This is a genomic window from Microbacterium sp. GXF7504 (assembly GCF_054798235.1).
This window is the reverse complement of sequence record NZ_JBSJZI010000003.1, coordinates 55757-169499: the sequence shown is the minus strand read 5'-3', so window position 1 is coordinate 169499 and position 113743 is coordinate 55757. Positions and strand designations below refer to the sequence as shown.

Annotated in this window: 104 protein-coding genes and 1 tRNA gene (2 of these 105 cut by a window edge); 45 read left to right on the top strand and 60 right to left on the bottom strand. The window is 72.0% G+C overall.

The genetic code is table 11. The features are described from left to right. A protein-coding gene (locus ACWAUO_RS08325; protein ID WP_460774613.1) for a GNAT family N-acetyltransferase crosses the window boundary here: on the top strand, positions 1 to 302 show its 3' portion. 151 nt of this gene lie to the left of the window's left edge; the window shows 302 of its 453 coding nt (coding positions 152-453); its start codon lies beyond the left edge, outside the window; it ends in the stop codon at positions 300 to 302. A gap of 121 nt (positions 303 to 423) precedes the next feature. Here ACWAUO_RS08325 and ACWAUO_RS08320 read toward each other — a convergent pair whose 3' ends face one another. From ACWAUO_RS08320 to ACWAUO_RS08300, 5 genes are all read right to left on the bottom strand, one after another. Continuing rightward, on the bottom strand, positions 424 to 2232 hold the full coding sequence (locus ACWAUO_RS08320) for an ABC transporter ATP-binding protein (protein WP_460774611.1): 1809 nt from the start codon (positions 2230 to 2232) through the stop codon (positions 424 to 426). Beyond that, positions 2229 to 4025 carry an ABC transporter ATP-binding protein gene (locus ACWAUO_RS08315; protein ID WP_460774610.1) on the bottom strand — a complete coding sequence of 599 codons (1797 nt, stop codon included), beginning with the start codon at positions 4023 to 4025 and terminating at the stop codon, positions 2229 to 2231. The genes ACWAUO_RS08320 and ACWAUO_RS08315 overlap by 4 nt, the downstream gene beginning before the upstream one ends. Positions 4026 to 4114: 89 nt before the next feature. Next, complete coding sequence (locus tag ACWAUO_RS08310) at positions 4115 to 4612, bottom strand: methylated-DNA--[protein]-cysteine S-methyltransferase (protein ID WP_460774609.1); 498 nt, start codon at positions 4610 to 4612, stop codon at positions 4115 to 4117. Further along, positions 4609 to 6081: an AlkA N-terminal domain-containing protein gene (locus tag ACWAUO_RS08305; protein ID WP_460774607.1), complete on the bottom strand. Its 1473-nt coding sequence runs from the start codon at positions 6079 to 6081 to the stop codon at positions 4609 to 4611. The genes ACWAUO_RS08310 and ACWAUO_RS08305 overlap by 4 nt, the downstream gene beginning before the upstream one ends. 187 nt (positions 6082 to 6268) lie before the next feature. Next, complete coding sequence (locus ACWAUO_RS08300) at positions 6269 to 7078, bottom strand: hypothetical protein (RefSeq protein WP_460774606.1); 810 nt, start codon at positions 7076 to 7078, stop codon at positions 6269 to 6271. A 222-nt stretch (positions 7079 to 7300) separates the two neighbouring features. On the opposite strand from ACWAUO_RS08300, the gene ACWAUO_RS08295 reads away from it, so the two are divergent. Next, positions 7301 to 8725 (top strand): dihydrolipoyl dehydrogenase family protein, encoded by a 1425-nt coding sequence (locus ACWAUO_RS08295; protein WP_460774604.1) that lies wholly within the window; start codon positions 7301 to 7303, stop codon positions 8723 to 8725. A gap of 201 nt (positions 8726 to 8926) precedes the next feature. Here ACWAUO_RS08295 and purH read toward each other — a convergent pair whose 3' ends face one another. The 5 genes from purH to ACWAUO_RS08270 are packed head-to-tail and all read right to left on the bottom strand — an operon-like array spanning position 8927 to position 14601. Beyond that, complete coding sequence (gene purH / locus ACWAUO_RS08290) at positions 8927 to 10531, bottom strand: bifunctional phosphoribosylaminoimidazolecarboxamide formyltransferase/IMP cyclohydrolase (protein ID WP_460774603.1); 1605 nt, start codon at positions 10529 to 10531, stop codon at positions 8927 to 8929. Positions 10532 to 10558: 27 nt separating this feature from the next. Beyond that, positions 10559 to 11152 (bottom strand): phosphoribosylglycinamide formyltransferase, encoded by a 594-nt coding sequence (gene purN / locus ACWAUO_RS08285; protein ID WP_460774602.1) that lies wholly within the window; start codon positions 11150 to 11152, stop codon positions 10559 to 10561. A gap of 4 nt (positions 11153 to 11156) precedes the next feature. Further along, the gene (locus tag ACWAUO_RS08280; RefSeq protein WP_460774600.1) at positions 11157 to 12434 is read right to left on the bottom strand and encodes a cell division protein PerM; all 1278 of its coding nucleotides are present in this window, start codon (positions 12432 to 12434) and stop codon (positions 11157 to 11159) included. Between the two features lie 53 nt (positions 12435 to 12487). Next, positions 12488 to 14053: a polysaccharide deacetylase family protein gene (locus tag ACWAUO_RS08275; protein WP_460774598.1), complete on the bottom strand. Its 1566-nt coding sequence runs from the start codon at positions 14051 to 14053 to the stop codon at positions 12488 to 12490. Then, positions 14050 to 14601 carry a hypothetical protein gene (locus tag ACWAUO_RS08270; protein WP_460774597.1) on the bottom strand — a complete coding sequence of 184 codons (552 nt, stop codon included), beginning with the start codon at positions 14599 to 14601 and terminating at the stop codon, positions 14050 to 14052. Before ACWAUO_RS08270 ends, ACWAUO_RS08275 begins: the two co-directional genes overlap by 4 nt. A 149-nt stretch (positions 14602 to 14750) precedes the next feature. Here ACWAUO_RS08270 and ACWAUO_RS08265 point away from each other — a divergent pair, with 149 nt between their 5' ends. Next, positions 14751 to 16187, top strand: coding sequence for an NCS2 family permease (locus tag ACWAUO_RS08265; RefSeq protein WP_460774596.1), 1437 nt, complete (start codon positions 14751 to 14753; stop codon positions 16185 to 16187). A gap of 3 nt (positions 16188 to 16190) precedes the next feature. Here ACWAUO_RS08265 and ACWAUO_RS08260 read toward each other — a convergent pair whose 3' ends face one another. The 6 genes from ACWAUO_RS08260 to ACWAUO_RS08235 form a co-directional block, all read right to left on the bottom strand. Next, complete coding sequence (locus tag ACWAUO_RS08260) at positions 16191 to 16631, bottom strand: nitroreductase family deazaflavin-dependent oxidoreductase (RefSeq protein WP_460774594.1); 441 nt, start codon at positions 16629 to 16631, stop codon at positions 16191 to 16193. A gap of 88 nt (positions 16632 to 16719) precedes the next feature. Then, positions 16720 to 17622, bottom strand: a complete 903-nt coding sequence (gene sucD, locus ACWAUO_RS08255; RefSeq protein ID WP_460774593.1) for a succinate--CoA ligase subunit alpha — start codon at positions 17620 to 17622, stop codon at positions 16720 to 16722. Positions 17623 to 17648: 26 nt separating this feature from the next. Continuing rightward, positions 17649 to 18815 carry an ADP-forming succinate--CoA ligase subunit beta gene (gene sucC, locus ACWAUO_RS08250; protein ID WP_460774592.1) on the bottom strand — a complete coding sequence of 389 codons (1167 nt, stop codon included), beginning with the start codon at positions 18813 to 18815 and terminating at the stop codon, positions 17649 to 17651. Positions 18816 to 18893: 78 nt separating this feature from the next. Beyond that, the gene (locus ACWAUO_RS08245) at positions 18894 to 20669 is read right to left on the bottom strand and encodes a hypothetical protein (protein ID WP_460774590.1); all 1776 of its coding nucleotides are present in this window, start codon (positions 20667 to 20669) and stop codon (positions 18894 to 18896) included. Continuing rightward, complete coding sequence (locus tag ACWAUO_RS08240) at positions 20666 to 22462, bottom strand: outer membrane protein assembly factor BamB family protein (protein ID WP_460774589.1); 1797 nt, start codon at positions 22460 to 22462, stop codon at positions 20666 to 20668. The genes ACWAUO_RS08245 and ACWAUO_RS08240 overlap by 4 nt, the downstream gene beginning before the upstream one ends. Positions 22463 to 22500: 38 nt before the next feature. Beyond that, positions 22501 to 24021 carry an FAD-dependent oxidoreductase gene (locus ACWAUO_RS08235; RefSeq protein WP_460774587.1) on the bottom strand — a complete coding sequence of 507 codons (1521 nt, stop codon included), beginning with the start codon at positions 24019 to 24021 and terminating at the stop codon, positions 22501 to 22503. An 83-nt stretch (positions 24022 to 24104) separates the two neighbouring features. Between ACWAUO_RS08235 and ACWAUO_RS08230 the strand changes: the two genes are divergently transcribed. The 3 genes from ACWAUO_RS08230 (at position 24105) to ACWAUO_RS08220 (ending at position 27091) form a co-directional block, all read left to right on the top strand. Beyond that, entirely contained in the window at positions 24105 to 24773 is a 669-nt protein-coding gene (locus ACWAUO_RS08230) for a TetR/AcrR family transcriptional regulator (protein ID WP_460774586.1), read from the top strand. A gap of 83 nt (positions 24774 to 24856) precedes the next feature. Continuing rightward, a complete protein-coding gene (locus ACWAUO_RS08225; protein ID WP_460774585.1) occupies positions 24857 to 26008 on the top strand; it encodes an AI-2E family transporter in 1152 nt (383 codons plus the stop codon). Positions 26009 to 26059: 51 nt separating this feature from the next. Further along, positions 26060 to 27091: an ATP-dependent DNA ligase gene (locus ACWAUO_RS08220; protein ID WP_460774583.1), complete on the top strand. Its 1032-nt coding sequence runs from the start codon at positions 26060 to 26062 to the stop codon at positions 27089 to 27091. 319 nt (positions 27092 to 27410) lie between these two features. On the opposite strand, the gene ligD (ACWAUO_RS08215) is transcribed toward ACWAUO_RS08220, so the two are convergent. The 4 genes from ligD (ACWAUO_RS08215) to ACWAUO_RS08200 all read right to left on the bottom strand — a co-directional run bounded on the left by ligD (ACWAUO_RS08215) (position 27411) and on the right by ACWAUO_RS08200 (position 33170). After that, positions 27411 to 28451, bottom strand: a complete 1041-nt coding sequence (gene ligD / locus ACWAUO_RS08215; RefSeq protein WP_460774581.1) for a non-homologous end-joining DNA ligase — start codon at positions 28449 to 28451, stop codon at positions 27411 to 27413. A 184-nt stretch (positions 28452 to 28635) separates the two neighbouring features. Next, positions 28636 to 29667 (bottom strand): SseB family protein, encoded by a 1032-nt coding sequence (locus ACWAUO_RS08210; RefSeq protein ID WP_460774579.1) that lies wholly within the window; start codon positions 29665 to 29667, stop codon positions 28636 to 28638. Between the two features lie 60 nt (positions 29668 to 29727). Next, complete coding sequence (locus ACWAUO_RS08205) at positions 29728 to 32172, bottom strand: ATP-dependent helicase (RefSeq protein ID WP_460774578.1); 2445 nt, start codon at positions 32170 to 32172, stop codon at positions 29728 to 29730. A 74-nt stretch (positions 32173 to 32246) separates the two neighbouring features. Beyond that, complete coding sequence (locus ACWAUO_RS08200; RefSeq protein WP_460774576.1) at positions 32247 to 33170, bottom strand: hypothetical protein; 924 nt, start codon at positions 33168 to 33170, stop codon at positions 32247 to 32249. 105 nt (positions 33171 to 33275) lie between these two features. Between ACWAUO_RS08200 and ACWAUO_RS08195 the strand changes: the two genes are divergently transcribed. Beyond that, positions 33276 to 33347 (top strand) — tRNA-Met (locus ACWAUO_RS08195). 89 nt (positions 33348 to 33436) lie between these two features. Here ACWAUO_RS08195 and ACWAUO_RS08190 read toward each other — a convergent pair. Further along, positions 33437 to 34228, bottom strand: coding sequence for an ABC transporter permease (locus ACWAUO_RS08190; RefSeq protein WP_460775246.1), 792 nt, complete (start codon positions 34226 to 34228; stop codon positions 33437 to 33439). A gap of 2 nt (positions 34229 to 34230) precedes the next feature. Next, positions 34231 to 35274 carry an ATP-binding cassette domain-containing protein gene (locus ACWAUO_RS08185; protein WP_460774574.1) on the bottom strand — a complete coding sequence of 348 codons (1044 nt, stop codon included), beginning with the start codon at positions 35272 to 35274 and terminating at the stop codon, positions 34231 to 34233. A gap of 61 nt (positions 35275 to 35335) precedes the next feature. Between ACWAUO_RS08185 and ACWAUO_RS08180 the strand changes: the two genes are divergently transcribed. From ACWAUO_RS08180 to ACWAUO_RS08170, 3 genes are all read left to right on the top strand, one after another. Beyond that, entirely contained in the window at positions 35336 to 36325 is a 990-nt protein-coding gene (locus tag ACWAUO_RS08180; RefSeq protein WP_460774573.1) for a helix-turn-helix transcriptional regulator, read from the top strand. A gap of 211 nt (positions 36326 to 36536) precedes the next feature. Next, positions 36537 to 36944 (top strand): NAD(+)--rifampin ADP-ribosyltransferase, encoded by a 408-nt coding sequence (gene arr / locus ACWAUO_RS08175; protein ID WP_460774571.1) that lies wholly within the window; start codon positions 36537 to 36539, stop codon positions 36942 to 36944. Between the two features lie 63 nt (positions 36945 to 37007). Then, entirely contained in the window at positions 37008 to 37520 is a 513-nt protein-coding gene (locus tag ACWAUO_RS08170; RefSeq protein WP_460774570.1) for a hypothetical protein, read from the top strand. A 20-nt stretch (positions 37521 to 37540) separates the two neighbouring features. Here ACWAUO_RS08170 and ACWAUO_RS08165 read toward each other — a convergent pair whose 3' ends face one another. The 6 genes from ACWAUO_RS08165 to ACWAUO_RS08140 form a co-directional block, all read right to left on the bottom strand. Next, positions 37541 to 37939, bottom strand: a complete 399-nt coding sequence (locus ACWAUO_RS08165; RefSeq protein WP_460774569.1) for a nitroreductase/quinone reductase family protein — start codon at positions 37937 to 37939, stop codon at positions 37541 to 37543. Between the two features lie 3 nt (positions 37940 to 37942). Beyond that, entirely contained in the window at positions 37943 to 38566 is a 624-nt protein-coding gene (locus ACWAUO_RS08160; protein WP_460774567.1) for a flavodoxin family protein, read from the bottom strand. A gap of 78 nt (positions 38567 to 38644) precedes the next feature. Beyond that, a complete protein-coding gene (locus ACWAUO_RS08155; protein ID WP_460774566.1) occupies positions 38645 to 39739 on the bottom strand; it encodes an ABC transporter permease in 1095 nt (364 codons plus the stop codon). Then, positions 39736 to 40647 (bottom strand): ABC transporter ATP-binding protein, encoded by a 912-nt coding sequence (locus ACWAUO_RS08150; RefSeq protein ID WP_460774565.1) that lies wholly within the window; start codon positions 40645 to 40647, stop codon positions 39736 to 39738. Before ACWAUO_RS08150 ends, ACWAUO_RS08155 begins: the two co-directional genes overlap by 4 nt. 39 nt (positions 40648 to 40686) lie before the next feature. After that, a complete protein-coding gene (locus tag ACWAUO_RS08145) occupies positions 40687 to 42411 on the bottom strand; it encodes a cation:proton antiporter (RefSeq protein ID WP_460775245.1) in 1725 nt (574 codons plus the stop codon). 60 nt (positions 42412 to 42471) lie between these two features. Beyond that, positions 42472 to 43458, bottom strand: a complete 987-nt coding sequence (locus ACWAUO_RS08140) for a glycerophosphodiester phosphodiesterase family protein (protein WP_460774563.1) — start codon at positions 43456 to 43458, stop codon at positions 42472 to 42474. Between the two features lie 153 nt (positions 43459 to 43611). Between ACWAUO_RS08140 and ACWAUO_RS08135 the strand changes: the two genes are divergently transcribed. Next, positions 43612 to 44493 carry a Bax inhibitor-1/YccA family protein gene (locus tag ACWAUO_RS08135; protein WP_460774562.1) on the top strand — a complete coding sequence of 294 codons (882 nt, stop codon included), beginning with the start codon at positions 43612 to 43614 and terminating at the stop codon, positions 44491 to 44493. 100 nt (positions 44494 to 44593) lie between these two features. After that, positions 44594 to 45814, top strand: coding sequence for a non-homologous end-joining DNA ligase (gene ligD, locus ACWAUO_RS08130; protein ID WP_460774560.1), 1221 nt, complete (start codon positions 44594 to 44596; stop codon positions 45812 to 45814). Here the strand turns inward: ligD (ACWAUO_RS08130) and ACWAUO_RS08125 are convergent, their stop codons facing one another. From ACWAUO_RS08125 to guaB, 8 genes are all read right to left on the bottom strand, one after another. After that, positions 45815 to 47212, bottom strand: a complete 1398-nt coding sequence (locus tag ACWAUO_RS08125; protein ID WP_460774559.1) for a glycosyltransferase — start codon at positions 47210 to 47212, stop codon at positions 45815 to 45817. It lies immediately after the preceding gene. Positions 47213 to 47228: 16 nt separating this feature from the next. Next, positions 47229 to 48809, bottom strand: a complete 1581-nt coding sequence (guaA, locus tag ACWAUO_RS08120; RefSeq protein WP_460774557.1) for a glutamine-hydrolyzing GMP synthase — start codon at positions 48807 to 48809, stop codon at positions 47229 to 47231. A gap of 22 nt (positions 48810 to 48831) precedes the next feature. Further along, positions 48832 to 49293 (bottom strand): DUF3817 domain-containing protein, encoded by a 462-nt coding sequence (locus ACWAUO_RS08115; RefSeq protein WP_460774556.1) that lies wholly within the window; start codon positions 49291 to 49293, stop codon positions 48832 to 48834. A 53-nt stretch (positions 49294 to 49346) separates the two neighbouring features. Then, complete coding sequence (locus ACWAUO_RS08110; protein WP_460774554.1) at positions 49347 to 50117, bottom strand: SURF1 family protein; 771 nt, start codon at positions 50115 to 50117, stop codon at positions 49347 to 49349. 65 nt (positions 50118 to 50182) lie between these two features. Next, complete coding sequence (locus tag ACWAUO_RS08105; protein WP_460775243.1) at positions 50183 to 51298, bottom strand: GuaB3 family IMP dehydrogenase-related protein; 1116 nt, start codon at positions 51296 to 51298, stop codon at positions 50183 to 50185. A 15-nt stretch (positions 51299 to 51313) separates the two neighbouring features. After that, on the bottom strand, positions 51314 to 51967 hold the full coding sequence (locus ACWAUO_RS08100; RefSeq protein WP_460774552.1) for a TMEM175 family protein: 654 nt from the start codon (positions 51965 to 51967) through the stop codon (positions 51314 to 51316). Between the two features lie 133 nt (positions 51968 to 52100). Beyond that, positions 52101 to 52964: an endonuclease domain-containing protein gene (locus tag ACWAUO_RS08095; RefSeq protein WP_460774550.1), complete on the bottom strand. Its 864-nt coding sequence runs from the start codon at positions 52962 to 52964 to the stop codon at positions 52101 to 52103. 172 nt (positions 52965 to 53136) lie between these two features. After that, positions 53137 to 54639, bottom strand: coding sequence for an IMP dehydrogenase (gene guaB / locus ACWAUO_RS08090; RefSeq protein WP_460774549.1), 1503 nt, complete (start codon positions 54637 to 54639; stop codon positions 53137 to 53139). Between the two features lie 253 nt (positions 54640 to 54892). On the opposite strand from guaB, the gene ACWAUO_RS08085 reads away from it, so the two are divergent. The 11 genes from ACWAUO_RS08085 to ACWAUO_RS08035 all read left to right on the top strand — a co-directional run bounded on the left by ACWAUO_RS08085 (position 54893) and on the right by ACWAUO_RS08035 (position 66396). Beyond that, the gene (locus ACWAUO_RS08085; RefSeq protein ID WP_460774547.1) at positions 54893 to 56176 is read left to right on the top strand and encodes a branched-chain amino acid ABC transporter permease; all 1284 of its coding nucleotides are present in this window, start codon (positions 54893 to 54895) and stop codon (positions 56174 to 56176) included. A 4-nt stretch (positions 56177 to 56180) separates the two neighbouring features. After that, positions 56181 to 57161, top strand: a complete 981-nt coding sequence (locus tag ACWAUO_RS08080) for a branched-chain amino acid ABC transporter permease (protein ID WP_460774545.1) — start codon at positions 56181 to 56183, stop codon at positions 57159 to 57161. Beyond that, positions 57151 to 58137: an ABC transporter ATP-binding protein gene (locus ACWAUO_RS08075; protein ID WP_460774544.1), complete on the top strand. Its 987-nt coding sequence runs from the start codon at positions 57151 to 57153 to the stop codon at positions 58135 to 58137. Before ACWAUO_RS08080 ends, ACWAUO_RS08075 begins: the two co-directional genes overlap by 11 nt. Continuing rightward, positions 58134 to 58901: an ABC transporter ATP-binding protein gene (locus ACWAUO_RS08070; protein ID WP_460774542.1), complete on the top strand. Its 768-nt coding sequence runs from the start codon at positions 58134 to 58136 to the stop codon at positions 58899 to 58901. Before ACWAUO_RS08075 ends, ACWAUO_RS08070 begins: the two co-directional genes overlap by 4 nt. A gap of 339 nt (positions 58902 to 59240) precedes the next feature. After that, on the top strand, positions 59241 to 60416 hold the full coding sequence (locus ACWAUO_RS08065) for a cytochrome P450 (RefSeq protein WP_460774541.1): 1176 nt from the start codon (positions 59241 to 59243) through the stop codon (positions 60414 to 60416). A 25-nt stretch (positions 60417 to 60441) separates the two neighbouring features. Then, positions 60442 to 60639, top strand: coding sequence for a ferredoxin (locus tag ACWAUO_RS08060; protein ID WP_460774540.1), 198 nt, complete (start codon positions 60442 to 60444; stop codon positions 60637 to 60639). Beyond that, positions 60636 to 61784 carry an NAD(P)/FAD-dependent oxidoreductase gene (locus ACWAUO_RS08055; protein ID WP_460774538.1) on the top strand — a complete coding sequence of 383 codons (1149 nt, stop codon included), beginning with the start codon at positions 60636 to 60638 and terminating at the stop codon, positions 61782 to 61784. Before ACWAUO_RS08060 ends, ACWAUO_RS08055 begins: the two co-directional genes overlap by 4 nt. A gap of 117 nt (positions 61785 to 61901) precedes the next feature. Then, on the top strand, positions 61902 to 62930 hold the full coding sequence (locus tag ACWAUO_RS08050; protein ID WP_460774537.1) for an ABC transporter permease: 1029 nt from the start codon (positions 61902 to 61904) through the stop codon (positions 62928 to 62930). 50 nt (positions 62931 to 62980) lie between these two features. Next, on the top strand, positions 62981 to 64159 hold the full coding sequence (locus ACWAUO_RS08045; protein ID WP_460774535.1) for a sugar ABC transporter substrate-binding protein: 1179 nt from the start codon (positions 62981 to 62983) through the stop codon (positions 64157 to 64159). After that, positions 64156 to 65763, top strand: a complete 1608-nt coding sequence (locus ACWAUO_RS08040; protein ID WP_460774533.1) for a sugar ABC transporter ATP-binding protein — start codon at positions 64156 to 64158, stop codon at positions 65761 to 65763. Before ACWAUO_RS08045 ends, ACWAUO_RS08040 begins: the two co-directional genes overlap by 4 nt. Positions 65764 to 65772: 9 nt before the next feature. Further along, positions 65773 to 66396, top strand: a complete 624-nt coding sequence (locus ACWAUO_RS08035) for a TetR/AcrR family transcriptional regulator (protein WP_460774532.1) — start codon at positions 65773 to 65775, stop codon at positions 66394 to 66396. A gap of 61 nt (positions 66397 to 66457) precedes the next feature. On the opposite strand, the gene ACWAUO_RS08030 is transcribed toward ACWAUO_RS08035, so the two are convergent. The 6 genes from ACWAUO_RS08030 to ACWAUO_RS08005 are packed head-to-tail and all read right to left on the bottom strand — an operon-like array spanning position 66458 to position 73069. Continuing rightward, positions 66458 to 68170, bottom strand: a complete 1713-nt coding sequence (locus ACWAUO_RS08030; RefSeq protein WP_460774530.1) for a CocE/NonD family hydrolase — start codon at positions 68168 to 68170, stop codon at positions 66458 to 66460. Next, a complete protein-coding gene (locus tag ACWAUO_RS08025; protein WP_460774529.1) occupies positions 68167 to 69111 on the bottom strand; it encodes an MBL fold metallo-hydrolase in 945 nt (314 codons plus the stop codon). Before ACWAUO_RS08025 ends, ACWAUO_RS08030 begins: the two co-directional genes overlap by 4 nt. Next, positions 69108 to 69998, bottom strand: coding sequence for an alpha/beta hydrolase (locus ACWAUO_RS08020; protein ID WP_460774527.1), 891 nt, complete (start codon positions 69996 to 69998; stop codon positions 69108 to 69110). The genes ACWAUO_RS08025 and ACWAUO_RS08020 overlap by 4 nt, the downstream gene beginning before the upstream one ends. A gap of 9 nt (positions 69999 to 70007) precedes the next feature. Next, entirely contained in the window at positions 70008 to 70964 is a 957-nt protein-coding gene (locus tag ACWAUO_RS08015) for a phosphotriesterase family protein (RefSeq protein WP_460774526.1), read from the bottom strand. 1 nt (position 70965) lies between these two features. Further along, the gene (locus tag ACWAUO_RS08010; RefSeq protein ID WP_460774525.1) at positions 70966 to 71934 is read right to left on the bottom strand and encodes a phosphotriesterase family protein; all 969 of its coding nucleotides are present in this window, start codon (positions 71932 to 71934) and stop codon (positions 70966 to 70968) included. Positions 71935 to 71956: 22 nt separating this feature from the next. Then, the gene (locus tag ACWAUO_RS08005; protein ID WP_460774523.1) at positions 71957 to 73069 is read right to left on the bottom strand and encodes an FAD-dependent oxidoreductase; all 1113 of its coding nucleotides are present in this window, start codon (positions 73067 to 73069) and stop codon (positions 71957 to 71959) included. A gap of 334 nt (positions 73070 to 73403) precedes the next feature. Between ACWAUO_RS08005 and ACWAUO_RS08000 the strand changes: the two genes are divergently transcribed. Next, entirely contained in the window at positions 73404 to 74015 is a 612-nt protein-coding gene (locus ACWAUO_RS08000; protein ID WP_460774522.1) for a TetR/AcrR family transcriptional regulator, read from the top strand. Positions 74016 to 74088: 73 nt separating this feature from the next. Here ACWAUO_RS08000 and ACWAUO_RS07995 read toward each other — a convergent pair whose 3' ends face one another. The 3 genes from ACWAUO_RS07995 to groES all read right to left on the bottom strand — a co-directional run bounded on the left by ACWAUO_RS07995 (position 74089) and on the right by groES (position 76986). Further along, the gene (locus ACWAUO_RS07995; RefSeq protein WP_460774520.1) at positions 74089 to 75435 is read right to left on the bottom strand and encodes an ABC transporter substrate-binding protein; all 1347 of its coding nucleotides are present in this window, start codon (positions 75433 to 75435) and stop codon (positions 74089 to 74091) included. A 172-nt stretch (positions 75436 to 75607) separates the two neighbouring features. Continuing rightward, complete coding sequence (gene rarD, locus ACWAUO_RS07990) at positions 75608 to 76543, bottom strand: EamA family transporter RarD (protein WP_460774519.1); 936 nt, start codon at positions 76541 to 76543, stop codon at positions 75608 to 75610. A 146-nt stretch (positions 76544 to 76689) separates the two neighbouring features. Next, positions 76690 to 76986, bottom strand: coding sequence for a co-chaperone GroES (groES, locus tag ACWAUO_RS07985; protein WP_460774517.1), 297 nt, complete (start codon positions 76984 to 76986; stop codon positions 76690 to 76692). A 296-nt stretch (positions 76987 to 77282) separates the two neighbouring features. On the opposite strand from groES, the gene ACWAUO_RS07980 reads away from it, so the two are divergent. The 4 genes from ACWAUO_RS07980 (at position 77283) to ACWAUO_RS07965 (ending at position 83153) form a co-directional block, all read left to right on the top strand. Beyond that, the gene (locus tag ACWAUO_RS07980) at positions 77283 to 79055 is read left to right on the top strand and encodes an Hsp70 family protein (RefSeq protein ID WP_460774516.1); all 1773 of its coding nucleotides are present in this window, start codon (positions 77283 to 77285) and stop codon (positions 79053 to 79055) included. A 118-nt stretch (positions 79056 to 79173) separates the two neighbouring features. After that, positions 79174 to 81630: a helix-turn-helix transcriptional regulator gene (locus ACWAUO_RS07975; RefSeq protein ID WP_460774514.1), complete on the top strand. Its 2457-nt coding sequence runs from the start codon at positions 79174 to 79176 to the stop codon at positions 81628 to 81630. Positions 81631 to 81718: 88 nt separating this feature from the next. Beyond that, the gene (locus ACWAUO_RS07970) at positions 81719 to 82453 is read left to right on the top strand and encodes an IniB N-terminal domain-containing protein (RefSeq protein WP_460774512.1); all 735 of its coding nucleotides are present in this window, start codon (positions 81719 to 81721) and stop codon (positions 82451 to 82453) included. Beyond that, on the top strand, positions 82440 to 83153 hold the full coding sequence (locus ACWAUO_RS07965; RefSeq protein WP_460774511.1) for a hypothetical protein: 714 nt from the start codon (positions 82440 to 82442) through the stop codon (positions 83151 to 83153). Before ACWAUO_RS07970 ends, ACWAUO_RS07965 begins: the two co-directional genes overlap by 14 nt. Before the next feature lie 17 nt (positions 83154 to 83170). On the opposite strand, the gene ACWAUO_RS07960 is transcribed toward ACWAUO_RS07965, so the two are convergent. The 4 genes from ACWAUO_RS07960 to ACWAUO_RS07945 all read right to left on the bottom strand — a co-directional run bounded on the left by ACWAUO_RS07960 (position 83171) and on the right by ACWAUO_RS07945 (position 87642). Continuing rightward, on the bottom strand, positions 83171 to 84655 hold the full coding sequence (locus ACWAUO_RS07960; RefSeq protein WP_460774509.1) for a dynamin family protein: 1485 nt from the start codon (positions 84653 to 84655) through the stop codon (positions 83171 to 83173). Beyond that, positions 84652 to 86526 carry a dynamin family protein gene (locus ACWAUO_RS07955; RefSeq protein ID WP_460774507.1) on the bottom strand — a complete coding sequence of 625 codons (1875 nt, stop codon included), beginning with the start codon at positions 86524 to 86526 and terminating at the stop codon, positions 84652 to 84654. The genes ACWAUO_RS07960 and ACWAUO_RS07955 overlap by 4 nt, the downstream gene beginning before the upstream one ends. A 109-nt stretch (positions 86527 to 86635) precedes the next feature. Next, entirely contained in the window at positions 86636 to 86869 is a 234-nt protein-coding gene (locus ACWAUO_RS07950) for a hypothetical protein (RefSeq protein ID WP_460774506.1), read from the bottom strand. A gap of 50 nt (positions 86870 to 86919) precedes the next feature. Next, positions 86920 to 87642: a hypothetical protein gene (locus tag ACWAUO_RS07945; protein ID WP_460774505.1), complete on the bottom strand. Its 723-nt coding sequence runs from the start codon at positions 87640 to 87642 to the stop codon at positions 86920 to 86922. A gap of 203 nt (positions 87643 to 87845) precedes the next feature. On the opposite strand from ACWAUO_RS07945, the gene ACWAUO_RS07940 reads away from it, so the two are divergent. Continuing rightward, a complete protein-coding gene (locus tag ACWAUO_RS07940; RefSeq protein ID WP_460774503.1) occupies positions 87846 to 89033 on the top strand; it encodes a class I SAM-dependent methyltransferase in 1188 nt (395 codons plus the stop codon). On the opposite strand, the gene ACWAUO_RS07935 is transcribed toward ACWAUO_RS07940, so the two are convergent. From ACWAUO_RS07935 to alr, 7 genes are all read right to left on the bottom strand, one after another. Beyond that, on the bottom strand, positions 89030 to 89446 hold the full coding sequence (locus ACWAUO_RS07935; protein WP_460774502.1) for a hypothetical protein: 417 nt from the start codon (positions 89444 to 89446) through the stop codon (positions 89030 to 89032). The two genes, ACWAUO_RS07940 and ACWAUO_RS07935, sit on opposite strands and share 4 nt — an antisense overlap. Next, a complete protein-coding gene (locus tag ACWAUO_RS07930) occupies positions 89443 to 89973 on the bottom strand; it encodes a hypothetical protein (protein WP_460774500.1) in 531 nt (176 codons plus the stop codon). Before ACWAUO_RS07930 ends, ACWAUO_RS07935 begins: the two co-directional genes overlap by 4 nt. Positions 89974 to 90023: 50 nt before the next feature. After that, positions 90024 to 91100, bottom strand: coding sequence for a tRNA (adenosine(37)-N6)-threonylcarbamoyltransferase complex transferase subunit TsaD (gene tsaD, locus ACWAUO_RS07925; protein WP_460774499.1), 1077 nt, complete (start codon positions 91098 to 91100; stop codon positions 90024 to 90026). Beyond that, on the bottom strand, positions 91100 to 91606 hold the full coding sequence (rimI, locus tag ACWAUO_RS07920; protein ID WP_460774497.1) for a ribosomal protein S18-alanine N-acetyltransferase: 507 nt from the start codon (positions 91604 to 91606) through the stop codon (positions 91100 to 91102). Before rimI ends, tsaD begins: the two co-directional genes overlap by 1 nt. Continuing rightward, positions 91603 to 92295: a tRNA (adenosine(37)-N6)-threonylcarbamoyltransferase complex dimerization subunit type 1 TsaB gene (tsaB, locus tag ACWAUO_RS07915; RefSeq protein ID WP_460774495.1), complete on the bottom strand. Its 693-nt coding sequence runs from the start codon at positions 92293 to 92295 to the stop codon at positions 91603 to 91605. Before tsaB ends, rimI begins: the two co-directional genes overlap by 4 nt. Before the next feature lie 97 nt (positions 92296 to 92392). Further along, complete coding sequence (tsaE, locus tag ACWAUO_RS07910; RefSeq protein ID WP_460774494.1) at positions 92393 to 92896, bottom strand: tRNA (adenosine(37)-N6)-threonylcarbamoyltransferase complex ATPase subunit type 1 TsaE; 504 nt, start codon at positions 92894 to 92896, stop codon at positions 92393 to 92395. 61 nt (positions 92897 to 92957) lie between these two features. Next, positions 92958 to 94082: an alanine racemase gene (gene alr, locus ACWAUO_RS07905; protein ID WP_460774492.1), complete on the bottom strand. Its 1125-nt coding sequence runs from the start codon at positions 94080 to 94082 to the stop codon at positions 92958 to 92960. A gap of 238 nt (positions 94083 to 94320) precedes the next feature. Between alr and ACWAUO_RS07900 the strand changes: the two genes are divergently transcribed. From ACWAUO_RS07900 to ACWAUO_RS07870, 7 genes are all read left to right on the top strand, one after another. Continuing rightward, positions 94321 to 94923 carry a helix-turn-helix domain-containing protein gene (locus ACWAUO_RS07900; protein ID WP_460774490.1) on the top strand — a complete coding sequence of 201 codons (603 nt, stop codon included), beginning with the start codon at positions 94321 to 94323 and terminating at the stop codon, positions 94921 to 94923. A 178-nt stretch (positions 94924 to 95101) separates the two neighbouring features. Continuing rightward, positions 95102 to 96604, top strand: a complete 1503-nt coding sequence (locus ACWAUO_RS07895) for an aldehyde dehydrogenase family protein (protein ID WP_460774489.1) — start codon at positions 95102 to 95104, stop codon at positions 96602 to 96604. After that, a complete protein-coding gene (locus ACWAUO_RS07890; protein WP_460774487.1) occupies positions 96601 to 98049 on the top strand; it encodes an NtaA/DmoA family FMN-dependent monooxygenase in 1449 nt (482 codons plus the stop codon). The genes ACWAUO_RS07895 and ACWAUO_RS07890 overlap by 4 nt, the downstream gene beginning before the upstream one ends. 26 nt (positions 98050 to 98075) lie before the next feature. After that, the gene (locus tag ACWAUO_RS07885; RefSeq protein ID WP_460774485.1) at positions 98076 to 98576 is read left to right on the top strand and encodes a thiamine pyrophosphate-binding protein; all 501 of its coding nucleotides are present in this window, start codon (positions 98076 to 98078) and stop codon (positions 98574 to 98576) included. Continuing rightward, complete coding sequence (locus tag ACWAUO_RS07880; RefSeq protein WP_460774483.1) at positions 98573 to 99190, top strand: thiamine pyrophosphate-dependent enzyme; 618 nt, start codon at positions 98573 to 98575, stop codon at positions 99188 to 99190. The genes ACWAUO_RS07885 and ACWAUO_RS07880 overlap by 4 nt, the downstream gene beginning before the upstream one ends. Continuing rightward, positions 99190 to 100803, top strand: coding sequence for a GMC family oxidoreductase (locus tag ACWAUO_RS07875; protein ID WP_460774481.1), 1614 nt, complete (start codon positions 99190 to 99192; stop codon positions 100801 to 100803). The genes ACWAUO_RS07880 and ACWAUO_RS07875 overlap by 1 nt, the downstream gene beginning before the upstream one ends. Then, positions 100800 to 101327, top strand: a complete 528-nt coding sequence (locus ACWAUO_RS07870; protein WP_460774480.1) for a flavin reductase family protein — start codon at positions 100800 to 100802, stop codon at positions 101325 to 101327. Before ACWAUO_RS07875 ends, ACWAUO_RS07870 begins: the two co-directional genes overlap by 4 nt. Before the next feature lie 210 nt (positions 101328 to 101537). Here the strand turns inward: ACWAUO_RS07870 and ACWAUO_RS07865 are convergent, their stop codons facing one another. The 3 genes from ACWAUO_RS07865 to glmS all read right to left on the bottom strand — a co-directional run bounded on the left by ACWAUO_RS07865 (position 101538) and on the right by glmS (position 104525). After that, positions 101538 to 102113 (bottom strand): LOG family protein, encoded by a 576-nt coding sequence (locus ACWAUO_RS07865; RefSeq protein WP_460774478.1) that lies wholly within the window; start codon positions 102111 to 102113, stop codon positions 101538 to 101540. Further along, entirely contained in the window at positions 102110 to 102475 is a 366-nt protein-coding gene (locus tag ACWAUO_RS07860) for a holo-ACP synthase (RefSeq protein ID WP_460774477.1), read from the bottom strand. The genes ACWAUO_RS07865 and ACWAUO_RS07860 overlap by 4 nt, the downstream gene beginning before the upstream one ends. Before the next feature lie 199 nt (positions 102476 to 102674). Beyond that, entirely contained in the window at positions 102675 to 104525 is a 1851-nt protein-coding gene (gene glmS, locus ACWAUO_RS07855) for a glutamine--fructose-6-phosphate transaminase (isomerizing) (RefSeq protein WP_460774475.1), read from the bottom strand. A 255-nt stretch (positions 104526 to 104780) separates the two neighbouring features. On the opposite strand from glmS, the gene ACWAUO_RS07850 reads away from it, so the two are divergent. The 5 genes from ACWAUO_RS07850 to ACWAUO_RS07830 all read left to right on the top strand — a co-directional run bounded on the left by ACWAUO_RS07850 (position 104781) and on the right by ACWAUO_RS07830 (position 110205). After that, the gene (locus tag ACWAUO_RS07850) at positions 104781 to 105758 is read left to right on the top strand and encodes a type IV toxin-antitoxin system AbiEi family antitoxin domain-containing protein (RefSeq protein ID WP_460774473.1); all 978 of its coding nucleotides are present in this window, start codon (positions 104781 to 104783) and stop codon (positions 105756 to 105758) included. Between the two features lie 249 nt (positions 105759 to 106007). After that, complete coding sequence (locus ACWAUO_RS07845; RefSeq protein ID WP_460774472.1) at positions 106008 to 106670, top strand: YqaJ viral recombinase family protein; 663 nt, start codon at positions 106008 to 106010, stop codon at positions 106668 to 106670. Between the two features lie 206 nt (positions 106671 to 106876). Then, the gene (locus tag ACWAUO_RS07840) at positions 106877 to 108574 is read left to right on the top strand and encodes an MDR family MFS transporter (RefSeq protein ID WP_460774470.1); all 1698 of its coding nucleotides are present in this window, start codon (positions 106877 to 106879) and stop codon (positions 108572 to 108574) included. Then, positions 108571 to 109077, top strand: coding sequence for a MarR family winged helix-turn-helix transcriptional regulator (locus tag ACWAUO_RS07835; protein ID WP_460774469.1), 507 nt, complete (start codon positions 108571 to 108573; stop codon positions 109075 to 109077). The genes ACWAUO_RS07840 and ACWAUO_RS07835 overlap by 4 nt, the downstream gene beginning before the upstream one ends. A 96-nt stretch (positions 109078 to 109173) precedes the next feature. Beyond that, entirely contained in the window at positions 109174 to 110205 is a 1032-nt protein-coding gene (locus tag ACWAUO_RS07830; protein WP_460774467.1) for an NADP-dependent oxidoreductase, read from the top strand. Here ACWAUO_RS07830 and ACWAUO_RS07825 read toward each other — a convergent pair. Then, complete coding sequence (locus tag ACWAUO_RS07825) at positions 110192 to 111082, bottom strand: LysR family transcriptional regulator ArgP (RefSeq protein ID WP_460774466.1); 891 nt, start codon at positions 111080 to 111082, stop codon at positions 110192 to 110194. The two genes, ACWAUO_RS07830 and ACWAUO_RS07825, sit on opposite strands and share 14 nt — an antisense overlap. 69 nt (positions 111083 to 111151) lie before the next feature. On the opposite strand from ACWAUO_RS07825, the gene ACWAUO_RS07820 reads away from it, so the two are divergent. The 4 genes from ACWAUO_RS07820 to ACWAUO_RS07805 form a co-directional block, all read left to right on the top strand. Next, complete coding sequence (locus tag ACWAUO_RS07820; RefSeq protein ID WP_460774464.1) at positions 111152 to 111805, top strand: LysE/ArgO family amino acid transporter; 654 nt, start codon at positions 111152 to 111154, stop codon at positions 111803 to 111805. Positions 111806 to 111886: 81 nt separating this feature from the next. Next, positions 111887 to 112162, top strand: coding sequence for an acylphosphatase (locus tag ACWAUO_RS07815; protein WP_460774463.1), 276 nt, complete (start codon positions 111887 to 111889; stop codon positions 112160 to 112162). Positions 112163 to 112204: 42 nt separating this feature from the next. Beyond that, complete coding sequence (locus ACWAUO_RS07810; protein ID WP_460774461.1) at positions 112205 to 113239, top strand: agmatine deiminase family protein; 1035 nt, start codon at positions 112205 to 112207, stop codon at positions 113237 to 113239. Beyond that, positions 113236 to 113743, top strand: the 5' end (the start) of a protein-coding gene (locus ACWAUO_RS07805; RefSeq protein ID WP_460774459.1) for an amidase. Its footprint extends 1199 nt past the window's final position; only the first 508 of its 1707 coding nucleotides appear in the window; it begins with the start codon at positions 113236 to 113238; the stop codon falls past the right edge of the window. The genes ACWAUO_RS07810 and ACWAUO_RS07805 overlap by 4 nt, the downstream gene beginning before the upstream one ends.

The following is a 113743-nucleotide window of genomic DNA, read 5'->3' as shown; positions in this document are numbered from 1 at the left end:
TCGTGCTCGACCGGAACGAGGTCGTCGGGTTCATCAGCGCGAACTTCGACCCGGACGAGCCGCAGGAGTACTTCCGCTCCGTGCTGTGGCGCATCAACGTCGACGCCGACGATCAGGGTCGCGGCGTCGGCCGGTTCGCCGTCGACGCGATGGTCAAGGAGGCGCGCGAGCGCGGCATGGACCACGTCGACGTCATCTTCGAGGAGGGCGACGACGGTCCGCAGCGCTTCTTCGAGCGCGTCGGCTTCCAGCCGGTCGGTGAGACGGAGTTCGGCGAGATCGTCGCCCGCTACACCCTCTGACCCGCGCGGGTCCCGCATCCGCCGTCGCTCCAGATCAGGAGATCTCGCGAAATCAGGACGATCCGGGTCGGAAACGTCCTGATTCGGCGAGATCCCCTGTTTTGGTGTCGCGGGGGACGGCTCAGACGAGCGACTCGCGCCAGGCGGCGTGCAACTGCGCGAAGCGGCCGGTGCCGGCGATGAGGGTGTCGGGGGCGTCGTCCTCGATGACCTCGCCGTGCTCCATCACGAGCACCCGGTCGGCGATCGCGACGGTCGACAGCCGGTGGGCGATGATGATGGCCGTCCGCTCGGCGAGGAGCGTCTGCAGCGCCTGCTGCACCATCCGCTCGCTGGGGATGTCGAGGGATGCGGTGGCCTCGTCGAGGATGAGCACAGCCGGGTCGGCGAGGAACGCCCGGGCGAACGAGATGAGCTGCCGCTGGCCCGCCGAGACGCGCCCGCCGCGCTTGTTCACGTCGGTGTCGTAGCCGTCGGGGAGTTCGCGGATGAACGCGTCGGCGCCCACCGCCTTCGCCGCCGCCTCGATCTGCTCGAACGTCGCGTCGGGACGGCCGAGCGCGATGTTGTCGGCGACCGTGCCGCTGAACAGGTACGCCTCCTGCGTCACCATGACGATCGCACGGCGGAGGTCTGCGGGCGACAGTTCGCGCAGGTCGACCCCGTCGAGCGTGATGCGCCCGCGGGTCGGGTCGTAGAAGCGCGACACGAGCTTCGCCAGCGTGGACTTGCCGGCGCCGGTGGTGCCGACGAGCGCCACGGTCTGCCCGGCCGGGATGTCGAGGGCGAGCCCGGGCAGGATGGTGCGGCCGTCGCCGTACCCGAAGCCGACGCCTTCGAAGCGGACGTGCCCGGATGCCGCCGGCAGCGGCTTCGGACGCTGCGGGTCGGGCACGCTCGGCGCCTCCTCGAGCACGCCGGAGACCTTCTCCAGTGCGGCGGCGGCCGACTGGTACTGGTTCAGGAACATCGCCACCTCCTGCAGCGGCGAGAAGAAGTTGCGGACGTAGAGGACGGCGGCCAGCAGCACGCCGATCTCCAGCGTGTCGGCGGCGACCCGCATCCCGCCCCACAGGAGCACGCCGGCCAGGGTCACGGCGGAGATCGCCATGAGGCCGGGCTCGAAGGTGCCGAACAGGCGCATGGAGCGCATGTTCACCGCACGGTAGTCGTCGCTGAGCCGCCCGAACTCGTCGTCGTCGCGCTCCTCGGTGCGGAACGCCTTCACGGCGCGGATGCCGGTCATGGTCTCGACGAACTTCACGATGACCTTCGCGCTCACCACGCGGGAGAGCCGGTAGGCGAGCTGCGAGCGGCGGTAGAACCAGCGCATGAGGACGGCCAGCGGCAGCCCCATGACCACGAGGATCACGCCGGACTGCCAGTCGAGCAGCAGGAGCGCGATGAGCGTGAACCCGCCGAAGAGCAGGCCCGAGACGAGTTCGTTGAGGCCGCCGTCGAGGAGTTCGCGGATGGAGTCGAGGTCGCTCGTCTGCCGCGAGATGATGCGGCCCGAGGTGTAGCTCTCGTGGAACTCCAGGCTCAGCCGCTGCGTGTGGCGGAAGATCCGGGTGCGCAGGTCCAGCATGATCGCCTGCGTGAGCCGCGCCGAGACGAGCACGTACCAGGCGATGAGCGCGGCGCCCCCGACGGCCGAGAAGAGGTAGACCGCGAAGACGCCGACGGTCGGCATCCAGTCGGCCGTCTCGAGCACCGCGGGCAGGGCGTTGTCGATGCCGAACGCGATGAGCGTGGGGCCGAGCACGCGCAGCGCGGTCGAGACGACGAGCACGACCGCGGCCAGCACGAGCTGCCACCGCACCGGGCGCACGAGGCTCCCGAGCAGGTGCATGGAGCGGCGACGGAGCGCGCGGCTCTCGGCACGGTCGTAGTCGGTGCGGTCCTCGCCGGTGGTGCCGGTGACGCTCATCGCACGACCTCCGTCCTGGTGGCGTCCTCGTCGAGACTCGAGATGACGTAGCGGTAGTGCTCCGACTCGCGCAGCAGGTCGCTGTGCGTGCCGAACGCGGTGATGCGGCCGTCCTGCAGGAGCGCGACCCGGTCGGCGAGGGCGACGGTCGACGGCCGGTGGGCGACGATGAGCGCCGTGGTCTGGGCGAGCACGCGCCGCAGCGCCTCCTCGACGAGCGCCTCGGTGTCGACGTCGAGGGCCGACAGCGGGTCGTCGAGCACGAGCGCCGCGGGATGCGCGGCGACGGCGCGGGCGAGGGCGAGTCGCTGCCGCTGCCCACCGGAGAGGCTCAGGCCCTCCTCGCCGATGACCGTCTCGACCCCGTCGGGCAGGTCGTGCACGAATCCGGCCTGCGCGACCTGCAGCGCCTCCTGCAGCACGCGCTCACCCTCCGGCGAGTCCGGGTCGAGGTCGTCACGGCCGAGGAGCACGTTGCGGCGGACGGATGCGGAGAAGAGCGTGGCGTCCTCGAACGCCGTGGAGATGTGGGTGCGCAGCTCCTTCAGCGTGAGGTCGCGCACGTCCACGCCGTCGAGCGTGACCCGGCCGGCGGTGACGTCGTAGAGGCGCGTGGGCAGGGTCGTCAGGGTCGTCTTTCCCGACCCGGTCAGGCCGACGAGCGCGACGGTCTCGCCCGGTTCGAGCGCGAGGTCGATGCCGTCGAGCAGGTCGCGATGGGATGCGGGGGCGTCCTGGTAGCGGAAGTGCACGTCCTCGAAGACGAGGCGGCCGCGGGGCTCGGTGATCGTCGCCGGACGCTCCGGGTCGATGATCGTGTTCTCCTCGTCGAACACCTCGAAGACACGGTCGGTGGCGGTGCGCGCGTCGAGGAGGAACGAGAAGAGGAAGCCGATCGACTCCATCGGCCACCGGAGCACGGTCGCCATCGCGAAGAAGGCGAACAGCTCGGCGACGCTCAGCGCGTCCTGCGAGGCGAGGAGGATGCCGGTGACCAGGCACAGCGCGAACGCGACGTTGGGCAGCACCGACAGCCAGAACCAGATGACGCCCTCGGCCCGGGCCTTGCGGAGCTCCGTGCGCCGCAGGGTCTCGGCCTGCCGGGTGAACTTCTGCAGCGCGTGTGCGCCGCGCCCGAAGGCCTTGAGCACGCGGATGCCGTGGACGCTCTCCTCCACCGCGGTGGCGAGGTCGCCCGCCTGGTCCTGGCTCTGCCGGGTGAGTACGCCGTACTGCTTCTCGAAGCGGTAGCCGACGTACCAGAGGGGCGCCGAGCACAGGAGGAACACGACGCCGAGCGCCCAGTGCCAGCGGAAGAGGACGATCGTGCCGACGAGGATCGTGAGCACGTTCACCACGAGCATGATGAGCCCGAAGGCGAGCCAGCGCCGGATGAGGCTGATGTCCTGCATCATGCGGCTGAGGAGCTGCCCGGACTGCCACCGGTCGTGGAAGGCGACGGGGAGCCGCTCCAGCCGCTGCGTGAAGCGGGTGCGCAGCTCGTACTCGATGCGGGTGGACGGCGACAGGATGAACCAGCGCCGCAGCCACACGAGTCCCGCCTCGGCGAGCCCCAGCACGAGCACCACCGCGGCGCCGCCGGCGATGACCGCGACATCGTCCGAGGCGATGGGTCCCGCCACGACCGCCTCGATGACGATCGGGATCGCGAGCGCGACCAGGGCGGCGGCGAGCGCGCTGACGGCGCCCGCCAGCATCCGCCCCGCCACCGGGCGCGCGAACGGGATGAGCCGCGCGAGCGCGCGCGGCGTGGACAACGACGACGAAGACATGGACCTCGAGGGGATGGAGTGGATGGCCGGCGTCGCGACGGTGCGTCGACAGGGCAGCCCTCCAGCTTAAGCTGAGCGTTCGCTGAAGGTCAACGGGCCGGGACCGGCGCGCATTCCCGGTCGAGGAGCCGCCGCTTCGTCTCGAGCCCCCACGCGAACCCGCCGAGCGTCCCGTCGCTGCGGAGCACCCGGTGGCACGGCACGAAGAGCGCGGGCGCGTTCCGGGCGCAGATCGCGGCGGCGGCGCGCACGGCCCGGGGGGTGCCGAGGAGGGCGGCGAAGCCCGCGTAGGTGAGGGGGCTTCCCGCCGGGATGCCCCGGAGGGCGCGCCAGCCGGCGAGCTGCGCGGGGGTGCCGGTGTGGGTGACCGCGACCGTGTCGATCGCGGTGAGCTCGCCGTCGTAGTACGCACGGACGGCCTCCGCAGCGTCGGTCTCCCCCGCCACGACGTCGACCGGCCGCATCCGGAGCCGTCCGAGCACGGCCTCGGGGTCGGCGGTCCAGCCGGATGCGAGCACGCGCCCGTCCTCGGCGAGGAGGGTGAACGGGCCGTCGGGGGTGTCGAGGGTCTGGATGATCGCGGTCATGGGGTGCTCCCGGTCGGGACGGATGCGGCGGGCCGGCGCGCGGCCGCCCGCCACAGGTGTGCGGTGAAGGTGCTGCGCCAGGGCGCGGTGCGCTCGGCCCAGGCGGTGAGCGGTCTCGGGTCGGCGGGGAGGCCGGCCGCGGCGGCACCGGTGCGGACGGCGACGTCGCCCGGGAGGAACACGTCCGGATCGCCGGTGACCCGCATCCGGACGTAGTCGGCGGTCCAGGGGCCCACGCCGGGGAGCGCCAGGAGGGCCCGCCGCTGCTCGACCGGGTCGTCGCCGGTGCCGAGTCGCAGGTCGCCGGTCGCGAGTGCCGCGGCGGCACCGGTGACGGCGCGGATGCGGGCGGCGGGTCCCCGCAGCACCTCGGCGCCGTGCTCGGCGATCGCGGCCATCGTGGGCATGAGCCGGTCGGTGCCCTCGACCGGCTCGACCCGCTCGCCGAGCGCGTCGGTGAGCGCGATGAGCGCGGTGCGGGCGGCGCGGACGGTGATCTGCTGGCCGATCATGGCGCGGATGAGCATCTCGTGCGGGTCGGCGACGCCCGGCACGCGGATGCCGGGGGTCGCCGCGACGAGCGGTGCGAGCGCGGGTTCGGCGGCGAGCGCGGTGTCGACGGCGACGGGGTCGGCGTCGAGGTCGAACAGCCGCCGCACGCGGGTGACGAGCAGCGGCAGGTCGGCGATGGCGGCGAGCCGGGCGCGCAGGCGCAGGTCGTCGCCGATGCGCCGCACCTGGAACCAGGCGGGCCCGCCGGGCAGGCGCAGGGTGCGCGCGAACGCGTCCGGGGTGCCGACCTCGGCGCCGTCCACCGCGCGGACGGCGAGCCACTCGAAGAGGCCGTCGAGGTCGATGGGCCGCCGGTGCGGGAGCGCCAGGTGGATCTCGCCGGTCGGCTGCACGGGAGGGCGGGCGCCACGGGCACGCAGCTCCGTCGGCGTCATGCCGAACACCTCGCGCACCGTGTCGTTGCACTGGCGGATGCTGGCGAACCCGGCCGCGAACGCGACGTCGGCGACCGGCAGCGCGGTGCCGACGAGCAGCATCCGGGCCGTGTGGGCGCGGTGCGCGCGGGCGAGGGCGAGCGGTCCCGCGCCGAGTTCGGCGGTCAGGAGCCGGGTGAGGTGGCGGGACGAGTAGCCGAGGCGGGCGGCGAGACCGCCGACGCCCTCGCGCTCGACCACACCCTCGGCGATCAGCCGCATGGCGCGGCCGGCGGTGTCGCTGCGGAGGTCCCACTCGGGCGACCCCGGCGCGGCCTCGGGGAGACACCGCTTGCACGCGCGGTAGCCCGCCTCGTGCGCGGCCGCCGAGGTCGGGAAGAACGTGACGTTCCCCGGCTTCGGCGTGCGGGCGGGGCAGCTCGGCCGGCAGTAGATCCCGGTCGTGCGCACGGCCGTCACGAACTGCCCGTCGAAGCGGGTGTCGCGCGATCCGATCGCGCGGTATCGCTCGTCGAACGTCATCGCGGGGCTGCTCACTCCCCCAGCTTGACACGCCCCCAGCGCCCCGGCTCGCGGTTTTCGGACATCGCGGTGGGCGGGGGCCTGCGGGCCTGGGCCGCGAGACTGCATCCTGTCGCCGAGACTGCAAGGTAACCCCGCTGTCTCGGCGGTCAGGTGCAGTCTCGCGGTTCTCGCGGTGCTCGCGGGGTCAGTCGATTGGCGGGTCGAGGCGGTACAGCATCCCGAGTTCGGTGTCGCGTGCGGCGGCGTACCGCGCGGGGTCCAGGATGCCGCGCTCGGCGAGGACGGCGAGCGCGGCATCGCGGTCGGCGAGGATGCTGTCCCGCTCGGCGGGCGGGAGGGCGGCGATCGCGGCGCGGATCGCGTCGGGTCCACCGCCGGTCGGGGCGGCCGGTTCGGCGACGGTCTCGGGGACGCGGTGCCGGCGGCGGGCGATGAGCGCGACCGTCGTCACGGCCGGGATCGCGAAGGCCGCGATCACGGCCGGGTACCAGGCGGTCCACCCGTCGTAGCCGTCGTACACGCCGGCGTTCGGCATCCCGATGAGCCCGAGCCCGGAGAAGACCGCGCCGACGAGGACGACCCCGAGCACGAATCCGTCGAAGCGGGCGCCCCTGCGCAGCCACAGGATGAGCACGATGAGCTGCGTCACCGCCGTCACGATGAACAGCGCACCGGCGAGGGGCACGGAGTCCGAGGCGTCCATGCGGAAGAAATTGAACCGATCACCGCCCATCGCGGTGACCGCCGCGATGGGGGCGAGCAGGCCGATCACCGCGAGCACGACGACGATGCCCGCGCCGGCGCGGGCGGCCGGCGACCGGTCGCGCGCGGCGCTGGAGCGCGCCGCCGCGGCACCGTCGGACCCGAAGTGGCGGAAGATCTCGGGCCGCCGCCGGAACGCGACGATCTCGACCCGCGCGAGGCGGAGGTCGGCGGCGAGCGAGACGTCGCGCGCCCACTCGACGGCGGATGCGGGTGCGGATGGTGCGGCCATCCCCGTACGGTACCGACCCCGCATCCCCCTCCCCCGGTTGTCCCCACCCCCAGACCGGGCGGCGAGACTGCATCCTGTCGCCGAGACTGCGGGGTGACCCCGCTGTCTCGGCGGTCAGATGCAGTCTCGCGGTTCCGGGTTCATGCGGGTCTGGGGGTCCGCAAGGCCTGGGCCGCGATCGGATGCGGGGACTAGCGTGGCGACCGACACCCGGGAGGCGGCATGACCGAGCAGGAGTACGACCTCATCGTGATCGGTGCGGGCCCGGTGGGCGAGAACGTCGCCGACCGCGCCGTCCAGGGCGGCCTGCGGACGGTGATCGTGGAACGCGAACTCGTCGGCGGCGAGTGCTCGTACTGGGCGTGCATGCCCTCGAAGGGGCTGCTGCGCCCTGGCGCGGCGCTGCGGGCGGCCCGTGACGTGGACGGCGCCCGGCAGGCGGTCACCGGCGACCTCGACGTCGACGGCGTCCTCCGTCGCCGCGACGCACTCGCCAGCGACTGGGACGACGCGGGACAGGTCGGGTGGCTCGAGGGCGCGGGGATCGACCTCGTGCGCGGGCACGGCCGGCTCACGGGCCCCAAGCGCGTCGAGGTCACCGCCGCCGACGGCACCACGACGACCCTCGTGGCCCGGCACGCGGTGGCGGTGTGCACCGGCAGCGCGGCGCTGCTGCCCGACACCCCGGGGCTCGCCGACGTCGCGCCGTGGACGAGCCGCGAGGCCACGAGCGTGCAGGAGGTCCCCGCATCCCTCGCGATCATCGGCGGCGGCGTGGTCGCGTGCGAGATGGCGACGGCGTTCGTCGACCTCGGCGCCCAGGTCACCCTCATCGCGCGCGGCGCGCTGCTCGGCGGGCAGGAGCCCTTCGCCGGTGAGCTGGTCGGCGCGGCCCTCACGGAGCGCGGGGCGCGGGTGCGCACCGGCACGACCGTGACCGGGGCGCGGGCCACCGGCACCGGCGTCGCGCTCGCCCTCTCCGACGGCTCGACCGTGACGGCCGAGCGGGTGCTCGTGGCGACCGGGCGGGTGCCGAACACGTCCGACCTGGGCCTGGATGCGGTCGGGCTCGAGCCCGGCGCCTGGCTCGACGTCGACGACACGATGCTCGTGCGGGGCACGGACTGGCTCTACGCCGTCGGCGACGTGAACCACCGGGCCTTGCTCACCCACCAGGGCAAGTACCAGGCGCGGGCCGCGGGCGACGTCATCGCGGCACGGGCGAACGGCGGCACGGTGGACGACGCGCCCTGGGGCGTGCACGTCGCGACGGCGGACCACGCCGCCGTGCCGCAGGTGACCTTCACCGACCCGGAGGTCGCGTCGGTCGGCCTCACCGCGGCCGCCGCGGAGCGGGCGGGGCGCCGCATCCGGGTCGTGGACTACGACCTCGACGCGGTCGCCGGCTCGTCGACCCGGAGCGACGAGTACGCCGGCCGGGCGCGGGCGGTGGTCGACGAGGACCGCGGCGTGCTCGTGGGCGTCACGTTCGTCGGTCCGGATGTCGGCGAGATGCTGCACGCGGCGACCATCGCGGTCGTCGGCGAGGTGCCGCTGCACCGGCTGTGGCACGCCGTGCCGTCCTACCCCACGGTGGGCGAGGTGTGGCTGCGGTTCCTGGAGGAGTACGGGCGCCCGACCCCCTGACCGCACCCCGCCCCCCTGACGCCGCTGGCGCCCCGCACCGCTGACGCCCCGCACCGCCCGCGCCCCCAACCCCTGACACCAGAACAGGTGATTCGGCGAACGCAGGTGGTTCCGGGCGGAATGGTTCCTGCCTTCGCCGAATCACCTGATCCGGCACGGATGCGGGGGCGCCCCGGCACGATGCAGGGCGCCCCGCGCGACTCAGTGGTAGAAGTGGCGCTCGCCGGTGAAGTACATGGTCACCCCGGCCTCGCGGGCGGCGGCGATGACCTCGTCGTCGCGCACCGAGCCGCCGGGCTGGATGATCGTCTTGATCCCGGCGTCGATGAGCACCTGCGGGCCGTCGGCGAACGGGAAGAACGCGTCGGATGCGGCGACCGACCCGGCCGCGCGGTCACCCGCGCGCTCCACCGCGAGGCGGCACGAGTCGACGCGGTTCACCTGGCCCATGCCGATGCCGACCGTGGCGGAGTTCTTGGCCAGCACGATCGCGTTCGACTTCACCGCGCGGCAGGACTTCCACGCGAAGGAGAGGTTGGACAGCTCCGCGTCGTCGGGACGCTCGCCGGAGACGAGCTCCCACGTGTCCACGAGCGACTCGATCTCGTTCGGGAACCGGTCGGCGTCCTGCAGCAGCAGTCCGCCGGAGACGAGGCGCACGTCCATCGGCTCCTGCTTCCAGTCCGGCGGGAGCTGCAGGATGCGCAGGTTCTTCTTCAGCTTGAACACCTCGAGCGCCTCGGGCTCGAAGTCGGGGGCCACGATGACCTCGGTGAAGATGTCGCGGAGGTTCTCGGCCATCTTCAGCGTGACGGTGCGGTTGGCCGCGATCACGCCGCCGAACGCCGACACCGGGTCGCACTCGTGCGCGCGCAGGTGGGCGCTCGCGATGGGGTCGAGCGCGTTCGGCGCGGCGATCGCGATGCCGCACGGGTTGGCGTGCTTGATGATCGCGACGGCCGGCTTGACCAGGTCGAAGGCGGCGCGCAGGGCGGCGTCGGCGTCGATGTAGTTGTTGTACGACATCTCCTTGCCCTGCAGCTGCGTGGCCTGCGCGATGCCGTGCCCGCCGACGCGGGTGTAGATCGCGGCGCGCTGGTGCGAGTTCTCGCCGTAGCGGAGCGTGGAGAGGCGCTCGGCCTTGATCGTGAGGTGCTCGGGCAGCTCCTCCTCGACGAGGGTGCCCTCGGCGAACCAGGTGGCGACCGCGCGGTCGTACTGGGCGGTGTGGGCGAACGCGCGGGCGGCGAGCTCCTTGCGCTGGGTGAGCGTGGTGCCGCCGGCCTGCACGGCCTCGATGATCGACGGGTAGCTCTCGGGCGAGACGACGATCGCGACGTTCGCGTAGTTCTTCGCCGAGGCGCGGACCATGGCGGGGCCGCCGATGTCGATCTGCTCGACCACGTCGTCGCCCTGGGCGCCGGAGGCCACCGTCTCGACGAACGGGTACAGGTTCACCACGACGAGCTCGAACGGCGCGATCGACAGCTCGTTGAGCTGCTTCTCGTGGTCCTCGAGGCGGAGATCCGCGAGCAGGCCCGCGTGCACGCCTGGGTGCAGCGTCTTCACCCGGCCGTCGAGCGACTCCGGGAACCCGGTGACGGCGGAGACGTCGGTGACCTCGTGACCGGCGTCACGGATCGTGGATGCGGTGGACCCGGTGGAGACGATCTCCACACCCGCCGCACTCAGCGCCTCGGCGAGGCGGAGCAGGTCGGTCTTGTCGCTGACGGACACGAGCGCGCGCCGGATCGGCACGACGTCGCGGTCGCGGTAGAGGGACGGATCGTGGCTGGGGCCGGCCATGTGGACCTCCTCGGGTGGGGCTGTGGATCAGGATGCGGCGGATGCCGCCAGGTCGAGTTCGCCGGTCGCGATGCGTCGCACGACGTCGATGAGCAGACGCCGTTCGACCGGTTTGATGCGTTCGTGCAGGCTGGTCTCGTCGTCGCCCGGTTCGATCGGCACGCGTTCCTGCGCGAGGATCGGGCCGGAGTCGACGCCCTCGTCGACGACGATGACGCTGGCACCCGTCTGCGCCGCCCCCGCGGCGAGCGCGTCGCGCACGGCGTGCGCACCGGGGAACTCCGGCAGGTACGCCGGGTGGGTGTTGATGAGGCGCGGCGCCCAGGCGGCCACCACGGCCGGGGGCACGAGGCGCATGAGGCCGCTCAGCACGACGAGGTCGGGCTGCCAGACCTGCAGCTGCGCGTTGAGCTCGTCACCCCAGGCCTCGCGTTCGTCGGCTCCGCGCCAGGGCACCATGAAACTCGGGATGCCGAACTCCTCGGCATGGGCCAGACCTGCCGCCTCGCGGTCCGCGCCGACCACCACGACGCGCGCGGGGAAGGTGGGGTCCTCGGCGGCCTCCAGCAGAGCCCGCATGTTCGAGCCGGCGCCGGAGATCAGGACGGCGACCGTTAGCACCCGGTCAGTCTAGCCGCGTCGGGGCTGCCGCATCCCATGCCTGTGGGGGCTCGTCGGGCAGGGGCGCACCGTCGCGGTCGGGCCGCCGGTCGGCGGCCCGCGGGGACAGCAGGAGGATGCCCGCCCCGACCCCCACCTCGATGCCGATCGCGAGCGCGACCGCGCCGGCGGAGGGCCCGACCTCGGCGAGCCGGCCGGGCCCGAGGGAGCCGGAGGCGAGGACGCACAGGAGGGCCGTGACCGCGGCGGTGAGCACGGCGATGCCGAGCGCGATCACCGCCTGCACCGCGAACGTCTCGGACTCCGGACGCAACCGGGAGCGGACGATCCAGCCGGCGAACGCGCCGGCGGCGACCGGGAGGAGGACGAGCACGTACAGCCACGGCGAGGTGTCATCGGGCAGCGCGCCGAGCAGCGGGATGCCCGGCACGACGCCCAGTTCGGTGCCCGCGGGCGACACCGCGGTGCCGGCGCCGAGCGCGAACCCGGGCCCGGCGATGAACGACACCGCCCAGACGACGAGCACCGGCAGGTAGAGGAGCTGGGCGAGCCCCAGCACGACGACGCCCATGAGGTCGAGGTTCGCGGCCTGCGACAGCGCGACGATGCGTCCGCCGCCGACGGCCACCGAGATCGCGGTGACAAGGGCCCCGGCACCGATCACGCCGACGAGCGCGACGGCGGTGCCGCGGCCGATGAGTCCCGGCAGGTCGGGCCAGGCGCCCGGTGTCCGGTCCATCCGCACGACGAGGGCGTCGACGGGCCCGTCGTCGCCGTCCCGGTACGCGGAGACCAGCGCCCCGCAGACCAGGCCCGCGGTGTAGAACGCGGCGGGGAAGAGCACGGCCTGCCAGAGGTGGACGGCCGCGAGGTCGCTGCCGCCGGTCACGGCCACGGCGGCGGCGAGCGCGGTGAACACGACGACGCCGCCGGCGACGCCCCACGGCCAGGCCCCGGCCCGGGCTGCGCGCACGCCGGACCCGGCGGCGAACAGGACGGTGAACAGGCCGAACCCGAGCGGTGCGAGGGAGAGCGTGAACGAGGCGGCGGACGGGTCGATGCCGGCCTCGGCCAGATAGAGGTCGGGAAGGGTCAGTTGCAGTGGTACGGCGTGGCCGAGCTGCCAGACGGCGGCGGAGGTGGGCCACAGCCCCGACCAGTCGGTCGCGCCGAACGCGACGAACCAGAGCACCATGAGCGGCGCGAACGCGGCGGCGACGCCGACGGCCGCCGCGACGAGGGCGTCGAGTGCGGAGAGGAGGAGGACGAGGACGCGTTGCATGCCCCTTCGACCCTACCCACGACGGCGCGGTGGACCGCCGTCGGCGCGCGGGATCAGCGTCCGCTGCGCCACACCCCGCTCGTCGGCAGCGATCCGCCGAAGAGCTGTTCCAGGTTCACGAGCGTGAACCCGCGGTCGGCGAGCCCGTCGTACACCGCCCCGGCGGTGCGGACGGTGTTCGGCTGGATGTCGTGCTGGAGGACGATGGATCCCGGACGCGGCTGGTCGACCGCGCGGCGGACGAGTTCGTCGTCCGCCGGCCCCTGCCAGTCGAGGGTGTCGACGTCCCACAGGACGGCGGCCATGCCGGCGGTCTGGACGACCTCTGCGGTGTAGTCGCCGTACGGCGGGCGGAAGACGGTCGGCGCCTTCCCCGCGGCGAGCCCGATCGCGGCGGTGGTGTCCCCGATCTGCTTCGCCACCTGCGCACGCGGGATGTCCGGCAGATGCGGATGGCTCCAGGTGTGGTTCTCGACGAGGTTGCCCTCGGCGAGGGCCCGGGTCATGACCTCGCCGCTCGCCGCCGCCTTCTGCCCCATGGCGAAGAACGTGACGGAGGCGTGGTGCGCCCATGCGGCGTCGAGGATCGCCGGCGTCCCCTCGCCCGGCCCGTCGTCGTAGGTCAGCGCGACGCACGGGAAGAGGTCGCAGGGCACGGACTCGAACCCGGCGCCGACGGGCGCGGGCGGGGTGTACGGCGTCCCCGCGACGGCGGCGAGGGCCGCACCCGCGGATGTGAGCAGTGGTGCGGAGACCGCCGGCGGGACCGCGATCGTGATGGGCTCGGATGCGGGCGGCATCCCGAGCTGCTCGAGCTCGGGTGCGGTGAACCCCGCGGCGAGCGTGACGGTGAGCGCCCCGTCCGCGGACGGCACGGTCTGCGCCAGCGCCGCGTCCATGCGGGCGGTCCCGTCCTCGCCCGGCGGCTGCACTCCGACCAGGCTCAGTGCGCCGTTCGCGCGGCGGAGCGTGTCGACGACCTGCTCCCAGAGCGCGGCGGGCGCCGCATCCGTCCAGAGGCTCCGCGCCGTGGAGAGCGCACCGGTGGACGTGTCGAGGTAGAGCAGCGTCGCGGTGTCCGACGCCACGGCGCCGGGCGCGCCGGAGACGGTGCGCAACCGCTGCCCGATGACACCGCCGGCGGCGGCGACGAGATCGCAGACCACCGCCGCGCCCTCGCCGCCCGCGGGGCCGAGGGCGGGATCGGCGAGGAGGTCGTCCGCCGTCCGCAGGGTGGACCCGGTCACGCAGGCGCGGTCGCCGAGCCCGGTGCCGGGCGGGAACACCTCGGGGCGGTACGCGGCGCCGGTGGCCGCGGCGCGGGCGGCGATCGTCTCGCGCACCGTCCGGAGCGCGGCGTCCTGCAGCGCCGAGTCGCCGGTCGGCCGCATCCACCGTGCCTGCAGACCGACGGTGTCGTTGCGGACCCGTTCGCCGACGAGCCCCGGCACCGCGGCCGGGTCGAGCGGCGCGGGTTCCGCCGTCACGCTGATCGTCGCCTCCGCCCAGGCGGGCGGCGTCCAGTCCGGGTTCCGCTCGGGCGCGCAGGCCACGAGCGCCAGCAGCAGCGCTGCGAGGGCGACGACGGCGGCGGGCTGCCCGGGTCGGCGGCGGGTCATCGCATGCCCGGCGGCGTCGTGCCGTCGAGGAGACCGGCGAGGGTCCGGGTGTACGGCTGGATGTCGCCGTCCACGGCGTGCGCGCTGAACACGATGACGGGCGCGGTGTCGCCGGCGGAGACCGCGACCAGCAGCCGGTCGGCACCGTCGCGGGCGTGCACCGCCTGCGCGCCCGTGGAGAGCCGCTCCCGCACGCGGGCGTCGTCGACGCCGAGCCCGTCCAGGGCCGCGTCCGGCGCGTCGTCGACCTGCACGAGGGTGATCTCGAGACCGCCGTCGGGGCTGATCAGCCGGACGGTCCCCTCCTCGAACGGCGGATGCTGCACCGCCCAGCCGGCCGGGACCGGCACCGCCGCGTCACCGACCGGAACGGATTCGTCCGCCTCCAGCACGCGCGTGGTGAGGTTGGCCAGGGCGTGCGGGATGACGGTGAACCAGGCGACCGCGCCGAGGACGGCGAGCACCGCGACCACGACCGAGGTGATCGCCAGCGCCGTGCGGACGCGGTGGGTCCCCGCCCGCGTGACGGCCGCATCCGTGCGTGCCACGTCCCCATCTCCCCATCGACCGCGCCCCCAGGCGCCGTCGACGCGATTGTATGCCCGCCGGGCCCTCGCCGCCGAGTGGACCGGGCGGCCCCCGCGCGCGTGTCGCACTCAGGTGGACGAGGTAGCGTCTACGCCCGGGGAGGAGAACCATGCACCCTGCTGCACCAGCACCGGCCCACCCGGGCGTCGTCGACCGTTTCTTCGAGATCACCAGCCGCGGCTCCACCGTCGGCGCCGAGATCCGAGGCGGTGTCGTCACGTTCGTGGCGATGGCCTACATCGTGGTGCTGAACCCGATCATCCTGTCGGGGACGGCCGACGTCGCCGGGAACGAACTCGGCTTCGGCCAGGTCGCGGCGACCACGGCGCTCACCGCCGGTGTCATGACGATCCTCTTCGGACTCGTCACCCGGCTGCCGTTCGCGTTCGCGGCGGGGCTCGGCATCAACTCCTTCCTCGCGGTGAGCGTGGTGGGCGATCTCACCTGGCCCGAGGCGATGGGTCTCGTGGTCGTCAACGGCCTGCTCATCGTCCTGCTCGCGGCCACCGGCATGCGCCGGCTCATCTTCGACGCCGTGCCGCTCGAGCTGAAGACCGCGATCTCGGTGGGCATCGGCCTGTTCATCGCGTTCATCGGGCTCGTCGACGGCGGGTTCGTCACCGCGACCGGGGCGTCCTCCCCGCCGGTCGGCCTCGGTGTCAACGGTTCGATCGCCACCGTTCCGACGCTCCTGTTCGTCTTCACGCTGCTGCTGGTGGCCGTGCTCATGGTGCTGCGGATCCGCGGCGCGATCCTCATCGGCCTCGTCGGCGGCACGATCGTCTCGATCATCGTCGAGGCGATCTGGGACATCGGGTCGCAGGCCGACGGCAACCCGTTCGGGTGGAGCCTCACCGTGCCGGAGCTGCCCGCGCAGCTGCTCAGCATCCCCGACCTCAGCCTCGTGGGTCAGGTGAGCTTCGGCTCGTTCGAGCGCATCGGCGTGCTCGCCGCGACGATGCTCGTGTTCACCCTGCTGTTCACGAACTTCTTCGACGCCATGGGCACCATGACCGGGCTCTCGCGTGAGGCCGGCCTCGCGGACGCCGACGGCAACTTCCCGCGGCTGAAGTCCGCGCTGATCGTGGAAGGCGTCGGCGCCGTCGTGGGCGGCGCGACCTCCTCGTCGTCGAACACCGTGTTCGTCGAATCCGGCGCCGGCATCGGCGAGGGCGCTCGCACCGGGCTCGCGAACGTCGTCACCGGTGTGCTGTTCCTCCTGGCGATGTTCCTGTCGCCGCTGACCACGATCGTGCCGACCGAGGTCGCCGCGGCGGCGCTGGTCATCGTGGGCGCGCTGATGATGGCGCAGATCCGCCACATCGACCTCACCGACCTGGCCGTGCTGATCCCGGTGTTCCTGACGGTGACCGTCATGCCGCTGACCTACTCGATCGCGAACGGCATCGGCGCCGGCTTCATCAGCTGGGTGGTCGTGCAGGCGTGCACCGGCAGGATCCGGAAGGTCAGCCCGCTGCTGTGGGTCGTCGCGGCCGGGTTCGTCGTGTTCTTCGCGCGGGGTCCGCTGGAGGCGCTGCTGTCCTGACGCTCAGGCGTCCATCGGCTCCAGCACGAACACGGCGATCCGCCGGTCGGTCTTCTGCTGGTACGCGTCGTAGTCCGGCCACACTGCGGCGGCACGGGCCCACCATTCGGCACGCTCGTCGCCGTCGAGTTCGCGCGCGGTGTAGTCCCGTTTCACGGCGCCGTCCTGCAGTTCGACGTGCGCGTGCCGGCGCATGTTGTTCGCCCACACCGGCTCATCGGGCGCCCCGCCCTTGGAGGCGACGACCGCGTACCGGCCCTCGTGCTCGACCCGCATGAGCGCGGTCTTGCGCAGCGCCCCCGTCTTCGCCCCCACGGTCGTCAGCACGATGATCGGCACGCCCCGGAGCGTGTTCGCCTCGGCGCCGCCGGACGCCTCGTAGCGCTCGGCCTGCGTGCGGGCCCATTCTGCGGTGGACGGTCGGTACTCTCCGGTGAGCGGCATGCGCCCACGCTACCCGGTCGGCCGTCCCGCACGAACGACGAAGGCGGATGCGGCCCGTCGGGGTCCGCATCCGCCTTCGCGGGGTGCGTCAGAGCGACGCGATGATCTCGCGCATCAGGGCAGCGGTCTCGGACGGGGTCTTCCCGACCTTGACGCCGGCGGCCTCGAGGGCCTCCTTCTTCGCCTGTGCGGTGCCGGCCGAGCCGGAGACGATGGCGCCGGCGTGGCCCATGGTCTTGCCCTCGGGGGCGGTGAAGCCGGCGACGTAGCCGACGACCGGCTTGGTCACGTTGGCCTTGATGAAGTCCGCGGCACGCTCCTCGGCGTCGCCGCCGATCTCGCCGATCATGACGATCGCCTTGGTCTCCGGGTCGGCCTCGAACGCGGCGAGCGCGTCGATGTGCGTGGTGCCGATGATCGGGTCGCCGCCGATGCCGATGGCGGTGGAGAAGCCCAGGTCGCGCAGCTCGAACATCATCTGGTAGGTCAGGGTGCCGGACTTCGAGACGAGACCGATCGGGCCCTTGCCGGTGATGTTCGCCGGGGTGATGCCGACGAGCGCCTCACCGGGGGTGATGATGCCGGGGCAGTTCGGGCCGATGATGCGGGTCTTGTTGCCCTTGCTCTTCGCGTACGCCCACGCCTCGGCGGTGTCGCCGACGGGCACGCCCTCGGTGATCACGACGAGCAGCGGGATCTCGGCGTCGATGGCCTCGATCATGGCGTCCTTCGTGAAGGCCGGGGGCACGAACGCGATGGACACGTCGGCGCCGGTCTTCTCGATCGCCTCGGCGACCGTCCCGAAGACGGGCAGCTCGACCTCGCCCTCGTGCGGCTTCTCGTGCGTGACGGTGGAGCCGGCCTTGCGGGCGTTCACGCCGCCGACGACGTTCGTCCCGGCCTTCAGCATCAGCGCGGTGTGCTTGGTGCCCTCACCGCCGGTGATGCCCTGGACGATGACCTTGGAGTCCTTGTTGAGATAGATCGACATGTGTTGGTCCTTCTTCCGTCTCAGGCTCAGGCGTTCGCCAGCTCGGCGGCCTTGTCGGCGCCCTCGTCCATACCGGCGGCGAGCGTGACGAGCGGGTGGTTCGCGTCGGCGAGGATCTTGCGACCCTCCTCGACCTGGTTGCCGTCGAGACGGACGACGAGCGGCTTGGTGGCCGAGTCCCCGAGGATCTCGAGGGCCTTGACGATGCCCTCCGCGACCGCGACGCAGCTGGTGATGCCGCCGAACACGTTCACGAAGACGCTCTTGACCTGCTCGTCGCCGAGGATGACGTCGAGGCCGGACGCCATGACCTGCGCGTTCGCGCCGCCACCGATGTCGAGGAAGTTGGCGGGCTTCACACCGCCGTGGTTCTCGCCGGCGTAGGCGACGACATCGAGCGTGGACATGACCAGGCCCGCGCCGTTGCCGATGATGCCGACCTGACCGTCGAGCTTGACGTAGTTGAGGCCGGCCGCCTTGGCCTTGGCCTCGAGCGGGTCGGCGGCGTCCTTGTCCTCGAGCTCCTCGTGCTCGGGGTGGCGCACCTCGGTCGCGTTGTCGTCGAGGGAGACCTTGCCGTCGAGCGCGACGATCGAGCCGTCGGCGGTCTGGACGAGCGGGTTGACCTCGACGAGGGTCGCGCCCTCGCCCTTGTAGACGTCGTAGAGCTTGACGAAGACGTCGGAGACCTTCTCGACGAGGTCCGCGTCGAAGTTCGCGGCCTGGGCGATCTCGACGGCCTTGGCCTTGTCGATGCCGGTCAGCGGGTCGACCTCGATACGCGCGAGCGCCTCGGGACGCTCGACGGCGAGCTCCTCGATCTCCATGCCGCCCTCGACCGAGCACAGCGACAGGTAGGAACGGTTGGCGCGGTCGAGCAGCACCGAGAAGTAGAACTCGCGCTCGATCTGCGCGCCCTGCGCGACCATGACGCGCTTGACGACGTGGCCCTTGATGTCGAGGCCGAGGATGGCCTTCGCCGCCTCGTACGCCTCGTCGGGGGTCTTCGCGACCTTCACGCCGCCGGCCTTGCCGCGGCCACCGGTCTTGACCTGCGCCTTGACGACCACGACGCCGCCGATCTTCTCTGCGGCTGCCTTCACCTCCTCAGGGGTGTCGGCGACGATACCGGCGAGCACCGGCACCTCGTACTTCTCGAACAGATCGCGTGCCTGGTACTCGTACAGATCCACAGGGAATCCTCCGCTGGACGTTCAGTGGTGAAGGCCGGAAAAACATCTTGATGTCGAGATATCGGCCAATTGCCAACCCTACCCGATGCGCTGTGATGCTCCGACCCCCTGCACAGGCTTCGCACGCGCCTCGGAGGTTGTCGCGACGACGCCGGCGAGCGCCGCGACCAGCACCGCCGCGAGCAGGCCGGTGCCGAGCAGCTGGTCGCCGAGGCCCGCCATCCCCTCCAGGTCGATCGGTACGCCCGGGTCACGGGCGAGCGCGGCGAAGGCCAGCACCGTGACGCCGAACAGCGCGTTCGCGAGGAACAGCAGGACGCGGCTCGCCCGTGGATACCGGTGGGAGTGGCCGTTGGCGACGTCCCCACCGGTGAGCATGGCCCACACGAACCCGAACAGGACGAAGAAGAGCCCCGTGAACCCGAGGAGGAGCTGCAGCGGGTCCTCGACGAACGTGCGCTGGTCGAACAGCGCGGCGATGAGCAGTGCGGTGCCGACGGCGCCCGCGCGGTCCGGGGTGAACGCGCGGCGGACGAGCCACCACAGCGCCGCCAGGAGCACGCCCACCGTGACCACGAGCGTGAGCGAACGCCCGGTCCACAGCACCCCGGTCGCGCCGCTGAGCGCGACGACCGCGGTCCAGGCGATGGCGACGCCCGCCGCGAGCATGAGCTCCGGCGTCACCGTGCGACCGCGCCGCGCCTGCCGGAGGGCCATGCCGACGAGGGCGAGCCCGCCGACCAGCCGCACCACCCAGATGGCGGTGCCGGTCGTGATCGCCTGGCCGAGCGCCTGCAGCACGGTCGTGAGCGTGTCGTCCGCGGTGTAGGCGAAGGCGACGGCGGAGAAGAGGAGGAGGAAGGCGGCGGGGACGACCGTGACGGTCAGCACCACCGCGAGCGACGGGCCGAGCGTGATGAAGCGGTCGGCGAGCGCTGCGGGGTCGGCGACCGCACCCCGGCGCAGCCGGGCGAGCAGCAGCATCCCGCCGGCGATCACCGCCAGCAGGCCGCACGCGGCGAGCACCGATGCGAGCGAGGGCAGGATGCCGTCCACCGCGTCGGCGACGAGCACCCACACCCGCCACGCGACGAGCGCGACCAGGAGCACGGCGCCGACGACGCCCGGCAGATGGCGCCGCGCCGATGCGACGGCCTCGATCGCGACCGTGCACGACAGCTGCGCCACCGCCGCGCCGGCCGCGACCGCGGCGGGGAAGGCCAGGGTGCCGATGCTCTGCATGACGCTCGTGAGCACCATGGGCCCGACCTCGAGTCCGAACACCGAGGCGCCGCGTGCGATCTGCCACGTGGCGACGCCGATCCCGACGGCCAGCACCGCGAACACGGCGGCGAACTCGCCCCACGCGAACCGTCGGCGTCGCCGGAGGAGGTAGAGCACCCACAGCGCGGCGGCCGCGGCGAACGAGACGACCGCGGCGGGGGTGAGCCCGTCGCCGCGCCCGCCCCAGGCGCCGGTCTCGATGAGGAGCAGGGAGGACACGACCGTGACGGTCACCCCCAGCCAGGCCGGCACGTGGAGCGCCGCCGTCTGGGCGAAGGCGAGCGCGAGCACGACGAGCGCGAGCAGCGGACCGACCGCCCACTCCGGCAGCGACAGCCCCTGCCCGCCGGTGAAGACGAGCGGTGACGCGGCGCGGACGGGTCCGGCGGCGAGCACCGCGACGACCGCGACCGCATAACCGAGGAGGCCGACGATCCAGACCGGGGCGAGGCCGGCCGGCCACCGTTCGACGCGCAGCCGCCCGTCGCGCACCGGATCGACGAACACGGTGCGCACGAAGTCGGCGACCACCCGGGCGAGGGCGACGAGCAGCGCGGTCGCTCGATTCACGGGCCGATCCTCCCCACCCCGGCGCCGGCGTCGAACCACCACACCGCGTCGGGTCCCGCGACCGTGGACCTGTTCCAGGTGACGGTCGACGGCGGCACCGCCCACTCCCCGACCGTCCGGCCGGTGTCGTCGACCACGGTCAGCGTGCCGTCACGGACGAGCGCGATCGTCGCACCGTCGGTGAGGACCTCGACGGCGGGCGGCAGCTTCCACCGCTCCCCGCCGCCGGCCGCGTCGAGTCCGACCACCGCCTCGAGCCCGCTCAGCGCCACGATCCCACCGGCGACCGCCAGCGCCGAGACGGCGGCGCCGGTCTCGGCGTCCCAGACGTGGTCGCCGTCCGCGGCGCGCACCCGTTCGACGACCGCGCCGCGCGCGACGTAGACGTCCGGGCCCACTGCGGCGAGCGCTGTCACCCGGTCGCCGTCGGCGGACCAGCGGATGCGGCCGTCCGCCGCCCCGAGGGCGGCCACGCGGCCGACGCGGTCCGCCGCCACGACGAGGTCGCCCGCGACCTCGACCGCGCCGACCCCGTCCGCGGAGATCCGGGTGCGCCACCGCTCCTCGCCCGTCACGGCGTCGAGCGCGCGGACCGTGCCGTCGAGGCCCGCGAGTACCACCGCATCATCCCCCGCGGCGACCGGTGCGGCCATGACGAGATCGGGGAGCGTCACGGACCACAGCCGCCGCCCGTCGCGGTCGTACCCGACGACGGTCCGGGCGGTGGTGGCCGCGACGAGCACGCCGTGGGCCGTGCCGAGCGCGGTGACGTCCCCGCCCGGATGCAGCACCGTCCGCCCGGCGAGCGCGCCGTCGCCGTCCGGGACGAAGAGGGTGACGTCGCCGCTGACGTCCTCCGCCACCGCCCAGCCGTCACCGACGGGCACCGGCGGCAGGAGCGGGTTCGGGACGACCGGCCACGCGCCGAACACGGGATCCTCCCGCACCGCCGGGACCGCGGCCGCGTCCCATCCGCCGACGTCCCACGACCGCGGCGGATCGGAGAGGACCGGTGCGCCCTCCGGTGCGTCCGCCGGGACGGTGAGCGAGGGGTCCGCGTCGTTGACGCTCGATCGGACCGCGACCTGCCCGGCGCCGGGACACCACAGGGCGATCTCCTCGAACCGGTCGGGCTCGATCCCCTCGCCCCAGGCCAGCTCGGTGCGGCCGACCACCTCGAGGCAGCCCGGGTCGTCCGCGTGCTCGACCAGCACGGGGTCCTCGGGGGTGCGCGCGGCGAACTCGGCCGCGTAGGCGAGTTCCGCCCCAAGGGGGCCGTCCTCGCCGGGGCTCGCGAACACCGCGGCACCCGCCGACGTCCAGGTCGCGCCGGGGGCGACGTCGGCGGCGAGCACCAGCATCCCTGGGATGAAGACGACCGCGTTCGGTGCACCCGTGGAGACGACCAGCCGCACCCCCGATGCGTCGATGCGGTGCAGGTCGCGCTGCTGGCCGCCGTCGGGGCGGATCGACGAGACGACCCAGTGCCGGACGGCCGACACGTCGTCCTCGTCGTACGCGGCGAACGCGAACGACTGGGCGTCCTCGGGGAAGGTGAACAGCGGTGCGATGCCGTTCGAACGCTGATGCTCCTGCACGCTCGTCCCCGCGTCGCCCTCGACCCAGCGCGACAGGCCGTCCTCCGGCAGGTAGCGCCAGGCGCCGGCGGTGTCCGGCCGCACGCTCGCGTCGGACGCCGCGACGAGGACCACGGTCCCTGCGAGGACCACGCCGATCACCCCCGCGTACGCCCCCGCCCGGCGCCGCGGCGACTCCCCCCGGCGCCGGTGCACGCCGCCATGATAGGGCCGGCGCCGAGATCGCGCACGGCTCAGGCGAGGCGGCGGAGGTCCTTCGTCGCGGGCCCTTCGATCCGGGTGCCGTCGGCGGCGAAGCGCGAGGCGTGCAGCGGGCAGTCCCAGGTGCACTCCGCGTCGTTCCAGGACAGCACGCCGCCCAGGTGCGGGCACACCGCCGACACCGCGTGCGTCCGGCCGTCGACGGTCGCGATGCCCACCGGGTGCCCCGCACGGGAGGCGACGGAGCCCTGCCCCTCGCCGGGACGCGGGACCGGTACCGGCCGCGCGACCGACTCGGCCCAGCCGCGCACCGCCTGGGCGCCGATCTTCGCGTTCTCCGTCGCCCCGCGCGCGAGGTCCGCCGGGACCGTGATGCGGGTGCCGATCGTCCGCACCCACGCCGGCTGGTCCGAGGGCGACACCCCCTGGATCTCGCCGGCGATGCGCACGGCGGCGGCCGGCCCGTTCGTGAGCCCCCACTTGGCGTACCCGGTGGCGAAGCGGATGCTGCCGCCGCCGCGCGGCATGGCGCCGATGAACGGTACGAGGTTGTGCGACTCGTAGTCCTGCGCAGACCACCGGAACGTCTCCACCGCCCCCGGGAAGTGCTGCCGCGTCCAGGCGACGAGGTCGTCGTACTGCGCGAGTTCGGAGGCGACGCGCCCGACGGGGTGCCCGTTGCCGCCGACGATGAGCGTCGTGGCCCCGACCGCGCCGTCGTCCGGGCCGACGCCCCGGACCGAGCGGCTCGGCGCGTCGACGGACAGGAACATGCCGGCCGGCACCGCCCCGCCCGGCACCTCGAACGACACCGCGTACGACCGGGTCGCCGACACCTTGGCGAAGGCGAGGCCCCGGTCGGCGATCGGCATCCCGGTGGCGAGCACGATGTGGTCGGCGTAGACCGGACCGGCCGCGGTGGTCACGTGGGGCGAGGGATGCAGCGACGTGCCGGTGACGCGGACGCCGGTGTGCAGCGTCCCACCCGCGGCGAGGAACGCCTCGGCGAGCGCGGTGGCGAGGGTGTCGGGGTCGAGCGCGATCTGGTCGTCGAGGGCGATCGCGCCGGCGACCGCGAACGGCACCGCATCCCGCTCGCCCTGCCGGGCTCGGCGCACGTCGACGAGTCCCGCCTCGCGGGCCGCGTCGAACTCGTCCTCCACGGCGGGCAGCCCCTCCGCGTGGTGCGCATAGGTGTAGGCGGTGCGGCGCACGAAGGGCACGCCCGCCCGCTCCGCGAAGGCGCGGATGTACTCCTGCCCGTCGCGGTTCGCATCGACGTAGGCACGGACGAGCTCCGCCGAATGGTGCGCCCGGATGCTGGAGAGCCGCGTGCCCTGCAGGAGCGACACCTTGCCGGTGTTCGCCCCGGTGGCGAGCGCCGCGACGTCGGCGGCCTCGACGACCGCGACGTCCCGGCCGTCCTGTGCGAGCAGCAGCGCGGTGGCCAGGCCCGTGATGCCGGCGCCCACGACGACGACCTCGTGCGCAGACCCGTCGGTGAGCGGGGTGCCGGACAGCGGCCGGTGATCGGATCTCCACAGCGACGTCATGCAGGGCAGTCAAGCCGCGCGCCGCGGTGGATGCCCGGGGGTTGACAGCGGCGGCGGTACGCCACGGCGGTAGAGTCTGTGCGATGAGCGAGTCAGCGTCCCCGTCCGACGCGCGCGCCGGCGTCGTCGCCGTGGCGCTGGATCTGTTCGCGCGCCAGGGGTTCGAGTCCACCACGGTCGATCAGATCGCGCAGGCCGCGGGCATCTCCCGCTCCACGTTCTTCCGGCAGTGCGGCGGCAAGGACGACGTCGTCTTCGCCGACCACGAGCTCCTGCTGGAGCAGCTGCGCGAGTTCCTCGACGCCCCGCATCCGAACCCCTGGGAGGCGGTCTGCGAGGCGTCGCTGCAGGTGTTCCGCCACTTCGCCGCCGACCCCGAACTGGCGCGCCGCAGGTACGCGGTCGTCCGGCAGGTCCCCGCGCTGCGCGAACGCGAGATCATCACGGTCTTCCGCTACGAGCGCCTCTTCGACGAGTACCTGCGCCGGGCGCTGCCCGGCCTCGACCCGCTCGACGCCGTCGGCTTCGCCGCCCTCGTGACCGCCGTGCACAACCACGTGCTGCGCCAGCTCCTGCGCAGCCAGAAACGCGTGCCGGTCTCGACGTTGCGGAAGGCGCTCGACCAGGCCATGGAGCGCTTCGGCGTGGGCGAGGCGACGGAGCCCGCGGACGACGACGTCGTGGTCGCCGTCTTCCCGCGGCGCATGCCGCCGGCGGAGCTCTCCCGGCGCCTGCACGACACCCTGGGCTGAGTCGTCGCGGCACCCCGGATAGCCGTTCCACACCCCCGGGGCAACCGCCGTCCCCGGAGCCCGTGTGACGGTACGGTCGCAGCATGGGACTGTTCCGACGCACCCCGCAGCAGATCGAGCTCCGCTCCACCGAGGTTGCCCCGACGGCGGCGCACGAGCCCTGGAACCTGTGGTCAGACACGTTCGGCAAGCTGGCGATCCGCGCCGTCCAGGTGATCGTGGTCGTCACGGTCGCCGCTGCGGCGATCCTCGCGATCCGCTCGCTCACGGTCGTGACCATCCCGCTCGTGCTCGCGCTCATCTTCGCCTGCGCGTTCGCCCCGGCGATGAACTGGATGCGGCGGCACGGTGTACCGTCCCTGCTCGCGACGCTCATCACCCTGCTCACGGTCGTCGTGCTCCTCGGGCTGGTGTCGTGGCTCATCGTCTGGGCGGTCGAGCACCAGTGGGACGACCTGTACGGCCAGGCCGAGTCGGGCGTCAACGAGCTCATCGCCTGGGTGCAGTCCCTCGGGTTCGCCCCCGACCAGCAGCAGATCGACGAATGGATCGCCGCGGCGCAGGACTTCGTCACCAGCTCCCAGTTCGGCTCCGGCGCGATCGCCGGGGTGAGCGCGGTCGCGAACTTCGTCACCGGATTCGTGCTGCTCGTCGTGATCCTCTTCTTCTTCCTCAAGGACGGCCCGCAGATGTGGGAGTTCCTGCTGCGCCCGTTCCGCGGCGAGCACGACGCCCGCGGCCGCCGCATCGGCGAGAAGACGGTCACCGTGCTCGGTTCCTATGTGCGTGGGACGGCGACGGTCGCGCTCGTCGACGCGGTCGGCATCCTCATCGGACTGCTCATCCTGCAGGTGCCGCTGGCGATCCCGCTCGCCGTGCTGGTGTTCCTCCTCGCGTTCATCCCCATCGTCGGCGCGACGCTCGCCGGCATCCTCGCCGCGCTCGTCGCACTCGTGGCCAACGGCTGGGTGAACGCGCTGTTCGTCGTCGGGGTCGTCGTGCTGGTCAACCAGCTCGAGGGCAACTTCCTGCAGCCGTTCCTCATGGGACGGTCGATGAAGCTGCACGCGTTCGTCATCCTGGTCGCGTTGACCGTGGGCACCGTGCTCGGCGGGATCGTCGGGGCGGTGCTCGCCGTGCCGATCACCGCGACCGCCTGGGGCATCGTGCAGGTCTGGGACGGCCCGAACCTGCCGGCGCGATGGGCGCGGCCGAAGGCGCCCGCCCGACTCTGACGCGCGTGCAAGGGGGTGCCGCCGCGGCGCGCGGACGGCCAGGATGAGCGTGTGCGCTACGAGATCCCGGCCCCGATGCTGGCCAAGGCGGTCCCCGCCGTCCCCACCGACGACGGCTACCTGTTCGAACCGAAGTGGGACGGCTTCCGCGTGCTCGCCGCGTGGGACGGCGAACAGGTCGAGCTGGGCTCGCGCGGCGCGAAACCGCTCACCCGGTACTTCCCCGAGCTGGTCGCCGCACTCCCGGAGGTGCTGCCGGGCCCGTGCCTCATCGACGGTGAACTCGTGGTCGCACGCGGCGAGCCCGGCGCGCAGCGGCTCGACTGGGAGGCGCTGAGCGCCCGCATCCATCCGGCCGACTCCCGGGTGCGGATGCTCTCGGTCGAGACCCCGGCGATGCTCATCGCGTTCGACCTGCTCGCCGAGGGCGACGACGACCTGCAGGCGACGCCGTTCGGCGAGCGACGGGCCCGGCTCGAGCGGCTCCTCGCCGAGGTGCCGCATCCGGTGCACCTCACCCGCACCACCACCGACCCCGCGCTCGCGCAGCGGTGGCTCGCCGAGTTCGAGGGCGCCGGGCTCGACGGCGTCGTCGCGAAGCGGACGGATGCGGCGTACGCCCCCGGCAAGCGCACGATGCTGAAGATCAAGCACGCGCGTACCGCCGACGTGGTGCTGCTCGGGTACCGGGTGCACAAGAGCGGACGCGGAGTCGGGTCGCTGCTGCTCGGTCTGTACGACGCCGACGGCAGGCTCCACGGGGTCGGCGGTGCGTCCGCGTTCAGCGACAAGCGACGGTTGGAGCTCGTCGACGAGCTCGAACCGTACGTGGAGCGGGATGCGGACGGCAACGCGGTCACCGGCGAGACGGACCGCTCCCGGTTCTCCGGCTCGAAGGACGTCTCCTTCGTGCGGCTGCGGCCCGAGCGGGTGCTCGAGGTGCGGTACGACCAGCTCGAGGGGATGCGGTTCCGCCACACCGTGCAGTTCGAGCGGTGGCGTCCGGACCGCGAGCCGTCCTCGTGCACGTTCGCGCAGCTGGACCAGCCCGCCGCGTACGATCTCGCCGACGTCATCGACTGAGCGTCGCGCGCGGGTTCGGGTTCGGGTTCGGGTTCGCGCGTGCGCGTGCACAACTGCGGAGATGAGGGCCGACACGCCGGGCGACGGATGCCGCGACCCGGCGTGTCGCGCACGAACTCCGCAGTTGTGCCCGCCGCATCCGCCGCCGTCGCACCACCGAACAGGGACCGGGCACCGCACCAACACCGCGCGGGCGCGTGCACAACTGCGGAGATGACGACCGACACGCCGGGCGACGGATGCCGCGACCCGGCGTGTCGCGCACGATCTCCGCAGTTGTGCCCGCCGCATCCGCCGCCGCCGGACGCCGGACGGCGCCTCAGCCCTCGTCCTTGGGCCAGTTCTTCGGATTCTTACGGCTCGGCTGCACGCGCGGCGGCTCCCCCGGCATCTTCGGGAAGTCCGGCGGGAACGGCAGCTCGCCGAGGCCGTCCGCGAGGTCGCGCTCCCACCACTGCAGCAGGGTGTCGATGCGGCCGGGCCTCGCCTGCATGTCGGCCCACGGGTCGCCGACCTCGGCGAGGCGGTCCGGGATGCTGCGGACGGTGAACGCCGCCGGGTCGACCGCATCCAGCTCGTCCCACGTGATCGGGGTCGACACCGTCGCCCCGGGCGACTGCCGCGGCGAGTACGCACCGGCCATCGTGCGGTCGCGGTTGGCCTGGTTGTAGTCGACGAAGATCCGTTCGCCGCGCTCCTCCTTCCACCACGCGGTCGTGACCCGGTCCGGCATGCGGCGTTCGAGTTCGCGGCCGGCGGCGATGACCGCGTGTCGCACGTCGAGGAACTCGTGCGTCGGCTCGATCGGGCAGAAGACGTGGAGTCCGCGGTTGCCGCTCGTCTTGATCCACGGTTCGAGCCCGGCCTCCTGCAGCACCTCGCGCAGGCCGTGCGCGGCGGCGACCGCCTCGGCGAAGCCGGTGCCCGGTTGCGGGTCGAGGTCGATGCGCAGTTCGACGGGGTTGTCGGGGTCCGACGCGAGCGACGCCCACGGGTGGAACACGATCGTGTTCATCTGCGCCGCCCACACCGCGGACGCGATCTCGGTGAGCACGAGCTGCGGATGCGAACGGCCCGAGTTGTAGGTGACGGTCACGGCCTCGACGTAGTCGGGCGCGCCCTTCGGCGGGTTCTTCGAGAAGAAGCTCTCGCCGCCGACGCCGTCCGGGAACCGCTCCAGCGACACCGGGCGGTTCCCGTTGGCGGCGAGGAAGGGCTGGGCGACGGCGATGAAGTACTCGGCGAGCTCGCGCTTGGTGATGCCCACTTCCGGCCACAGCACCCGGTCCGGGTTCGAGACCCCGACCTCGCGGTCGCCGTGGGGGCCGGGGACGGTGAGCGTGATCCGCGGTGACGCCATGGGGTCACCCTAGGCGGGCGGTCGCCGCATCCTCCACCCCTTGCCCGCGTCCTCCCGCCGGTGCTCACCTGTCGCTTCGTGTCGTGCCGCACCGCAGATGGCGACAGGCGAGCGGATGCCGAACCGGCTCACCTGTCGTTTGTCGCGGCCGGGCGCCGCAACGCGCGACAGGTGAACGGCCGGGTCACTCCGCGGCGTCGGCGATGAGCGGTGCCAGATCCTCGCGGCTGAGCCGCATCCAGGGGCCGTGGGGGTTCACGATGACGCCCTGCAGCTCCTCGTCCCCGGCGAGCGCCTTGGCCAGCTGGTCCGGGGTGATGCGCACCGACTGGTCGCCGCGTCCCAGCACGTGCAGCTCTAGCGGGTGCGAGAACACCTCGAGCATCCGCTCCCCCGCCTGCGTGCGCACCTCGGAGACACCGATCCGGCCGTCCTCGTTCTTTCGGGCCGCGATCCAGATGGGCGAGGTGCGGATCGCCTCGACGAGCGCCGCGACCGATTCCTCGGTGCGCTCGCCCACCAGCGCGGACTTCACGGTCTGGGTCTCGTCGACGTCCGGCAACAGGCGCTCGATCAGCGCGCGCGGCAGCACCGCGGCGGCGGGTCCCGACGCGTGGTCGAGCGCGAGTCCGCCGAAGTCGCCGTCGACGACGCGGCGCAGCACCTGCAGCACCGGGACCCCCACCGCGGAGGTGGAGGTGTCGCCGTCGGAGCGGACCGCCGCCTGCAGCGCCTCGCCGCTCGAGAAGGCGAGCACGTACTTCTGGTCGTTGATCGTGGCGACCGCCATGGGGATCGCCTGGCCGGCCGCGATGAGCTCGCGCGCGTCACCGCGCACCCGCACGTAGACCCGGCCCTGCAGCAGCTGACGGGCGACGTTCAGCAGCTCGGTGGGGGCGGGCTTCGGGGGCAGCGCCGCGAGGGCGTCGGCGAGCAGGTCGTTGTCGGGCAGGCCGGGCAACTGCGTCCGGGCGCGGCGCGGCGCGGTGGGCTGGGCTGCCGGCTGCTGCGGTGCCGGGGCGGGCTGGTCGTCGAGGCTCGCGGGTGTGCCGGGGCTGCCGTAGGTCGTGACCGAGATGGGCACGTCGGGCACACCCGCATCCGGGGTGGCGGCGTCGTCGACGTCCGGCTCCGCGGGGGCCGCGTCGACCTCGGGGTCGCGGACCTCGGCGGTGGGGTCGTCGGACTTCTTCGGACGGCGCGAGAACAAAGCCATCGGCCCAGCCTACGCGGCCGCCGCGTCGCGGACCCCTGCGCTCCACACCCGCGGGTGCCGTCAGAGCTTCTCGATGGGCGCGATCTTGACGAGCAGCTTCTTCGACCCCGCCGAGTCGAACCGCACGTGCGCGACACGCTTCGCACCCTCGCCGGTGATCGCGTCGACCCGGCCTTCGCCGAAGTCCTCGTGCCGGATGCGGTCGCCCGGGGCCAGCTCCATGGCGCTGTTGTCGCGCACCTTCGCCGGGATCCGGTTCGGGAACTTGTCGAGCGAAGTCGACTTGGGCTTCAGCGCCGGGATGTCGTCGCGCCGACCGCCCCACCCGCCGCCGGAGGAGCCGCCGCGCCGGGCGTTCAGGGCGCGCGACTGCATCCCGCCGCGGGAGTTCACGTCGCCGGGCGACTGCCGCCAGTCGATGAGCTCGGCCGGGATCTCCTGCAGGAACCGGCTGGGCATCGCGACGGTGACCTCGCCGAACTGGGCGCGGGTCATCGCGAGCGACAGGTACAGGCGCTTGCGGGCACGGGTGACGCCGACGTAGAACAGGCGCCGCTCCTCCGCGGGGCCGCCGGGCTCGCCGGCGGAGATGCGGTGCGGGATGAGGTCCTCCTCGACACCGGTGATGAACACGCTGTCGAACTCCAGGCCCTTCGCCGTGTGCATCGTCATGAGCGACACCGAGCCGGAGGCGTCGTCGAGGTCGTCGGCGTCGGCGACGAGCGCGACCTCGGTGAGGAAGTCGACGATCGTCCCCTCGGGATTGTTCCGGGCGAACTCGCGCGCGACCGCGACGAGCTCGTCGAGGTTCTCCAGGCGGGCCTCGTCCTGCGGGTCGCGGCTGGCACGCAGCGCGTCCGAGTACCCGCTCTTGGACAGCAGCAGCGACAGCCCCTCCGCGACCGCGGTGGGCGGGGGGACCTCGCCGGAGGACGGCAGCATGATCGCCGTCGCCTGATCGAGCACGGCGTCGAGCTGCCCGATCGCCGCCTGGATCTTCGGGCCCACGCCGAGTCCGGCGGGGTTGCGCAGCGCGTCGCGGAAGGTGATGCCGTTGTCCTCCGCGAACCGCGCGATCGCGGTCTCGGTGACGTCGCCGATGCCGCGGCGGGGCTTGTTCAGGATGCGGCGGACCGCCATCTCGTCGGCGGGGTTCGCGACCGCGACGAGGTAGGCCAACGCGTCCTTGATCTCGGCGCGCTCGTAGAACTTCGTGCCGCCCATGATCTTGTAGGGCAGCGCGGAGCGGATGAAGATCTCCTCCAGCGCACGGGACTGCGAGTTCGTGCGGTAGAACACGGCCACGTCGGAGTACGCCACGCCCTTCCGGTGGAGCGCCTCGATCTCGTCGGCGACGAACTGCGCCTCGTCGTGCTGCGAGTACCCGGTGAACCCGATGATCGGATCGCCGGCACCGATGTCGGTCCACAGCTTCTTGTCCTTGCGGTCGAAGTTGTTGCGGATGACGGCGTTCGCGGCCGAGAGGATGTTCTGGGTCGAGCGGTAGTTCTGCTCGAGGAGCACGACCTTCGCGCCGGGGAAGTCGCGTTCGAACTCGCTGATGTTGCGGATGTCCGCGCCGCGGAAGGCGTAGATCGACTGGTCGGAGTCGCCGACGACGGTGAGCGACGCGCCCTCGACCTCGGGGGCCTGGTCGGCCTCGAAGATCATCATGCCGCCGGCGGAGAACCCCTCGCCGGCGGCACCGGTGACCGGCCGGGTGAGCTCGTGGATGAGCGCGTACTGGGCGTGGTTCGTGTCCTGGTACTCGTCGACGAGGATGTGGCGGAACCGGCGGCGGTAGGTGTCGGCGACGTGGGGGAAGGCGCGGAACAGGTACACGGTCTGCGCGATGAGGTCGTCGAAGTCGAACGCGTTCGCACGCTGCAGGCTCCGCTGGTAGTCACCGAAGATCTCGACGAAGATGCGCTCGGCCGGGTCGCCGAGGTTCGCCTGCCGGGCGTAGGACTCGGCGTCGCTGAGCTCGTTCTTGAGCTTCGAGATCCGGCTCTGCACGGCGGCCGGCGTGAGTCCGTACGCATCCCCCTCATGTTCCTTCACGAGCCGCTTGATGAGCGCGCGGGAGTCGCCGGAGTCGTAGATCGTGAACGCCGAGGTGAACCCGAACTGCTGCGCCTCGCGGCGGAGGATGCGCACGCACGCGGAGTGGAACGTGGAGATCCACATGCCGCGGGCGCTGTCGCCCACGAGCTGCTGCACGCGTTCGCGCATCTCGCCGGCGGCCTTGTTCGTGAAGGTGATCGCGAGGATCTGGCTCGGCCACGCCTCCCGGCTGCGCAGCAGCGACGCGATGCGGTGCGTGAGCACGCGTGTCTTGCCGGAACCGGCGCCCGCGACGATGAGCAGCGCGGGTCCGCGGTAGGTCACCGCCTCGAGCTGCGGCGGGTTCAGCCCGGCGAGCAGGTCGTCGTCGGGGCGGGTGTCGCCGGGGAGGACGACGGGAACGGATGCCGCGTCTCGCGCGGCCGGCGAGGCCTCGGTCATGTCCGTCCCAGTCTAGGTCGGACCGCCGACACGGCGCCTGTGAGCCGCGGTACCGGGCCGCGGCACCGGCGCACTCAGGCGCGGAGGGAGCGACGGTACGCCACGGCGAGCGCGACGCCGACGAGTGCGAGCAGCGTCCCGACGACGACGGCGGCCCAGGCGAGCGCGGCGGGCGCAGGATCCCCGAGGACGCCGATGAGCCCGTGCGGCACGAGGCCCAGGCCGTCGTCCCACCGCTCGAGGACCGCTGCGGGCCCCGCCACGGCGATGACGAGCGCCGGGACGGCGATGCCGGCGCCGATCGCGCTCAGCATCCCGCCGAACGCGTACCGGGCCCCGCCCTGCGCGTGCAGCGCCCAGGCGGCGGCGACGAACACCCAGGCGAAGAGCATGAAGCCGACGCCCACCCAGACGATGCGCAGCGCCGCGACGTCCCAGAACTCGCGTGCGAACTCGTCGGAGCCGGCGACGGCCAGCGGCACCAGCGCGAACACGCAACGGATCACCACCACCCCGCCGACCGCCGCGATCACCGGCCACGGCGAGCGGGGGCCGACGACGAGGCGCAGCACCAGGGCGAACACGACCCACGCGCCGATGACGAGCGTGAGGTGCAGGGGTGTGGAGCCGGAGCTCTGCAGCATCCGCGTCGCGATGAGCAGGGCCACCGGCACGAGGAAGATGAGCCAGCGGTCGAGCGGCAGCAGCCCCAGGGTCGACTCGCGGGCGCGCCACGGCGTGGTGGCGGCGAGCCAGGTGGCGCGGGCCGCCGCGGCGCCGGGCTTGCCGACGAGGCTGGTGTGGGCTGAGACCGCGCCGATCGCGACCCACAGCACGGCGAGCACCAGCAGGATGCGGGAGAGCCACGCCGTGGGCAGGCGCGGCTCGAGGTCGGTGCGGTCGGGCTCGGTGAGCGAGGCCCCGAGGAGGCCGCCGATCACGAGGAGCGCGGCGACGATGACGAGTGCGGACACCACATGCCGGCGCGTCGTCGTCATCCCCTCAGCGTAACCCCGTCGGAGGGGTGTAACCCGCCGTCACACCGGGTCATCCTTCGTCCGATTCGCCCGGATGTCGGCGCACATCCGTAGCGTGGGGGTCATCGCGGCGATCCGGGTGGTCCGGGCACCGGTTCATACCCGGTCGTGCAGCGGGTTCGAATCCCGCCGTCGCGTCGAAGCGGCCGCATCCGCACCTTCGGAGGAACGCGCGACGTTCGGAGGATCCGCCGCAGATCCTCCGAACGTCGCGACGTGCTCCGAGGTCAGTGCGAGCGGCGCATGGCGCGGATGCCGGCCCACAGGCCGAGGGCCGCGAGCACGAGGCCCGACACCCACCCCCACAGCACCGGCGCCGCGGCGAGGTCGCCCGAGAACAGCGCCCGCTCGGCCTGCACGACCCAGTTGATCGGGTTCACCACGGCGACCGCCCGCATCCAGCCCGGTCCGTCGTCGAGCGGCAGCAGCATCCCGGAGAGGATCAGCAGCGGGAAGATCAGGGTCTGCTGCACGCCCCAGAACAGCCACTCGCGGTCCTTCGTCTTCAGCGCGAGCGTGTAGGACAGCGAGCCGAGACCGACCCCGAACACGGCCAGCAGGGCGAGCCCGACGACGAGCCCCGGCACGTCGACCGAGAACCCGAACGGCACCGCGATGAGCACGATCACGAGCGACTGCACGATGATCGGCGCGATCTCCTTCAGCGCGCGGCCCACGAGGAGCGATGAGCGCGCGAGCGGCGCCACGAGCGTTCGCTCGTGCGAGCCGGTCATCATCTCGTACTGCAGGTTCGAGCCGGTCGCCCCGGTGCCGAACAGCACGATCATCACCAGCACGCCCGGCACGAACCACTGCAGCGTCTCCCCCACCGGCCGGCCGGACGAGCCGACCAGGAGCGGGGCGAACAGGCCGAGGAACACGAGCGGCTGCAGCAGGCTGAAGATGAGCGTGAACGGGTCGCGCACGACCGGTCTCAGCTCGCGCGTGAGCACGTGCCAGGTGTCGCGCGCCGGGTTCGCCCGCACCGCCGTGTCCGGCCGGGGTGTCGTCTCGTGCATGGTCATCGTCCTGCTCCCGTCGTCTCGGCCGCGGCCTGCGCCGCGTCCGTCTGCGTTCCCGCTTCCTCCGCCTCGCCCTCGCCGGCCTCGCGGAGCGTCCGCCCCGTCAGCGCGAGGAAGACGTCGTCGAGGGTGGGCGGCACCCCGGTGGCACGACGCACCTCGACGCCCGCCGCGTCCAACGCCCGGACCGCGGCGGGCAGCAGCCTGTCGCCGTCCGGCACGGTGAGGACGAGGGATGCGGCGTCCGCCCGCCGCACCTCCCGGTCGGTCAGCGCATCCACCACCGGCAGTGCGGCGTCTGCGTCCGCAGGCGTCGCGAACCCGAGGGTGAGCAGGTCGCCGGCAAGCTCCGCCTTGAGCCGGGATGCGCTGTCGTCGGCGATGACCCGGCCCCGATCCATCACCATCACCCGCTCCGCGTACCGGTCGGCCTCCTCCAGGTAGTGCGTGGTGAGGAACACGGTCGTCCCGTGCTCGGCGCGCAGGTCGAGGATGTGCTGCCACAGGTTCGCCCGACTCTGCGGGTCGAGGCCGGTCGACGGCTCGTCGAGGAAGACGAGCGGCGGCGCGTGCATGAGGCCGAGCGCGATGTCGAGCCGCCGCTTCTGCCCGCCCGAGAGCTGCTGCACCGAGCGGGTCGCGAACCCGGCCAGGTCGAGCGACTCGATGAGCGCGTCGGCACGGTCGCGGGCCGCCGGCTTCGACATCCCGTAGAACGCGCCCTGGCTCAGCAGTTCGTCGCGGACGCGTTGCGAGAAGCTGCCGCTCGTGAGCTGGCCGACATAGCCGATGCGGGCGCGCACGTCCGCCGGCCGGGCGAGGATGTCGTGGCCGACCACACGGGCCGTGCCGGCGGTCGGCGGGATGAGGGTCGTCAGCATCCGCAGGCTCGTCGACTTGCCCGCGCCGTTCGGACCGAGGAACGCGACGAGTTCTCCTCGCGCGACCTGGAAGGAGAGGTCCGTGACGGCCGCCACGGTCTTCTTCTTGACGGTGAAGCGCTTGGTGAGCCCCTGCGCCTCGATGATCGGTTCGTTGGTCATGCCGCGAGGGTAAGAAGCAACCCGGACAGATCCTGTCCGCATCGTGCGGCAGACTTCGGACATGTCCGACACGACGACCAGGGCCCTCGCCCTGCTCAACCTGCTGCAGACGCACCGGCACTGGCCCGGCACCGAACTCGCCGACCGGCTCGGTGTGACCGAGCGGACGGTCCGGCGCGACATCGAACGCCTGCGCGAACTGGGCTACCGCATCGAGTCGAGTCCGGGTGCGACCGGCGGATACCGCCTCGAGGCGGGCAGCGCCGTGCCGCCGCTCCTGCTGAACGACGAGGAGGCGGTGGCGATGGCGATCGGCCTGCGCATCGCCGCATCCCAGCGCCTCGTCGGCGGCGCCGACACCGCGCTGACGGCGCTCGCCAAGCTCGAGCAGGTGCTGCCCGCCCCGCTCCGCCGACGGGTGATCGCCCTCGCCGACGCGGTGCGGCCGGTGGGGGTCGCATCCGGCGAGGTCGCGTCGACCGCGGTCCTCGGCGAGTTGGCGCTCGCGTGCCGCGACCACGAGCGGGTGCGGTTCACGTACACGTCGGCCGCCGGCGACACCACGCACCGGCGGGTCGAGCCGCACACCCTCGCCCCGGCCGACCGGCACTGGTACCTCCTGTGCTGGGACCTCGACCGCGACGACTGGCGCACCTTCCGCGTCGATCGGCTGACCGACGTGCAGCACACGCGGGTGCTGTTCCCGCCGCGGGAGCTCACCCCCGAGGAGGTCGACGAGTTCATCACGGTGGCCCGGTCCTGGGTGCGCCAGCCGGTGGAGACCGACGTCGTGATGGACCTGCCCATCGGGCGGATGCGGGAGTGGTTCGGGCAGTGGGGGCAGGGCGCGACGGCCGAGGACGACGGCCGCACCCGCTGGCCGGTGGGCGGCGCCGACTGGCGCGAGACGATGTACGGGCTGTCCTGGATCCCGGCCGGCGTCGAGTATCGCACCGATCTGCCGGAGCCGCACCGCGCCGAGCTCCGCGAGGCCCTCGGCCGGATGCTGCGCGCCCTGGACGCGCCGCATCCCCCGCCCCGGTCCGACTGAGGAGCCGCATCCCCCACCCCGGGCCGACTGAGGAGCCGCATCCCCCGCCCCGGGCCGACTGAGAACAGGTGATCTCGCGGAATCAGGACGTTTCGGCCGGGAATCCTCCTGATGCGGCCGAATCCCCTGATCCGGTGCAAGGCCGGGGCGCGTGGTGCGCGGCCGGGCGAGCGCCCTTGCCCGGGGACGGATGCGGGCGCACACTGTCCGGATGACCGACGCGCTCGAGCCCGGACCCTTCTTCCACGGCACGAAGGCCGACCTGCGGCCCGGCGACCTCCTGACGCCCGGGTTCCGGTCGAACTACCGGCCGGAGATCGTGATGAACCACGTCTACTTCACGGCGTTGATGCCGGGCGCGGGCCTGGCCGCCGAGCTCGCCGCGGGCGACGCCGAACCGCGCGTGTACCGGGTGGAGCCGACCGGTCCGTTCGAGGACGACCCGAACGTGACCGACAAGAAGTTCCCCGGGAACCCCACGCGGTCGTTCCGCTCCGCATCCCCGGTGCGCGTCGTGGCGGAGGTGGACGACTGGCCGCGGCTCGCGCCCGAAGAGCTGCAGGACTGGCGCGACCGGATCGCCGCGATCAACTCGGACGGCGGCGAGATCATCAACTGAGCCGGCGCGGACCACCGCGTCGCTCAGTACGCTGGACGGGGCGGATGCTGCAGGAGGGCTGAGATGGCAGGACGCACCCCCGACCTCCGGAAGCGGATCATCCGGGCGAGCTTCACCACCGAGGAGGCCGTGTACGGCGTCATCCTCGTGGCGGGCATGATCGTCGTCTCCGGCGCGCACGACTCGACGTCGTGGCAGGCGTTCCTGACGGTGACCCTCACGGTGATCGTGTTCTGGGCCGCGCACGTCTACGCGGGCACGGTCGCGCACCACGGCCTCGACGGCGGCCGCGTCGTGCCGCTCGGCGAGTCGTTCCGCGGGGCGGTGAAACGGTCGTGGGGGCTCCTCGGCTCGGCGATCATCCCGTGCCTCATCCTGCTGTTCGGCGCGCTCGACGCGATCCCCGACACCGTGGCCATCTGGGCCGCCCTCTGGACCGGCTGCGCCGTCCTCGGCGTGCTCGGGTTCATCGCGTTCACCCAGCGCGGCGCGCCCCTGCTCACCCGGTTCATCGGGGCGCTCGCGACCGCCGGCTTCGGCGTGGTGGTGACCCTGCTGAAGGCCTTCATCCACTGACGCAGCTTCGCGGCGCTCGCTCAGCGCGGGTCGAGCCGCAGCACGGGGATGAGGCGGTCGGTGCGCTCCTGGTACTCGGCGAACGTGGGGCTGGTCTCGGTGAACCGCGACCACGCCGCATCCCGCTCCTCGCCGGTGAGCCGGGTCGCGTGCACGGCGACCACCCCGTCGGGCGTCTCGATGTCGATGTCGGGGTGCGCGAGGAGGTTGCCGAACCAGGCCGGATGCTCGGGGGCACCGGCCTTGGACGCCGCGATGAGCCAGCCGTCGCCCTCGCGGATCGCCATCACGGGCGTGACGCGCTCGACGCCGGTGCGCGCGCCGAGGTGGTGCAGCAGGACGAGGCTGCTGCCGAACCCCTGCACGCGGCCGCCGTGTTCGCGGAACTCCGCGATGATCTTGTCGTTCCATCCGGCCATGGGTCAGCCCTCCGGGTAGGGGTGGTCGCGCAGCAGCGCGGCGAGTGCCGCGGCGTTGCGCGCGAGGGTCGCGGTGGCCGAGGCCACGGCCTCGGGAGTCTCATCGAGGTCCTGGTAGTCGACGCCCTGCATCGCCTCGCCGTTCCAGTACGTGCCGCCCTGCGCCGGCACGGTGTAGCCCACGTCGTTCAGCGCCTGGAAGAGGTCGGCGGTGATCTTGTGCGCACCGTCCTCGTTGCCGACGACGGCCGTGACCGCGACCTTGCCGAAGAGGATCGGCCTGCCCGCGTCGTCCGTCTCCGACAGTTCCGCATCCAGCCGCTCGAGCACCCGCTGCGCCACCGACGACATGTGCCCCATCCACGTCGGGGTGCCGAGCACGAGGATGTCGGCGGCGAGCACCTGCTCGCGGATGGCCGGCCAGGCGTCGCCGTCGCCCATGTCGGCGAGGACGCCCGGCCGCACGTCGTGGTCGACCACGCGCACCTGCGACCCGACCACGCCGTGCAGGGCGAGTTCACCGAGCACCTGCGACAGCAGCAGCTCGGTGCTCGACGCCTCGGGACCGGGTTTCAGCGTGCAGTTGAGGGCGAGCGCACGCAGGGGCGTCTGTTCGATGGAGTCCATGCCCGCCACGGTAGGCGTGCGCCTCCGGCGCGGCCGACGTCTTGACAGCGGATGCGGGGCCCGCAAGCCGTCGGCGGATCAGGCGACGCGGGTGCCCGGGGGCAGGGTGCGCGCCGGGGTCCGCGTGCGCGCCCACCCGCCCCACAGGAGCGCGCCGGCGACGACGAGCTGGACGGCGAGACCGGCGAACCAGCTCGGCGTGGTGCCGGCGACGAGTTCCTCCGTCGTGGGGTCGTCGCCCGGCACCCAGGCGCCGCCGTTCTCGCACCCGTCGCTCCAGGTCTCGCTCTCCGGCGGGAGCTGGACGAGGCGGACCCCGGCGGCGATCTGGCCGAAGAGGTCGGTCGGCGATCCCCACCGGTCGTAGGTCGTGGGCGTCGCGTCCGCGAGGACGACGAACGGATTCGCGGCCAGCAGCCACCACACCCGGTCGTACCGCGGCACCTCGTAGACGCTGGTCTCCCACTCGGAGCACTCCCACCACGGGTCGCCGCCGATCTCCATGCAGCCGGGGTCGTCGGTGCCGGGTCCGCAGTCGTAGGTCGCCGCCCCGGTGATCCACCGGTTGTGCGCGGTCACCTCGGTGCGGATCGCGGCGCCGGCCAGCCCGAAGACGATGAGCGTGCCGATGACGAACGCCGCGACGACGAGGTAGGTCGCCGCGACGGAGAAGAGCGGTCGGCCGATGAGTGCGGACAGGCCCACCCCGATCGCGGAGAACACCCCGATCTCGACGACGAGCACGAGCAGCGACACCGCGAGCACGCCCGGCGCCACCCCGCCCGCGACCGTGGCGACCACCATGAAGGGGACGGCCACCGCGACGAACGCGAGCCCGGTGAGCCACGCGGCGACGAGCTTGCCGACGACGATGTCCGTGGTGGTGGCGAGCGTCACCTGCACGGGGGCCAGCGTCGCGGCGTCGCGGTCGCCGTTCACCGCGTTGCCGGCGACCGTGGGCGAGACGAGCACCACCAGCAGCAGCACGATGTAGACGATGGTCGCGTAGATGGCGCCGCCGGTCTCCTCGGCGAACGCGAAGACGAGGAACGCGAGCGCGGTGACGCCGAGAAGGATGACCCCGAACACGCCGAGCAGCACCCACCACGCGACCGACCGCATCCGCTGTGCGAGCTCGAGCTCGACGATCGCCCACATCCGAGCCGCGTTCACGGGCGCTCCCCCAGGTCCAGGAACGCCTGCTCCAGGCGGCCCACCGCCGGCGCGAACTCCACCACCGCGACGCCCGCGCCGACGAGTCGTCGCAGCCCCGCTGCGGCGTCGTCGTCGGATGCGAAGGGCACCGTGACGGCGTCGCGGTCGCGCGGCACGTCGGTCACGGCGAGACCGAGCGCGGCCGCCACCGGTTCCGGCGCGGTCGTGCCGTCAGCGACCCGCACGCGCCAGCGGCGCATCCTCGGCGCGGCGTCCGGAGCGGCGACGGAGACCCCCGCCTGCATGAACGCGGCGTCGTCGACGAGCTCCTCGAGCTCGCTCAGCACGTGGCTGGAGATGAGGACGGTGCGCCCCGCCGCGGCGAAGGAACGCAGCAGGGTGCGCAGCTCGATCCGCGCCTGCGGGTCGAGGCCGGACGCCGGTTCGTCGAGCAGCAGCACCTGCGGGTCGTGCACGAGCGCACGGGCGAGTCCCAGTCGCTGCTTCTGTCCGCGCGAGAGCACCCGGGCGGGGGCGTCGGCGAGGTCGCGCAGCCCGACGCGATCGAGCAGCACGGCGGCCCGCGTGCGGGCGGCCTGCCGCGGCATGCCGTACAGGCGGCCGGTGAAGGTGAGCGTCTCGCGTGCCGTGAGGGCGTTCCAGGCGCCGAGCGCGTCCGGCATCCATCCCACGAGCGCGCGGGCGGCGGCCGGGTCCGCCACCGGGTCGACGCCGGCGATGCGGATGCTGCCGCCGTCGGGCCGCAGGAGCGACGCGAGCATGAGGAGGAGGGTCGTCTTGCCGGCACCGTTGGGTCCGACGAGTCCGGTGATCCGGCCGGGGAGCGCGCTGACCGTGGCGTCGCGGACGGCGTCGACCCGACCGAAGGAGCGGCGCACCCCCGTCGCCTCGATGCCCCCGCTCATTCCTTCACCCTAGGCGGACAGGTGCGCGTTCGGGAAGGATCAGTGTCCCCCGCCGGGCCGGCGCATGAGGCGGGTCTCCTCGGTGTCGAGCATCGCCTGCGCCTCCGCGAGGATGCGCGACGGATAGGCGCCCTCGGCCCGGAGCTCCAGCATCTTCTCGCGCTCGGCGGCGACGATCGCGAGGCGCAGTTCGCGGAACACCCGGTGCGGCGTGTCGTCCTCGTTCACGCGCCTGCCGGCCCGCTCCCACGCGGCCTCGGTCGCGAGGAACGAGGACTGCCGGGCCCGTTCGACCACCTGGGGGTCGAGGTCCTCCCCGCGCTCGGCGACCTGCTCGTCCAGCGCGTCCAGGCCCGCCGCGCTGAGCCGTTCGAGCAGCTGCGCGAGTTCGCGGCGGTCCTCGGCGGCGTCGACGCCCTGCAGCTTCAGCAGCTGGATGAGTTTGGGCAGCGTGCCGCCCTGCACGACGATGCTCACCACCGCGACCGTGAACGCGATGAGGATGAGCTGCGGGCGGTACGGGGTCTCCTCGGGGAGCGACTGCGCCGCGGCGAGCGTGACCACGCCGCGCATGCCGGACCAGCCGAGCACCATGCCGCCGCGCCAGTCGATGTGCTCCTGGCGCATGGTCTCCAGGTCGGCACGGCGGCGCGTGCAGTCGCGCTCGAGCCGGTTGCGGGCGACCGCCTCCCGCCGGGAGGTGCTCGGATGACTGCGGTAGTAGTACAGCGCGAGCAGGGAGCGGTACGTGCGCTTCTCGGCCCGCCTGGTGCGCAGCCCCAGCCAGTACACGAGCGGGCCGATCCACAGATACCGGATGACGATGAGCGCGACGGTCGCGATGAGACCGATCGCGATCGAGTCCCACACCCCGAGCACGGTCGGTTCGACGTCGTTGATGAGGTTCCGGATCTCCAGGCCGATGAGCAGGAACACGCCGTTCTCGAGCAGGAACTGCACGGTGCGCCAGTTGATCCGGTCGCTGATGCGCGACTGCGGCGTGAACTTCGAGGGCGCCGCGTGGCCGGTGTAGAGCCCCGCGACGACGACGGCGAGCACCCCCGAGGCGTGCAGCTGCTCGGCGGGCATGAACGCGACGAACGGCACGGCCAGGGAGATCGCGGTGTCGAGCACCGGGTCGTCGAGCTTCGAGCGCACCCACACCGTGACGACGCCGGCGATGAGGCCGATGACGACCGCGACCACCACGGCGTAGACGAAGTCCGCGACGCCGGCCCACGGGGTGGCGAGGCCGCCCGCGGCCGCGGCGACCGCGGAGCGCAGCAGGACGAGGGCGGTCGCGTCGTTGACGAGCCCCTCCCCCTCGAGCAGGGTGAGCAGGCGCGGCGGGAGCCCCAGTCGCCGACCGACCGAGGTCGCGGCGACCGCGTCGGGCGGGCTGATGATCGCGCCGAGCGCCACGGCGGCGGCGAAGTTCAGCTCGGGCAGGAGCGTGTAGAGCAGGGCACCGGTCGCGAACGCGGTGACGATGACGAGCACGACCGACAGACTCGTGATGGGCGCGAGGTTGCGGCGGAAGTCCACGATCGGCACGCTGATGGCGGCCGCGTAGAGGATCGGCGGGAGCAGGCCGTCGAGGATGATCTCGTGCGGCACCTCGATCTCGGGCACGCCCGGCAGGTAGGACATGCCGACGCCGACCACCACGAGGATGATCGGGGCGGCGATGCCGAGCTTCTTCGCGAACGCGGCGACGCCGACGATCACGGCGACGGCCACGACCGCGTACAGGCCGAGCTGCATCGGGTCCACGGATTCCATCGCTGTCGACGGTACCCGGCGCGACGGCCGCGCAGCGGCGGCTCAGCCGAAGACGGACATGCCGAGGTCGGCATGGTCGACGAACACGCCGTCGATCCCGCTGTCGCGCAGCATCCCCCACTCGGCCTCGAAGTCGCCGAACCGCGCCGGGTCCGTCCCGTCCCGGAACTCCCGCACGAGGAACCTGTTCTCGGGGCGCGCCGTCCAGGTGAACACCTGCAGGCCGCGCTCGTGGGCGTCGTCGACGACGGATGCGGGGCCCGTCACCCGCCCGAGGCGGGACGGCGCCAGGATGATGCGCTTGTCCAGGCTGATGCCGTCGACCTCGCCGATCAGTCGGTCCAGACCCGCGGGCGACCACTCGTCCCGGTACGTCGGCGCGGCGGAACCCTGCGACAGGACGAGGTCGACCGGCGACCCCTCCGCCTCCATGAGGTAGACGTACGACGCCGGCAGTCCCCGCGCACGCAGCCGGGCCAGCACGGTCGGCTCGAACGACTCCACGATGAGCCGGTCCTGGTCGCCCCACCAGCCGGCTGCGTGCAGGTCGCGCTCGATCATCGGCAGCAGGTCGAGTCCGATCGCGGCGAAGTAGGCCGCGTGCTTGACCTCGAGCACCATCCGGACCGGACGGTCCGCCGCATCCAGGATCGCCAGCAGATCGAGCAGGCGCAGGATCGGCTCCCGCCCGTCGAAGGTCGCGGAGTCCGGCCGGAGCTCCGGGATGCGCTCGCGGCAGCGCAGCGTGGACAGTTCGGCCCAGGTGAAGTCCTCGGTGAACCAGCCCGTCGTCTCGAACCCCGCGAACGACTTCGTGCGGCGGCGGTCGGCGAACTCGGGCAGGTCCGCGACGTCGGTGGTCGTCGAGATCTCGTTCTCGTGCCGGAGGACCAGCACGCCGTCCTTCGTCGCGACGACATCAGGCTCCACCGCATCCACACCCATCTCCAGCGCGAGCAGGTAGGAGGAACGGGTGTGTTCCGGGCGGTAGCCCGGGGCACCGCGGTGACCGATGACGAGGGGGCGCATCGGGTGCCGATGCTACCGCCTCCCCGCGGCGGGCCGCCGCCGACCCGACGACGCTCAAAGCCCACTCACAGCGGCGACCGGCGATCCCAGGCCACCACTGGGATAGCCTGGGAGTGCAGCACCGTGCTGCCACCCGAGACCTGGAGCTGAGCGATGGCCTCTACCAACCCTGCATTCAACAACCCCGCGTTCCAAGAGCAGCGTCCCGGCGCACGCGTCGGGCTCACCCCGCCCCCGGCACCGCAGCCGGTCGACCCGGCCACGCAGGCCGCGCTCGAGGGCGCCTACGCCGCCCCTGCGGCCGGTTCGGCCGAGACCGGCCGAATGACGGTGGAGGACACCGTCCACAAGACCATCGGACTGTTCGCGATCCTGCTCGTCGGCGCGGTCGCCGGCTGGCTGTGGACCATGGCCGGCGTGAGCGCCGCGAACCCGAGCCCGTCCATCGTCCCGTGGATGGTCGGCGCGCTCGGCGGCTTCGTGCTGTCGATGGTCGTGATCTTCGGCTCGCGCAAGAAGGTGCGCCCGGCGGTCATCTTCGCGTACGCCGCGTTCGAGGGCCTCTTCGTCGGCGGCATCTCCGCGTTCTTCGAGTTCCTGTGGCCCGGCATCGTCATCCAGGCGACCCTCGCCACCCTCGCGGTCGTCGGCGTGACGCTGGCCCTCTTCGCGAGCGGCAAGGTCCGCGCGTCGAAGAAGGCCACGAAGATCTTCATGATCGCGATGGTCGGCTACCTCGTGTTCGGGCTCATCAACGTCGGCCTCATGCTCTTCAACGTGCCGATCGCCGGCGGCGCGTTCGGCCTGTACTCGATGCAGGTCGCGGGCATCCCGCTGGGCCTCATCATCGGCGTGCTCGTGGTCATCATGGCCGCGTACTCGCTGGTGCTCGACTTCGACTCGATCCAGCAGGGCGTCCGCAACGGTCTGCCCCGCCAGTGGGGCTGGATGGGCGCCTTCGGCATCATGGTCACGGTCGTGTGGCTGTACCTGGAGATCCTGCGCATCCTCGCGATCCTGCGTGGCAACGACTGACGCACCGCATCCCTCGGAGGGCCGTCCCGTTCGGGGCGGCCCTCCGACGTTCCCGGCGCAAGCCCTGGCGGACCGGGTGCGGTGGCCATAGCGTCACGGCATGAGCGCGTCGAAGTCCGAGATCCACCTCGAGGTCGCCGGCCACGAGGTGCGGATCTCCAGCCCGGACAAGGTCGTCTTCCCCGAGCCCGGGGTCACGAAGCGCGAGCTCGTCGAGTACTACCTGCGGGTGGCGGACGGCGCGCTGCGGGGTGCCGGCGGCCGCCCCATGGTCCTCAAGCGCTATCCGCGCGGCATCGACGTGGAGCCGTTCTTCCAGAAGCGCGTGCCGGAGTCGCATCCCGACTACGTCGGCACCGCGACGCTGCACTACGCATCCGGGAACAGCGCCGAGGAGGCCGTGATTCGGGATGCCGCGGGACTCGCCTGGGTGGTCAACCTCGGCTGCCTCGACCTGAACCCGCATCCGGTGCGCGCCGATGACCTCGACCACCCGGACGAACTGCGGATCGACCTCGACCCGATGCCCGGCGTCGACTGGTCGCAGATCGTCGACACCGCGATGGTCGCACGCGACGTCCTCACCGACCACGGACTCGTCGGATGGCCGAAGACGAGCGGCTCCCGCGGCCTGCACATCCTCGTCCGGCTCGAGCCGCAGTGGGACTTCCACGACGTGCGGCTCGCCGCCGAGACCCTGGCCCGCGAGGTCGAGCGGCGGGCACCGGGCCTCGCGACCGCGCGATGGTGGAAGGAGGAGCGCGGCGAGAGCGTCTTCATCGACTTCAACCAGAACGCGAAGGACCGCACGGTCGCATCTGCCTACTCCGTCCGCGCCCGCCCCGACGCGCGCGTGTCGACGCCGCTGGGCTGGGACGAGGTGCGGGTCCGCCGGCCGGAGGAGTTCACCGTGCGCACGGTGCCCGAACGGTTCGCCGAGCGCGGCGACCCGCACGCCGGCATCGACGACGCACCCGGGACGCTCGACGCCCTCCTCGCCCTCGCGGCCGAGCTCGGTCCAGCGGAGAAGCCGCCCCGCCGCGGCGACGGGAGCGGACGGCGGGTCTCGGCCATGCCACTCGTCGAGGTGGCGCGGACGAAGACGAAGCCGGAGGCGGAGGCGGCGCTCGAGCGGTGGCGCGAGGCGCATCCGGATGCGGCGGCGCAGCTGCATCCGGCCGACGTGCTCATCGACGGCATGCGCGGGTCGAGCTCGCTCTGGTACCGGGTGCGCATCAACCTGCAGCACGTGCCGGAGTCCGAGCGGCCGCCGCAGGAGGCTCTCCTGCAGGACTACGACCCGTGGGCGGGCCGGGGCTGATCAGCCGAGCGCGGCGGCGACGGCGTCGCCCAGCGCCCGCATCGAGGTGGCGACGTCCTTCCGCGCCGCGGCCGACAGTGCCGCTCCCGACAGGTCGGAGCGCAGGCGGCGGTCCCCCAGCACGCGGGCGAGGGCCGCGGCCAGCGCGTCGACGTCGCCGGAGGGTACCAGCATCCCGCCGCCGTCGGCGAGCGTGTCGCGAGGACCGTAGGGCATGTCGTACGACACCACCGGGACGCCGTGGGCGAGCGCCTCGAGCACGACGAGGGGCTGCCCCTCCGACTCGCTCGCGAGCAGCAGCACGTCGGCCGCCCGCCAGCCCTCCTCCGGATCGTCGACGTGGCCGCGGAGCTCGAGCGGCACGTCCATCCGGGAAGCCAGGGCCGCGAGGGCGTCGCGCTCGGGGCCGTCGCCGAACACGACGAGTCGGGCGCCCGGTACCTGCGCGACCGCGCGGACCGCGTGGTCGACGCGCTTGCGCGGGATGAGCGAGTTCAGCATCACGACCCGTCCCGGCTCCGGCACCGACGGTGCCGCGACGGGTGCGGGGTGCGGCACGACCCAGGAGCGGATGCGGTCGTACCCCCGCCGCGCCACGTCGTCGCGCTGGCTGGGCGTGAGCCAGAGCACGCCCTCGAAGCGGTCGGCGACGGCGAGCCACCGCTCCCAGGCGGGGTCGAGCGGTGCGTCCCACGTGTAGGGGGCGCGGACGTGGCAGGCGTGGGTCGTGTGCAGGATCGGCACGTCGGGCCGGGCACGCCCGGGGCCGTCGTCGACGAGCACCTCTCCCAGCTGCCGCGACTCGCACACCAGCACGACCGGTCGCGGCGAGGCCGCGTGGTGCACGGCCACGACGTGGTCGATCCAGGCCCGATACAGTTCGCGGTACCCGTGCAGGACGCCCGCGACCGAGCCGTCGACCGCGTACACCCGGACGGGGGCGTCGGTGAGGTGCCACGCGGCGCCGCCGACACCCCACGGAACCTCCAGCACCGGCCTCCCGGCCGCATCCGTGATCAGCCTCGTCGGTGTTCGCAATTCAGGCTGTTCGCGCATGGGACCGGTGCCATCCGGGTTTCCGGCACCGTTCTGCCTGAGTTGTGAACCGGCGGCGAGCAGCCAGGAGCGGTCGGCGCGCGCGTCGTCGAAGAGGTTCCGCATCCGGTCGGGCGAGCCCAGCACGCCCCGGCGCACCCACTCCGCGCGGTGCGCGTCGTGGACGCCCGGGTCGGCGAGGTCCACCGTGAGCAGCAGCGGCCACTCCCCCGTCGCGTCCGCGATGTCGCGGGCACGACGCATCACCGACACGGCGAACCCGCCGTCGAGACCGGGGACGAGCCGGCTCGCAAGCAGCAGGTACGAGGCGTCGGGCAGGAGCCCCTCGGCGGCCGTGGTCACGGCCGGCCTCCGGGGCTCACTCCCACTCGATGGTCCCCGGGGGCTTGGAGGTCACGTCGAGGACGACACGGTTGATGTCGCGCACCTCGTTCGTGATGCGGTTCGAGATCTTCGACAGCACGTCGTACGGCAGCCGGGTCCAGTCCGCCGTCATGGCGTCCTCGCTGGAGACCGGGCGCAGCACGATCGGGTGCCCGTAGGTGCGGCCGTCGCCCTGCACGCCCACCGAGCGGACGTCGGCGAGCAGCACGACCGGGCACTGCCAGATCTCGCCGTCGAGGCCCGCCTTGGTCAGCTCGGCGCGGGCGATCGCGTCGGCGTCGCGGAGGATCTCCAGCCGCTCGGCGGTCACCTCGCCCACGATGCGGATGCCGAGGCCCGGGCCCGGGAACGGCTGGCGCGAGACGATGGCCTCGGGAAGGCCGAGCTCGCGGCCGATGGCGCGGACCTCGTCCTTGAAGAGGGTGCGCAGCGGCTCGACGAGCTCGAATTGCAGGTCCTCCGGGAGCCCGCCCACGTTGTGGTGGCTCTTGATGTTCGCGGTGCCGGCGCCGCCGCCGGACTCCACCACGTCGGGGTACAGCGTGCCCTGCACGAGGAAGCGGATCGGGTCGCCCTCGGCGGCCGCTTCGGCGATGAGCTCCTGCTGCACCTTCTCGAAGGCGCGGATGAACTCGCGGCCGATGATCTTACGCTTCTGCTCCGGGTCGCTGACCCCGGCGAGGGCGTTCAGGAACGTCTCGCGGGCGTCGACCGTGATCAGGCGCACGCCGGTGGAGGCGACGTAGTCGTTCTCCACCTGCTCGCGCTCGCCCTTGCGCAGGAGTCCGTGGTCGATGAACACGGCGGTGAGCTGGTCGCCCACGGCCCTGTGCACGAGCGCGGTCGACACGGCGGAGTCCACGCCGCCGGAGAGCGCGGAGATGACGCGTCCGGAGCCGATCTGCGCGCGGATCTTGTCGATCTGCTCGGCGATGACGTTGCCGCTGTTCCAGTCGGCGGGCAGGCCCGCGGCCCGGTGCAGGAAGTTCTCCAGCACGCCCTGGCCGTAGTCGGAGTGCTTCACCTCGGGATGCCACTGCACCCCGTAGAACTTGCGGGCGTCGTTCGCGAACGCGGCGACCGGGGTCGCTGCGGTGCGGGCGAGCACCTGGAAGCCGTCGGGCGCGGTCTGGACCTGGTCGCCGTGGCTCATCCACACGTTCTGCTCGGCCGGCTGGTCGGCGAGGAGCGTGCCCTCGGTGACCACGGTCGCGTCGGTGGCGCCGTACTCGCGCAGGCCGGTGTTCGCCACCGTCCCACCGAGGGCCTGGGCCATCACCTGGAAGCCGTAGCAGATGCCGAGGGTGGGGACGCCGAGGTCGAAGACCTTCTCGTCGATCGTCGGGGCCCCGGGCTCGTACACCGACGAGGGACCGCCGGAGAGGATGAGGCCGACGGGGTTCTTCGCGGCGATCTCCTCGGCGGAGGCGGTGTGCGGCACGATCTCGCTGTACACGCCGGCCTCGCGGACGCGGCGGGCGATCAGCTGCGCGTACTGCGCGCCGAAGTCGACCACCAGGACGGGCCGCTGGGATGTTTCGGTCTGCTCTGTCACCGGATGCTCTCTGTGGGACGGGTCAGTGGGCGTCGGATGCCACCGGGGCCTGGGCGGCTGCAGCGGCCTCGCGCTCGGCGAGGTAGCGCTTCACCCGCTTGCCGACGGCGGCCTCGAGGAAGAAGGACAGGAACGGGATCACGCCGCCGAGCGCCAGCAGGAGGAACTGCATGAACGGCCAGCGCATGAGGCTCCACACGCGGAAGCAGGAGAAGAGGTAGACGACGTAGAACCAGCCGTGCGTGATGAGGATGAACATCGAGATGTTGAATCCGTCGCCGGTGGATTCGCCGAGCGCGGTGACCTCGGCCCACCAGAGGAAGCCGCCGGAGCCGCCCGCGAACAGCTCGAGGTGGAGCGCGTACTTCACGACCATCTCCGCCACGAGCAGTAGGAGCATGGTCCCGGTGACGACGGAGCAGATCTGGTAGAAGCGCAACGCGCCGCGGATCGCCGGGAACGAGGCGAGTTTGGGCTGCGGCATGGTCTCCATCCTACCCGCGCGCTTCCTGGCCACCGGCCGGGAGGAGCCCGCGCTCAGGCGTCCTGCTCCTCACCGGCGAGCGCCTCGAGCTCCTTCTCCCAGGCGTCCTTCGCGAGTCGGTACCACATGTAGAACGCGAACCCGGCGAACACGACCCACTCGGCGGCGTAGAAGATGTTCAGCCAGTTCAGGCCGGAGCTGCTCTGCGGTGCGCGCGAGACGATGCCCTCGAGCGGGCCGATCGGTTCGTCGGCGACGAGGTAGGGCCGGTACACCTCGAGCGCCTCCACGTCGTGCCAGCGGCTGAGGAGCGCGGCCGGCGACATGCGGGTGAGCTCCTGCGGGCGACGGAGGTCGGGCAGCACGGCGCCCTCGTCGGAGACGAGCCGCCCGGTGACGCGCACGACGGCGTCGGGGTCCTCACGGACCTGCGCGTCCAGTGCGGATGCGGCGGCCTCGGCCGCATCCGCCGATTCCGCCCAGCCGAGCGCCACCGCGACCGAGGTCGGCTCGGCGGTGTCGTCGCGCCGCAGCTGCCCGGTCACCCAGTAGCCCTCGGCACCGTCGTTGTAGCGCTCGGCGAGCACGATGAAGTCGCCCTCGATCAGCCGGCCGGTGACCTCGACGCGCTGACCGACCAGCGGGTCGTTCAGATACGCCCCCGGCTGCACCACGTCGTCGATCGGCACCACCTGCTCGCTGGCGCCGGGTTCCACGAGCTCCGGCTGCACGGCACGGCTCAGCTGCCACTGCCCCAGCCACGCGAACACCCCGGCGACCACCAGGCACAGCGCGAGCATCGCCAGCCAACGCGGCCGGAGCATGACCTCCCGCAGCGTGGGCGGGAAGACGTCCGGGCCGGGTGTCCCCGTCGCGGCCGGGTCGACCGTCACGAGCCGTACGGCGCGACGACGACCTCGGCGCGCTGGAATTCCTTGAGGTCCGAGTAGCCGGTGGTGGCCATCGACTTGCGGAGGGCGCCGATGAGGTTCGCGGTGCCGTCCGCGACGGGCGCGGGGCCGTAGAGGAGCTCCTCGAGCGGCGCGACCTGGCCCACCTTCGCGCGGCGGCCGCGCGGCAGGTGCGGGTGGTGCGCCTCCGGACCCCAGTGGTAGCCCTGGCCGGGCGCATCCGTGGCGCGGGCGAGCGCGGCGCCGAGCATGACCGCATCCGCACCCATGGCGATCGCCTTCACGATCTCGCCCGAGGTGCCGACGCCGCCGTCGGCGATCACATGCACGTAGCGGCCGCCGGACTCGTCCATGTAGTCGCGGCGGGCGCCGGCGACGTCGGAGAGGGCGGTCGCCATCGGCGCCTGGATGCCGAGGGCGGTGCGGGTCGTGGAGGCCGCGCCGCCGCCGAAGCCGACGAGCACGCCCGCGGCGCCGGTGCGCATGAGGTGGAGGGCCGCGGTGTAGGTGGCGGCGCCGCCGACGATGACCGGCACGTCGAGGTCGTAGATGAACTTCTTGAGGTTCAGCGGCTCGGCGACCGAGGACACATGCTCGGCCGACACGGTGGTGCCGCGGATGACGAACAGGTCGACGCCGGCGGCGACGACCGTCTCGTACAGCTCCTGGGTGCGCTGCGGCGTGAGGGAGCCGGCGACGGTGACGCCGGCGTCGCGGATCTCGGCGAGGCGGTCGCGGACGAGCTCGGGCTTCACCGGCTCGGCGTACAGCTCCTGCATTCGGCGGGTCGCGCCGTCGTCGGGCAGCGCCGCGATCTCGGCGAGCACGGGCTCCGGGTCCTCGTACCGGGTCCACAGGCCCTCGAGGTCGAGCACACCGAGCCCGCCCAGGCGCCCCAGCTCGATCGCGGTGCGGGGCGACACCACCGAGTCCATCGGCGCCCCGAGGATCGGGATGTCGAAGTGGAAGGCGTCGATCGACCACGCGGTCGACACATCCTCCGGGTTGCGCGTGCGCCGCGACGGCACCAGGGCGATGTCGTCGAAGGTGTACGCACGGCGTGCCCGCTTCGCGCGGCCGATCTCGATGTCCATGCTCACCGTCCCAGCCTACCCGGGGGTTCCTGAGGCCTCGCCCGCGCGGCGGCGCACCCGGCTGCGCAGCGCCCTGGTCAGCATCCCGTTGCCGAGGAAGGCGAGGAACCCGAACGAGCCGATCCACGGCGACAGCCCGGCCGCGACCCCGGCGCAGATGACCGCGGAGACGCCGTCGGCGGCCTCCTCGCGCTGCTCGGTCGAGAGCGAGTCGCGCATGAGGTGGCCGTCGCCCGAGGCCGCCCACCGCCAGGACAGGTGCCCCGCGAGCGCCGCGAGGAAGAAGTTGATCGGCAGCAGCATCCGCCCGGCGTAGAACGCCGAGTACTCGGCGGTGAGGATCGTGGTGAACGGCATGAGCACGATGAACAGGAGGCGGATGCTGTTCAGCCACAGCAGCACGATGTCCACGCGCACGATGTCGCGGAACTGCCGCAGGTGGATGATCCACAACCCGCTCAGCAGCACGAAGCTGATGATGAACGAGAGCACGTTCTCCCACAGCCCGCCGAGCGCCTGCCACATCTGCGCGTCGGTGCGCACCTCGCCGATCGCGCTCGCCGTGAGATCGAGCACGAGCAGCGTCGCCGCGATGGCGAACACGCCGTCGGTGTACGCCTCGGTGCGGGTCACCCCCAGCGTCGCGTCGGGTTTGGCGGGCCGGATCACGCGCCCACTGTAGCGACCGCCTGCCTCCGCACGCGAGAGTCGCTCGCCGCCCGAAGTTCGCAGAACGTGACCGCCCTCGCAGCATCCGGGGCGAATGCTGCGAGGTTCGCGCGATCCTGCGGAGTTCGTCGGGTCAGGACGCACGGTGCAGCCCCGCGGCGACCGCCCTCCGGATCACCGCCGCCACGGCGGGCCAATCGTGGACGACCTGCGCGTAGCTGAACCGCAGGACCGTGTACCCGCGCAGCCGGAGTTCGGCGTCGTGCGCGATGTCACGCGTGCGCTGCGCGGAGTCGGCGTGGAACGCGTACCCGTCGATCTGGATGACGAGACGCTCCCCGACGAGCAGGTCCACGAGTCGGCCGGCGACCTTCGCCTGCTGCCGCACCTGCAGTCCCCAGCGCCGCAGCGGCGTCGCCACCAGCGTCTCCAGGCCGGAGTCCGACAGCCCGGTGACGGTGTCCGCGAGCGCACGCGCCGCCAGCGACGGCCATGCGATCGATCGGAGGTAGTCGGTGGCGAGCTGCTCCACACGGAGCGCGGACTCCCACAGCACCAGCGCGGTCTCGAACGGAAGGCACGCAGCCAGGTGCAGCAGCGCGTCCTCGAGCGGCGCGACGAGTGTGTGCCGCGGCGCGGGCGCCAACGGCCGGGTCCAGTGCAGCCGTCCCTGCCATTGCGCGGGCATCGCGGGCGAGCCGGAGCCGGGCACCATGTGCAGGTGGACGGTGGCGGGCACGGATGCCGGCATCCACCATCCGCGCCGCCGCGCGAGGGTCGTGCAGCTCACCCGGCCGCCTGCCCGCGCCGCGTCCAGCAGCTCGGGATCAGCCGAGGGCAGGGCGAGCCAGGCCCGCCTGATCATGGCGGCGCCGCCGTCGCGCGCGAACGCGCGCATCACCGCGAGCGGGAACCCCGCGCGGAGCACGTCCTCCCGATGGGCGATGCCGTGCGATCGCGTGAGCCAGTCGCCGAGGTCCGTGCCGTGGAGCCGCATCCCCCGAGCATCCGCACCGATCGCCGCACCCGCATCCCCCGCCCACCCGTCCGTGCACAACCGCACCTGGGACTCACGCTGTGGAGGACCCGACGCAACCCCGCACAAAGCGACGGACTCCGCAGCGATCCGGCCGGATGCTGCGGACTCCGTCGCTTTCTGCGAACTTCGCTCAGCGCTTGTAGTTCGGGGCCTCCACGACGATCTGCACGTCGTGGGGGTGGCTCTCCTTGAGGCCCGCGGAGGTGATGCGGACGAACTTGCCCTTCGCCTTCAGCTCCTCGATCGTGCGGGCGCCGACGTAGAACATCGACTGCCGCAGGCCCCCGACGAGCTGGTATGCGACGGCCGACAGCGGGCCGCGGTACGCGACCTGCCCCTCGATGCCCTCGGGGATGAGCTTGTCGTCGCTCGGGACGTCGGCCTGGAAGTAGCGGTCTTTGGAGTACGACGTCTTCTTGCCGCGGGTCTGCAGCGCACCGAGCGAACCCATGCCGCGGTACTGCTTGAACTGCTTGCCGCCCTGGAAGACGATCTCGCCCGGCGACTCGTCGGTGCCGGCCAGGAGCGAGCCGAGCATGACCGTGTCTGCGCCGGCGACGAGCGCCTTGGCGATGTCACCGGAGTACTGCAGGCCGCCGTCGGCGATGACGGGCACGCCCGCCTCGCGGCACGCCTGGGAGGCCTCCCAGATCGCGGTGACCTGCGGCACGCCGACGCCGGCGACGATGCGGGTGGTGCAGATGGAGCCCGGGCCCACACCGACCTTCACCGCATCCGCACCCGCGTCGACGAGCGCCTGCGCGCCCTCGCGGGTCGCGACGTTGCCGCCGATGACGTCGATGTGCGCGAACGTCGGGTCGGCCTTGAGCCGGCGGACCATGTCGATGACGCCCGCGGACTGCCCGTTCGCGGTGTCGACGACGAGCACGTCGACCCCCGCGTCGCGGAGCGCCTCGGCACGCTCCCACGCGTCGCCGAAGAAGCCGATCGCGGCACCGACGCGAAGGCGGCCCTGGTCGTCCTTGGTGGCGAGCGGGTACTTCTCGCTCTTGTCGAAGTCCTTGATGGTGATGAGGCCCGCGAGCTTGCCGTCGTCGTCGATGAGCGGCAGCTTCTCGACGCGGTGCTTGGCGAACAGCGCGATGACCTCGTTCGCCCCGATGCCCACGCGGCCGGTGATGAGGCCGTCGCTCGTCATGACGTCGCGCACCTTGGTGGTCTGGCGCTCGAAGCCGGACACCCACCGCATGTCGCGGTTGGTGATGATGCCGACCAGGCGTCCGTCCTCGTCGACGACCGGCAGGCCCGAGATGCGGTACTTCGCGCAGAGCGCGTCGACCTCCTCGATCGTGGCGTCCGGGTGGGTCGTGACCGGGTCGGTGATCATGCCCGACTCGCTGCGCTTCACCCGGTCGACCATGGTGGCCTGCTCCTGGATGGAGGCGTTCCGGTGCAGGATGCCGAGTCCACCCTCACGGGCGATCGCGATCGCGAGGCGCGCCTCGGTCACGGTGTCCATCGCGGCCGACAGCAGCGGCGTCGCCACGGTGATGCGGCGGGTCACGCGGGAGGACGTGTCGGCCTCGCTCGGGATGACGTCGGTGTGCCCCGGAAGCAGCAGCACATCGTCGTAGGTCAGTCCGACGAAGCCGAACGGGTCGTGGTTCTCCATGGGCTCTCCATCCGCCGCAACGTACGGCTCCTGCGGTCGCGGGCGCGGACTCACGCGCACCCGTACATATCGTAATTCTCCCTGACTGGGAAACATTCCCGAGCCGGTGCGCGTCGAGTTGCGAAGCGGAAACACAGAGGCAACAATGCGTGGATACCGTGCAGTGTCGCCGAAGCCACCACCGGATTTCTGGCGCTTGTCCCATCAGTTGGAGGTGTCAGTGGCGCTCAACCGGACGTCGCATGCAGGCCGCTTGCCGTCCCGCGCGTTGGCCGTCGTCCTCACCGGGCTGTTCAGCCTCGCGCTCCTGTTCGGGCTCGCAGCCCCGGCGGCGGCCGAGACGGACGACGGCGAGTCGTACCCGTACGCGATCTCGGGCAACGTCCGAGCCGAGGGCGAACCGATCGAGGGGGCCACGGTCATCGCGACCGACGGCGACTTCGAGGCCGAGGCCGAGACCGACGAGAAGGGCACGTTCCGCATCGGTGTCCCCACGAAGGAGGGGACCTGGACCGTCACGCTCGACGAGGACAGCCTCCCGAGCGGGGTCAGCGTGCCGGACGAGTTCGTGTTCGAGCAGGAGGTGCAGTTCGGCGCGACGAGCACGGTGACGCGCAACTTCACCCTCGGTGCGGCCGAACGCAGCACGACGAGCTTCTTCGACCAGCTTCTCTCCCGCACGGTGAACGGCCTGAACTTCGGCCTCATGCTCGCCCTCGCCGCGATCGGCCTGTCGCTCGTGTTCGGCACGACGGGCCTGTCGAACTTCGCGCACGGTGAGATGGTCACCTTCGGCGCGCTCATGGCGCTCCTCTTCTCCGGCGTGGGGCTGCCGATCTGGCTCGCGATCCCCCTCGCCATCATCGTCTCGGCACTGTTCGGACTGGGGATGGATGCGGGCATCTGGCGTCCGCTCAGACGCAAGGGCATCGGCACAGTGCAGCTGATGATCGTGTCGATCGGCCTCTCGCTCGCACTCCGGTACCTCTTCCAAATGGGCATCGGCGGCGGCACGCGCCAGCTGCCGGGCGGGTCGACCGCGGTCATCCCGGGCCTCGGCCCCATCCGCCTCACCTGGACGGACGTCATCTCGATGGGCGTCTCGATCGTGGTGATCGGCCTGTTCGCCTGGTGGCTCATGCGCACCCGCATGGGCCGGGCCACCCGCGCCGTCTCGGACAACCCGTCGCTCGCGGCGGCGTCCGGGATCGACGTCGACGCGGTCGTGCGGGTCGTGTGGGTCATGGCCGCGGCACTCGCCGGGCTCTCCGGCATCCTGTGGGCCTACTTCCGTCCCGGCATCAAGTGGGACATGGGCACCAGCATCCTGCTGCTGATGTTCGCCGCCGTCACGCTCGGCGGGCTCGGGACCGCGTTCGGCGCCCTCGTCGGCTCGATCATCGTGGGTCTGCTCGTCGAGATCTCCACGCTGTGGATCCCGTCCGACCTGAAGTTCGCCGGCGCGCTGGTCGTGCTGATCGTCATCATGTTGTTCCGTCCGCAGGGCATCCTCGGACGCCGAGAGCGAATCGGGTAGTCACGTGAACATCCTGCAGATCCTCTCCAACACCGCGGCCCAGATCCTGGCGCCGGCCACGCTCGGGTACGTCCTGGCCGCCATCGGCCTCTCGGTGCACTTCGGCTTCGCCGGACTGCTGAACATGGGCGTCGCCGGCTTCATGGCGATCGGCGCCTACGGCTTCGCGATCTCGATCCTCACCTTCGGGCTCCCCTGGCCGGTGGCGGCGCTCATCGGTCTCGCGGCCGCGGTCGTGTTCGCACTGATCATGGGCATCCCGACGCTGCGCCTGCGCGGCGACTACCTCGCGATCGTGACGATCGCGGCGGCCGAGGTGCTCCGACTCCTCTTCCTCACCTCCGCGTTCCGCCGGCAGACCGGTTCGGCCGACGGCCTCTCCGGCTTCCAGACCGGGTTCCGGGCGAGCAACCCGCTGCCGCCCGGCCGCTGGGGCATCGGGCCGTGGACCTACCAGTCCGACCAGTGGTGGGTCATCATCATCGGCATCATCACCATCGCGATCGCCGTGCTGCTGGTGTGGCTGCTCATGCGCAGCCCCTGGGGCCGCGTCATCCGCGGCATCCGCGAGGACGAGGATGCGGTCCGCTCGCTCGGCAAGAACGTGTTCGCGTTCAAGATGCAGGCCCTCATCTTCGGCGGCGTCCTCATCGCGGCGGGCGGCATCATCACCGCGATGGGCACGAACGTGAACCCGAACGTGTACGTCACCTCGCAGACGTTCTACGTGTGGACGGCGCTCCTGCTCGGCGGTGCGGCGACGATCTTCGGCCCGGTGCTCGGCGCCGTGCTGTTCTGGGTCGTCCGCGCGTTCCTGTCGAACCTGCTCCCCGCCCTCGTCTCGATCGGCTGGCTGCCGTTCCTCACCCCCGAGCAGAGCCAGATGCTGGTGTTCGTGCTCGTGGGCGTGGCGCTGATGCTGCTGGTCATCTTCCGCCCGCAGGGCATCCTCGGCAGCAAGAAGGAGCTGACCTTTGTCCGGTGACGTCACTGCCCCCACGCCCCGCCCGAAGTCGACCGGGCTGCACAAGGGCGAGATCCGCCCCGGGGTCGCCAAGGTCGACCCGATCATCGTGATCGACGGCGTGCGGCGCGTCTTCGGCGGTCTCACCGCGGTCGACGTGGAGCACCTGGAGATCCCCCGGAACGCCATCACCGCACTCATCGGGCCGAACGGCGCCGGCAAGACCACGCTGTTCAACCTGCTCACCGGCTTCGACAAACCGAACGAGGGGTCGTGGTCGTACGACGGCAAGAACCTGTCCGGCATCCCGGCGTACAAGACGGCCCGGATGGGTCAGGTGCGCACGTTCCAGCTGACGAAGTCGCTGGGGCTGCTCACGGTGCTGGAGAACATGAAGCTCGGCGCGCCCGGGCAGAAGGGCGAGAGCTTCTGGGCCGGCGCCTTCCCGTTCCTGTGGCGCAAGCAGGAGGTGGCGAACGAGGAGAAGGCGCGCGATCTGCTGAAGCGCTTCAAGCTCGACACCAAGGAGAAGGACTTCGCCGCCTCGCTCTCGGGCGGGCAGCGCAAGCTCCTGGAGATGGCGCGCGCGCTCATGAGCGACCCGAACCTGGTGATGCTCGACGAGCCGATGGCCGGTGTGAACCCGGCGCTGACACAGTCGCTGCTGGACCACATCCTCGACCTGAAGGACCTGGGGATGACGGTCGTGTTCGTCGAGCACGACATGCACATGGTGCGCCACATCGCCGACTGGGTCGTCGTGATGGCCGAGGGCAAGGTCGTCGCCGAGGGTCCGCCCGAGACGGTGATGAAGGAGCAGGCGGTCATCGACGCCTACCTCGGCGCGCATCAGGACGTCGACCTCGGCGTCGTCACCGGGCGGCACGCCGGCACGCTCTCCGCCGAGGCCGAGGAACTCGTCGCGACCGCGCAGGAGCTGGACGAGGCGATCGAGGCGGATGCCACGACCACCTCCGAGACGGAGGCCGACAAGTGAGCGACACGGTGCAGTCCCCCTCCCCCGCATCCGCCCCGTCGGCGGCGGACGTCGTCGTCGAGGTGCGGGACCTCACAGCCGGGTACCTCCCGGGGGTGAACATCCTCACGGGCGCGAACCTGACCGCCCGCAAGGGCGAACTCATCGGCATCATCGGCCCGAACGGGGCCGGCAAGTCCACGATGCTGAAGGCCATCTTCGGGCAGGTGAAGATCCGCTCCGGGGCGATCCTGCTGAACGGCGAGGACATCACCGGACTGCGCGCGAACAAGCTCGTGTCCAAGGGCGTCGGGTTCGTGCCGCAGACGAACAACGTCTTCCCGTCGCTGACGATCGCGGAGAACCTGCAGATGGGTGCCTACCAGCGCCCGAAGGGGTACTCGGAGCGGGTCGACTTCATCACCTCGATCTTCCCCGACCTCGCCAAGCGCCTTCAGCAGCGGGCCGGCTCGCTCTCCGGCGGTGAGCGGCAGATGGTCGCGATGGGCCGCGCGCTCATGATGGACCCGCACGTGCTGCTGCTCGACGAGCCGAGCGCCGGCCTCTCCCCCTCCCGGCAGGACGAGGCGTTCCTGCGGGTCTCGGAGATCAACAAGGCCGGGGTCACCACGATCATGGTCGAGCAGAACGCCCGCCGCTGCCTGCAGATCTGCGACCGCGGCTACGTGCTCGACCAGGGCCACGACGCCTACACCGGCACCGGCCGCGAGCTGCTCAACGACCCCAAGGTCATCGGCCTCTACCTCGGCACCCTCGGTACCTGAGCCGCCGCAGGCGACACGACGCACGCAATCCGAGGAGACGAATCCGCCCTGGCGGCCCGTGGGCTGCCGGGGCGGATTGCGTTCATCGGCTCGTGGGAGACACGGCGCCGTCGACCCGGCGGTACGGCTGGCCGAACGACCGCCGGTCAGGACGGATCATGTCGCGCAGGAGGCCTGAACCCGGGCCCGCGACACGGCACCTCCCGGGCCGCTTCGCCGCGCCCGTGCATTTACAGAGCGTCAATTGAATTTACGGCTTGCGAAACAGCCCGGCAACCGGTTTACTCAACGTAAAGTCACCCGCCAACGTCGGCGGACACACTCAGCGAAGAGGACACCATGACGAATGCACCCGCGACCTCTGACATCGACCTCTGGGCAGACGAGGTCCTGATCGATCCGTACCCCACCTTCGCCGCGCTGCGCGAGCTCGGTTCCGTCGTCCACCTCACGGCCAGCGATGTCTATGCGATCACCCGCTACGACGCCATCCGCGAAGTGCTCGGCGACTGGGAGGCCTTCTCGTCGACCTCGATCGGCTTCAACCCGGCCGTCAACGAGGCCCTCGCCGGCACGTCGCTGCGCTCCGACCCGCCCGAGCACACGCAACTGCGTGCGGTGCTGTCGGCCAACCTCACCCCGCGCGCACTCCGCGGGCTCAGTGAGCGCATCGAGGAGGAGGCCGACTCCCTGGCCCGCGAGCTCGCCTCGCGCGACTCGTTCGAGGGTGTCGAAGACCTCGCCCGATCCTTCCCGCTCGGCATCATCGCCGAGCTCATCGGCTTCCCCGACGAGATCAAGGCCAACATGTCGCGCTGGGGCGTCGCGGCCAACGAGGTCGTCGGCCCGATGAACGACCGCACGATCGCAAGCTTCCCGATCGCCGGCGAACTGTACGGGTGGTGCAACACCGTCACGGGCGCCGATCTTGCAGAAGGCTCGATCGGTCGCGGGATCTTCGACGCGGAAGCGCGGGGCGAGATCCCCGCCGGCAGCGCCGGCCACATCATCCACCAGTACCTCGCCGCCGGACTCGAGAACACCGTCGCCTCGTTCGCGAACATGCTCGCGCTGTTCGGCACCCACCCCGAGGAGTTCGCGAAGGTCCGCGACGACGAGTCCCTCGTCGCCTCCGCGTTGAACGAGGTCCTGCGCTACTGGTCGCCGATCCACGCCTGGGGCCGGATCACCACACGCGACGTCGAGATCGACGGCGCACTCATTCCCGCCGGCTCGCAGATCGCCGTGCTCTTCGGATCGGGCAACCACGACGAGCGCCACTTCGACGACCCCGAGACGTTCGATGTGACCCGCAACCCCGTCGACCACCTGTCCTTCGGCTACGGCCCGCACGGCTGCGCCGGCCAGGGCCTCGCCCGCATGGAGGGTCTCGCGCTCATCCGCGCACTCGCGCGCCACGTCTCCTCGTTCACCGCGGGCACGGCCGTCCGCCACCCCGCCAACACGACTCGCAGCATCGCCGCGCTGCCCGTCACCGACATCGTCGCCGCCTGAGCCGCAGCAGCCGAAGGAGAACGCCATGAGGATCGAACTCGACCGCCCCCGTTGCGAAGCCCACGGCCTGTGCGAGGAAGCGGCACCCGACCTGATGCACCTCGATGACCAGGATGAACTCGTCCTGGACGTCGTGGACGTGCACGGTGCGGACATCGACCGCGCGCGCGCCGCCGCGCGGGTCTGCCCGGTCGCCGCGCTCCGCCTCATCGATACCCCGTGACGGCGACACTCCGCCGCATCGCCGTCGTCGGCGGCGGGATCGCAGGGCTCACCGCCTGCGACACGCTCCGTGCGGAGGGCTTCGACGGGGAACTCACCCTGGTCGGTGCCGAACCGCACGCGGCATACTCGCGCCCTGCACTGTCGAAGGCGCTGCTGGCCGTGGACGGCGACCCCGGCGCGCATGAGCTGCCGGCCCCGTCGCACGGCGCGACCGAGCTCCGCGGCGTCGGCGCATGCGGCGTCGATCTGGATGGACGCCGCGTGCTCCTGGACACCGGCGACGACGTGCCGTTCGACGCGCTCGTGGTCGCTTCCGGCGCCCGCGCCCGCACCCCGCAGATCGCATCGCCGGTACTGACCCTCCGTGAGCTGGATGACGCCACCGCGCTCCGACGCGCCCTCGAGGGCCGCCCGTCGGTCGTCGTCGTCGGTGGCGGCGTGCTCGGCATGGAGATCGCCTCCGGCGCCCGCGCGGCCCAGTGCGAGGTCACCCTCGTCGCCACATCGGCACCGATGTCGCGACAGCTCGGCCCGGCACTGTCGCAGATCCTCGTGGCCACCGCCGCCGCGCAGGGCGTCCGCATCGTCGTGAGTCCGTCCGTCGAGGTCATCGACACCGTGGATGGTGCCGCCGTGCGCCTGGCCGACGGTTCCGTCATGACCGGCGACGTCGTCGCCTGCGCGATCGGCGACCATGCGAACGTCGAGTGGCTCGAAGGCTCGGGACTCCTCACGGGCGGCACGCTCGTCGCGGATGCGCGCGGCCGAGTGTCCGACCGGATCGTCGCCGCGGGAGACGTCGCCGCGTGGGACGGCCCCGCCGGCGTGCGGCGCCTCCCCCTGTGGACCAGCGCGATCGACCAGGCCAAGGTCGCCGCGACGACGCTGCTCCGCGGCGACGACATGCCCGAGCCGGCGTTCCAGCCGTACTTCTGGACGGAGCAGTTCGGCCTCGGCGTGAAGGCCGTGGGCGAGCTTCCGCTGACGGGCGAGGGGGAGACGCTCGAGGGCGATCCGGCCACCGGCTCCGCCCTGCTCCGCTGGACGCACCCCGACCGCACGCGCACCGCCGTGGCCCTGAACTGGCGCATCCCGATCCCGAAGCTGCGCCGCTTGACGACCCCCGAATCGATCTCTGCGTAACCCGACTCGCTTTACTTGGTGACAACTGACCATTGCGTCTGTAATATCAAGCCCAGAATTTACGCTCTGTAAAGCGAGTGCAGCGACGCCCCCGCCATCTCAACGACGAGGAACAGCATGAGTACGTCCGCCCCCACCCATGAACCGGTCACGGTCACCTCCGTCCCGGTGCCCCCGCAGCGTCCCCTCCGCGACTTCGGCTGGTGGGCCTCCCGCTACGCCGTCATCGCGGTGTGGATCCTGATGATCGTCGTGTTCGCGCTCCTCACGCCCGAGCGCTTCCTCACCCCCGGAGTCCCCCGTGTGATCCTCAGCGGCCAGCTGGAGATCGTGTTCCTCGCCGCTGCGCTGCTCTGCACCGTCATCGTGGGCGAATTCGTCGACATGTCGGTCGCCGCGGTCTTCGGCATGTCCGGCACGCTCGTCGCGGTGCTCACCGTCAACCTCGACCTCAACGTCTGGCTGTCGGCGCTCGTCGCGATCGTCGCCGCCACCCTCATCGGTCTCATCAACGGGATCCTCGTCGTCACCCTCGGCGTCAACACCATCGTCGTCACCCTCGGTATGAGCACCGTCCTGGCGGGCCTCTCGATCTTCTTCAGCGGCGCGCAGCCCATCAGCGGCATGCCCGCCGAGTTCACCGCGATCGTCAACACCGACCTCTTCGGACTGCCGATCGGGTTCTACCTGGGCCTGGTCCTCATGGCGGTGTTCACGTACGTGCTGCAGTTCACGCCGCTCGGCCGCAACATGCGCTTCGTCGGCGAGAACCGCGAGGTCAGCCGTCTCGCCGGTGTGCGGGTCAACCGGATCCGTCTCGGCGCGTTCGTCTCCGGCGCGGCCATCGCGGGCGTCGGAGGCGTGCTCAGCGCCGCGAAGATCGGCGGCTTCGACGCCGCCGCGGCGCAGACCTACCTGCTGCCGATGTTCGCCACCGTGTTCCTCGGCACCGCGATTCTGTTCGCCGGCAGGTTCACCCCCATCGGCGCACTGCTCGCCGCATACTTCCTCGCCACCGGGACGCTCGGCCTCCAGCTCGTCCTCATCGGCACGAACTCCAACACCTGGGTGCCCAACGTCTTCTACGGCGCCGTGCTCGTGATCGCCGTCACCGCCTCGACGGTGCTCGGCCGCCGCGCCAGGTGACCCCACCGCTCTCCCCGTCCCTTGCCACCGAAGTCAAGAAAGAAGGACACATGAACAACTCCACTCCACGGATCATCCGCCGCGGCGCCGTCGGCCTCGCAGCACTCATCTCGGCCGGCGCCCTCGTCGTCGGCTGCGCCTCCGGAACACCGGATGCGGCACCCGCCGAGTCCGGATCGGCCGCAGCCGATGGGTTCGACCGCGCGAGCCTCGAGGCCTATGTGGATGGCGTCACCCGCCCGGCGGATGCGTTCCCGATCCTCCCCGAGCCGGTCGAAGGCGCGACATCCCACGCCGGCGGCACCGTCTTCTACATCCCGATCTCGCTGCGTGCTCCGATCTTCGCCGCGACGCAGACCTCGCTGGGCGAAGCGCTCGGCGAGGTCGGCATCACGCTGCAGTCCTGCCCGGCTGACGGCAACCCGGCCAACATCGCCTCCTGCGTGGAGCAGGCCAAGGCTGCCGACGCGCTCGCGATCGTGGCCGACGCCGTGCCGTACCAGATGGGGGCCGAGGCGTTCACCTCGGCGCGCAACGCAGGCATCCCCGTGGTGATCTCCAGCCAGGGCCCCAACGAGGTCGACTTCCCGGCCGATGAGACCCTCGCCTACATTCCTTCGGGCGCCGTGGCCATGGACCGCGCGATGCTGCACTGGGCAGCACTCGACTCCGACGGCACCGCGAACATCCTCGTGACCCGCTCGACCGACGGCCAGTGGAACCCCAAGTTCATGAAGGACGCCATGGACGAGCTCCCGGAGTACTGCCCCGGCTGCACCATCCAGGACCTGGAGATCTCCACCGCCAACCAGCCCCAGCTGCAGGCCAACCTCGCAGCCGAGCTGATCAGCAACGCCGACATCACCTACCTGATCACGGACTTCGCGCAGTACATCCCGCAGGCCACCGGTGCCATCACGGACTCCGGACGCACCGACATCAAGTACCTCACGGGTGCGGCGACCCTCGGCGCCATCGAGGGCGTCGCGGGCGGCGCGTTCGCCGGTGTCGCCGCCGAGGCGACCGCGTTCACCGGGTGGCAGCAGGCCGACACGGTCCTGCGCCTGCTTGCGGGCCAGGAGGTGCCCGAGCGCGAGGCCGGCTACGCGCCGATCCGCCTCTTCACCAAGAGCACGCTGCCGGAGCAGATCAACGAGGCCGCTGAGCAGAGCGGCGAGTGGTTCGGCCCGACGACGTTCAAGGACGAGTTCCTGGCGCTGTGGAAGTGACCGACTCCACCCCGACCACGGGGGCACGGGCGCTGCCCGTGCCCCCGGCACGTCTCGACGTGCGGGGGCTGTCGAAGACCTTCGGCAGCACCCGCGTGCTCCACGACATCGCGTTCGATGTCCGCCCCGGCGAGATCCACGCCCTCGTCGGCCAGAACGGCTCCGGCAAATCCACCATCGCGAAGGTCCTCTCCGGCCTGTACTCACCCGATCCCGGCAGTGTCGTCGCTATCGACGGGCATCCGTTCCGGCTGCCGGTCCGTCCCGACGAATCCCGTGAACGCGGCATGGCGGTCGTCCACCAGAGCCTCGGGCTCCTGCCCGGCTTCAGCGTGCTGGAGAACATGCGTATCGGACGGCTGCGGCCGCGCGGCGTGCTCCGCTGGATCGATTGGCGGACCGAGCGTGCCGCCGCCGGCGCGGTGTTCGAACGCATCGGCCGGCGCGTCGACCTCGACGCGCCGGTCGCGAGCCTGCACGAGGAGGACCGCGCCACCGTCGCGATCGCCCGCGCGCTGCAGGATGCCGAGGCCGGCAGCGGGCTGATCATGTTCGACGAGTCGACGCGGGCGCTCAGCCGCCGGGCGTTGGAGCACTTCTTCACGCTGCTGCACGAGATCGTCGCCACCGGTACGGCCGTGCTCATGATCACCCACCGCCTCGAAGAGGTGCTGGATGCCGCTGACCGCGTCACCGTGCTCCGCGACGGCCGCGCCGTCGTCTCCGGGGCGCCGGTCGCCGGAATGGACGAAGCCGAGCTCACCCGCATCATCCTGGGTCGCACCGTGGACACCGGTGCGCTCCGTCACACCCCCGACCTCGATGACAGCGACACCGCCCGGGTCACCGGGCTGACCGGGCGCAAGGTGCAGGCGCTCGAGCTCACGATCCGCCGCGGCGAGGTCGTCGGGCTCACCGGCATCGCCGGGTCGGGATACGACGAAGTGCCGGGCATCCTCAGCGGTGCGACGCCCGGACGCGCCGGAACCCTCGAACTCGCCGGACGCACGACGGAGCTTCGAGGTCTGACGCCCGGCTCCGCGATCGCCGCGGGCGTGGGGTTGCTCCCCGAGGGCCGCGAGGTCGCGGGACTGGCGATGGGACTGACGGTGTCGGAGAACATCTCGTTCCCGCACACCGCGCGCCGCCGCGCCTCGCTGCTCCCCCGCACCGGCACCGACGAGCGCACGCGCGCAGGGGAATGGATCGAACGCCTCGACGTCCGACCGCCGCGCGCGGAGGCTGCGGTGAACACCTTCAGCGGTGGCAACCAGCAGAAGGTCTTGCTGGCAAAATGGCTGTCGATGGACCCGGAGCTGCTGGTGCTGCACGAGCCGACCCAGGCGGTCGACGTCGGCGCACGGCGGATCATCGTGGATGCCATCCACGCGGCCGCCGAAGCCGGAACCCGTGTGGTCGTGGCGGGCGCGGATGAGAACGAGCTGGCCCTGCTGTGCGACCGCGTGCTCGTGTTCGAGGACGGCGGTGTCGTCCGTGAGCTCGTCGGCCCGCTCACCCCCGACGACATTGTCGAAGGCATCTACGCCGGGACGGGCCGCGGCGGGCTCGGCAAACGCGACGGCGGCACCGCCGCCGCGTCCTGAACGGCTCCCATGGCCAACCTTCGCGCCGCCCAGCGGGAGATGACCCGGAAGTTGTTGCTGGCGACGGCTCTGGAGCTCTTCGAGAAGCAGGGCTACGTCAACACGACGATCGATGAGATCGCCTCGGCCGCCGGCACCACCCGGGTCACCTTCTACGCGTACTTTCCGTCCCGCGTGGGCATCATGCGCGCCCTGATCGCGGAGCTCAACGCCGTCCTGGAACGCCGGGAATCTCGGCGCGGCTCGACCTCGACGACGCTCGTCGAGGCCGTCCGCGCCGGGACTCCCGAGGAGATCGGCCCGTGGCTGCGCGAACAGGTGGCCAACTGGCCGCACATCAAGCCGTACATCCTCGCCGCCACCGAGGCCTCCGCCGTGGACGCCGACCTGCGCGCAGTGTTCCGCGAGTGGTTCACCGAGGTCACCGCCGACATCCACGAGGGTCTGGACGCCGCCGACCGCTTCCCCGCCGATCAGCGCCCCTTCCGCGCGCGCCTGGCATTGGCGATCCTCGATCAATCCGCCCTGGACTGGATGCGGGAGGACGGCGAACGCCCCACCCCGATGGCCGCACGGATCGACGTGCTCATCGCCGCGTGGGTGGATCTGCTCGGCGACCGCCTCGCCCGCTGACGACCCCACGACGACGCCCCGCCGCTCCCGAGGGAGCCGACGGGGCGTCGTCTTACACGCGTTACTTCACCACGAAGGGCAGCAGCAGGCGCGAAGGATGCTGCGCGTCGCGGTACACCTTGTGGGTGACCGCACGACCCACCGGCAGGTGGAAGGCGTCGGGCGGGAGCAGGGAGTTGTGCTCGTCGGCCATGGGCTCGTCGTTCGAGAGCTCCACCGTGAGGACGTGTCCCGGCAGGAGCGTCGCCGCGAACGGGTAGATCCGCAGCACGTACTCCACGATCTCGCCCGGTTCGACCGGGACCGCACGGGTGTGCGGGTGGTAGGGGTTCCCCTCGGTGGTGCGTGCGTCGAGCTCACGGTGCGAGGCCTTCAGGTACGCCGACGTGAGCAATTGCCGCTTGCCGCCGGGTGCGACGTCCCAGAACCGCATGATGAGGTTCGTGTCCGGCTGGTCGATCTCGACGAACAGGTGCGCGGCGCCCGTGCCCATGAGTTCGGTCGCCTCCTCGAACGGCGGGGTCGACCAGGAGAGCATCTCGACCTTGTCGGTCACGGTGAGCGGCGCCTGGTAGAAGCCATCGGGCGCGGCGTACTCCACCCCCATCTGCTCGGGCTCGGTAGACAGCTTCCGGCGGGTGCGCAGGTACAGCGGCCGGTGCTCGGTGGGCTTGGGCGGGAAGTGGTCGCCGTGCGCATACTCCCGCGTGCCTTCGACGAACACCGACACCGGCGGCTCGTCCATCACGCCGTTGTCGATGCCCTTGATCCAGTAGTCGTACCAGCGGAACATCCGGTCGTGCTCTTCGATCCACGGCCGTGACTGCATCGGCGGGTAGGGACCGATGGTGAGCTTCTTCGGGCCGCCGAGTGCCTCATAGGCCTCGATCGTGCCGTCGACGGTCCACCCGCGGCCCTGGTCGATCTGCAGCCACACCGGCACCTCCACCTGCGGGGCCAGCCGTACCGGGTTCCGCTCGGCGTACCAGTCGCTGTAGACCTCGTTGGTGATGATGTCGAACCACGCCTCATGGTTCTTCGGGTAGGTGAGGGTGTGCACGAGGTTCGGCCACGCCTGCACGTCGGGGTCGGCGAGGCGTGCGGCGACCCGCGCCTTGACGTCGTCGTCGGCGACGGTCTCGAGCATCCGGGACTTGATGCGATCGGTGAACGCCCACCCGGAGTCGCCGCCGCGGCCTTCGCGGGCGGCACGTGGCATGAGCCACATGATGCCGCCGTGGTAGGTGGTCTCGTAGAAGTCGTAGTGGCCGCCCGAGATGAAGCAGGCCTTGAGCGACGGGGGACGCTCGGCCGCAGCGAGCAGTTGCATCGATCCGAAGTACGAGATGCCGATCATGCCGACGCGGCCGTCGCACCAGGGCTGGGCTGCCACCCACTCGATGAAGTCGTAGGCATCCTGCCCGAGGGGCACCCCACCGGCGTTGTAGTTGCCGATGTGCTCGCCCTCGGATCCGCCCGAGCCACGCAGGTCGCCGATGACGTGCACGTAGCCCTCGCCGACGACGCGCGCGATGTCACCGGCCTCGATGCATCCGTCCCACATCGGCGAGGGGCGCCGCTGTGGCGGCATGGTGAGCGCGAGCGCCTGCAGCTCCTTTCCGTACGGGCTGAGCGCGACCAGCGCCGGCTTCGGTTCGTCGGAGACGCCGTACGCGTCGCCGACGAGGGCGACGCCGTCGCGCATCGGGATGCGCAGGTCTTTGGCGACGGTGATCTCACGCGTGCCTGCGGTGATGGTGTGTGTGTTCGTCATCGGGTGTACTCCTGGTCGGCGCCGGGATCGAAATGCGTGGCGTAGGCGTTCATCGTGGTGAAGAACGGTGCGGGCTCGAGCGTGGGGTCACCGGTATAGCCGAGCTCGGCTGCGACCGGCGCGAAGGGTGAATACGGCGAGGCGGATGCCGACGGCCCGGCCTGCAGGTACGGCAGCACCGCGGCACGGATCTCAGCCTCACGTGTGAGGCTCCCCTCGATCGCGGCCCGCGCATCGGCCGCGTCGAGCACCTCGGGGAACGCGGTGCCGTCGGCGCGCCGGTACGGATGCCCGAGGTAGAGCCGGGTCGGCTTCACCTCGTCGCGGAGGAAGACCAGGCTCGCGCGGTAGCGGTCGGGGTCCTCGTAGCCGGGGAACCCTGATGCCGCGCCGTACGCCTGCACCGCGTCGCCGACGAACACGTCACCGGTGTCGACGAGGTCGTATGCGACCGCGCCGCGGGTGTGGCCCGGGATGCTGTGGATCCGCAGCGGCACACCGCCGAGGTCGAGCGTCTCGCCGCCGACCGCTGCGACGGTGGGTTCCAGCTCTCCGCCGATCGCGGCGTCGAGCATGGCACGCTCGTGCGCCTCACCACCGGGATCGGTGAGCCAGCGGCCACGACCTTCGAGCCACTCTTGGACGTGCGCCTCGCGGGAGCGGAGGAAGGGCGCATCGGCCTCGTGGATCACGACCTCGGCTCGACGCCCGGTGAGTTCCCACAGTCCGTACGCACCGCCCAGATGATCGATGTGCCCGTGGGTGAGCAGGATCCAGCGGACGTCCTCGACGCGGCGGCCGAGCGCCTCGAGCTGCGCCCGCATCCCCTCTGGCGACTCGGTCACGCCGGTGTCGACGATGGCAGGCTCCGGTGCGTCGATGTAGAAGCTGCGGAGGCTGAAGCGCCCCCACGGCGCGACGAGTGGGTGGACGACGCTCATCGGCCGAGGAACGCTGCGGTCTCGGCGAACGCCCGGCCGTACTCGGGAAGCCACCCGAAGTGCTGCACGAACCCGTGCCCTGCCCCCGGGTACCTGGTCTGCGTCACCGGAACACCGGCCTCGGCGAGCCGTGCTGCGTACCGTTCGCCCTCGTCGCGCATCGGGTCGTATTCGCCGGTGAGTACGAGCGCCTGCGGCAGACCGCTGAGCGTCTCGCGCTTGATCGGCGAGATGCGCGGGTCCATCGGGTCGGCGCTCTGCAGGACGAAGGCGTTGAACGGCGCGATGCCGGCCGTCTCCAGGCCGTAGCCGACCGCGTTCTCCACCATCGACGGGTAGCGTTCGCTGTCGAAGTCGAGGTCGAGCGAGGGGTAGTACAGCACCTGGTGGGTGACGACGTCCGCGAGTTCGGCGGCGAGGGTCGCAGCCATCGCCCCGCCCGAGCTGTCGCCGACGACGGCGAGCGTGCCGCCGTCCAAGCCGGCGGCCGCGCCCTGTGCCACGACCGCCTCGATGACCGCCCGGCCGTCCTCGAGCGCCGCGGGGAAGGCGTGCTCCGGTGCGAGCCGATAGTCGACCGAGATCACGCGCAGGCCGCTCTCGGTGGCGAGCCTGCGCGCGATGTGGTCGTGCGTGTTGACGCTGCCGAGAAACCAGGCGCCCCCGTGGAAGTAGACGATGACACCGGATGCTGCCGCATCCGTGTCCTGGTACACGCGCACGGGAACACCGCCGAGCGTGGTGTCGGTGACGGTGCGCACCGGGTGGCGCTCATCGAGCGGGGGCACCTGCGCTTCGTCTCCCGCACGCATCGCGACCGGGTCGAGCGGACCGTCGTGGTGCGGAAGGGTGGCCAGGATGCGGGCGATCTCGGGATGCAGCGGCATGTTGGCCTTTCAGGACGCGGGCGGGGTGAAGAAGTCGGCGACGTTGTCGACGAAGATCTTGCGGATCATCGCGTCATCGACACCGTGCTCCTTCAGCGCCGGGATCAGCACTTCGAACAGGTAGTTGATGGTGTGGCCCTTGACGCCCGGCCAGCCGAGCGGCGAGCAGTTGGCGTCTGCGGCGGCGAGGACCTGGTCTGCGTGGCCCTCGTTCAGGAACCGCAGGAAGTGGTTCAGCCGCTCCTGACGCGGGCGCCCCCAGAACGGCGGGTCCGGGAGCTCGAGGTCGTACCCGAAGGTGTCGAAGCCGACCCGACCTCCCGAGGAGAGGATCGCCTTCTCGTCGACCTTGCCCTGGCTGACCCCGTCGTCGGCGTGCCCGAACAACACGCGACTGAGCGGCAGCCCCTCCTCCTGGAAGATGTCGATCGCCGGCTGGGCGTCGACGGCCAGGTGCGTAAGGATCGGTGCGCCGGTGGCCCGCGAGGCGCGGGCGGCGGCGCGGTAGATCTTCAGGTCGAGGGGGGTCATCTTGAACCCGCGACTGACGCCGACCTTGATGATGCCGGCCTTGGCACCGCTGCGCCCGATGCCGACGGTGAGTTCGTGGATGAACTGTTCTGCCAGGTACTCGACGCTCGCGTCTGCGAAGAACTGCAGCGCGGTGTCGCCGCCGACGAAGCCGGTCGAGGCGATCAGGTGCACCCCGGTCTTCTCCGAGATCGACTTGTAGTAGTCGAGGTCGCGGCCGTTGCAGATGCCGGTGGCGTCGACGAAGGTCTCGCCGCCGTACTCGCGGAAGGCCCGCAGTTTCGGGATGGTCTCTTCGTAGCGCTGTTCGGGGCTCTTCCACCAGACGGTGTCGAGTTCGCTCCCGGGCATGCCGTAGCCGATGTGCTCGTGGATCGAGGTGAACCCGAGTTCTTCGACGGCGATCGGACCGAGGACGGTGTTGACGCGGGTCATCTCAGTTCTCCTGTCCGGTGAGGACGATGCGGGGGTTGTGCACCAGGATGCGCTCGAGATCCTGCTCGCTCACGCCGCGGGCACGGAGCCTGGGGGCGAAGTCGGTGAGGACCGCGGTGAGCGGGCCGTTGGCCGGCGCGTGCCCGAAGGCGGCACCCGTGGACGACGACGACAGCAGGATGCGGTCGCAATACCCGGCGTCGATGAGGTCGACGACGAGGTCGGCACGGGCGTCGTCGTCCAGGAGGCCCGCTCCGCCCTCGGTGCCGACGTGGTCGATGGCGACGAACGCGCCGCGGTCGAGCACGCCACGCAGCGCTGCTGCGGCATCCGTGCGGTCGAGCCCCGCGACGATGATCCGCCCGGCGGGCAGCCCCTCGGCGAGGGCGATCTCGAGCGCCGTGACCGGGTCTGCCGGAGCCCCGAACGACAGCGCCACTCCGGTGCGTGCGGCGGCGCGAGCCGCGCCGCGCAACAGGCTGAGATCGGTGGGCGTCGCCCCGGATGCGGTGGCATCGGTCATCACGATGCCGGCGCCGCCACGCCGTTCGACGCGCGGGACGACCATGCCCTCTTCCACCTCGGCTGCGAACAGCGCTTCGAAGCGCTCGGCCGGCCACGGGGTGGGCGGGTTGGTCTGCGGGGTGAGGAAGTAGCCGCCGAGCTTCGCTTCGGGGCCCATCCCGGTGGAGGCGATGATGTGCACGCCGGTGACGCGGGAGAGGTGTTCGTACAGGCGCACGTCCCGGCCGTGGTACATCCCGCCCCGGTCGACGAGGGTGCCGCCGCCCGCGGCGCGGAACGCCTCGAGGTGTGCGCGAAGCGTGTCGAAGAGCGCTGCGCGATCGATGGTGATGTCGTAGGCGTACTGCGCGCCCGGGATGACCGACAGGAGCGCCTCGTGGACGGCGACGACGCCGAGCTCGCTGGCGTCCACCTGGCCGAGCACCGTGGTGACCGTGGTGTTCATGTGTTCCTTCTTCGTCGGTGCGTCAGGACGCGGCCGGCGCCTCGTCGTTGTGCTGACCGGGGAAGACGTCGTCGATGGCTGCGGCGTCCCACCCCGAGCGGGAGATCCGCTGCAGCTCGTCGGTGATGGGCTTGCGGCGGGCCTGATAGCGCGCGAGCCCTTCCTTGACCGATGCCGCCTCCGCGAGCGCGTCGGCGATGCCCTGCGCGTCGAGCACGGCGGAGTTCGCACCCTGGCCCTGGTGGTGGAGCATGGCGTGCGCGGCGTCGCCGACGAGGGCGATCGAGTCGGTGTGCCACGCATCGACCGGGTCGATGTCATAGGCGGCGCGGGCGTTCACGATCGAAAGATCGAGGGTGCGCGTGACCTCCTCGATCCGCGGGTCGAAGCCCGCCATGGATTCGACGAGGATCTCACGGGTGAGGGTGGGCGCCCAGGTGTCGTCGTCGGAGGGCACGGTGACATCGAACGAGACCTGCCCGCGACGGCCGAGCGGCAGCAGGTACAGTTTCGAGCCGCGCTCGTTGATGTACATGCGGAACTTGTCGTCGGTCACCAAGCCGTGCGAGTCGGCTGCTGCGAACACCGCACGGTAGGCGTGCTCGCCCGAGAAGACCGGAGCGGCGTGGGTGAAGAAGGTGCGGCGGACCATGGAGCTGATGCCGTCGGCGCCGATGACGAGGTCCGCTTCCACGACCTCACCGTTCGCGAAGGTGATGCGGGCGCGCTCACCGAGGTCGTCGATGTGCTGCGCCTTGTAGCCGAACTTCACCATGCCCTCGGGGAGCACTCCGAGCAGCGCGTCGATGAAGTCACGGCGGTGGATGAGGTGTGTGGTGAGGCCGAGCTCGTGCTTCTCGGGCCATTCCATCTCCATGATGAGCTCCCCGGTCGCCGTGAGGATCTCGAAGGAGGGGCTGGGGGTCGACACCTCGGTGATCGCGTCGAGGATGCCCCAGCGACGGAACGCATCCATGGACGAGGGGCGCAGCCCGATGCCGGCACCGACCTCGCCGGAGGCGGGTGCCTGCTCGTAGACGGTGACGTCCGCACCGAGCAGGCTCAGGGCCTTGGCGGTCGATGCTCCTGCGTAACCGGCGCCGACGATGGCGACGGTCAGGTTGTTCAGATCCATGGGTGGTGTTCCGCTCCTGAGGTGGTCTGTGGTGACACGACGAGGCCCCGATCCACGGTCGGATCGTCGAAGCGGGGGAAGGCGGCTGCGTTGCCCACGGTGCTCCTCATCGAGTGCTCGTTCCCGGGTCGCGGCCGACTCTTCCGGCCACTTCCATGATCATGACACTGGCTTTACATTGCGTCAAGTGACTTGCCGCAACGATTGCCTGATGCAAAGAAAGCTGAGGCCGCGCGCTCGGCGCGCGCCGGATGAGGAGCGATCTCTACGAGTGGAAATCGCTTTACGCAATGTCATGTCATCAGGCAAGGAGGCCGGTATGTAAAGTGTGCCCATGGCAAATCTCCGCGCGCTGCAGAAAGAGCAGACGCGCCAGCGGATCCTCGAACACGCGCTGTCGCTGTTCCAGTCGCAGGGGTACGTGGCGACGACGGTCGATGACATCGCGACGGCGGTCGGCACGACCCGGGTGACCTTCTACGCCCACTTCCCCAACAAGGGGGAACTCATGCGCGCGCTCATCGGAGAGCTCAACGCGCACCTCGAGCGCAATCCCTCACCCGAACACGGCTCGACTGCGGAGAAGCTCGTCGACGCCGTGCGCATCGGCACCTTCGCCGCGATCCGGCCGTGGCTGGGTGCGCAGGCCGAGCGATGGCCGCAAATCAAGCCGTACATCCTCGTGTCCACCGAGGCTGCAGCCGTCGACCCCGAGATGCGGGAACTCACCGTCGCGTGGTTCGACGAGGTCATCGCCGACATCGTCGACGGCATGGCGCGGGCCGGGCGCCACCCCGAGGACCAGCGCGCGTACCGCGGATACCTCGCCGTGGAACTGCTCAACAGTGCGAATCTGCGCTGGATCCGCGAGGGCTGGGACTTCCAGACCGGCCCGGAACTCGACATCCTCGCCCACGCCTGGGTGCATCTCCTCGGCACCGACTGACCGCTCGCACGCCGCCCTGCACAGCGGAACGGCCCCGGTCCGAAGACCGGGGCCGTCCGTCGAGTGCTGCGCGTCAGCCGACGTTCAGGAACTCGTAGTTGTTGTCCTTGCCGTACTGGAAGACACCGATCGACGCCTCGGTCGGGTCGCCGACCTCGTTGAAGGTGATCGGGCCGGAGACACCGTCGTAGTCGGCGATGCCGCCGCCCAGGATGATGTCGGCGCACTCGGCGAAGGTGGTGCACTTCGTGCCGCCCTCGACGCCGCCGGAGACCGACTGCAGGTGCGCCGCGACGTCGGCACCGGCGGTGGAGCCCGCCTCGAGCGCTGCCAGCGCCAGCAGGATGACCGCGTCGAACGACTCCGGCGCGTAGGTGAAGTCGCTCAGCTCGGCGTTGCCGGCCCCGGTCCAGAAGGTGTTCAGGGTCTCCCGGAAGTCGGCGATGGTCGCCGGGTCGACCGCCGGGTAGGTGCCCTTGGCGCCCTCGAGGGTGCCCTCCTCGAACTCGTCGCCGAAGTTCGACAGGTTGCCGTCCACGAGGTACAGCTGCTCGGCCGGGTAGTCCGCGCCGACGAGCTCCGGGATGATCGTCTTGACCTCTTCGAACGTGATCAGGGCGATCGCGTCGGGGTCGGCCGCGAGCACGTCCTCGACCTGGGCCGAGAAGTTCGTGTCACCCGTGTTGTACAGCGTGGCCGCGACGACCTCGCCGCCGGCGGCCTCGAAGGCGGCCTTGGCGAAGCAGGCGAGACCGGTGCCGTAGGAGTCGTTGAGCACGATCATGCCCAGCGTCTCGGCGCCGTCCGCGGCGATGAGGTTGCCGAGCACCTCGCCCTGGAGCACGTCCGAGGGGGCGGTGCGCCAGTAGAGGCCGTCGTCCTCGTAGCCGGTGAACGCGGCGGAGGTGTTCGCGGGCGAGAACTGGATCGCGCCGGCCGCGATGACCTGGTCGATGAACTGCAGCGAGGTGCCGGAGGACGCGGCGCCGATGATGGCGGTGGCGCCCTCACCCAGCAGACGCGGGATCTCGGTCTCGTAGGCCTTGTTGTCGGTGTCACCCGAGTCGCCCTGCAGCAGGTCGATGGTGACGCCCTTGCCGGCCTCGTTCACGACGGATGCGGCGTACTCGGTGCCGGCGATCTCGGGCGGGCCGAGGAAGGCGAGGTTGCCGGTGACGGGCAGCGCCGTCCCGATCTTGTAGACGAGGTCGGTGCCAGGACCGGTCGACGTCGACGAGTACTCCGGGGTGTAGGACGCGGGCTGCGCTGCCTCGCAGTCGATCGGGAAGTCGAACCCGGCCGCATCCGTGGACTCGCCGCCGCCGCTCCCCGAACATCCTGCGAGGACGAGGGCGCTGGCTCCGACCAGAGCGATCCCGCTCAGGGCCTTCGCAGCACGCGAACGTGTGATGACGCTCATGTTGCTCCTTGCTATGGGTGTACCCGGGAAGCACGAGCCCCCCAGTACGGAAAACCGTAGTGTGCGTGCCGAGTCGTCAGTGTTGCGATGTGTTAACGGTCTGAAACAGTTCGGAATCGGTCGGATAACGACGACCTCAGCCGTCGGAACCGGATGCGGATCGTCGACGTGATCAGGCGTCGGAGCGGGTCGGCTCGGACCGTCGCCGAACCCTGCGGGCGGCCACGACGGAGTCGACCGTGAGGATGACCAGTGCGACCCAGACGATGATGAACCCGATCCAGCGCCCTGTGTTCATCTCCTCCCCGAGGATCCACGCCCCGGTGATGAACTGGAGGATCGGGGCCGCGAACTGCAGGATGCCGACGAGCGTGAGCGGCGCCCGGCGTGCACCCGCCGCGAACAGCAGCAGCGGTGTGGCGGTGACGACACCGGCGCAGGCGAGCAGCACCGCGTGGCCGAGCCCGGCGTTCGCGAAGGTGATGCCGGTGGTGGCGCCCACGAGGACGAGCTGCAGGATCGCGACCGGGGTGAGCCAGAGCGACTCGAGCGTGAGGCCGCTGACGGCGTCGACCTTCGGCCCGAGCCGCTTCTTGACCAGCCCGTAGAGCCCGAAGGAGAACGCGAGCCCCAGCGCGATCCACGGGAAGCCGCCGTACCCGATGAGGATGACGACCACGGCGAGGGCGGACAGGCCGATCGCGAGCCACTGGCTCAGACGCAGTCGCTCGCGCAGGACGAGGACGCCGAGCAGCACCGTGACAATCGGGTTGATGAAGTATCCGAGACTCGTCTCGATGACGTGACCGCTGAGGGCGGCGATGAGGAAGATCTGCCAGTTCGCGTAGATGAGCAGCCCCGCCACGACCGTCCACAGCAGCAGCCGCCGGTCGCGCATGACGGCCCAGAGCCGTCGCCACGAACGCGTGACCGCGAGCAGGATCGCGCAGAACACGAGGGAGAGGATGATCCGCCACGCGACGACCTCCCACGGACCGGTGGGCTCCAGCGCGATGAAGTAGAGGGGCAGGAACCCCCACAGGAAGTAGGCGAGGAACGCGAACAGGCCGCCGAGCGCGGTCTGGTCGGCGGGGGCGGGGCGGTTCACCAGCCCACCCTATGTCCGAAGGGATACGGACGGACGGACGGCACGGATGCGGACGCTGCCGTCCTTCGTGCGGATCCTGCCATCGGCGGACGACGAAGGGCCCGGATGCCGGAGCATCACGGGCCCTTCGTACGGATGGCGCGTCGTCAGCGGACGACGACCGCGAGCACGTCGCGAGCCGAGAGCACGAGGTACTCGTCGGCGCCGAACTTGACCTCGGTGCCGCCGTACTTGCTGTAGATCACGCGGTCGCCGACGGCGACGTCGAGCGGGATGCGGTTGCCGTTGTCGTCGATGCGGCCGGGGCCCACCGCCACGACCTCGCCCTCCTGGGGCTTCTCCTTGGCGGTGTCGGGGATGACGAGACCACTGGAGGTGGTCTGCTCAGCCTCGACCTGCTTGATGACGATGCGGTCCTCGAGCGGCTTGATGGAAACCGACACGGTCTACCTCTTCTTTCTCGCTTCGTGAAACGGAAGACTCGTTTAGCACCCTCACACCGAGAGTGCTAACGCCAGTGTATGCATGCGGCTGGCACTCATGCAACGCGAGTGCCAATCCATTTCCGGGCCGCGCCCGCCGACATCCCCCGATCCCCCATCGATCCCCTAACCGACAAGGTGCGATCACCCGCCCGGTCCGGGGGCCCCGCAGGGGGTCCCCTAATTCCCCAGGGGGGACTGCCCTTCCCTCCGGGCGGACGCTACAGTCGACGACACCTTCCGAAGGAGCCATGTCCATGGGGCCTCTTGTTCTCGCCATCGACGTCGGGACGAGCAGGATCTGCGCGGCGGTCGCCCGGCCGCCGTCGCCAGATCCGGTGCCGTTCGCGCTCGGACGCGCGTCGGACACCGCCGCGAGCGCGGTGTTCGTCGGCCCGCACGACCTGTTGTTCGGTGACGCCGCCGATCGCCGGTCCGCGACGGACCCGGCGCGCATCGTCCGGGACGTGGTCCGCCGGGTCGGCGACCAGACGCCCTACTTCGTCGAGAGCGACCCGCATCGGCCGGAAGACCTCTACGCGCAGATCGTCGCCTGGGTCATCGCGCAGGTGGGCGAACGCGAGGGCCGCGATCCAGACCGGGTCGTGCTGACCGTCCCCGCCGTCTGGGGCGAGCATCGGGCCGGCCTGGTGACCGAGGCGCTGGAACGGCAGGGCGTCATGGACGTCCGACTCGTCGGCGAACCGGAGGCGGCCGCCGAGCACTACGAGTCGGCCGCTCCGCTGCGGGCCGGGCAGACGATCGCCGTCTACGACCTCGGCGCGGGCGGATTCAGCAGCGCCGTCCTGCGGAAGACCGAGGACGGCGCCCTCACCCCGGTCGGCATCCCCGGGCACCTCGACTCGGTCGGCGGCCGTGACCTCGACGACGCCGTGTTCGAGCACGTGCTGCGCACCGCCGGCGTCGACGTCGAGGCGGCCGCATCCGCACCGCTCGCCCTGCAGCTCCTGCGGCGGGAGTGCATCGCGGCGAAGGAGGCGCTGAGCTTCGACACGGAGACGGTGGTGCCCGTGGTCCTGCCGGGGACCACGGATGCGGTCCGCCTCACGCGCGCCGAACTCGAGGCCATGGCCGCCCGCCCGGTCGCCCGGACCGTGGAGGCGCTCTCGGAGACGGTGGCGGACTCGGGTGTGGACCCGGCGGCGCTGACCGCCGTCATCCTGATCGGCGGCGGATCCCGGATGCCGCTGGTCGCCCAGGCGCTGTCGGAGCGCTTCCCGTGTCGCATCGCGGTCGACACGGATCCGAAGGCGGCGATCGCGCTGGGCGCCGCACGACACGCGGCGCTCGACCTCTTCCCTGCGATGATCGCCCCCGATGACGGGTCCGCGGTCCTGCTGCCGGCCGCGGTGCCCGCGCAGGAGCCGGTCGCGAAGCGGCGACGCTTCCTTCCTCGCGCACTGCTCGGCAGCACCGCGGGCGTGCTCGGCCTCGTCGCCGTCGGGCTGACGGGCGGGGCACTGGGGACCGCTTCGACCCCCTCGACGTGGGTGACCGACCGCCCGGTGTACCTCAGCACGGCCCTCGCCGCAGGGGTCGCCGGCACCGCGCAGGCACCTGCCGAGACGGTCGCCGCGCTCGACCCGGCCGCCGGGCCGGAGATCCTGCAGCCGCAGCCCGGCCCGTCCCCCCGGGCCTCGCAGCGTCCCTCGTCCCAGCCCGGCCAGCAGCGCGCGGCAACCCCGTTCCAGACGACGCCGTCGCGGAGCACGCCGACGAGCGCCGCCGGATCGAGCAGCCCGTCCTCCGCCGCACCGAAGCCGGCGTCCTCGGCCGCGACGCCGACACCGTCCACTGCCACGACCCCCGACCCGGCACCCTCGACCACCACTCCCGATCCGCCGGCGGAGACCCCCACCGACCCCGGCACACCCGCACCGGTCGACCCGACACCCGTCGACCCGACCCCCGCCGATCCGGCACCGGTCGATCCGGCACCGGTCGACCCGCCACCGGATCCCGGTCCGGCGCCGGAGTCGAGCGATCCGCCGCCTACCACCGAACCCTGAGCACCGCGCGGTCCGTCCCCCCACCGTCCGCGACCCGAACCGGGAGGCAATGACCGTGGAGTCTTTGGACCCGTCCCCGATGTTGTGGACGCGGCTTGCGCATGCGCACGTCGAGGCGATGATCCGGCAGTCCGACCTGCCGCCGCGTGCGCTGATCGTCGGCACGGCCGGCTCCGGCAAGACGGGCCTGCTGCACCTGCTGCGCCACAACCTCGCCGCGACCGGTGCGAAGGTGCACAGCGTCACCGCCGACTCGCCCCTGGACGCGCTCTCCCCGGACGGCGTCGTCATCGTGGACGACGCCCATCTGCTCGCCGACGAGCACCTCGCGGCGGTCTCGCGTCGGGTGGAGAGCGGACGCGGCATCATCGTCGCCTGCCGCCCCTGGCCCCGCAGCGACCGGCTCCGCGCGATCGCGGGCCGGCTCGAGCACGAACAGCCGGCGATCGTGCTCGGCAACGCCTCCCCGCAGGACGTGCGGGAGCACCTCGACCGCCGCGACATCGTGCTCCCGGACGGCTGCATCACCGACATCGTCGAGGCCTGCGGCGGGATCACCTGGCTCGTGCGCGAGGCGCTCGACGCCCACCCGCCCGGTCCCGGTTGCGACGACACCGGGCATGCGCTGCTGCAGCGCGTGCTGCACGAGGTGATCGCCGAACGGCTGAGCGCGATCGACCCCGACACCGCCCAGCACGTACGTCGCCGCTCGCTGGCGCTCATCACGCCACCGCCGGACGAGACCGTCGAGGACGCGGAGAACCTCGCCGGGTACGCCGAGGGGCTCCTGCAGCGCAATGGTCGCGCGGTGCCCGTGGTGCGCAGCGCCGTGCTGTCCACGACGCCTCCCGAACGCATCGTCGCCCTCATCGGCGAGGATCCCGGCCGCGCGGTCGGCGAGATCCTCGAGCATCTGTCCGGGGTGACCGACGAGCGGATCGCGCGGGCCCTGCTCCGCTTGGGAGACCAGCAGCTGGAGCGTGACCCGGCCCGCGCGGCCGAGCTGTACCGCAGCGCGGAGGAGTCCGGCGCGGAGCCCGCCACGGTCCGCATCCGCCGCGCCAGGGCGGCGTGGGCCGTGGGCGACATCGAGGCGGCGGCGAGACTGCTCGATCAGGCGGCCGTGCCCTCGGAGCACGAGTCCTATCCCGCCGCGGTCGACCTCGCCGGGGCGGTGTGGGCGGCGCGCGGGCTCATGGAGATGAGCAACGCCGCGTTCCGGGCGGGCCGGGTCCGTGAACCCGAACAGGCCACGCATGCCGCGATGGCGGCGCTGGGCGCGGGCGACATCGAATCGGCACTGGAGTGGAACCGCGTGACCGGGGAGATCGGGTTCCCCTCGAACACCGCCGTCTCGATGCAGCTGCTCAGCCGAGGACTCCACGCGACGTTCCGCACCGACGACCCGTCCGGCATGGACGACCTCGTCCGCGGGTCGCTCACCTACACCGAGAGCGGCGCACAGGGCCCCGTCCCCGAGCTGCCCGCGGTCATCGCGACCATCGCCGCCATCGACGCCGGGGAGCTGGAGGTGGCGAGCTCCACGCTCCTGCACGCCCTCCGCGGCGGGCACGGCGGCCAGTGGGCGCGCCCGCGACTGCTGCTGTGGTCGGCGTGGGTGGCCCTGCTCCGCCAGCGCCCGGGCGAGGCGAAGGCGCGCCTCGGTCACGTGCAGTCGCTGCCGGTGCAGCTCTCCGGCCGCAACCGGCTCCTGCGGGACGCCGTGCTGATCAGCCTCGTCCGCCGCTACGGCGACAACAGCGCCCTCCCGGACCTCTGGCGACGCTGCCGCGACGACGTCATCCGGGTGCAGCCCGACCTGTACTCGCTGCATCCGTTCGGCGAGTTCATCATGGCCTCGTCACTGGTCGGCGACACCGGACACCTGGAGCCGGCGCTACGGTCCTGCATCGCCCTGCTCGAACGGCTCGACAACCCGCCGGCATGGTCGACCCCGACGCTGTGGGCGGGACTGCAGATGGAGATGCTCCGCGCCCGCCCGCAGGCGCTCGCCCCCTACGCCCGGGCCCTCGTGGCGGCGTCACCGCACAGCCGGGTGGCCGCCGCGATGTCGACGGCGGGCCGCGTCTGGACCGACGTGCTCGCGGGCTCCGTCGACGCGGACCGGGTCGAGCACGCCGCGCAATCGCTCACGAACGTCGGCCGCGCGTGGGACGGCGCCCGGCTGGCGAGCCATGCCGCCGCACACACCGCGGACCGCCGCGTCATCGCGCGGCTGCTCGCCCTGGCCCGCCAGCTGCACCCGCAGCAGGAGCACGACGAGACACCCCAGACGCAGCCCAGACGCGGCACGACCGTGCTCACCGCCCGGGAGGCCGAGGTCGCGGCGCTCGTCGTGCAGGGCAAGACCTACGTCGAGATCGGCGAGGCGATCTACATCTCCCCGCGCACCGCGGAGCACCACATCGCGCGGATCCGACGCCGGCTCGGGGCCACCAGCCGGTCGGATCTCATCGGCAAGCTGCGGGCCATCCTCGAGGAGGGCGAGCACGATCCCGAGACGGTCGGCGAGCTGGATGCGACCCCTCCCCTCCCCCCTGCTCCCACCCCCTAAAGCCCCACCCCGATGGGGGGCGTTTTCCCCGACGCGGCGGACGGCACGCCTGACATAGCGTCGGACCATCCCGGATCGAGGAGGAATGATGAGCGTAAGCCTGGCGGCTGTCGCCGATGCGTTGATCGAGTTCATCTTGAGCTTGCTGCGCGACCCTGCCGCCGCAGCGGAGTTCGCGGAGGAACCGGATGCGGCGCTGGGGGCGCGTGGCCTGAGCAACGTGGGGTACGAGGACGTGTGCGCGGTGGCGCCCGTCGTCATGGAGAAGGCGGCCGGGACGGCCATGTCCCCCTCGCCCGTACGTCCGCCGGTCGACCCGGTCACCCCACCCACACCCGCGGTGCGCGAGATCCTCAACATCGTGAACAACCTCGCCTACGTCGACGACCGGGACACGATCGTGGACCAGTCCGTGAACCAGAACATCTGGGCGGGCGGCGACGTCACGCAGATCTTCGACAACGAGGCCGTGGTGTCCACCGGTGACAGCTCCATCGCGGCGGGCGACGACGTCTCGTTCGAGGAGAACTACGACCTGTCGACGAACATCACCGCCGGCGACGACGCCGTCCTCGGCGACCAGACCACCACGACGAACGTGGCGGTGGAGTCGTTCAACACCGACACCGACACGACGACGACCACCACCACGACGGTGACCGACTCGGCCAACGACGCGTCCACCACGACGACGATCAACGACTCGTTCACCCAGGACTCCAACGACACGGTCACCACCGACACGAACGTGGACGTCGACGCCAACGTCGTCTACGACTCGGAGGAGACCCTGATCGACTCGAGCAGCGATGGAGAATTCTGAGCCGGTGACGGATGCCGCGCTCGCCCGCCGTGACGATCCTCCGACGGGCGGGCCGGTCACGTTCGCGGCGGTGCGGCGGGCCGAGGCACAGCGTCTCGCCGCGGAGCGCGCAGCCGCCGAGAAGACCCCCGCCCCCGTCCCCGCGCGCCCGTCGCTGGCGGCACCGCAGGGGGCGCCCGTGCTGGTCAAGCAGCGTCAGCCGTTCAGCGTCGCGCTCTCTCGCGGCGTCTGGGTCATCGGCACGGTGGTGGGCATGTGCGCGGCGACCTACCTGCTCATCATCCGCACGGCGCACCTGGAGACGGTCGCAGAGCGCGCCAAGACGGTGGACGGCGGCCGCGCGGCGGACACGTACACGCAGGTCGCCGAGATCGCCACCTGGACCCTGTTCGGCGCGATCGTGTCGATGCTGCTCGTGCAGGTCGCGGCGCAGGTGTCGTACGCGAACCGGCGCGCCAACGCACGGTGGTGGATGCTGGGCACGATCGTGTTCGGCGTCGCCCTGTACCCGGTGGCCGCCGAGATGGTGGCGTTCGGCGACCGGGGCCGGCCGCTCGCGCTGCTGCTGGCGGGGCACACCGCACTGATGCTCCTCGGGCTGCTGTTCTCCTGGCTCCCGGGGGCGCTGCGCTGGACGCGCCGACGGGTGGACATCGTCCCGCATCCGTACGGCACCGCGGCCACCGTCCCCGCCGACTGACCGGCGGGCCCTGGACGTCAGCGGCCGGCGAGGGCGAAGCCGGGGAGTTCCTCCGCGGCCCCCTCGATGCTCCGCACCACCACCCGGCACAGGTCGTGCATCGCGCGGTCGGTCGTGGGCGCCTCGGCGCGGGTGCGCCAGCCGCGCAGCATCCCGTCCACGTGCTGCCGGAGCTGCGCCGGGGGCAGCTCCTCGGTGATCCCGAGCCGGCGGTGCGGGATGAGCCCGGCGGCGCCCAGGATCCGCTCCGCCTCACGGACGACGTCGTGCCCCCACGGCGCGCCCTCGGTGCGCAGCCGCCCGAGGACGGCGAGCTCGGTGAGCTCGTGCAGGTTCACCCGCACCTGCTCGCAGCGGCGGCGCAGGTCCGCATCCGCGCCCCATGGACGCTCCCGCAGCAACGCCTCGAGTCCGTCCAGGACGGCGCGTGCCTTCAGCGCCGCCGCGCGGGCGCGGAACTGGGTCGCCACGACCTCTTCGACGTCGTTGAGCCCGCTCTGGATGACGAGGCGCTCGGCGAGCGCGGACGAGGTCTGCACGCCGCCGCGCACGAGCGCGATCGCGACGCGCACGCCGAAGACGCCGAAGCGCTCCAGCAGCCGGCGCCGCTCCTCCACCGTGGGGGCCGAGGACGACATCGGCTGGAGGAAGCGGTCGACCGACACGAGCATCCCGTCGCGGGTGGCGCGGTCGAGCGCCGCGAGCTTGCGGAAGGCGGCGAACTCCTCCTCGCGGAGGGTCCGGGCGGCCTCGGCCAGCAGCCCCGCGACCGGCACGGCGTTCAGCGCGAGCGCACCGAGCTCCCCGTCGCGGCGGTACCGGTCGGCGATCTTCGTGGACGAGAGCATCGAGTCGATGCGCCCGGAGCCGATCTCGTCTGCCCGGGAGAGCACCGCGAGCACGGCCATCCCGCGAGCGTGGTCGCGCCCGTGGGAGAGCGCCTCCAGGAACTGCAGGTCGGTGGCGTGCAAGTGGCGCAGCAGGTAGATCGCGGCGTCCGCCTCGGGCACGGCCACCGGGTCGGTGAGGAACGAGATCGACCGCGCCGACGTGTCGCGCGAGAGCGACCCGATGCCGGGGGTGTCGATGAGCACCATGCCGCGCAGGCTCTCCGCGGGCCAGCGGATGTCGATGTGGTCGGTGTCCGCCGCGTCGATGCCGGTGCGGCTGAGGTCGACCCGTCCGTCCACGCGCTCGATGGGCAGCACCCGCCGGGTGCCGTCGACGAGGTGCGCCGTGATGCGCGGGGTGTGGCCGTGCCGGTACCAGGTGACCGCACGCGTGCACTCCCCCGCATCCGTCGGCGCGACACGCTCGCCGATGAGCGCGTTGAGCAGGGTCGACTTGCCGGCCTTGACCATGCCGGCCACGGCGATGCGGACCGGTTCGCGCAGCCGCGCGTCCAGGTCGTCGAGGACACGGGTGGCCACGCGGTCCTCGCGGTACACCTCCTTCGCGGCCTGCAGGATGCCGCGCACCTCGGTCGCGGACGACCGGCTCATCGCCGGCCTCCCGGCGTCCACGGCTCGAGCGGTGGGATGGATTCGCGCAGCGCCTGCAGCTGCCGCAGGTGCGCGCGCAGTTCGTTGACCCGGCCCTCCCGGCCCTGCGAGTAGTTCGCCGCCGCCTGCTTCGCCGCGAGGACCGAGTCCGACAGCGAGCGGTGCAGTTCGTCGGCGATCGACCCGAAGTGGTCGCGCGCGACGCGCTGCACGGTGCGCAGGCGGTCCTTCAGCTGCTTGCCCACCTGGAAGACGACGTCGTCGATGTGCCGGCGCACGAGGTTCTTCGCCTCGGCCTGCCGCCGTGCGAGCCTGGCGGCCATGTCCTCGCGGTACGACTTGCGGCCGACGATCACGCCGGCCAGCAGCGACAGCGGGTTCAGCAGCGCCAGCCCCACGACGCTCGTCGCCAGGCCCACCATGAGGACGCCGCCGTACGAGCCGCGCACGCCCATGTAGATCTTCTCGACCGTCGAGATGTGCCCCTCGTCGAGCGTGTGCAGCGGCTCCACGTCGCGCAGCACACCGTCGGTGTGCGCGACGTCGATGTAGGGGATGAGCGAGTCGTCGTTGAGGAACTCCTCCGCCACCCGCTCCGTGAGCCAGCGGGACCGCTCCGACGCCCACACGAAGTTCTCCGACACCACGGTCGCGACGCGTTCGTCGACCCAGGTCGTGATGCGGTCCCAGATGGGGCCCGGGTCGCCCTCGTCGATCGCGGCTTCGACGGCGCGCTGCACCCGACGGAGGCGATCGCGCAGGTCGTGCTCGGTGTCGGAGATGAGGTCGGTGATGCCGTCGCTGAGGGTGACCTGCCAGCGGGCGGAGCGGCCGCGGAACTCGTCGGCCCGCGCCTTGGCCTCCTCCAGTCGCAGCACGATGGAGGAGGACTGCTCCGGGTTGAGGATGGCGGTGAGCTCCGCCTCTGCGCTCATCGCGAGCTGGTCGATGGTCGAGCGCAGGTCGTGGACCGCGGACCGCTGGTGGATGGCCTCGGCCTGGCCCAGCACGTCGCGACGCAGGTGCGCCACGAGGTCGGGGAACCCGGACTCGTCGTTCAGCGTGCGGTCCTGCTCGCGCGCAGCGAGGAGCCGCAGGTCGCTGGAGACGGAGAAGATCGGGATCTCGGTGCCGACGTCCGTGAGGTGCGACCGGTCGATCTGCTCGATCTGGCGCCACTGCGGGTAGATGTCGGTCTTGGAGAGGACCGCGGCGACGTTCGGGGAGACGCGCATGGCCTGACGCAGGAACTGCACCTCGGGTTCGGTGTACTCCTGCGAGGCGTCGGAGACCAGCAGCACGGCGTGGGCGTCGGCCAGCGCCGCGAGCGTCGCGAGCGAGCGCGACGAGGGGAGGCCGCCCATGCCCGGCGAGTCGATGAGACGGAGGCCGCCGCGGAGGATCTCACGCGGGAGGGTGACCTCCGCACCCACGACCCGTTCCTCGGCGTCGTCGTCGCCCGAATGGTCGGCGACGTATTCGGCGAGCCGGTCGAGCGGCACCTCGCGCCGCTGCAGCTCCGTGCCGTTCTCCCGCTCCTGCACGACGAGGACCGCGGCCGGCTCCTCCCCGAAGCCGACGGTGGTGGGCACGCTCGTCGCGACGTCGTCGTCGACCGGGCAGACCGGCGCGTTCACGAGCGCGTTCACGAGCTTGCTCTTGCCCTGCTTGAACTGCCCGACGACGATGACCCGCACGTGCGGGTCCAGCAGCCGTCCGCGCGCGCCCTCGAGGCGCTGCAGCAGATCCGGACGTCCGAGTCGCCGGGCCATGATGCCCGCACGGTCCAGCAGGGCGATCAGCTGCTCCTGCGGGCTCGGTTCCTCGCTCTCGGCGTCCGTCGCGCCGGCTGCCTGGGTCTGTTCGGTCACGTCCACTCCTTGTCCACCGCGCCTGCGGCGTCGCCGCACAGGCCGGTGACCCCGAGACCGACCTCGGGGTCACCGAGCGGCACGGATCGTGCCGCTGAAACGCGGTGGTTCAAGCTGGGGGCAGATCCACCACGTCCCCGTCCGTTCCGGATGGGGGTTCGTCGTCGTCCCAGATCACGCTCGCCTCGATGTCCCAGTCGCCACCGGCGGCGAGGGAGATCTCATCGGTGAACGCGTTCTCGAACGGGTCGCCCGGGGCATCCGGTTCGACTGAAGGGGGGAAGGACGGCGCAGACTCGTCCGGGACGGTGGTGTCGTCGTCCGACCAGCCCATGTTCGTCACTTCCCCTCAGGGCTCCCCCGCCCGCCGGGCCGGCGGGCGGGGGGCGCGTGTCAGTCGATGATCGCGGCTCCGATGCTGCCGACGATGGCGTTGACGTCGACCTCGACCTCGGTCTCGTTGTGCAGGTGGTCGTGCGAGTCGACCGTGAACGAGTCCTCGATGTCGACCTCGACCGGCTGGAAGTTGAACGAGTCCTCGATCTCCAGCTCCCACTCGTTCGACTCGTAGCTCCAGGTGTTGCCGGAGTTGATCGCCGTGTTGGTGACGGTCATCTTGTCGCCGAAGACGACGTCGTCGCCGGCCTTGATGTTGACGCTGTTGTCGAGCTTCAGGACGGAGACGACGTCGCCGCCGGCCGCCACGGAGTTGTCGCCGCTGGAGACGACCGCCTCGTTCTCGGACTTCATGTTGACGAACTTGCCGCTGACGACGCTGTTCGAGCTCTGGTCGGTGATCGTGGGGCGGTTGTCGATGAACAGGTCGCCGCCGCCGCCGGCCGCGGCCGCGAGCGTCGCCCCGCCGACGCCGATGTCGCCGAAGCCGGTGTTGTACTCCCGGTTGCCCGCGTTCACGGACTTGTCGACGAGCTTCGTGTACGAGTCGTGCGAGTCGATCGACACGTCGACGTCGTTGTCGTGGATGGAGTTGTCGGAGCTGTCGGTGTTGAACGAGTCCTTCGCCACCGCGGTGAGCTCGACCTCGTACTCGAACTCGTTGTGCAGGTGGTTGAAGGAATTGAGGGCGGCGTTGACGAAGCCACTCTGTCCGGGCATGATCACTTCTCACTTTCCGGGGACGAGCCCCCGCTTCTCGGTTCCCGGGGACGCACCCCGTGATCTGGTGTTGGTGCCACGGTAGGAGCGCGTGCCGGAGCGCACATCGGGGGGTGCTCCGCGTTCTCCCCCACCCCACCCGGGGTGCATCCCCCTCCCACCCCGGACCCGCACGGGGGTTCGCCCTTCCGTAGGCTGGCCGGATGGACATGGCCGAACTGCGCGCGCTGCTCACCCCGGACGGGCTGGCCCTCGTCGACGCGGTCGGCGAACTGGCGTCGACGGACGCCGTCGCCGCGGCGGTGTCCCGGCTGCGCAAGGCCGGTCACGCCCCGGACCTGGTGACCGCGGTCGTCGGTCAGGCACGGCTGCGCACCCGTGCCCGCGCGAAGTTCGGCGAGCTCGCCGACCGGATGCTGTTCACCCGCGCGGGACTCGAGCAGGCCACCAGGCTGGAGGTCGCGGCGCTGCACGCGTCGCGGTTCCGGAACGCGGGGCTCGCGACCGTGGCCGACCTCGGGTGCGGGCTGGGCGGTGACGCCCTCGGCTTCGCCGGGCTCGGGATGCGGGTGCTCGCGGTCGACGCGGACGAGATCACCGCGGCGCTCGCCGCGTACAACCTGGCACCGTACGACGCCGAAGTGCGCCACAGCCGTGCAGAGGAGGTCGACCTCTCGTCCGTCGACGGCCTGTGGCTGGATCCCGCCCGTCGCACCGCCGGGCACGGCGAGACGAAGCGGGTGGGCGCGGACGAGTACACCCCGTCCCTCGACTGGGCGTTCGCGACTGCCGACCGCATCCCGACCGGGATCAAACTGGGCCCGGCGTTCGACCGGGACGCGATCCCCGCCGACGCGGAGGCGCAGTGGATCGGGGTGGACGGGTCGACGATCGAACTCGTGCTCTGGTCCGGGTCGCTGCGTCGGGACGGCGTGCGCCGGGCGGCGCTCGTGATCCGCGCCGGCGCCGCGCACGAGCTCACCGCCCCGGCCGACGCCGAGGACGAACCGGTCCGCGGGCTCGGGGCGTTCCTCCATGAGCCGGACGGCGCGGTCATCCGCGCCCGGCTCATCGGCGACGTCGCCCGCGCGCTCGACGCCGGGATGCTCGCCCCCGGGATCGCCTACCTCACCTCGGATGCGGCGCTGACCAGCCCCTTCGTGCAGTCCTTCCAAGTGCGCGAGGAGCTGCCGACAGACGTGAAGGGACTCGGCAAGGCACTCCGGGCCCGCGGCATCGGTCGACTCGAGATCAAGAAGCGCGGGGTCGACGTCGATCCGGCGCAGCTGCGGCCCAAGCTGAAGCTCGCCGGACCGGAGGAGGCGACGCTCATCCTCACCCGGACCGAGGCGGGCCGGCGCGCGATCCTCGCCGACCGCGTGCGGTCCTAGCGCGCTCCCGGGGCGACCCGGCGCTTCACGGCCGCACCGGCCGCGTTCGCGAACGCGAGCCCGGCGAGGACGCCCGCCGCCGCGAAGACGAGGAAGCCGGTGAGCAGCACGTGCGGCGCGGCGCCGAACGCCATGATCAGGATCGTCAGCAGGCCGACCAGCATGGAGACGACCGCGAGGATCGCGCCGACCGTGATGCTGAGCCACGGCGGCCCCCACCCGAACCGGGGTGCGGTCGTCCCCTGCGGGGCCGCAGCCGGTGCCTGCGGCGGGCGCGTCGCGGCGGGCTGGGGCGCGGGCGTCTGCGCCGGCGGGGCGGGGCGGCGGTGCGGGGTCCACTGCATCCCGTCCCACCAGCCCTGCTCGCCGGGAACGCCGGTGTCGTACCAGCCCGGCGGGGGTGTCGTGCTCACAGCAGACCTCCTTGTCCGGCGGCGTAGACGAGCCAGATCGCACTGTACGCGAGCGACAGCAGCGCGAGCCCCAGCGCCCAGGCGCCCATCCGCCGCTGTCCCTTCCGGCGCAGTGCGATGACGGCGAACACGATCGCGACGACCCCGAGCGGGAACAGCCAGCCGACGATCAGCGACACCGCGAGCGCGGTGATCGCGAACAGCAGCGCGTAGGGGCCGGGGTTCCACGTCGCCGACGTCGTGACCGGGATCGTCGCCGTGCCCGCCGTGGGGACGAACTCGGCGGGTTCGACCGGTTGCGGCAGCGCGATGTCGACCGGCGCGGTCGGCGGCGTCGTGAACCCGCCGCGGTGTGCGCCCGGGAGGGCGACCGATTCGCCCGGCACGACGACGTCCGGTGACGCGGGCTCGATCGAGGCGACCACCCGGGGGCTCGCACCGGCCGGCGCCGGCGAGGACGGCGGCACGGCGGCGGCCGCCGCATCCGTGTCGGGCAGATCCACCGGGTCGATGGCGATGTCGGGCACCGGTCGCGACAGTCGCGCGTCCGGTGTCCCTCCCGGCGGGATCGGCTCGCTCACGGCACGGGCACCCCGTCCGGTTCGGCTTCGGCGACCTGGATCTCGGTGACCGGCAGCGTGGAGTCCGCCCCGAACGCGAGGGTGGACGGCGGCCGGCCGTGCATGATGAGCTGCGACGCGAGGGCGGCGATCATCGCACCGTTGTCCGTGCAGAGCTTCAGCGGCGGGATGCGGACGGTCACGCCCGCTGCCGCGGCGCGCTCGATCGCGACCTCGCGCAGGCGCCGGTTCGCGATGACGCCGCCGCCGAGGAGGAGCCGCGGCACGCCGTGCCGTTCGCAGGCGTCGAGCGCCTTGGTGACGAGCACGTCGACGACGGCCTCGCGGAACGACGCGGCGACGTCGGGGACGGACGCGTCGGGGGTCTGCTCCATGTACCGGGCGACCGCGGTCTTCAGCCCGGAGAACGAGAAGTCGTACCGGTGCGCGGCCATGTCGGAGGCGCGGGAGAGGCCACGCGGGAACCGGATCGCGGCGGGGTCGCCGGACGCGGCCGCACGGTCGATCTCCGGACCGCCCGGGTAGGGCAGACCGAGCAGCCGGGCGACCTTGTCGAACGCCTCGCCGGCCGCATCGTCGACGGTCTCGCCGAGCAGCTCGACGTCGGTCGTGAGGTCGCGGACGAGGAGGAGCGAGGTGTGCCCGCCGCTCACCAGCAGCGCCACCGTGGGGTACTCGAGCGGCCCGGCCTCGGCGTCCAGGATGTCGGCGGCGATGTGCCCGACGAGGTGGTTCACGGCGTAGAGCGGCTTGCCGAGGCCGACGGCCAGGGCCTTCGCGGCGCCGACGCCGACCATGAGGGCACCGGCGAGTCCCGGTCCGCTCGTGACGGCGACCGCGTCGAGGTCGATGAGGGCGACCCCCGCCTCGGCGAGCGCCGCGTCGATGGACGGCTGCAGCGCCTCCAGGTGCGCGCGTGCGGCGACCTCGGGGACGACGCCGCCGTAGCGGGCGTGCTCGTCCATGGAGCTCGCGATCGTGTTGGTGAGCAGCGTCCGGCCGCGCACGATCCCGATCCCGGTCTCGTCGCAGCTCGTCTCGATGCCCAGCACGAGGGGCTCGGCCGTGGCCATCAGCACCATCCCTTCCCGTCGGCGCCCGTGGCCACCGCATCCGTCGCCCGGTTCGCGGCCCAGCCGGCCACGTCGACGCGCATGATGACCGCGTCGACGTCGTCGGGCTGGTAGTAGCCGGGGCGTCTGCCGAGCTCGGCGAACCCCTCCGACCGGTACAGCGCCTGCGCCACCGGGTTGTCGTCACGCACCTCGAGGAACACCTCGCGGACGCCGCGCTCGTGGGCGGTGCGCAGCAGGGTGCGCAGCAGCTCCCGCCCGCTCCCCCGTCCGCGGGAGGTCTCGGCCACCGCGATCGTCTGCACGTCGCCGTCGCGCGACCCGGCGGGGGCGCGCAGGCCCGCGTACCCGGTCACCCGGCCGGCGGTCTCCAGCACGAAGTACCGGCCGTGGGGAGAGACGAGCTCCTCGCGCATCATCGGTTCGCTCCACGCGTCGGTGGGGAACGAGGCACGCTCGAGCGCCATGATCGCGGGCAGGTCGTCGACCGTCGCTGGTCGGATCATGCCCCCACCCGCTTCGGCGTGTGCCCGACCGTGACGTCGGGCGAGCGGAGGTAGAGGGGCTCGCCCGGGCCGATGGTCCGGCCGGCGGCGAGCGCACGGGATGCGGCGAGCGCCAGCATCCCGGCCGGCACGGTCGTGGTGTCCACGCGAACGGCGCCGAGCTCCGCGAGGCGTGCGTCGACATCGTCGCGCGGGACGAGCGCCGGTTCGGTCACCCGGATCGGGAGGCCGTCGTCGTCCAGGCCCTCGTAGACGGTGTAGGCGAACTCGCGGCGGCGCGCGTCGGTGACGACGGCGAACCGGCCGGGCTCGTCGCCCGACAGCGCGGCGCCCAGCAGCATCCCGAGCGCGACGGCGTCGTGGCTCACGACGGGCACGACCGGGATCGAGCGGGCGAGCGCGAAGGTGCGCGCCGCGGCGATGCCGATCCGCAGGCCCGTGAAGGGCCCGGGGCCCATGCCCGCGGCGACATGGGTCACGACGTCGCCGCCGGATGCGGGGACGGTGCCGGTCGCGGCGGTCCCGAGCGCGGCGGTCACCTCGGCCTCGCCGAGCGCCTCCTGCAGGAGGGTGCCGATGACCTCGGCGTGCCCGAGCGGGTTGGCGCTCGCGCGCTCGGCGCGCAGCACGCCGTCCGGGTCGATCACGGCGACGGCCGTGCCGAGGGAGGTGTCGATACCGAGGAGCACCCTTCCAGGGTATGCGCCCCACCCGCGAGTCGCCCGTCCCTGCGCCGTTCCGCGCCGTTTCGGACGCCGAGCGGTCCGGTCGGGCCGGATGCGGGGACTACGGGCGGCGGGAGATCGTCACCAGGCGCGGTGAGTCGGCGTCGAGGTCGAGCGTCGCGCGCGAGTACGTGCCGCACGCGGTGTCGACGCCTCGTCCGTGCCACTCGCGGTCGAGTTCGACCTCCCACCAGGTGTCGGCGACGGCGGCCGCGAACGGGGCGCCCCACTCGACCACGACGACCGAGTTCACGAGGTCGATGTCCAGGTCGTCGAGCTCCACCGCCGAGCCGAGCCGGTACGCGTCGACGTGCACGAGCGGCGGACCGTCGACGAGCGAAGGATGCGTGCGGGCGATGACGAAGGTGGGGCTCTGGATCGGGCCGCGCACCCCGAGGCCCGCCGCGAGCCCTCGGGTGAGGGTGGTCTTGCCCGCGCCGAGCGGGCCGGTGAGCACCACCACGTCACCGGCGCGCAGCCGCTCCCCCATCTCCCGCCCGAGCTGCTCCATCGCCTCGGGCGAGGTGATCTCGCGCTGCCCGACGAGTTCGTCGAGACCGGTCATCGTGTCCTGCTCCTCACGCATGTCCGGGACAACGCCGGACGCCCCCGGTTCATGCCCGCGCTCATCCCTGCGCCTGCCGGCGCGGCACCCGGGCGCCGATGCGGGTGACGATCTCGTAGTTGATGGTGCCCGCGGCATCCGCCCAGTCCGTGGCCGAGGGGAGGCCGAGCGTCGGGTCGCCGAACAGCACCGCCTCATCGCCCACCGCGACCGGGGCGTCGCCCACGTCGACGACGAACTGGTCCATCGCGATGCGCCCGGCGACGCGGTACGTCCTGCCGTTGATGTGCACCGGCCCGGTGTCCGAGGCCTGCCGCGGGACGCCGTCGGCGTACCCCAGCGGCACGAGCGCGAGGGTGGTCTCACGGTCGGTGCGGTGCACGTAACCGTACGAGACGCCGTGGCCGGCGGGCACCCGGCGCACCGCGGCGACGTCGGCGCGCAGGGTCATCGCGGGGCGCAGCCCCAGGTCGGCGGAGGACCGGTCGGCGAACGGCGACAGCCCGTACATCCCGATGCCGAGCCGCACGCAGTCGAAGCGCGCCTCGGGCAGCTCGATCGCCGCCTGCGTCGCGGCGATGTGCCGCATGCGCGGGGCGAGGCCGACGGATGCGGCGACGCCGAGCCCGCGCTCGAACTCGCGCACCGCGGCACGGTCGTCCTCGATGCTCGTGTTGGAGAGGTGGCTGAACGCGCCGAGCACGCGGACGCGGCCGAGGCGCTCGAGGCGCGCGGCCTCGGCGAAGACGGTCGCCCACTGCTCGGGCGCGAGGCCGTTGCGGCCGAGCCCCGTCTCGAGCTTCAGGTGCAGCACCGCGGGGCGGTCCGCGGTCGCGGCCGCCGCGGCGGCGTTGAGCTGGTCGAGCGAGGAGATCCCGAGTTCGATCCCCCGCTCCACGGCCTCACCGAAGCTCGCGCCCGGCGCATGCAGCCACGCCATGATCGGCGCGTCGATCCCGGCGCGGCGGAGGGCCAGCGCCTCGGTCACGTCGGCGACCCCGAGGCGGGTCGCCCCACCGGCGAGGGCCGCGGCCGCGGTGCGGGCTGCGCCATGGCCGTACCCGTCCGCCTTCACCACCGCGATGGCCTCGACCCCGGCGATCCGCCGCAGCTGTCGGACGTTGTCCTCGATCGCCCCGACGTCGATCGTCGCCTCGCGCATCGCGCCCGACGGCAGCCTGCTCATCCCGATCCCTCCCGGTCGCGGCGCGCCGCCGCATCCTCCCACGCTACTCCCCGGCCGTCACCGGCCCGCGGAGCTGCCGGCGCGCCGCCGCCGGCACACGTCCGCGTGTTCACAACTCAGGCAGAACCGGTCTGGAGAGGCCGTCCGAGGCCGAAACGGCCGATTCTGCCTGAGTTGTGCGCAGTCACGGTGCGGCACCGGATGCGGGTGGCCGCCGCATCCGGCCTATTGTGGTGCCGTGACCGCTCAGGATCCGACGCCCGGCCCGCTGGATGCGGTCGACGACGCGCTCCTCGGACAGTCCCTCGGCCGTGAGCTGCGCGCCGCTCGAACCGCGAAGAAGCTCTCCATGCGTGCGCTCGCGGCGGCCGCGGACATCAGCCAGCCGTTCCTCAGCCAGATCGAGACCGGCCACACGATGCCCTCGATCGCGACGCTGTTCCGCCTCGCGAAGGTGCTCGGCATCTCGCCGTCGGCGCTGCTCCCCTCGACGCCCGAACCCGACCCGGTGCGGGTGAGCCGGCGCGGCGAGGGCGGACTCGTGCCGGTGACCGAGACGGACGACCGCGCGACCAGCCGCATCCTCACCTCCGAGTCCGAGGGCGGCGCGACCGTGCAGGAGTACGTGCTCGCCGGCCCGTACCTCGGCGACTGGTTCGAGTCCGACGGCGAGAACACCGTGTACGTCGCCGACGGCGTGGTCACGGTCATGATCGACGGCCGCGGCGAGTGGGAGCTCGGCCCGGGCGACGCGCTCACCCACCCCGGTGCGCTCCGGAACCGGTGGGCCGTGAAGGACGCCGCCGGCGCCACGCTCGTCCTCATCCACACCCCCGCCTGACGCGCACCCGGCGTCAGGGCGACGAGACTGCATCTCCGGCACGAGACTGCTGCCATCGGATGCCGTCTCGTCGCGCAGATGCAGTCTCGCGGTCCAGGGACGGGCGACCCGGCAGCGCGAAACATCCGCGAAACGTGATTGCTATTTGTAATCAACGATAGGTAGCTACGGTGTGGGCATGCCCACCGAGATCACCTACCGCGAAGGCGTCGCCCGCTTCCTCGCCGACGACCCCGGCCGCCTGCTCATCGACGGCGCCTGGGTCGAGGCGGCCGACGGCACGCGTTTCACCACGACCGACCCCGCCACCGGCACCGCCCTCGCCGACGTCGCCCGCGGGGGCGCGGCGGACGTGGATGCTGCCGTGAAGGCGGCGCGCACCGCCCTCGAGTCCGGCGCCTGGCCCGCCATGACCCCGCCGGAGCGCTCGAAGCTGCTGTGGCGCATCGCCGACCTCATGGAGGCCCACCTCGAGGACCTCGCGGAACTGGAGACGCTCGACCAGGGCAAGAACCTCCGCACCGCGCGGTTCGGCGAGGTCCCCGCCGCGATCAACCAGTTCCGCTACTACGCCGGCTGGCCGACGAAGATCATGGGACAGGTGCTGCCGGCGACGGTCGGCAAGACCCCGCCGGGCAAGCAGCTGTTCGCCTACACCCGCCGCGAGCCGGTCGGCGTCGTGGGCGCGATCGTCCCCTGGAACTCGCCGCTGCTCATGGCCGTGATGAAGCTCGCCCCCGCCCTCGCCGCCGGTTGCACCGTCGTGCTGAAGCCGGCCGAGAACACCCCGCTCACGGCCCTCTACCTCGGCCGCCTGCTGCAGGAGGCGGGCGTCCCCGCCGGCGTCGTGAACATCGTCACCGGGTTCGGCGCCGAGGCCGGTCAGGCCCTGGCCGACCACCGCGGCGTCAACAAGATCACCTTCACCGGCTCCACCGGCGTCGGCAAGCGCCTGCTCACCTCCGCGGCGGGCAACCTCAAGCGCCTGACGCTCGAGCTCGGCGGCAAGTCCCCGTCGATCATCCTCCCCGACGCCGACCTGCCCACCGCGATCGCCGGTGTCTCCAGCGGCATCTTCGACAACGGCGGCCAGGTGTGCGTCGCGAGCGCCCGCATCTACGCCCACCGCGACGTCTACGACGAGGTCGTGTCCGGCATGGCCGCGGCGGGCGACCGGTTGCGGCTCGGTCACGGCCTCGACCCGGATGCGGACCTCGGGCCCCTCGTGAGCACCGCCCAGGCCGAGCGCGTCGAGCGCTTCATCACCGAAGGCGTCGACGACGGCGTCACGGTCGTCACCGGTGGCGAGCGCAGCGGCCCCGCCGGCACCTTCTACACCCCCACGATCCTCACCGACGTGGGCGCCCACACCCGGCTGATGCGGGAGGAGATCTTCGGCCCGGTGGCCGTGGTGACCCCGTTCGACGAGATCGACGAGGTGCTCGGCTGGGCGAACGACACCGACTACGGCCTGGCCGCGAGCGTGTGGACCGAGAACGTGTCCGCCGCCCACCGGGTCGCCCACCGCCTGCAGGCGGGGACGGTGTGGGTGAACTGCCATTCCTACCTCGGCCCGGAGCTGCCCAAGGGCGGTCACAAGGAGTCGGGATGGGGTTATGAGAACGGCCCGCAGGGGCTGGAGAACTACCTGGAGTCGAAGAGCGTGGTGATGGTCCTGTGAGCGAGATCGAGACCGAGACCGAGGCGACCCTGCGAACCCCGACCGGCCCCGGCGGCCGGATCGTGCTCGGTGTCTTCGAGATGATGAACCCGAACAACGGTATGCCCACCTGGCTGCACCCGAAGGGGCGCGGCGACGAGTGGGACCAGCTGGACTACTGGGTGGGCCTGGCGAAGGAGCTCGACGCCGCCGGCTTCGACTTCCTGTTCTTCGCCGACACGTACGGCTACGCCACCCTCGGCGGACGGATGCCGGAGGAGGTCGCCGCACACGGCATCCAGTTCCCGGCGCTCGATCCGATGCTGGCGATCCCGGCGCTCGCCCGCGAGACCGAGCACCTGGGCTTCGTGGTCACCTCCCCCACCACGGTGGAGCGCCCCTATGCCACCGCGCGCCGCTTCGGCACGCTCGACCGGTTCACCGACGGCCGCATCGGCTGGAACGTCGTGACCGGCAGCTCGCAGGCGACGACCGACGAGCTGTTCGGCGTGACGAACCAGCTCAGCCACGACGGCAAGTACGATGCGGCCGACTCGTTCCTGGACACCTGCCTGCGCTACTGGGAGCACAGCTGGGAGGACGACGCCGAGGTGCGCGACCGCGACCGCGGGCTGTACGCCGACCCGGCGAAGCTCCACCGTGTCGAGGTGGCCGACGACCACCAGCGGTCGGCGGGCATCTTCGCGGTGCCCCCGACCCCGCAGCGCACCCCGGTGCTGTTCCAGGCCGGCACGTCCGACCGGGGCCGCGCCTACGCGGCACGGAACGCCGAGGCCGTCTTCATCCAGGGCCAGACCATCGAGAGCGCCGCCGCCCACGTGCGGGACATCCGCGAGCAGGCCGTGCTGAACGGCCGCGAGCCCGGCGACATCGCCGTGGTCACCGGCATGACCGTCACGGTCGCGCCGACCCGCGAGGAGGCCGAGGCCCTGCGCGCCGAGTACGAGCAGGTGCTCGGCCGCGACGACGCCGCGGTCATGTTCGCCGGCATCACCGGGCTCGACCTCACCGGACTCGACCCGCAGGCGAAGGTCGTCGACCTCACGACCGACCTCGGCCAGACGCTCATCCAGCGCTACGCCCGCCAGAACCCCGACATGAAGGTCGGCGACATCCTCGACCAGTTCCGCACCAAGGCGATCCGCGGCTTCCAGATCACCGGTTCGCCGGAGGAGGTCGCCGACGAGATCGAGGCGATCATCGACGGCACCGGCATCGACGGCATCATGCTCGAGCCGACCTTCGGCGGCCCGGACGCCTACCGCGCGTTCATCGCGCTCGTGCTGCCGATCCTCCGCGCCCGCGGCCGCGCCGCCGGCGTCCCGGATGCTGCGCCCACCCTCCGCGAGCGGTTCGGCGGCGGCCCCCGGCTCGCTCCCACCCACCGCGCGCACACGCTCGCCGCCCGCGCGGCGGACGACCGCATCCCGACCCCCGCGTCCTGACCCCCACCCGAAAGAGAGCAACACTGATGAGAGCCGATGCCGTCGAGGCGGTGATCCGCGGCCTGAAGCGGGCCGGCGTGTCGATCGCCACCTACCTCCCGGACTCCCTGCTGAAGGAGCTGTACCCGGCGCTGGACGCCGATCCCGACATCCGCACCATCCCGGTCACGAACGAGGGCGAGGGCGCGGCCCTGGCCGGCGGCGTCTTCCTCTCCGGCAAGCGCGCCGTGCTCGTCATGGAGAACTCGGGCCTGCGCGCCGCGACCGAGCACCTGGCACGCCTCGGCCTGGGCGCCGGCATCCCGGTGGTCATGATCATGAGCTACCGCGGCGAGATGGGCGAGAACAACTGGTGGGCCATCCCGCACGGCGTCACCATGGAGCCGCTGCTGCAGACCCTCCGCACGCCGTACACGATCGTGCGCGAGGTCGACGAGATCGAGCAGGCGATCGTGAACGCCTACGAGACCGCCTACTCGTCCTACCACCACACCGCTGTCGTCCTCGGAGGGGGGATCGTGCGATGAGCATGAGCCGTTACGCCTGCATGAAGCTCCTGGGTGCGCGTCTGAACGACGACGCCCTGGTCATCCTGTCGCTCGGCGGCGCGGTGGACGAGTGGTACAACGCCGCTCCCCACATGCGCGAGGCGAGCCTGTTCCAGCAGCAGCTGGGCTGCGTCACCCCGGAGGCCCTCGGCCTCGCGGTGGGCCTGCCCCACCGCCGCATCGTGTCGCTCGACACCGACGGCGGGCTGCTGTTCAACCTCGGCGCGCTCGCGACGGTCTCGAACGAGCAGCCGAAGAACCTGTTCATCGTGGTGTGGGACAACGAGTGCTACCAGTCCATCGGCGGCCCCCGCACCCACACGCAGCTCGGCCGCGTCGACCTCGCCGGCATGGCGCGGGGCGCCGGCATCCGCCACGCCTACACCGCCACCACGCTCGAGGACTTCGACCGGCACTGCGAGGCGGGCCTCGCCGCCGACGAGCCGTACATCGTCGTCGCGAAGACCGACGGCATCCTCGAGCCCGGGATCAAGCGCAAGCACTCCGACGGCCGTGAGGACAAGTACATCTTCGTCCGCCACGTCGAGGAGCTCGAAGGCGTCACCATCATGGGACCGAGCGAGCACAACTGATGCCCGTCGTCACCGCCCCGTCCGCCGCCTACGACTTCCTCGTCGTGGGCGGCGGCGCGGCCGGCTGTGTGCTGGCCGCACGACTCTCCGAGGACCCCGCCGCGCGCGTGCTGCTCATCGAGGGCGGCCCCGACCACCGGGGGCTGCGCGAGGTGCTCGACGCCGCCCACTGGGACTCGCTCATCGGCGGCGCGCTCGACTACGGCTACCGGTCGACCCCCACCGAGCACGTGCTCGGCCGCTCGCTGAACATGCCGCGCGGCAAGGTGCTCGGCGGCAGCTCGTCCACGAACGCGATGCTCTGGTACCGCGGCAACCGCGCCGACTACGACGCGTGGGCCGCCGCCGGGGCGACCGGCTGGGGCTTCGACGACCTCCTCCCGTACTTCCGCGCCTCCGAGGCGCGCGCGGGCGGCGACCCCGCCTACCGCGGGACCGACGGCCCGATGCGGGTGGGCCCGCTCGCGAAGCTGCACCCGATCGCACACGCCCTCGTGGCCGCATCCGCCGAACTCGGCATGCCCGTGATCGACGACGCCAACGCGGCCGACGACTTCGGCGCCGTGTACGCGGACTACAACGCGATCATCGGCGAGGACGGCTCCTTCGAGCGCTGGAGCACCGCCCGCGGCTACCTCGAGCCCGCCCTCTCCCGGCCCAACCTCGACGTGCTCGTCGACAGCTTGGTGCACGCGATCGTGCTCGACGGCGACCGTGCCACCGGCGTCCGCCACCTCGTGGCCGGCGCCGAGGTCGTCACCGCGGCGACCGAGGTCGTCCTCGCGGCCGGCGCGCTGGACACCCCGACGCTGCTGCAGCGCTCGGGGATCGGCGACGCGGAACGGCTCCGGGATGCGGGCATCGCCCCGCTGCACCACCTCCCCGGTGTCGGCGAGAACTTCCAGGACCACCCGCTCATCCTCGGCGTGAACTTCCGCGCGAAGCACGACCTCGGCGAGGTCGTGGGCAACGGCGGCGGCGCCATGCTCAACTGGCGCAGCTCCGTCGCGGGCACGGCCCCCGACCTGCACGCCGTCATCGCCCACGGCTCCCGCGGCGACGACGCGCTGCACGCGAAGCACGACCTGTCCGGCAACCGCGTGTTCGCGATCGTACCGGGCCTGTACGGCTCCCGCTCGGTCGGCTGGGTGCGCGTCCGCTCCGCCGACCCGACGGCGCACGCGGACATCCACCCGAACTACCTCGCCGACCCGCGCGACGTGCAGGCCATGACCGAGGCGCTCGACACCGTGCAGGACCTCGTCGCGTCCTCGGCCTACGCCGAGCTCGCCGACGGCCCCATCACCCCGCCCGCGGGGCTCACGCCCGCCGAGCGCACGCACTTCGTCCGCGAGAACATCGGCACGTTCTTCCACTGCTCCGGCACCGCCCGGATCGGCACCGACGAGCTGGCCGTCGTCGACCCGCAGCTGCGGGTGCGCGGCATCAGCGGCCTCCGGGTCGCCGACGCGTCGGTCATGCCGTCCATCCCCACCAGCAACACCCAGGCCCCGACGGTCGCGATCGCAGAGCGCGCCGCCGATCTCATCACCGGCCGGATGCGGTTCACCGCGGCATCCGCCGCATCCACCCCTCAGGAGGTCCCCGCATGATCCGCGCCGAACTGCCCCCGTACGACAGCGCCACGAGCGACCTGCGCCAGGCGTTCTCGCACTTCCCCTCCGGCGTCGTCGCGCTCCTCGCCGACGTCGACGGCGAGACGCAGGGCATGGTCGCATCGGCCTTCACGGTCGGCGTCTCGATGGACCCGCCGCTCGTCTCGTGCGCCGTGCAACGCTCGTCGTCCACGTGGCCGCTCCTGCGCGGCGCCGACCGGATCGGCGTGACGGTGCTCGCCGAGGGCCAGGGCGCGCTCGCCCGGCAGATCTCCGGCAAGGACCGCGCCCGCCGCTTCGAGGGCGTGGAGCTGCGCCACTCCGGGACGCCGGCGCGCTTCATCCACGGCACCCCGCTGTGGCTCGAGACCCGCCTCTACGGCGAGCACGACGCCGGCGACCACACGATCGCGCTGCTCGAGGTGACCGCCCTCGGCGTGCTGCCCGACCTCGAGCCGCTCGTGTTCCACCGTTCGGACTTCCGCTCGCTGCAGCTCACCGCCGACGAGCTCTCGGCGTAACCGACCCCCGGGGGCGCGGCACCCCGCATCCGCCGCGCCTCCGGGCACCACCCCCACCCGGTCGACTTGCCTCAGATGTACGCGTGAGAACGCTCACCCCGTACATGTGAGGCAAGTCGACCGCTCTGTGACGGCGGTACGCGGCGGCGCGGCGTCAGCGGCGGGATGCGGCGGCGCGGCGGTACGCGGCGGCGCGGCGTCAGCGGCGGGTCAGCGGGCGAACTTCGGTGCCGGGGGCACCCACGCCGCGAGGGCGTCGAAGAGCTCGTCGACGGTCGCCGCGACGATGAGGGAGCCGCGGAACTCCGCGGTCACGAACCCCGCCTCGACCATGCGGTCCAGCATGGCGACGAGCGGCTGCCAGAAGCCCTCGACGTCGAGCAGCGCGACGGGCTTGCGGTGGAACCCGAGCTGCAGCCACGTCCACACCTCGAAGAACTCCTCGAGCGTGCCCGGGCCGCCCGGCATCGCGACGAACGCGTCGGCGAGGTCCGACATCCGGAGCTTGCGGGTGTGCATGTCGGGCACGACCTCGAGCTGCTCCAGGCGCGGGTGAGCGAGTTCGGCGTCGACGAGGGCCTGCGGGATGACGCCGATGACGTGCGCGCCCGCGTCGAGGGCGGCGTCGGAGAGCAGCCCCATGAGCCCCACGTGCCCGCCGCCGTAGACGAGTCCGAGCCCGTCGCGGCCGAGCCGGGTGCCGACCGCGACCGCGGCCTCCCGGTAGGCGGGGACGACCCCGGTGGCGGACCCGGTGTACACGGCGATCCTTCGGATGGTGGTCATGCGGCATCCCCTCCCGCTTCGGCGACGACGTACGCGGTGGCGAGCCCCGCGTCGTGTGACATGGACAGGTGCAGCGCGGTGATCCCGCGCGCGGCGACGACCTCGGCGGTGGTGCCGCTGAGCGAGAACCAGGGCCGGCCGCTGGGTTCGGGCGCGATCTCGATCTCGGTCCAGTGCACGCCCTCGGAGCCGCCGAGCGCCTTGATGAGCGCCTCCTTGGCGGCGTAGCGCGCGGCGAGCGACCGGGTCTTCAGTTCCCGCTCGGCCGGCGAGAAGAGGCGCTCGCGCAGCTTCGGCGTGCGCTCCAGGTGCGCCTCGAACCGCGGCACGTCGACGAGGTCGACACCGATCCCGACGATCATGCGGCCTCCTACAGACGACGGGCGCCGTGTTCGGGCGCCCCGGCCAGCCTACCGAGCCGTCAGGGCGTCGGCGGCCGCACCGACCCTGCACAGAACTCAGGACCGTTCGCGGCCGACGCCGTGAACATGCGGCTCCCGGACGCGCCGGCCGCATCCGTCCTGAGTTCTGAACACCGCGACGGATGGGGCGGCAACGCGGCTACTCGACGGTGACGGACTTGGCGAGGTTCCGCGGCTGGTCGACGTCCAGACCCTTCGCCTCGGCGAGGCCCATCGCGAACAGGTGCAGCGGCACCACGGCGAGCAGCGGCTCGAAGATCGGCCCGGCGAGCGGGATGCGGAGCACCTCGTCGGCCTTGGGCAGCACGGCGACGTCACCCTCCTCGGCGATCGCGATGACGCGGGCGCCGCGGGCTCGGATCTCCTCGATGTTGGAGACGACCTTGGACTGCAACAGCGCCGACTCACGCGGCGACGGCACGATCACGAACACCGGCTGCCCGGGCTCGATGAGCGCGATGGGCCCGTGCTTGAGCTCGCCCGCGGCGAACCCCTCGGCGTGGATGTACGTGATCTCCTTGAGCTTGAGCGCACCCTCGAGCGCGATCGGGTAGCCCACGTGGCGACCGAGGAACAGCACCGAGCGGGTGTCGGCCATCCAGTGCGACAGCTGCGCGATGTGGTCGGACTCGCCGTCGAGCACCCGCTGGATCTTCTCCGGGATGGCCTCGAGCTCGCGGATGTTCTCGGCGATCTCGGTGTGCGACAGCGAACCGCGGATGCGGGCGACGTGCAGCCCGAACAGGTACAGCGCGGTGATCTGCGCGACGAACGCCTTCGTGGAGGCGACGGCGACCTCGGGTCCGGCGTGCGTGTAGACGATCGCGTCGGACTCGCGCGGGATGGTGGCGCCCTGGGTGTTGCAGATCGACAGCGTCTTCGCGCCGTGCTCGCGGGCGTACTTCACGGCCATGAGGGTGTCCATGGTCTCGCCGGACTGGCTGATCGAGATGACCAGCGTCTCGGGGGTGAGCACGGGGTCGCGGTAGCGGAACTCGTGCGCGAGCTCGACCTCGACCGGCACGCGGGTCCACTGCTCGATCGCGTACTTGCCGACCTGACCGGCGTACGCGGCGGTGCCGGCGGCGATGATGACGATGCGGGTGATGTCCGCGAACAGTTCGTCGAGGCCGTCGAGCTCCGGGATCTCGACGAGCCCGTCGCGGATGCGGCCGAGCAGGGTCTTCGCGACCGCCTCGGGCTCCTCCGAGACCTCCTTGGCCATGAACGACCGCCAGCCGCCGCGGTCGGCGGCCGACGCATCCCAGGTCACCTCGAACGGCTCGACCTCGACCGACGCGCCGTCGAAGTCGGTGACCTCGACGCCGGCGGGGGTGATCGCGACGATCTGGTCCTGGCCGATGGCGAGCGCGTTGCGAGTGTGCTCGACGAAGGCGGCGACGTCGGAACCGAGGAAGTTCTCGCCCTCGCCGAGTCCGATCACGAGCGGCGAGTTCCGGCGGGCGCCCACGACGAGACCCGGGTGGTCCCGGTGCATGGCGAGGAGCGTGAACGCGCCCTCGAGCCGGCGCACGGTGGCGCGGAACGCGGCGACGAGGTCGCCGGATGCCGCGTACTCGCGGCCGAGCAGCACCGCCGCGACCTCGGTGTCGGTCTCGCTGCGGAAGGTGTACCCGGCGGCCTCCAGCTCGGCCTTCAGCTCGGCGAAGTTCTCGATGATGCCGTTGTGGATGACGGCGAGCTTGTCGTCGTCTGCCAGGTGCGGGTGCGCGTTCTGGTCGGTGGGGCCGCCGTGGGTCGCCCACCGGGTGTGACCGATGCCGGTCGTGCCGTCGACGAGGGGGTGCTCGGCGAGGTCGCCGCGCAGCACGCTCAGCTTGCCGGCGCGCTTGCGCATCGCCAGATCGCCGTCATCGTCGATGACCGCGATGCCCGCGGAGTCGTACCCGCGGTACTCGAGGCGGGCGAGCCCGGACAGCAGGATCTCCTGGCTGGGCCGAGGACCCACGTAACCGACGATTCCACACATGCGGTCAATCGTAGTTGCGGCGGCCTGTGGACCCGCCGCACGGGCCCGACGCGCGTCGCGTCGCTTCCCCGGCCGACCCACCCCCTTTTCTGCGACCCACCCCTCTTTCTGCGACACAAAAGGGGGTGGCTCGCAGAAAGAGGGGTGGGTCGGCTGAGGGGCACCGCTCCTCCCCAGCGCCGGGCCCGGGCGAGGGCGGTGCACGGATGCGGGGAGCACACCGATCTGCGGGGGCGGCGGCCGCATCCTGCCGTGATGAGGCACATCGCACCCGATGACCTGGGCGAGGCGTTGATCCCGGGCGCCCGGCTCCGTGCGCAGGGCATGTCCGACCGGGCGCTGGCGCGGGAGGTCGACGCGGGGACGCTCGTGCGCGTCCACCGCGGCTGGTATCTCCCGGCGACGGTGTGGGACGAGCTCTGGAGCGAGTCGCGCCACCTCGCCCGCGTGATCGCAGCCGATCGCACCGCCCGCGGGTCCGGCCCCGTCTTCTGCGGCGTCTCGGCCGCGTGTCTCTGGGGCCTCCCGCTCCACCACGTCGCCCCACGCCGCGTCCACGTCTTCTCCCCCGGCGCGGACCGGCACAGCACACCCGACCTCCTCCGCCACGAGGGCGTCGTGCCCGAGGAGGACATCGCCGAACGGCACGGGATGCGGTGCACCTCACTCGCGCGGACGGTCACCGACTGCATCCGGATCCTGTCGGAGGAGGCCGGCATCGCGCTGGCCGATGCCGCGCTCGCGCTGGTCGGCGGCGACCCGCGGGCCTTCGACGACGGCGCCGCGGACACCCTGCTCGACGAGCTGGCCCGCCGGGTCGCCGCGCCGGGCGCTCGCGGCATCCGCCGCGCGCGCTGGATCGTCTCCCTCGCGGACGGGCGGGCGCAGCTGCCGCTCGAGAGCGTCACGAGGCTGCAACTCGTGCGGCTCGGCTTCCGGCGGCCGCGGCTGCAGGTGCCGGTGCCGGATCCCCGGGGAGGCGAGTACCGGGTCGACATCGGCCTCGACGACGTCGGCGCGTTCTGCGAGGTCGACGGACGGACGAAGTACCTCGACGAGTCGTTGCGCTCCGGACTCGAGCTCGAAGAGGTGCTCCTGCGCGAGAAGCAACGCGAGGACTGGATCCGCGGCACGACCCAGCGGCGGCTGGCCCGCGTCGAGGCGGAGCACGTGACCTCGCCGGGCATCCTGCGCACGCGCCTCGCCGCCTTCGGCATCCGCCCGCTCCGCTGACCGTCCGCGCGTCCGCTCCCCGCGTCCGGTGACCGTCCGCGCATCTGCACCCCCGCCGAGCCACCCCCTTTTCTGCGAGCCACCCCTCTTTCTGCGACAGGAAAGGGGGTGGCTCGCAGAAAGAGGGGTGGGTCGGCGGAGTGGCGGCGCGCGCCGACGCACGCACGGGCGGCGCGCTGGCGGCGCGCGGCCGACGCGCGGACCGGGTGTCGGCACGGGAGCGGCGGCGGGCGAGCGTAGGCTCGGAGGGTGACCCCGGAACTCGCCGCCCGCATCGTCGCTGACTCCAGCGACCGGGTCGCGTGGTTGCGGGCCCGCTCCCGAGGGATCACGGCGACCGACGTCGCCGGGCTCACGAGCGAACAGTCCATCACGCGAGCGGCCGACGCGAAGCTCGGCGGCGGCCCGCGGTTCTCCGGCAACGCGTTCACCGACCACGGTCGGCGCCGCGAGCCCGAGATCGCCGCCTGGGTCGCGGCGACGCACCGGATCAACCCCTCCTCGGCGCTCTTCCACGCCGTGAGCGAGAAGCGGCACCTCGCGACCCCGGACGGCATCGCCGTGGACGCCGCGGGACGGGTGCTCCTCGCGGAGATCAAGACGACGAACAAGCCGTGGCGCTCGATCCCCCGCAACTACCTGCGGCAGATCTGGTGGCAGCAGTACGTGCTCGGTGCCGAGCGCACGCTCTTCGCCTGGGAGCAGCACCAGGACTTCGTCCCGGTCGACGACGAGCCCCGCTGCATGTGGGTCGACCGCGACGACGTGGAGATCGCGAAGCTGGTCCGGCTCGCGACCGCGCTCATCGACGAGCTCTACCGCCGCACCACCGGCAACGAACCGCCGCGCCGCGAGCCCTTGAAACCCCGCCCCCGCGACCTGTACCGCGCACTCGCCCTCGCCGACTCCTGAGCGCCGACTCCTGAGCGCCGACCCGCGGTCGCGCCCGCCGACCCGCGCCCGCCGACCGGACCGACGACCGGCACATCCGCTCCCGCCGGACGGCAATGCGGTTGACCATACTCAACTTTCGACATATAGTTGACTCTTCTCAACCTTTGATTCCAGTCAACTTGCTGCGCCGACGATGTCGCATGCCTTGCCCCGAAGGGTCCCGCATGTCCGCACTTCCCCCCGGCCCGCCCGCCATGTCGCACCGTCGTGTGCTCGAGGCGCTCTCCGGCCTCCTGCTCGGCATGTTCGTGTCGATGCTCGCCTCGACGGTCGTCTCGACCTCGCTCCCGGTGATCATCCACGACCTCGAGGGCGACCAGAGCGCCTTCACCTGGGTCGTCACCGCGACACTGCTCACCACGGCGATCTCCACCCCGATCTGGGGCAAGCTCGCCGACCTGTTCAACCGCAAGGTGCTGTACCAGCTGGCGATCGTCATCTTCGTGGTGGCCACCGCGATCGCCGGGTTCTCGCAGGACCCGAGCATGCTCATCGCCTGCCGCGCCGTGCAGGGCATCGGCGCCGGCGGCCTCGCCGCCCTCAGCCAGGTGCTCATGGCCGACATCATCAGCCCGCGCGAGCGCGGCCGCTACATGGGCCTGTTCGGCGCCGTCATGGCGGTCTCCACGGTGGGCGGCCCGCTCCTGGGCGGCCTCATCACCGACGCGTGGGGCTGGCGCTGGAACTTCTACGTCGCACTCCCCTTCGCCATCGCCGCGCTCGTCATCGTGCAGCGCACGCTGAAGATCGTCCCGCGCGCCAAGCGGAAGACCTCGATCGACTACATCGGCATCGTGCTGCTGTCCGCCGCGGTCTCGCTGCTGCTCATCTGGGTCACCCTGGCCGGCGACTCGTTCGACTGGTGGGGTGCCGAGACGGCGTGGATGCTGGGCGGCGCCGCCGTGGCGACCGCGCTGTTCATCTGGGTCGAGCTGCGCTCCAAGGAGCCGCTCATCCCGCTGACGCTGTTCCGCGACGCGACCTTCACGCTCTCGGTCATCGCCTCGATCTCGACCGGTATCGCGATGTTCGGCGCCTCGGTCTACCTCGGCCAGTACATGCAGCTCGCGCGCGGCGCGACGCCGACCGAGGCCGGGCTCATGACCATCCCGATGATCGCCGGGCTCCTGCTGTGCTCCATCGCGGTCGGCGCGCTCATCACCCGCTGGGGCCGTTGGAAGGGCTTCCTCATCCTCGGCGCGGTGCTGCTCATCGCCGGATCGTCGCTCCTGGCGACCATCCACTACGACACGAACTTCGTGCTCGTCTCGCTCTACATGTTCCTGCTCGGCGCCGGCGTCGGCATGACCATGCAGAACCTCGTGCTCGTGGTGCAGAACACCGCCAAGCCCACCGAGGTGGGCGTCGCGAGCTCGGGGGTCACCTTCTTCCGCAGCCTCGGCGGCACGATCGGCGTCGCCGTCATGGGTGCCGCGCTCGCCTCGCGGGTGACCGACCTGATGATCGAGCGCTCCGGTGACATCCAGGCCGCGATCATGGGACTCGGCGAGGACGGTCCGAAGTGGGCCGAGGCGCTGCAGTCCGGTTCGCTCCCGACGGTGTCGAGCATGCCCGAGTCGCTGCGCATCATCATCGAGGACATCTACGCCAACGGCATCTCGCACGCGTTCCTCATCGGCGTCCCGCTCGCGGTGCTGAGCCTGCTCGCGATCGTCTTCCTGCCGAACAAGCCGCTCACCACCATGACCACCGCCGAGCGCATCTCCGCGAGCGAGGCCGACCTCGCGACCGTGTCGGTGCCGGAGGCGATGGAGTCGCTGGCGGGCACCGGCAGCATCCGCCTGCCCTCGGAGTCCGACCGCGACGGCGACGACCGGGGCCGCGGGGGCGACGCGTCGTGACCGGCACCGACGACCGCGCGCCGGAGGCCGGCGACCGCCGCCGCGCGGTCGCCGACCTCGAGGCCGCGTTCTCACAGCTGATGGTCGAGTTCCGGCGCCTGTACGCGCAGATGTCGGTGGCGGCGGCACCCGGGATGCTGCCTGCGACGTTCAAGACCCTCGCGTTCATCAATCGGCTCGGCCCGATCACGCAGTCCGCCCTCGCCGAGCGTCTCCCAGCCGACAAGGGGCTCGTGAGCCGACAGGTGTCCGAGCTCGAGTCGCTCGGGATGGTCGCGCGCACCCCCGATCCGGAGGACGCGCGGGTGCGCCACATCGAGGTCACCCCGTTCGGCCGAGAGCGGCTCGCCGCCGCCCGCGGACCGTACGAGCGGATGCTGACCGATGCGCTCGCGGACTGGCCGCTCAGCGAGATCGACCGGCTCACCTCGCTCCTGCATGCGCTCGCCGACGGGTTCGTCCCCGGCGCGGACGCGCGTTCCGGGGGCGACTCCGCCTCGTAGTGGCGGCGTAACACCGTCGAGACAATGGCGCGCTTGACTGGTGCCACCACCCCGGCACGCGCTGCCATCGTCGACACGCACGTGGAAGGAGCTCCGATGCGAACCCACCCGCTGCGTCCCGCATCCGTCCCCCTCACCCCGCCCGCCGCGCCCCCGCCGCTCCCGGACCGCATGCGCGCCGTCGTGATGGAACGCACCGGCGACCCGTCGGTGCTGGTCCCGGCCGAGGTGCCGGTGCCGCAGCCGGTCATCAGCGAGCTGCTGGTGCGCGTCGTGGCCGCGGGCGTCAACCCGATCGACGCGAAGACGCGCGCCGGCGGCGGGGTCTCGGCGCACCTGCAGGGCCCCGCGGTGCCGGGCTTCGACTTCAGCGGCGTGGTCGTCCGCTCCCCCTACGAGTCGCACCCGCTGCCGGTGGGCACCGAGGTCTACGGGATGGTGCCGTTCCCCCGCAGCGGCGGGTCGTACGCGGAGTACGTGGTCGTCCCGTCGCAGTCCGTCGCACGCAAGCCCGCCGCGCTCTCGCACGTCGAGGCGGCCGGGGTGCCGCTCGCCGCCCTCACGGCGTGGGGCCTCGTGGTCGAGACCGCGCACGCCCACGAGGGGCAGCGGATGCTGATCCACGCCGGTGCCGGCGGCGTCGGCCACTTCGCGGTGCAGCTCGCCGCCTACTTCGGTGCGCACGTGACCACGACCGCGTCAGGCCGGAACACGGGATGGCTGCGCGAGCTGGGTGCGGCACGCGTGATCGACCGCGCCGAGGAGCGGTTCGAGGACGTCGTCTCCGGCGTCGACGTGGTGATCGACCTGGTGGGCGACGCGCAGGGCGACGACACCGGCACACGCTCCCTCGGGACGCTCCGCCCGGGCGGCCTGTACGTGAACGTGCCGACCCATTCCTGGCCCGGGTACGCCGAGGCGGCGGCCGCAGCCGGGGTGCGCGCCACCTCGTACAAGGTCGTGCCCGACGGCGACGTGCTGGCGACCCTGGGCCGGCTGCTGGACTCGCGCTCGATCCAGGTGTTCGTCGACGAGGTGTTCCCGCTCGACGCCGCCGCCGACGCCCACGTCGCGATCGAGCGCGGACGCACGCGCGGCAAGATCGTGCTGCAGGTCAGCGAGGACTGAGGCAGTCCGCCGCCCGCGCCTCGACGCCGTCCGCGACGGCGTCGAGGGTCGCGGAGCGCAGGTTCCACTGCTGCCAGTACAGCGGCACCGGCACCGGGTCGCCGCCGATCGGGACGAGCCGCCCGTCGGCGAGCGCCGCATCGGACTGGAGGCCCGGCAGCATCCCCCAACCGAGCCCGCCGAGCACCGCCTCGGCGAAGTCGTGCGACGCCGGGACGTAGTGCCGGGGCGGGCGCGCCGGGTCGATCCCGCGCTCGCGCAGCCACCGCGCCTGCAGGTCGTCCTTGCGGTCGAACACCACCATCGGCGCCGCCGCGGGTCCGGGCGCGTCCGGGCCCGTCAGCCACCGCCGCGCGAACGCGGGGTCGGCGACGGCGCGGTAGACCATGACGCCGAGCGGACGTACCCGGCAGCCGGCGACGGGCTCGGCCCGGGAGGTGACCGCCGCCATCACGGTGCCGCTCTCGAGGAGTTCCGCGGTGAAGTCCTGGTCGTCCCGGTGCAGGTCGAAGACGACCGGCAGCTCCGCCGAGAGGGCGGTGAGCGCTCCGAGGAGCCAGGTGCTCATCGAGTCGGCGTTCACGGCGATCGGGATCCCGATCCGATCGCCGCCGCCCTCGCCGCCGAGCGCGGTGAGGGTGTCCTGCTCGAGGAGGGCGGTCTGCCGCGCCAGCCGCACGACGTGCGATCCCGCCGGCGTCGGTCGTGCGGGCTTCGACCGGACGAGGAGCACCTGCCCGACCCGCTGCTCGAGTTGCCGGATGCGCTGACTCACGGCGGACGGGGTGATGTGCAGGCGGCGGGCGGCGGCATCCATCGTCCCCTCATCGATCACCGCGGCGAGGGTGCGCGTGAGTTCGATCGGCAACGTCGTCATGAGCGCAGCTTACGCGCCTGAAGAATCCTGAGCTGTACTGCATGGCCGCTCGGGCCCTAGCGTTGCAGCGTGCTCACCTCCGTGCTCGCCGGATTCGGTCTCGGCCTCTCGCTCATCGTCGCCATCGGCGCGCAGAACCTGTTCGTGCTGCGCCAGGGGCTGCGTCGTGAGGCGGTCGTCCTCGTGGCCACCGTGTGCGCCGTCTCCGACGCCGTCCTCATCGTGGTCGGGGTGTCGGGGCTCGGCGCGATCCTGCAGGCCGTGCCGTGGCTCGTCGACGTGGCGCGCTGGGCGGGTGCCGCGTTCCTCGTGGTCTACGGCCTGCTGGCCGCGAAGCGCGCCTGGCGACCGAGCGGCGACGCACTCCGGGTGGACGCCGCGGACGCCCCCGCCCCGGCGGTCGGGGACGGCGGCACGGCCGTGGCGACCCGCCGGCGGACGGCCGCCGTGGTGGCCACGTGCCTGGCGCTGACCTGGCTGAACCCGCACGTCTACCTCGACACCGTGTTCCTGCTGGGATCCGTCGCCAGCACCCACGGCGACGCCCGGTGGCTGTTCGCGTGCGGCGCGATGGCGGCGAGCGCGGTCTGGTTCTTCTCCCTCGCCCTCGGCGCCCGGTTCCTCGGCCGCTGGCTGTCGACCCCGCGCGCGTGGCGGATCCTCGACGCCGTGATCGCCGTCGTCATGATCGTGCTCGGCGTCTCGCTCGTCCTGCCGCATTGACCGCATCCCCCAATCCCCCCACTTCACGCGCGGACCCCCTCTTACGGGGACACCGGTCGCGCGCCGGAGCAGGATGGAGACATGCGACGGGTGCGGGTACGGGTGTCGGGCCTCGTGCAGGGCGTGGGTTACCGCTACAGCGCGGCCCGGGTCGCCGAAGGCCGCGGGGTGTCGGGGTGGGTGCGGAACCGTCCGGACGGCTCCGTGCAGGCCGAGCTCGAGGGGCCCGCCCTCGCGATCGACGAGGTGCTGGGCTGGATGCGGCAGGGCCCCGACGGCGCGCGGGTCGACCGGGTCACGGTCGACGAGATCGAACCGGTCGGCGGTGCCGGCTTCGAGTTGCGGCCCACGGCGTGAGACGGGATTCGATACGTTCGTCCTGACACCCGGGGAGGGACGATGGGCTGGCGGATGCCTGCGGAGACCGCGCCGCACACACGCACCTGGATGGCGTTCCCGCGCGAAGGGGTGACGCTCGGCGCCACCGCTGCGGCGCGCGAGGAGGGGTACCGCGCCTGGGCCGACGTCGCGAACGCGGTCGCCGCGTTCGAGCCCGTCACCATGGCGGTCGACCCGTCCGAGACCGCCCGCGCCCGGCGGATGCTGGATTCCGCGGTCGAGATCGTCGAGCTGCCGCTGGACGAGTTCTGGATGCGCGACTGCGGCCCCACCTTCGTCGTCGACGACGAGCGACCCGGCGTGCTCGGCGCGGTCGACTGGGTGTTCAACGGCTGGGGCGCACCCGCGTGGGCGCAGTGGGCGCTGTCGGCACACGTCGCCCGGGCCGTCGCCGCGCACCTGGGCGCCGAACTCGTCTCGTCGCCGCTCGTGAACGAGGGCGGCGGCATCCACGTCGACGGCGCGGGCACCGTGCTCCTCACCGAGACGGTGCAGCTCGACCCTCGCCGCAACCCGGGCCTGGACCGCACCGCCGTCGAGGCCGAACTCGCCCGCACGATCGGGGCGACGCACGCGGTGTGGCTCCCGCGCGGCCTCACCCGCGACTACGAGGAGTTCGGGACGAACGGGCACGTCGACATCGTCGCGACGATCGCCTCCCCGGGCCGCATCCTGCTGCACGAGCAGCGCGACCCCGCCCACCCCGATCACGTCGTCACCGCGGAGCTGCGGCGCCTCCTCGCCGAGCAGACGGATGCGGCGGGGCGGGCGTTCGAGATCGTCGAGCTGCCGGCACCGGCGACCCTGCGCGACGCGGAGGGCTTCGTGGACTGGAGCTACGTGAACCATCTTGTCGTGAACGGCGGTGTCATCGCCTGCGGCTTCGGCGAGCCGGAGGCGGACGCCCGCGCCCGCGCCGTGCTGGCCGAGGCGTATCCCGGCCGCGAGGTCGTCTCCGTCGAGGCCCGGCCGCTCTTCGCCCGCGGCGGCGGCATCCACTGCATCACCCAGCAGCAGCCGGCGGTGACCGCGTGATCGATGTGGTGGAGGCCGGTATCGCCGAGCTGCGGGGCGCCCTCGAGGCCGGGCGGACCACCGCCGTCGAACTCGTCGACGCCTACCTCGCCCGCATCGAGGCGTACGACGCCCCCGGCACGGCGACAGCGCTCAACGCGGTCGTGGTCCGGAACCCCGACGCGCGGGAGGAGGCCGCCGCATCCGACCGCCGCCGGGCGGCGGGCGAGACCCTCGGGCCGCTCGACGGCATCCCGTACACCGCGAAGGACAGCTACCTCGTGCGCGGCCTCACGGCCGCGGCGGGCAGCCCCGCGTTCGCCGACCTCGTGGCACAGCGCGACGCCTTCACGATCGAACGCCTGCGCGCGGGCGGCGCGATCTGCCTGGGGCTCACGAACATGCCGCCGATGGCCAACGGCGGCATGCAGCGCGGCGTCTACGGACGTGCCGAGAGTCCGTACAGCGCCGACCACCTCACGGCGCCGTTCGCCTCGGGATCCTCGAACGGCTCCGGCACCGCGA

Bases quoted from the DNA above. Each gene is read 5' to 3' on its own strand.
- ACWAUO_RS08320 (WP_460774611.1), bottom strand. From the start codon at position 2,232: ATGAGCGTCACCGGCACCACCGGCGAGGACCGCACCGACTACGACCGT.
- ACWAUO_RS08315 (WP_460774610.1), bottom strand. From the start codon at position 4,025: ATGTCTTCGTCGTCGTTGTCCACGCCGCGCGCGCTCGCGCGGCTCATC.
- ACWAUO_RS08310 (WP_460774609.1), bottom strand. From the start codon at position 4,612: ATGACCGCGATCATCCAGACCCTCGACACCCCCGACGGCCCGTTCACC.
- ACWAUO_RS08305 (WP_460774607.1), bottom strand. From the start codon at position 6,081: ATGACGTTCGACGAGCGATACCGCGCGATCGGATCGCGCGACACCCGC.
- ACWAUO_RS08300 (WP_460774606.1), bottom strand. From the start codon at position 7,078: ATGGCCGCACCATCCGCACCCGCATCCGCCGTCGAGTGGGCGCGCGAC.
- ACWAUO_RS08295 (WP_460774604.1), top strand. From the start codon at position 7,301: ATGACCGAGCAGGAGTACGACCTCATCGTGATCGGTGCGGGCCCGGTG.
- purH (WP_460774603.1), bottom strand. From the start codon at position 10,531: ATGGCCGGCCCCAGCCACGATCCGTCCCTCTACCGCGACCGCGACGTC.
- ACWAUO_RS08280 (WP_460774600.1), bottom strand. From the start codon at position 12,434: ATGCAACGCGTCCTCGTCCTCCTCCTCTCCGCACTCGACGCCCTCGTC.
- ACWAUO_RS08275 (WP_460774598.1), bottom strand. From the start codon at position 14,053: ATGACCCGCCGCCGACCCGGGCAGCCCGCCGCCGTCGTCGCCCTCGCA.
- ACWAUO_RS08265 (WP_460774596.1), top strand. From the start codon at position 14,751: ATGCACCCTGCTGCACCAGCACCGGCCCACCCGGGCGTCGTCGACCGT.
- ACWAUO_RS08260 (WP_460774594.1), bottom strand. From the start codon at position 16,631: ATGCCGCTCACCGGAGAGTACCGACCGTCCACCGCAGAATGGGCCCGC.
- sucD (WP_460774593.1), bottom strand. From the start codon at position 17,622: ATGTCGATCTATCTCAACAAGGACTCCAAGGTCATCGTCCAGGGCATC.
- ACWAUO_RS08235 (WP_460774587.1), bottom strand. From the start codon at position 24,021: ATGACGTCGCTGTGGAGATCCGATCACCGGCCGCTGTCCGGCACCCCG.
- ACWAUO_RS08230 (WP_460774586.1), top strand. From the start codon at position 24,105: ATGAGCGAGTCAGCGTCCCCGTCCGACGCGCGCGCCGGCGTCGTCGCC.
- ACWAUO_RS08225 (WP_460774585.1), top strand. From the start codon at position 24,857: ATGGGACTGTTCCGACGCACCCCGCAGCAGATCGAGCTCCGCTCCACC.
- ligD (WP_460774581.1), bottom strand. From the start codon at position 28,451: ATGGCGTCACCGCGGATCACGCTCACCGTCCCCGGCCCCCACGGCGAC.
- ACWAUO_RS08210 (WP_460774579.1), bottom strand. From the start codon at position 29,667: ATGGCTTTGTTCTCGCGCCGTCCGAAGAAGTCCGACGACCCCACCGCC.
- ACWAUO_RS08205 (WP_460774578.1), bottom strand. From the start codon at position 32,172: ATGACCGAGGCCTCGCCGGCCGCGCGAGACGCGGCATCCGTTCCCGTC.
- ACWAUO_RS08200 (WP_460774576.1), bottom strand. From the start codon at position 33,170: ATGACGACGACGCGCCGGCATGTGGTGTCCGCACTCGTCATCGTCGCC.
- ACWAUO_RS08190 (WP_460775246.1), bottom strand. From the start codon at position 34,228: ATGCACGAGACGACACCCCGGCCGGACACGGCGGTGCGGGCGAACCCG.
- ACWAUO_RS08185 (WP_460774574.1), bottom strand. From the start codon at position 35,274: ATGACCAACGAACCGATCATCGAGGCGCAGGGGCTCACCAAGCGCTTC.
- ACWAUO_RS08180 (WP_460774573.1), top strand. From the start codon at position 35,336: ATGTCCGACACGACGACCAGGGCCCTCGCCCTGCTCAACCTGCTGCAG.
- arr (WP_460774571.1), top strand. From the start codon at position 36,537: ATGACCGACGCGCTCGAGCCCGGACCCTTCTTCCACGGCACGAAGGCC.
- ACWAUO_RS08170 (WP_460774570.1), top strand. From the start codon at position 37,008: ATGGCAGGACGCACCCCCGACCTCCGGAAGCGGATCATCCGGGCGAGC.
- ACWAUO_RS08165 (WP_460774569.1), bottom strand. From the start codon at position 37,939: ATGGCCGGATGGAACGACAAGATCATCGCGGAGTTCCGCGAACACGGC.
- ACWAUO_RS08160 (WP_460774567.1), bottom strand. From the start codon at position 38,566: ATGGACTCCATCGAACAGACGCCCCTGCGTGCGCTCGCCCTCAACTGC.
- ACWAUO_RS08150 (WP_460774565.1), bottom strand. From the start codon at position 40,647: ATGAGCGGGGGCATCGAGGCGACGGGGGTGCGCCGCTCCTTCGGTCGG.
- ACWAUO_RS08145 (WP_460775245.1), bottom strand. From the start codon at position 42,411: ATGCAGCTCGGCCTGTACGCGGTCGTGGCCGTCGCCGTGATCGTCGGC.
- ACWAUO_RS08140 (WP_460774563.1), bottom strand. From the start codon at position 43,458: ATGCGCCCCCTCGTCATCGGTCACCGCGGTGCCCCGGGCTACCGCCCG.
- ACWAUO_RS08135 (WP_460774562.1), top strand. From the start codon at position 43,612: ATGGCCTCTACCAACCCTGCATTCAACAACCCCGCGTTCCAAGAGCAG.
- ligD (WP_460774560.1), top strand. From the start codon at position 44,594: ATGAGCGCGTCGAAGTCCGAGATCCACCTCGAGGTCGCCGGCCACGAG.
- ACWAUO_RS08115 (WP_460774556.1), bottom strand. From the start codon at position 49,293: ATGCCGCAGCCCAAACTCGCCTCGTTCCCGGCGATCCGCGGCGCGTTG.
- ACWAUO_RS08110 (WP_460774554.1), bottom strand. From the start codon at position 50,117: ATGCTCCGGCCGCGTTGGCTGGCGATGCTCGCGCTGTGCCTGGTGGTC.
- ACWAUO_RS08105 (WP_460775243.1), bottom strand. From the start codon at position 51,298: ATGGACATCGAGATCGGCCGCGCGAAGCGGGCACGCCGTGCGTACACC.
- ACWAUO_RS08095 (WP_460774550.1), bottom strand. From the start codon at position 52,964: ATGCGGCTCCACGGCACGGACCTCGGCGACTGGCTCACGCGATCGCAC.
- guaB (WP_460774549.1), bottom strand. From the start codon at position 54,639: ATGGAGAACCACGACCCGTTCGGCTTCGTCGGACTGACCTACGACGAT.
- ACWAUO_RS08065 (WP_460774541.1), top strand. From the start codon at position 59,241: ATGACGAATGCACCCGCGACCTCTGACATCGACCTCTGGGCAGACGAG.
- ACWAUO_RS08060 (WP_460774540.1), top strand. From the start codon at position 60,442: ATGAGGATCGAACTCGACCGCCCCCGTTGCGAAGCCCACGGCCTGTGC.
- ACWAUO_RS08050 (WP_460774537.1), top strand. From the start codon at position 61,902: ATGAGTACGTCCGCCCCCACCCATGAACCGGTCACGGTCACCTCCGTC.
- ACWAUO_RS08045 (WP_460774535.1), top strand. From the start codon at position 62,981: ATGAACAACTCCACTCCACGGATCATCCGCCGCGGCGCCGTCGGCCTC.
- ACWAUO_RS08035 (WP_460774532.1), top strand. From the start codon at position 65,773: ATGGCCAACCTTCGCGCCGCCCAGCGGGAGATGACCCGGAAGTTGTTG.
- ACWAUO_RS08030 (WP_460774530.1), bottom strand. From the start codon at position 68,170: ATGACGAACACACACACCATCACCGCAGGCACGCGTGAGATCACCGTC.
- ACWAUO_RS08025 (WP_460774529.1), bottom strand. From the start codon at position 69,111: ATGAGCGTCGTCCACCCACTCGTCGCGCCGTGGGGGCGCTTCAGCCTC.
- ACWAUO_RS08020 (WP_460774527.1), bottom strand. From the start codon at position 69,998: ATGCCGCTGCATCCCGAGATCGCCCGCATCCTGGCCACCCTTCCGCAC.
- ACWAUO_RS08015 (WP_460774526.1), bottom strand. From the start codon at position 70,964: ATGACCCGCGTCAACACCGTCCTCGGTCCGATCGCCGTCGAAGAACTC.
- ACWAUO_RS08010 (WP_460774525.1), bottom strand. From the start codon at position 71,934: ATGAACACCACGGTCACCACGGTGCTCGGCCAGGTGGACGCCAGCGAG.
- ACWAUO_RS08005 (WP_460774523.1), bottom strand. From the start codon at position 73,069: ATGGATCTGAACAACCTGACCGTCGCCATCGTCGGCGCCGGTTACGCA.
- ACWAUO_RS08000 (WP_460774522.1), top strand. From the start codon at position 73,404: ATGGCAAATCTCCGCGCGCTGCAGAAAGAGCAGACGCGCCAGCGGATC.
- ACWAUO_RS07995 (WP_460774520.1), bottom strand. From the start codon at position 75,435: ATGAGCGTCATCACACGTTCGCGTGCTGCGAAGGCCCTGAGCGGGATC.
- ACWAUO_RS07980 (WP_460774516.1), top strand. From the start codon at position 77,283: ATGGGGCCTCTTGTTCTCGCCATCGACGTCGGGACGAGCAGGATCTGC.
- ACWAUO_RS07975 (WP_460774514.1), top strand. From the start codon at position 79,174: ATGATCCGGCAGTCCGACCTGCCGCCGCGTGCGCTGATCGTCGGCACG.
- ACWAUO_RS07970 (WP_460774512.1), top strand. From the start codon at position 81,719: ATGAGCGTAAGCCTGGCGGCTGTCGCCGATGCGTTGATCGAGTTCATC.
- ACWAUO_RS07965 (WP_460774511.1), top strand. From the start codon at position 82,440: ATGGAGAATTCTGAGCCGGTGACGGATGCCGCGCTCGCCCGCCGTGAC.
- ACWAUO_RS07960 (WP_460774509.1), bottom strand. From the start codon at position 84,655: ATGAGCCGGTCGTCCGCGACCGAGGTGCGCGGCATCCTGCAGGCCGCG.
- ACWAUO_RS07945 (WP_460774505.1), bottom strand. From the start codon at position 87,642: ATGCCCGGACAGAGTGGCTTCGTCAACGCCGCCCTCAATTCCTTCAAC.
- ACWAUO_RS07940 (WP_460774503.1), top strand. From the start codon at position 87,846: ATGGACATGGCCGAACTGCGCGCGCTGCTCACCCCGGACGGGCTGGCC.
- tsaD (WP_460774499.1), bottom strand. From the start codon at position 91,100: ATGGCCACGGCCGAGCCCCTCGTGCTGGGCATCGAGACGAGCTGCGAC.
- rimI (WP_460774497.1), bottom strand. From the start codon at position 91,606: ATGATCCGACCAGCGACGGTCGACGACCTGCCCGCGATCATGGCGCTC.
- tsaE (WP_460774494.1), bottom strand. From the start codon at position 92,896: ATGACCGGTCTCGACGAACTCGTCGGGCAGCGCGAGATCACCTCGCCC.
- alr (WP_460774492.1), bottom strand. From the start codon at position 94,082: ATGAGCAGGCTGCCGTCGGGCGCGATGCGCGAGGCGACGATCGACGTC.
- ACWAUO_RS07895 (WP_460774489.1), top strand. From the start codon at position 95,102: ATGCCCACCGAGATCACCTACCGCGAAGGCGTCGCCCGCTTCCTCGCC.
- ACWAUO_RS07885 (WP_460774485.1), top strand. From the start codon at position 98,076: ATGAGAGCCGATGCCGTCGAGGCGGTGATCCGCGGCCTGAAGCGGGCC.
- ACWAUO_RS07880 (WP_460774483.1), top strand. From the start codon at position 98,573: ATGAGCATGAGCCGTTACGCCTGCATGAAGCTCCTGGGTGCGCGTCTG.
- ACWAUO_RS07875 (WP_460774481.1), top strand. From the start codon at position 99,190: ATGCCCGTCGTCACCGCCCCGTCCGCCGCCTACGACTTCCTCGTCGTG.
- ACWAUO_RS07870 (WP_460774480.1), top strand. From the start codon at position 100,800: ATGATCCGCGCCGAACTGCCCCCGTACGACAGCGCCACGAGCGACCTG.
- ACWAUO_RS07865 (WP_460774478.1), bottom strand. From the start codon at position 102,113: ATGACCACCATCCGAAGGATCGCCGTGTACACCGGGTCCGCCACCGGG.
- ACWAUO_RS07860 (WP_460774477.1), bottom strand. From the start codon at position 102,475: ATGATCGTCGGGATCGGTGTCGACCTCGTCGACGTGCCGCGGTTCGAG.
- glmS (WP_460774475.1), bottom strand. From the start codon at position 104,525: ATGTGTGGAATCGTCGGTTACGTGGGTCCTCGGCCCAGCCAGGAGATC.
- ACWAUO_RS07850 (WP_460774473.1), top strand. From the start codon at position 104,781: ATGAGGCACATCGCACCCGATGACCTGGGCGAGGCGTTGATCCCGGGC.
- ACWAUO_RS07840 (WP_460774470.1), top strand. From the start codon at position 106,877: ATGTCCGCACTTCCCCCCGGCCCGCCCGCCATGTCGCACCGTCGTGTG.
- ACWAUO_RS07830 (WP_460774467.1), top strand. From the start codon at position 109,174: ATGCGAACCCACCCGCTGCGTCCCGCATCCGTCCCCCTCACCCCGCCC.
- ACWAUO_RS07825 (WP_460774466.1), bottom strand. From the start codon at position 111,082: ATGACGACGTTGCCGATCGAACTCACGCGCACCCTCGCCGCGGTGATC.
- ACWAUO_RS07815 (WP_460774463.1), top strand. From the start codon at position 111,887: ATGCGACGGGTGCGGGTACGGGTGTCGGGCCTCGTGCAGGGCGTGGGT.
- ACWAUO_RS07810 (WP_460774461.1), top strand. From the start codon at position 112,205: ATGGGCTGGCGGATGCCTGCGGAGACCGCGCCGCACACACGCACCTGG.